This window comes from Peribacillus sp. NPDC046944 (assembly GCF_050272735.1).
Taxonomy (GTDB): domain Bacteria; phylum Bacillota; class Bacilli; order Bacillales; family DSM-1321; genus Peribacillus.
In genome coordinates this window covers 344461-459803 of record NZ_JBNNML010000001.1, presented here as the reverse complement: position 1 = coordinate 459803, position 115343 = coordinate 344461, and the positions used below count along the sequence as shown (strand labels likewise).

At 41.3% G+C, this 115343-nt stretch carries 116 protein-coding genes, 3 pseudogenes and 1 riboswitch (2 of these 120 only partly in view); of the genes and pseudogenes, 87 read left to right on the top strand and 32 right to left on the bottom strand.

Features of this window, described 5'->3' with window-relative positions; all coding sequences use genetic code 11:
* The 7 genes from ACQKIC_RS02385 to ACQKIC_RS02355 form a co-directional block, all read left to right on the top strand.
* On the top strand, positions 1-435 hold the final stretch of the coding sequence (locus ACQKIC_RS02385) for a Ger(x)C family spore germination protein (RefSeq protein WP_427590918.1). 777 nt of this gene lie to the left of the window's left edge; only the last 435 of its 1212 coding nucleotides appear in the window; its start codon lies beyond the left edge, outside the window; it ends in the stop codon at positions 433-435.
* 25 nt (positions 436-460) lie between these two features.
* Positions 461-1573, top strand: coding sequence for a GerAB/ArcD/ProY family transporter (locus ACQKIC_RS02380; protein WP_427590917.1), 1113 nt, complete (start codon positions 461-463; stop codon positions 1571-1573).
* Between the two features lie 41 nt (positions 1574-1614).
* Positions 1615-1851, top strand: coding sequence for a hypothetical protein (locus ACQKIC_RS02375; protein ID WP_427668518.1), 237 nt, complete (start codon positions 1615-1617; stop codon positions 1849-1851).
* Positions 1852-2017: 166 nt separating this feature from the next.
* Positions 2018-2755 carry an alpha/beta fold hydrolase gene (locus tag ACQKIC_RS02370; RefSeq protein WP_427590915.1) on the top strand — a complete coding sequence of 246 codons (738 nt, stop codon included), beginning with the start codon at positions 2018-2020 and terminating at the stop codon, positions 2753-2755.
* Positions 2756-2759: 4 nt separating this feature from the next.
* A complete protein-coding gene (locus ACQKIC_RS02365; RefSeq protein ID WP_427590913.1) occupies positions 2760-3992 on the top strand; it encodes an MFS transporter in 1233 nt (410 codons plus the stop codon).
* Between the two features lie 203 nt (positions 3993-4195).
* Positions 4196-4684: a GNAT family N-acetyltransferase gene (locus tag ACQKIC_RS02360; RefSeq protein ID WP_427590912.1), complete on the top strand. Its 489-nt coding sequence runs from the start codon at positions 4196-4198 to the stop codon at positions 4682-4684.
* A 24-nt stretch (positions 4685-4708) separates the two neighbouring features.
* Positions 4709-5194: a hypothetical protein gene (locus ACQKIC_RS02355; RefSeq protein ID WP_427590911.1), complete on the top strand. Its 486-nt coding sequence runs from the start codon at positions 4709-4711 to the stop codon at positions 5192-5194.
* A gap of 221 nt (positions 5195-5415) precedes the next feature.
* Here the strand turns inward: ACQKIC_RS02355 and ACQKIC_RS02350 are convergent, their stop codons facing one another.
* The gene (locus tag ACQKIC_RS02350) at positions 5416-5580 is read right to left on the bottom strand and encodes a hypothetical protein (protein WP_402873984.1); all 165 of its coding nucleotides are present in this window, start codon (positions 5578-5580) and stop codon (positions 5416-5418) included.
* A gap of 192 nt (positions 5581-5772) precedes the next feature.
* Between ACQKIC_RS02350 and ACQKIC_RS02345 the strand changes: the two genes are divergently transcribed.
* The 6 genes from ACQKIC_RS02345 (at position 5773) to ACQKIC_RS02320 (ending at position 12041) form a co-directional block, all read left to right on the top strand.
* Positions 5773-6123 carry a n-acetylglutamate synthase gene (locus ACQKIC_RS02345; RefSeq protein WP_402873986.1) on the top strand — a complete coding sequence of 117 codons (351 nt, stop codon included), beginning with the start codon at positions 5773-5775 and terminating at the stop codon, positions 6121-6123.
* 447 nt (positions 6124-6570) lie between these two features.
* On the top strand, positions 6571-7602 hold the full coding sequence (locus ACQKIC_RS02340) for an ABC transporter substrate-binding protein (RefSeq protein ID WP_402987206.1): 1032 nt from the start codon (positions 6571-6573) through the stop codon (positions 7600-7602).
* Positions 7603-7615: 13 nt separating this feature from the next.
* Positions 7616-8422 carry an ABC transporter ATP-binding protein gene (locus ACQKIC_RS02335; RefSeq protein ID WP_402874284.1) on the top strand — a complete coding sequence of 269 codons (807 nt, stop codon included), beginning with the start codon at positions 7616-7618 and terminating at the stop codon, positions 8420-8422.
* Positions 8423-8448: 26 nt separating this feature from the next.
* Complete coding sequence (locus ACQKIC_RS02330) at positions 8449-9270, top strand: ABC transporter permease (protein WP_402987204.1); 822 nt, start codon at positions 8449-8451, stop codon at positions 9268-9270.
* 23 nt (positions 9271-9293) lie between these two features.
* Positions 9294-10652, top strand: coding sequence for an LLM class flavin-dependent oxidoreductase (locus ACQKIC_RS02325; RefSeq protein ID WP_427590910.1), 1359 nt, complete (start codon positions 9294-9296; stop codon positions 10650-10652).
* Positions 10653-10688: 36 nt separating this feature from the next.
* Positions 10689-12041 (top strand): LLM class flavin-dependent oxidoreductase, encoded by a 1353-nt coding sequence (locus ACQKIC_RS02320; RefSeq protein WP_427590909.1) that lies wholly within the window; start codon positions 10689-10691, stop codon positions 12039-12041.
* 85 nt (positions 12042-12126) lie between these two features.
* Here the strand turns inward: ACQKIC_RS02320 and ACQKIC_RS02315 are convergent, their stop codons facing one another.
* Entirely contained in the window at positions 12127-12855 is a 729-nt protein-coding gene (locus ACQKIC_RS02315) for a FadR/GntR family transcriptional regulator (protein WP_427590908.1), read from the bottom strand.
* A gap of 318 nt (positions 12856-13173) precedes the next feature.
* Between ACQKIC_RS02315 and ACQKIC_RS02310 the strand changes: the two genes are divergently transcribed.
* From ACQKIC_RS02310 to ACQKIC_RS02230, 17 genes are all read left to right on the top strand, one after another.
* Positions 13174-14367, top strand: a complete 1194-nt coding sequence (locus ACQKIC_RS02310; RefSeq protein WP_427590907.1) for a M24 family metallopeptidase — start codon at positions 13174-13176, stop codon at positions 14365-14367.
* The gene (locus ACQKIC_RS02305) at positions 14364-16487 is read left to right on the top strand and encodes a hydantoinase/oxoprolinase family protein (protein ID WP_403124767.1); all 2124 of its coding nucleotides are present in this window, start codon (positions 14364-14366) and stop codon (positions 16485-16487) included. The genes ACQKIC_RS02310 and ACQKIC_RS02305 overlap by 4 nt, the downstream gene beginning before the upstream one ends.
* Complete coding sequence (locus ACQKIC_RS02300) at positions 16480-18258, top strand: hydantoinase B/oxoprolinase family protein (RefSeq protein ID WP_402874009.1); 1779 nt, start codon at positions 16480-16482, stop codon at positions 18256-18258. The genes ACQKIC_RS02305 and ACQKIC_RS02300 overlap by 8 nt, the downstream gene beginning before the upstream one ends.
* Positions 18259-18418: 160 nt before the next feature.
* Positions 18419-19654 carry an acyl-CoA dehydrogenase family protein gene (locus tag ACQKIC_RS02295; RefSeq protein WP_407407060.1) on the top strand — a complete coding sequence of 412 codons (1236 nt, stop codon included), beginning with the start codon at positions 18419-18421 and terminating at the stop codon, positions 19652-19654.
* On the top strand, positions 19633-20409 hold the full coding sequence (locus ACQKIC_RS02290; protein WP_427590906.1) for an SDR family NAD(P)-dependent oxidoreductase: 777 nt from the start codon (positions 19633-19635) through the stop codon (positions 20407-20409). Before ACQKIC_RS02295 ends, ACQKIC_RS02290 begins: the two co-directional genes overlap by 22 nt.
* Before the next feature lie 22 nt (positions 20410-20431).
* The gene (locus ACQKIC_RS02285; protein WP_402957247.1) at positions 20432-21727 is read left to right on the top strand and encodes an aromatic ring-hydroxylating oxygenase subunit alpha; all 1296 of its coding nucleotides are present in this window, start codon (positions 20432-20434) and stop codon (positions 21725-21727) included.
* A gap of 18 nt (positions 21728-21745) precedes the next feature.
* Positions 21746-22324, top strand: coding sequence for an aromatic-ring-hydroxylating dioxygenase subunit beta (locus tag ACQKIC_RS02280; RefSeq protein WP_427590905.1), 579 nt, complete (start codon positions 21746-21748; stop codon positions 22322-22324).
* Positions 22325-22342: 18 nt separating this feature from the next.
* Positions 22343-23851, top strand: a complete 1509-nt coding sequence (locus ACQKIC_RS02275) for a glutamine synthetase family protein (protein ID WP_427590904.1) — start codon at positions 22343-22345, stop codon at positions 23849-23851.
* A gap of 24 nt (positions 23852-23875) precedes the next feature.
* On the top strand, positions 23876-24142 hold the full coding sequence (locus tag ACQKIC_RS02270) for a hypothetical protein (RefSeq protein WP_402874025.1): 267 nt from the start codon (positions 23876-23878) through the stop codon (positions 24140-24142).
* Between the two features lie 17 nt (positions 24143-24159).
* Positions 24160-24846 carry a class II glutamine amidotransferase gene (locus ACQKIC_RS02265; RefSeq protein ID WP_427590903.1) on the top strand — a complete coding sequence of 229 codons (687 nt, stop codon included), beginning with the start codon at positions 24160-24162 and terminating at the stop codon, positions 24844-24846.
* A 39-nt stretch (positions 24847-24885) separates the two neighbouring features.
* Positions 24886-25206 carry a hypothetical protein gene (locus tag ACQKIC_RS02260; RefSeq protein WP_427590902.1) on the top strand — a complete coding sequence of 107 codons (321 nt, stop codon included), beginning with the start codon at positions 24886-24888 and terminating at the stop codon, positions 25204-25206.
* Between the two features lie 372 nt (positions 25207-25578).
* Positions 25579-26223 (top strand): FMN-dependent NADH-azoreductase, encoded by a 645-nt coding sequence (locus ACQKIC_RS02255; protein ID WP_402957253.1) that lies wholly within the window; start codon positions 25579-25581, stop codon positions 26221-26223.
* A gap of 151 nt (positions 26224-26374) precedes the next feature.
* Positions 26375-26620 carry a DUF2164 domain-containing protein gene (locus ACQKIC_RS02250; RefSeq protein WP_402874035.1) on the top strand — a complete coding sequence of 82 codons (246 nt, stop codon included), beginning with the start codon at positions 26375-26377 and terminating at the stop codon, positions 26618-26620.
* A gap of 451 nt (positions 26621-27071) precedes the next feature.
* Complete coding sequence (locus ACQKIC_RS02245; protein ID WP_427590901.1) at positions 27072-28292, top strand: M20 metallopeptidase family protein; 1221 nt, start codon at positions 27072-27074, stop codon at positions 28290-28292.
* Between the two features lie 73 nt (positions 28293-28365).
* Positions 28366-29181 (top strand): DUF3100 domain-containing protein, encoded by an 816-nt coding sequence (locus tag ACQKIC_RS02240; protein ID WP_402874041.1) that lies wholly within the window; start codon positions 28366-28368, stop codon positions 29179-29181.
* A 31-nt stretch (positions 29182-29212) separates the two neighbouring features.
* Positions 29213-29656 (top strand): hypothetical protein, encoded by a 444-nt coding sequence (locus ACQKIC_RS02235; RefSeq protein WP_427590900.1) that lies wholly within the window; start codon positions 29213-29215, stop codon positions 29654-29656.
* A gap of 118 nt (positions 29657-29774) precedes the next feature.
* Positions 29775-29930 carry a hypothetical protein gene (locus ACQKIC_RS02230; protein ID WP_402957261.1) on the top strand — a complete coding sequence of 52 codons (156 nt, stop codon included), beginning with the start codon at positions 29775-29777 and terminating at the stop codon, positions 29928-29930.
* A 117-nt stretch (positions 29931-30047) separates the two neighbouring features.
* On the opposite strand, the gene ACQKIC_RS02225 is transcribed toward ACQKIC_RS02230, so the two are convergent.
* Positions 30048-30392, bottom strand: coding sequence for a DUF1048 domain-containing protein (locus ACQKIC_RS02225; RefSeq protein ID WP_402957263.1), 345 nt, complete (start codon positions 30390-30392; stop codon positions 30048-30050).
* On the bottom strand, positions 30389-30733 hold the full coding sequence (locus ACQKIC_RS02220; protein ID WP_427590899.1) for a PadR family transcriptional regulator: 345 nt from the start codon (positions 30731-30733) through the stop codon (positions 30389-30391). The genes ACQKIC_RS02225 and ACQKIC_RS02220 overlap by 4 nt, the downstream gene beginning before the upstream one ends.
* 289 nt (positions 30734-31022) lie before the next feature.
* Here ACQKIC_RS02220 and ACQKIC_RS02215 point away from each other — a divergent pair, with 289 nt between their 5' ends.
* From ACQKIC_RS02215 to ACQKIC_RS02200, 4 genes are read left to right on the top strand one after another with little or no spacing between them, the layout of a single operon-like run.
* Positions 31023-31400, top strand: a complete 378-nt coding sequence (locus ACQKIC_RS02215) for a GntR family transcriptional regulator (RefSeq protein ID WP_402957265.1) — start codon at positions 31023-31025, stop codon at positions 31398-31400.
* Positions 31397-32083: an ABC transporter ATP-binding protein gene (locus ACQKIC_RS02210; protein WP_402987179.1), complete on the top strand. Its 687-nt coding sequence runs from the start codon at positions 31397-31399 to the stop codon at positions 32081-32083. Before ACQKIC_RS02215 ends, ACQKIC_RS02210 begins: the two co-directional genes overlap by 4 nt.
* A gap of 8 nt (positions 32084-32091) precedes the next feature.
* Positions 32092-32913, top strand: a complete 822-nt coding sequence (locus ACQKIC_RS02205) for a hypothetical protein (protein WP_403124754.1) — start codon at positions 32092-32094, stop codon at positions 32911-32913.
* Positions 32914-32947: 34 nt separating this feature from the next.
* Positions 32948-34123: a hypothetical protein gene (locus ACQKIC_RS02200; RefSeq protein WP_403124751.1), complete on the top strand. Its 1176-nt coding sequence runs from the start codon at positions 32948-32950 to the stop codon at positions 34121-34123.
* A gap of 55 nt (positions 34124-34178) precedes the next feature.
* Here ACQKIC_RS02200 and ACQKIC_RS02195 read toward each other — a convergent pair whose 3' ends face one another.
* Positions 34179-34871, bottom strand: coding sequence for a hypothetical protein (locus tag ACQKIC_RS02195; RefSeq protein WP_403124749.1), 693 nt, complete (start codon positions 34869-34871; stop codon positions 34179-34181).
* A gap of 130 nt (positions 34872-35001) precedes the next feature.
* Complete coding sequence (locus ACQKIC_RS02190; protein ID WP_427590897.1) at positions 35002-35763, bottom strand: YqjF family protein; 762 nt, start codon at positions 35761-35763, stop codon at positions 35002-35004.
* Between the two features lie 138 nt (positions 35764-35901).
* On the opposite strand from ACQKIC_RS02190, the gene ACQKIC_RS02185 reads away from it, so the two are divergent.
* Positions 35902-36309, top strand: coding sequence for a VOC family protein (locus ACQKIC_RS02185; RefSeq protein ID WP_403124747.1), 408 nt, complete (start codon positions 35902-35904; stop codon positions 36307-36309).
* On the opposite strand, the gene ACQKIC_RS02180 is transcribed toward ACQKIC_RS02185, so the two are convergent.
* Positions 36306-36959, bottom strand: a complete 654-nt coding sequence (locus ACQKIC_RS02180) for a DUF6944 family repetitive protein (RefSeq protein ID WP_403124744.1) — start codon at positions 36957-36959, stop codon at positions 36306-36308. The genes ACQKIC_RS02185 and ACQKIC_RS02180 overlap by 4 nt on opposite strands.
* A 174-nt stretch (positions 36960-37133) precedes the next feature.
* Here ACQKIC_RS02180 and ACQKIC_RS02175 point away from each other — a divergent pair, with 174 nt between their 5' ends.
* Complete coding sequence (locus ACQKIC_RS02175) at positions 37134-37415, top strand: hypothetical protein (protein WP_403124741.1); 282 nt, start codon at positions 37134-37136, stop codon at positions 37413-37415.
* A gap of 19 nt (positions 37416-37434) precedes the next feature.
* Positions 37435-37908 (top strand): DUF4306 domain-containing protein, encoded by a 474-nt coding sequence (locus ACQKIC_RS02170; protein ID WP_403124739.1) that lies wholly within the window; start codon positions 37435-37437, stop codon positions 37906-37908.
* Between the two features lie 166 nt (positions 37909-38074).
* Here the strand turns inward: ACQKIC_RS02170 and pruA are convergent, their stop codons facing one another.
* A complete protein-coding gene (gene pruA / locus ACQKIC_RS02165) occupies positions 38075-39619 on the bottom strand; it encodes an L-glutamate gamma-semialdehyde dehydrogenase (protein WP_402957277.1) in 1545 nt (514 codons plus the stop codon).
* Positions 39620-39757: 138 nt separating this feature from the next.
* Here pruA and ACQKIC_RS02160 point away from each other — a divergent pair, with 138 nt between their 5' ends.
* A complete protein-coding gene (locus tag ACQKIC_RS02160) occupies positions 39758-41050 on the top strand; it encodes a sigma 54-interacting transcriptional regulator (RefSeq protein ID WP_402987165.1) in 1293 nt (430 codons plus the stop codon).
* Between the two features lie 83 nt (positions 41051-41133).
* Here the strand turns inward: ACQKIC_RS02160 and ACQKIC_RS02155 are convergent, their stop codons facing one another.
* Positions 41134-42126: a proline dehydrogenase family protein gene (locus ACQKIC_RS02155; RefSeq protein ID WP_402874090.1), complete on the bottom strand. Its 993-nt coding sequence runs from the start codon at positions 42124-42126 to the stop codon at positions 41134-41136.
* Positions 42127-42372: 246 nt separating this feature from the next.
* Here ACQKIC_RS02155 and ACQKIC_RS02150 point away from each other — a divergent pair, with 246 nt between their 5' ends.
* Together ACQKIC_RS02150 and brnQ are read left to right on the top strand one after the other, a co-directional pair.
* Complete coding sequence (locus tag ACQKIC_RS02150; RefSeq protein WP_427590895.1) at positions 42373-43353, top strand: proline racemase family protein; 981 nt, start codon at positions 42373-42375, stop codon at positions 43351-43353.
* A gap of 33 nt (positions 43354-43386) precedes the next feature.
* A complete protein-coding gene (gene brnQ / locus ACQKIC_RS02145) occupies positions 43387-44751 on the top strand; it encodes a branched-chain amino acid transport system II carrier protein (protein ID WP_427590894.1) in 1365 nt (454 codons plus the stop codon).
* A gap of 219 nt (positions 44752-44970) precedes the next feature.
* Here brnQ and ACQKIC_RS02140 read toward each other — a convergent pair whose 3' ends face one another.
* On the bottom strand, positions 44971-45897 hold the full coding sequence (locus ACQKIC_RS02140; RefSeq protein ID WP_427590893.1) for a ketopantoate reductase family protein: 927 nt from the start codon (positions 45895-45897) through the stop codon (positions 44971-44973).
* Between the two features lie 142 nt (positions 45898-46039).
* Between ACQKIC_RS02140 and ACQKIC_RS02135 the strand changes: the two genes are divergently transcribed.
* Positions 46040-46561, top strand: coding sequence for a GNAT family N-acetyltransferase (locus ACQKIC_RS02135; protein ID WP_427668516.1), 522 nt, complete (start codon positions 46040-46042; stop codon positions 46559-46561).
* A 159-nt stretch (positions 46562-46720) separates the two neighbouring features.
* Positions 46721-46876, top strand: coding sequence for a hypothetical protein (locus ACQKIC_RS02130; protein WP_427590891.1), 156 nt, complete (start codon positions 46721-46723; stop codon positions 46874-46876).
* A 32-nt stretch (positions 46877-46908) separates the two neighbouring features.
* Here the strand turns inward: ACQKIC_RS02130 and ACQKIC_RS02125 are convergent.
* Positions 46909-46992 (bottom strand): annotated as a pseudogene (locus tag ACQKIC_RS02125) (recombinase family protein); the annotation flags it as partial.
* A gap of 83 nt (positions 46993-47075) precedes the next feature.
* Between ACQKIC_RS02125 and ACQKIC_RS02120 the strand changes: the two are divergent.
* The 10 genes from ACQKIC_RS02120 (at position 47076) to ACQKIC_RS02075 (ending at position 58147) form a co-directional block, all read left to right on the top strand.
* Positions 47076-47441: a DUF3796 domain-containing protein gene (locus ACQKIC_RS02120; RefSeq protein WP_427590890.1), complete on the top strand. Its 366-nt coding sequence runs from the start codon at positions 47076-47078 to the stop codon at positions 47439-47441.
* 2 nt (positions 47442-47443) lie between these two features.
* On the top strand, positions 47444-47653 hold the full coding sequence (locus ACQKIC_RS02115) for a helix-turn-helix transcriptional regulator (protein ID WP_427590889.1): 210 nt from the start codon (positions 47444-47446) through the stop codon (positions 47651-47653).
* Between the two features lie 301 nt (positions 47654-47954).
* Positions 47955-48275, top strand: coding sequence for a PadR family transcriptional regulator (locus tag ACQKIC_RS02110; RefSeq protein WP_427590888.1), 321 nt, complete (start codon positions 47955-47957; stop codon positions 48273-48275).
* 31 nt (positions 48276-48306) lie between these two features.
* Complete coding sequence (locus tag ACQKIC_RS02105; RefSeq protein WP_427590887.1) at positions 48307-49071, top strand: DUF1129 family protein; 765 nt, start codon at positions 48307-48309, stop codon at positions 49069-49071.
* Positions 49072-49416: 345 nt separating this feature from the next.
* Positions 49417-49524: riboswitch (guanidine-I (ykkC/yxkD leader) on the top strand.
* Positions 49525-49615: 91 nt separating this feature from the next.
* Complete coding sequence (locus ACQKIC_RS02100; protein ID WP_402874099.1) at positions 49616-50920, top strand: APC family permease; 1305 nt, start codon at positions 49616-49618, stop codon at positions 50918-50920.
* Between the two features lie 34 nt (positions 50921-50954).
* The gene (locus tag ACQKIC_RS02095) at positions 50955-51692 is read left to right on the top strand and encodes an urea amidolyase associated protein UAAP1 (protein ID WP_427590886.1); all 738 of its coding nucleotides are present in this window, start codon (positions 50955-50957) and stop codon (positions 51690-51692) included.
* The gene (locus ACQKIC_RS02090; RefSeq protein ID WP_402874105.1) at positions 51692-52348 is read left to right on the top strand and encodes an urea amidolyase associated protein UAAP2; all 657 of its coding nucleotides are present in this window, start codon (positions 51692-51694) and stop codon (positions 52346-52348) included. Before ACQKIC_RS02095 ends, ACQKIC_RS02090 begins: the two co-directional genes overlap by 1 nt.
* A gap of 5 nt (positions 52349-52353) precedes the next feature.
* Positions 52354-55989, top strand: coding sequence for an urea carboxylase (gene uca / locus ACQKIC_RS02085; protein ID WP_427590885.1), 3636 nt, complete (start codon positions 52354-52356; stop codon positions 55987-55989).
* Entirely contained in the window at positions 55964-57682 is a 1719-nt protein-coding gene (locus tag ACQKIC_RS02080; protein ID WP_427668514.1) for an allophanate hydrolase, read from the top strand. The genes uca and ACQKIC_RS02080 overlap by 26 nt, the downstream gene beginning before the upstream one ends.
* Before the next feature lie 150 nt (positions 57683-57832).
* Positions 57833-58147, top strand: a complete 315-nt coding sequence (locus ACQKIC_RS02075; protein ID WP_402874112.1) for a thioredoxin family protein — start codon at positions 57833-57835, stop codon at positions 58145-58147.
* Positions 58148-58354: 207 nt separating this feature from the next.
* Here the strand turns inward: ACQKIC_RS02075 and ACQKIC_RS02070 are convergent, their stop codons facing one another.
* On the bottom strand, positions 58355-58855 hold the full coding sequence (locus tag ACQKIC_RS02070; protein ID WP_427590883.1) for a membrane lipoprotein lipid attachment site-containing protein: 501 nt from the start codon (positions 58853-58855) through the stop codon (positions 58355-58357).
* 316 nt (positions 58856-59171) lie between these two features.
* On the opposite strand from ACQKIC_RS02070, the gene ACQKIC_RS02065 reads away from it, so the two are divergent.
* From ACQKIC_RS02065 to ACQKIC_RS02020, 10 genes are all read left to right on the top strand, one after another.
* Positions 59172-62048 (top strand): SH3 domain-containing protein, encoded by a 2877-nt coding sequence (locus tag ACQKIC_RS02065; protein ID WP_427590881.1) that lies wholly within the window; start codon positions 59172-59174, stop codon positions 62046-62048.
* Between the two features lie 265 nt (positions 62049-62313).
* Positions 62314-63009: a response regulator transcription factor gene (locus tag ACQKIC_RS02060; protein ID WP_403080476.1), complete on the top strand. Its 696-nt coding sequence runs from the start codon at positions 62314-62316 to the stop codon at positions 63007-63009.
* Positions 63010-63945: a sensor histidine kinase gene (locus ACQKIC_RS02055; RefSeq protein ID WP_427590880.1), complete on the top strand. Its 936-nt coding sequence runs from the start codon at positions 63010-63012 to the stop codon at positions 63943-63945.
* A 192-nt stretch (positions 63946-64137) separates the two neighbouring features.
* Entirely contained in the window at positions 64138-65061 is a 924-nt protein-coding gene (locus ACQKIC_RS02050) for an ABC transporter ATP-binding protein (protein ID WP_403080417.1), read from the top strand.
* Complete coding sequence (locus tag ACQKIC_RS02045) at positions 65054-65746, top strand: ABC transporter permease (RefSeq protein WP_403080418.1); 693 nt, start codon at positions 65054-65056, stop codon at positions 65744-65746. The genes ACQKIC_RS02050 and ACQKIC_RS02045 overlap by 8 nt, the downstream gene beginning before the upstream one ends.
* Positions 65747-66014: 268 nt before the next feature.
* A complete protein-coding gene (locus ACQKIC_RS02040; protein ID WP_403080419.1) occupies positions 66015-66533 on the top strand; it encodes a hypothetical protein in 519 nt (172 codons plus the stop codon).
* Between the two features lie 2 nt (positions 66534-66535).
* On the top strand, positions 66536-66712 hold the full coding sequence (locus ACQKIC_RS02035) for a hypothetical protein (protein WP_427590879.1): 177 nt from the start codon (positions 66536-66538) through the stop codon (positions 66710-66712).
* Complete coding sequence (locus ACQKIC_RS02030; protein ID WP_427668512.1) at positions 66676-66927, top strand: hypothetical protein; 252 nt, start codon at positions 66676-66678, stop codon at positions 66925-66927. The genes ACQKIC_RS02035 and ACQKIC_RS02030 overlap by 37 nt, the downstream gene beginning before the upstream one ends.
* Before the next feature lie 556 nt (positions 66928-67483).
* On the top strand, positions 67484-70288 hold the full coding sequence (locus ACQKIC_RS02025) for a 5'-nucleotidase C-terminal domain-containing protein (RefSeq protein ID WP_427590877.1): 2805 nt from the start codon (positions 67484-67486) through the stop codon (positions 70286-70288).
* A gap of 85 nt (positions 70289-70373) precedes the next feature.
* Positions 70374-74663 (top strand): endonuclease, encoded by a 4290-nt coding sequence (locus ACQKIC_RS02020; protein ID WP_403080424.1) that lies wholly within the window; start codon positions 70374-70376, stop codon positions 74661-74663.
* 77 nt (positions 74664-74740) lie between these two features.
* Here ACQKIC_RS02020 and ACQKIC_RS02015 read toward each other — a convergent pair whose 3' ends face one another.
* Positions 74741-75538, bottom strand: coding sequence for a peptidoglycan-binding protein (locus ACQKIC_RS02015; RefSeq protein WP_403080427.1), 798 nt, complete (start codon positions 75536-75538; stop codon positions 74741-74743).
* Between the two features lie 606 nt (positions 75539-76144).
* Here ACQKIC_RS02015 and ACQKIC_RS02010 point away from each other — a divergent pair.
* Positions 76145-76270 (top strand): annotated as a pseudogene (locus tag ACQKIC_RS02010) (hypothetical protein); the annotation flags it as partial.
* Positions 76271-76272: 2 nt separating this feature from the next.
* On the opposite strand, the gene ACQKIC_RS02005 reads toward ACQKIC_RS02010, so the two are convergent.
* The 4 genes from ACQKIC_RS02005 to ACQKIC_RS01990 form a co-directional block, all read right to left on the bottom strand.
* Entirely contained in the window at positions 76273-76968 is a 696-nt protein-coding gene (locus ACQKIC_RS02005) for an ABC transporter ATP-binding protein (RefSeq protein WP_402874135.1), read from the bottom strand.
* Positions 76965-77777 carry an ABC transporter permease gene (locus ACQKIC_RS02000; RefSeq protein WP_403124710.1) on the bottom strand — a complete coding sequence of 271 codons (813 nt, stop codon included), beginning with the start codon at positions 77775-77777 and terminating at the stop codon, positions 76965-76967. The genes ACQKIC_RS02005 and ACQKIC_RS02000 overlap by 4 nt, the downstream gene beginning before the upstream one ends.
* A gap of 140 nt (positions 77778-77917) precedes the next feature.
* Positions 77918-78448 carry a nitrous oxide reductase accessory protein NosL gene (locus tag ACQKIC_RS01995; protein WP_427590876.1) on the bottom strand — a complete coding sequence of 177 codons (531 nt, stop codon included), beginning with the start codon at positions 78446-78448 and terminating at the stop codon, positions 77918-77920.
* Entirely contained in the window at positions 78445-79710 is a 1266-nt protein-coding gene (locus tag ACQKIC_RS01990) for a right-handed parallel beta-helix repeat-containing protein (protein ID WP_427590991.1), read from the bottom strand. Before ACQKIC_RS01990 ends, ACQKIC_RS01995 begins: the two co-directional genes overlap by 4 nt.
* A 154-nt stretch (positions 79711-79864) precedes the next feature.
* Between ACQKIC_RS01990 and ACQKIC_RS01985 the strand changes: the two genes are divergently transcribed.
* On the top strand, positions 79865-80011 hold the full coding sequence (locus ACQKIC_RS01985) for a hypothetical protein (RefSeq protein WP_427590875.1): 147 nt from the start codon (positions 79865-79867) through the stop codon (positions 80009-80011).
* Between the two features lie 251 nt (positions 80012-80262).
* Here the strand turns inward: ACQKIC_RS01985 and ACQKIC_RS01980 are convergent, their stop codons facing one another.
* On the bottom strand, positions 80263-80850 hold the full coding sequence (locus tag ACQKIC_RS01980) for a GNAT family N-acetyltransferase (RefSeq protein WP_427590874.1): 588 nt from the start codon (positions 80848-80850) through the stop codon (positions 80263-80265).
* Between the two features lie 135 nt (positions 80851-80985).
* Positions 80986-81633, bottom strand: coding sequence for a glycosyltransferase (locus tag ACQKIC_RS01975; protein ID WP_427590990.1), 648 nt, complete (start codon positions 81631-81633; stop codon positions 80986-80988).
* Between the two features lie 158 nt (positions 81634-81791).
* On the opposite strand from ACQKIC_RS01975, the gene ACQKIC_RS01970 reads away from it, so the two are divergent.
* The 5 genes from ACQKIC_RS01970 (at position 81792) to ACQKIC_RS01950 (ending at position 84452) form a co-directional block, all read left to right on the top strand.
* The gene (locus ACQKIC_RS01970; protein ID WP_427590873.1) at positions 81792-82304 is read left to right on the top strand and encodes a DUF1572 family protein; all 513 of its coding nucleotides are present in this window, start codon (positions 81792-81794) and stop codon (positions 82302-82304) included.
* Positions 82304-82708 (top strand): PH domain-containing protein, encoded by a 405-nt coding sequence (locus ACQKIC_RS01965; RefSeq protein WP_427590872.1) that lies wholly within the window; start codon positions 82304-82306, stop codon positions 82706-82708. The genes ACQKIC_RS01970 and ACQKIC_RS01965 overlap by 1 nt, the downstream gene beginning before the upstream one ends.
* A 36-nt stretch (positions 82709-82744) precedes the next feature.
* Positions 82745-83080, top strand: coding sequence for a VOC family protein (locus tag ACQKIC_RS01960; protein ID WP_402874153.1), 336 nt, complete (start codon positions 82745-82747; stop codon positions 83078-83080).
* 46 nt (positions 83081-83126) lie between these two features.
* Positions 83127-83588, top strand: coding sequence for a VOC family protein (locus ACQKIC_RS01955; protein ID WP_427590871.1), 462 nt, complete (start codon positions 83127-83129; stop codon positions 83586-83588).
* Between the two features lie 489 nt (positions 83589-84077).
* Positions 84078-84452, top strand: a complete 375-nt coding sequence (locus ACQKIC_RS01950) for a hypothetical protein (RefSeq protein ID WP_427590870.1) — start codon at positions 84078-84080, stop codon at positions 84450-84452.
* Between the two features lie 206 nt (positions 84453-84658).
* Here ACQKIC_RS01950 and ACQKIC_RS01945 read toward each other — a convergent pair whose 3' ends face one another.
* Positions 84659-85168, bottom strand: a complete 510-nt coding sequence (locus ACQKIC_RS01945) for an SH3 domain-containing protein (protein ID WP_427590869.1) — start codon at positions 85166-85168, stop codon at positions 84659-84661.
* 247 nt (positions 85169-85415) lie between these two features.
* Here ACQKIC_RS01945 and ACQKIC_RS01940 point away from each other — a divergent pair, with 247 nt between their 5' ends.
* Entirely contained in the window at positions 85416-86348 is a 933-nt protein-coding gene (locus tag ACQKIC_RS01940) for an ABC transporter ATP-binding protein (protein WP_402957327.1), read from the top strand.
* Complete coding sequence (locus ACQKIC_RS01935; RefSeq protein ID WP_427590868.1) at positions 86345-87301, top strand: ABC transporter permease; 957 nt, start codon at positions 86345-86347, stop codon at positions 87299-87301. Before ACQKIC_RS01940 ends, ACQKIC_RS01935 begins: the two co-directional genes overlap by 4 nt.
* 124 nt (positions 87302-87425) lie before the next feature.
* Here ACQKIC_RS01935 and ACQKIC_RS01930 read toward each other — a convergent pair whose 3' ends face one another.
* The 3 genes and pseudogenes from ACQKIC_RS01930 to ACQKIC_RS01920 all read right to left on the bottom strand — a co-directional run bounded on the left by ACQKIC_RS01930 (position 87426) and on the right by ACQKIC_RS01920 (position 89345).
* The gene (locus ACQKIC_RS01930) at positions 87426-87839 is read right to left on the bottom strand and encodes an SET domain-containing protein (RefSeq protein ID WP_403124848.1); all 414 of its coding nucleotides are present in this window, start codon (positions 87837-87839) and stop codon (positions 87426-87428) included.
* 12 nt (positions 87840-87851) lie between these two features.
* Positions 87852-88931 (bottom strand): annotated as a pseudogene (locus ACQKIC_RS01925) (CotH kinase family protein); the annotation flags it as partial.
* A gap of 96 nt (positions 88932-89027) precedes the next feature.
* Positions 89028-89345 (bottom strand): hypothetical protein, encoded by a 318-nt coding sequence (locus ACQKIC_RS01920; RefSeq protein WP_427590867.1) that lies wholly within the window; start codon positions 89343-89345, stop codon positions 89028-89030.
* A gap of 230 nt (positions 89346-89575) precedes the next feature.
* Here ACQKIC_RS01920 and ACQKIC_RS01915 point away from each other — a divergent pair, with 230 nt between their 5' ends.
* From ACQKIC_RS01915 to ACQKIC_RS01905, 3 genes are all read left to right on the top strand, one after another.
* The gene (locus ACQKIC_RS01915; protein ID WP_402874169.1) at positions 89576-89896 is read left to right on the top strand and encodes an antibiotic biosynthesis monooxygenase family protein; all 321 of its coding nucleotides are present in this window, start codon (positions 89576-89578) and stop codon (positions 89894-89896) included.
* Positions 89897-90009: 113 nt separating this feature from the next.
* Positions 90010-90171, top strand: coding sequence for a hypothetical protein (locus ACQKIC_RS01910; protein WP_427590866.1), 162 nt, complete (start codon positions 90010-90012; stop codon positions 90169-90171).
* Positions 90172-90446: 275 nt separating this feature from the next.
* Positions 90447-91274 carry an STAS domain-containing protein gene (locus ACQKIC_RS01905; RefSeq protein ID WP_427590989.1) on the top strand — a complete coding sequence of 276 codons (828 nt, stop codon included), beginning with the start codon at positions 90447-90449 and terminating at the stop codon, positions 91272-91274.
* Between the two features lie 158 nt (positions 91275-91432).
* On the opposite strand, the gene ACQKIC_RS01900 is transcribed toward ACQKIC_RS01905, so the two are convergent.
* The gene (locus tag ACQKIC_RS01900; protein WP_427590865.1) at positions 91433-91957 is read right to left on the bottom strand and encodes a GNAT family N-acetyltransferase; all 525 of its coding nucleotides are present in this window, start codon (positions 91955-91957) and stop codon (positions 91433-91435) included.
* A 118-nt stretch (positions 91958-92075) separates the two neighbouring features.
* On the opposite strand from ACQKIC_RS01900, the gene ACQKIC_RS01895 reads away from it, so the two are divergent.
* From ACQKIC_RS01895 to ACQKIC_RS01875, 5 genes are all read left to right on the top strand, one after another.
* On the top strand, positions 92076-92225 hold the full coding sequence (locus ACQKIC_RS01895; RefSeq protein ID WP_402874177.1) for a hypothetical protein: 150 nt from the start codon (positions 92076-92078) through the stop codon (positions 92223-92225).
* A 269-nt stretch (positions 92226-92494) separates the two neighbouring features.
* Entirely contained in the window at positions 92495-93139 is a 645-nt protein-coding gene (locus ACQKIC_RS01890; RefSeq protein WP_402874180.1) for an FMN-dependent NADH-azoreductase, read from the top strand.
* 207 nt (positions 93140-93346) lie between these two features.
* Positions 93347-93949, top strand: a complete 603-nt coding sequence (locus ACQKIC_RS01885; RefSeq protein ID WP_427590864.1) for an Ltp family lipoprotein — start codon at positions 93347-93349, stop codon at positions 93947-93949.
* Between the two features lie 240 nt (positions 93950-94189).
* On the top strand, positions 94190-94945 hold the full coding sequence (locus ACQKIC_RS01880) for an SDR family NAD(P)-dependent oxidoreductase (RefSeq protein ID WP_402874184.1): 756 nt from the start codon (positions 94190-94192) through the stop codon (positions 94943-94945).
* A 220-nt stretch (positions 94946-95165) separates the two neighbouring features.
* Positions 95166-96434, top strand: a complete 1269-nt coding sequence (locus tag ACQKIC_RS01875) for an L-lactate MFS transporter (protein ID WP_402874188.1) — start codon at positions 95166-95168, stop codon at positions 96432-96434.
* 486 nt (positions 96435-96920) lie between these two features.
* Here the strand turns inward: ACQKIC_RS01875 and ACQKIC_RS01870 are convergent, their stop codons facing one another.
* Positions 96921-98333, bottom strand: coding sequence for a hypothetical protein (locus ACQKIC_RS01870; protein WP_427590863.1), 1413 nt, complete (start codon positions 98331-98333; stop codon positions 96921-96923).
* A gap of 260 nt (positions 98334-98593) precedes the next feature.
* Here ACQKIC_RS01870 and ACQKIC_RS01865 point away from each other — a divergent pair, with 260 nt between their 5' ends.
* Positions 98594-100393 (top strand): hypothetical protein, encoded by a 1800-nt coding sequence (locus ACQKIC_RS01865; protein WP_427590862.1) that lies wholly within the window; start codon positions 98594-98596, stop codon positions 100391-100393.
* Positions 100394-100499: 106 nt separating this feature from the next.
* Here the strand turns inward: ACQKIC_RS01865 and ACQKIC_RS01860 are convergent, their stop codons facing one another.
* Positions 100500-101045 (bottom strand): PadR family transcriptional regulator, encoded by a 546-nt coding sequence (locus ACQKIC_RS01860; RefSeq protein ID WP_402874197.1) that lies wholly within the window; start codon positions 101043-101045, stop codon positions 100500-100502.
* A 54-nt stretch (positions 101046-101099) separates the two neighbouring features.
* Entirely contained in the window at positions 101100-102284 is a 1185-nt protein-coding gene (locus tag ACQKIC_RS01855) for a YhgE/Pip domain-containing protein (protein WP_427590861.1), read from the bottom strand.
* Between the two features lie 267 nt (positions 102285-102551).
* Between ACQKIC_RS01855 and ACQKIC_RS01850 the strand changes: the two genes are divergently transcribed.
* Positions 102552-103094: a hypothetical protein gene (locus ACQKIC_RS01850; RefSeq protein WP_402874202.1), complete on the top strand. Its 543-nt coding sequence runs from the start codon at positions 102552-102554 to the stop codon at positions 103092-103094.
* Between the two features lie 150 nt (positions 103095-103244).
* On the opposite strand, the gene ACQKIC_RS01845 is transcribed toward ACQKIC_RS01850, so the two are convergent.
* The 3 genes from ACQKIC_RS01845 to ACQKIC_RS01835 all read right to left on the bottom strand — a co-directional run bounded on the left by ACQKIC_RS01845 (position 103245) and on the right by ACQKIC_RS01835 (position 106136).
* Entirely contained in the window at positions 103245-103610 is a 366-nt protein-coding gene (locus ACQKIC_RS01845; protein ID WP_402874205.1) for a hypothetical protein, read from the bottom strand.
* Between the two features lie 243 nt (positions 103611-103853).
* The gene (locus ACQKIC_RS01840; protein ID WP_427590859.1) at positions 103854-104489 is read right to left on the bottom strand and encodes a 2OG-Fe(II) oxygenase; all 636 of its coding nucleotides are present in this window, start codon (positions 104487-104489) and stop codon (positions 103854-103856) included.
* Positions 104490-104666: 177 nt separating this feature from the next.
* Positions 104667-106136, bottom strand: a complete 1470-nt coding sequence (locus tag ACQKIC_RS01835) for a serine hydrolase domain-containing protein (RefSeq protein ID WP_427590858.1) — start codon at positions 106134-106136, stop codon at positions 104667-104669.
* A 322-nt stretch (positions 106137-106458) separates the two neighbouring features.
* Here ACQKIC_RS01835 and ACQKIC_RS01830 point away from each other — a divergent pair, with 322 nt between their 5' ends.
* From ACQKIC_RS01830 to ACQKIC_RS01805, 6 genes are all read left to right on the top strand, one after another.
* Positions 106459-106704 (top strand): hypothetical protein, encoded by a 246-nt coding sequence (locus tag ACQKIC_RS01830; RefSeq protein ID WP_402874214.1) that lies wholly within the window; start codon positions 106459-106461, stop codon positions 106702-106704.
* Between the two features lie 137 nt (positions 106705-106841).
* A complete protein-coding gene (locus ACQKIC_RS01825; protein WP_427590857.1) occupies positions 106842-108788 on the top strand; it encodes a putative thiazole-containing bacteriocin maturation protein in 1947 nt (648 codons plus the stop codon).
* 14 nt (positions 108789-108802) lie between these two features.
* Complete coding sequence (locus tag ACQKIC_RS01820) at positions 108803-110719, top strand: TOMM precursor leader peptide-binding protein (RefSeq protein ID WP_427590988.1); 1917 nt, start codon at positions 108803-108805, stop codon at positions 110717-110719.
* Between the two features lie 21 nt (positions 110720-110740).
* A complete protein-coding gene (locus tag ACQKIC_RS01815) occupies positions 110741-112300 on the top strand; it encodes a SagB family peptide dehydrogenase (RefSeq protein WP_427590856.1) in 1560 nt (519 codons plus the stop codon).
* A gap of 592 nt (positions 112301-112892) precedes the next feature.
* Positions 112893-113024 carry a hypothetical protein gene (locus ACQKIC_RS01810; protein ID WP_427590855.1) on the top strand — a complete coding sequence of 44 codons (132 nt, stop codon included), beginning with the start codon at positions 112893-112895 and terminating at the stop codon, positions 113022-113024.
* Positions 113025-113200: 176 nt separating this feature from the next.
* The gene (locus ACQKIC_RS01805) at positions 113201-113962 is read left to right on the top strand and encodes an SDR family oxidoreductase (RefSeq protein ID WP_402874229.1); all 762 of its coding nucleotides are present in this window, start codon (positions 113201-113203) and stop codon (positions 113960-113962) included.
* An 87-nt stretch (positions 113963-114049) separates the two neighbouring features.
* Here the strand turns inward: ACQKIC_RS01805 and ACQKIC_RS01800 are convergent, their stop codons facing one another.
* Complete coding sequence (locus tag ACQKIC_RS01800; RefSeq protein ID WP_427668510.1) at positions 114050-114808, bottom strand: hypothetical protein; 759 nt, start codon at positions 114806-114808, stop codon at positions 114050-114052.
* Between the two features lie 318 nt (positions 114809-115126).
* A protein-coding gene (locus ACQKIC_RS01795) for a DUF302 domain-containing protein (RefSeq protein ID WP_427590853.1) crosses the window boundary here: on the bottom strand, positions 115127-115343 show its 3' portion. Its footprint extends 167 nt past the window's final position; 217 of the gene's 384 nt are visible here — the last part of the coding sequence; its start codon lies beyond the right edge, outside the window — the gene reads right to left on this strand; its stop codon occupies positions 115127-115129.

The following is a 115343-nucleotide window of genomic DNA, read 5'->3' as shown; positions in this document are numbered from 1 at the left end:
ACCGATGTTGAACTGGATTGGAGAGGGAATAAAAATAGCCTTGTCTATAATGTTATCCGTCAAAAAGTTAAAGTCACTGCTGACACGAAGAAGGACCTCCCTGTCATTACGGTACGAATCCGGGCGGAAGGAGATATTCGCGAAGTAAGGACACCCATCAATCTAAATGATCCTTCTATAATTTTGGAATTGGAAAAAGTAGTGAGAAAAGAAATCAAAAAGGAGCTAGAAAAGACAGTTAAGAAGACTCAACTAAATAAAACGGATATTTTCGGATTTGGCGAAGTGGTTCATCGGTCCGACCCAAAGCAATGGGAAGGTATGAAAAGTGAGTGGAATGAAGCTTACTTCCCGAAATTGACCGTAAAGGTTGAGGTAGAAGCTTTTATCAGGCGGAGTGGGTTAAGAAAAAATTCGTATCTTTCAGATATGTAAAGTCTAAGATGGGATGTGAATTTTATTGGAAAAGGCAAAGATCAGTACACATCAGCTGTTCGTGCTTATTGTCTTGTTTGAACTTGGCAGTGCGATATTGGTCCCCCTCGCGGTTGAAGCGAAACAGAATGCTTGGCTGGCTATACTAATTGGACTGTCAGGCGGGTTATGCTTATTTTTGATATATTATGCTCTTTTTTCGTACTATCCAGATATTCCTTTGACCGAATATCTGCAAAAAATACTAGGTAGCTTTGTAGGGAAAATATTGGCTTTCTTTTACATCCTTTACTTTATTTATATTTCCGCTAGAGTCCTGAGGGATTTTGGGGAACTTTTGATCACGGTCTTCTTTCCAGAAAGTCCATTATTTATTATGAATGCACTGATGATCATAGTCGTCGTGTATACAATTAGAAAAGGGATCGAGGTCCTGGCCCGAACTGGAGAATTGATTTTTATTATTATCGCTTTACTCGGCATCAGCGGCTTCATACTAATTAGTATTTCTGGAAGTATGCATATTTCTAACTTGCAACCTGTATTGGAAGAAGGATTAAGGCCAGTCCTAAAAACCGCTTTTACTACTCTATACTTTCCATTCGGTGAAATTATTGTATTCACCATGATTTTTCCCTTTTTGAACAAGCCCGAAAAGGTGATGAAAACAGGATTATACGGACTAGGGTTAAGTGGCGTGATTCTGGCACTGATCATGACAATAAATATCAGTGTACTCGGTGTGAGTCTACTTTCACGCACGCAGTTTCCCCTTCTTTCTACTATCCAGACCATAGAGCTAGCTGGGGTTTTAGAAAGATTGGATGTTACTTTTATGCTATCCTCCGTTTTTGCAGGCTTCTTTAAGCTAGGTGTTTTTTTCTATGCATCTGTGGAAGGTACCACTAATTTGTTCCAGATCAAAGAATCTTCTGTATTGGTTTATCCAATGGGGTTCATCGTCTTACTACTATCGATATTAATTGCCAGCAACTTTTCAGAACATGTATATAAAGGACTAGAGGTTGCTCCTTTGTATATCCATCTTCCTTTTCAGTTGGTTATTCCTCTTTTCCTTCTGCTCATTGCTTTTATCAAGAATAGGAAAGGGAAGGATGAAGGAATGAAAGTGAACTGATAAATCGGTGGGACCAAAATCTATGGGGAGCGTGTTAAGGCTTGAAAGTATTAGGAATCTCTATTTTGATATTTGTATGCTTGATTTTGTTTTCGTTAGGAATAGATATGCTCATAGGCTTTGATGTGCCCACTTCCATTATAGACACGTTTAATCCTTTTCTTGTCGTGGAGGTAGAGGAAGTGGTTCTTTTCTTTCTTTTTATTATCTATATAGTTTGCATTTCTACTCTAGCCATTTACCGAAACCGTAAAAAGAAGCAAGGAACAAAAGATTAAATACAAAAAACATAGCGCAAAACTCTTGGCTTTATTGATTAAGGGCTTTGGGAGGCGTGATTATAGTGGGTTGCTGCACAACCCTTTTTATCTGAATGTTATGTAAAAATATGTATGATTAATAGTATAATAAATGAAAACTTATAGAATGATTGGAGAGATTGGGATGATCTTACATACAAGCATTTCAGGAGAAGGGTTCCCGCTTGTATTGATTCATTCAGGCGGTATGACGGGATTAACGGAGTATGAAGAACAAAGCGATTATTTTTCAGAGAGGAATTTCAAAGTAATTCGTCCTGATTTAAGGGGGCATGGTCAATCGGAGGGTCCAATTGATCATTATTTCAGTCATTGCGCAGACGACATCCATGACACATTAAAGGCATTGCGGATTGAAAAGTGCCATATTGCCGGAGTTTCCCTTGGCGGCATAGCCGCTTTATTGTTTGCTAAGAAATATCCCGAGCAAGTGTCATCCTTAACCTTTTCCGGAATTTTCCCCATCGAGCCGGATAATTGGAAGGAGCTTTCGAAACAGGAAGCAGAGCATCACGAACAACTATTTGAAAATGAAGAAGTGGTTTCTATTTTGGATGGAATGCATGGAAACAATGACTGGAAAGCGTTACTCCGCTCTTTTCAAGGAGATGATTTTTATCCGTTCGACGAAACGGGCGATGTTTCTAACCTTGCTGTTCCAGCTTTGTGTATGGTCGGCGAAGCAGAGAAAAACGAAATTTCAGCGGCCGTAACCTATAAGCAATTGAATTCGGATATCCACGTTTCCATCATTCCATTCGCGGGACATTTGGTGCATAGAGACCAGCCTGAATTATATTCACGAACGCTACATACTTTTATAGAGTCACTGGATAACAATTCTTCGATAGTAAAGGGGTGAGTGAATGAAGAGTTGGAAGAACCCCATTCTATTACTATCAGGAATAGGGGTATCGTATCTAGGAAACTGGATTTACTTAATTGCCCTTAATGTTTCCATCTTGAACTTGACCGGTTCAGCGGCTGCGGTGGCTGGACTGTATATGATCAGGCCATTAGCGACATTGATCACGAATACCTGGTCGGGGAGTGTCATTGATCGGGTCAATAAACGCCGGTTGATGATGTCCATTGATGTCGTAAGAGGGATCATGATATTCTTGATTCCTTTTATCGGGTCATTATGGTCTATCTATGCGGTGCTTTTATTGATCAATATTGTGGGCGCCTTTTTTGGTCCAAGTTCATCGGTCTACATAACGAAGCTCGTTCCTCCTGAACAGCGAAAGCGTTTTAATTCCATCATGAGTTTGACCAGTTCAGGTGCGTTCTTATTGGGACCCGCCATTTCAGGAATCCTCATTATGTCGGTAGGGACGGAATTATGTATTGTGATCAATGCGATTACATTTTTCGTTTGTGCAGGTTTCATCTATTTTCTTCCGGATGTGGACGAAGATTTAGGTGATGTAGGAAGGGCCCCCGTTTCCTTGAAAACGCTCCTGAGCGATTGGAAAGCGGTCAGGGAATTCACGAAGGTGGCCAAGTTCTTCATAAAGGTATACATCTTGTTTCAAGGGGCCGTGCTCATCGGTTATGCCTTGGATTCACAAGAAGTCACCTTCATTAAACAGCACTTGGAATTGACGGATAAGGAATATGGCTTCATTACAAGTCTCACGGGTGCTGGGGCATTGGGAGGTGCGGCCGTTGCGGCTGCGGTTTCCAAGAAACTGCCACTTCGATACTTTGTAGGAGGGGGATTGTTCCTGTCAACAATCGGATACCTGTTATTTTATGCATCCGTGGACTTTATAACGGCGACGTCAGCTTTCGTGTTTTTAGGCTTTGTGATGTCATTTGCGAACGCGGGATACGCCACCTTTTTCCAAAACAATGTACCGGTTGCGATTATGGGGAGATTTGGCAGCATGGCAGAAATGGTTCAAGGCATCGTACAAATTGTTTTGACGTTGCTGCTCGGGTTAATGGCCGACTGGTTTTCGTTGCAAATGGTTTGTATCGGCTTTTGCCTATTAGGAATTGTACTGGCCGGGGCCCTTTGCCTGACCATATTCATCCCTTCTAAAGCACGATATTTTGAAGAAAAGGAAGAAATAATGACGGGAAATCTATGACTCTAGGATAGGGAAATCTTCTTCAAAACAAAAATAGCTGTTTGCCGAAACTTCAAGTTCATTAAGTCATAGAGTGGAAGATGCCAATTGTTAAAGATATTAGGATACGTTTAGGCAAATGTAGTTCCATATCAGTCACCTCCTTTGAGTCATTTTACTATAAAAATCCGATATGGACTAAGTGAGAACAGGGAGTGGTTAAAATGATGAAATTCAGAAAAGCAACAAGTGAGGATATGGAGTCAGTGTATATGATGGGGTACGATGTTTGGGGAGAAAACATGCCTTCTGACGAATATATAACAATGTGTAACCATTCCATTAAGTACAAGAGGGGAATATGGTATGTGCTAGAAGATTTAGATACAAAAGAGCTAGTCAGTTCTCTTATCGTATACGAACTACCTTCATCTGAAGATAGAACCAGTAGAGGAATTGGATCAATTGCCACCCCCTTTACCCTAAGGAATAGAGGCTACGCGTCTGCCCTGATCCAACAAGTCATACAGGAGTTAGAGCGAAATGAAAAGTGCACGGATTTTTTCCTGTATAGCGATATCGGAATGGAATTCTATAACAAGTTGAAATTTATTAAGTTGCCACCTGCTAAGCAAAAATATAAGGATAGCATATGTATGTATTACTCAAAAGAAAATGATAGAGATCCTTTTGAAATCCCGGATTACTTTTAAAAAACAACGTAAGGAGGAGGTTATATGAATAATAAGAAAAGGTATATGATAGCTTCGGTGTTCTTGACGATTCTCATTGTCTTCATATGGGCGAATCCCTTTAAAAAGGAGATTTGGGATACGAATGCAAAGCTGCTCGAAGATAAGATCCTGACGATGGAGATACCGGACGAACCTGTGAACTTGACGGAGTTTACTCCATTTGAATGGGATAAAGTCTATTCATTTCCCGCGTATTATACAAAAGAAGATGTGTATGAGACGGTCGGATATAAGTGGGATAGAATTAAGGAAACGGTCAACGAGGGCATGAATCAAATCGTGTTCATGAAAGAGGGGGAAGTCGTTTGTTACATATATGGCTACCCAAGCAATAATAAATTCGGCATTTCCTTTAATCACGGAGAGTATAGTTATGGCGATACCGTATTATATGCAAAGGATAACGAAGTATTTACGGTGGTTAAAAAAGAAGGCGTAACCTATTTGAACTTTGAGGGTGAAGAGTGAATGGGAAATCGGGCTCGCTTACATTCCGCCAATTTTTTAATCTTGGCTATGTATGAGATAGTTTGATATTTTCAAGAAATGAGTAACTTTAAAAAAGTTACCCATCCAACTAGTTAAGCTTTATTTTTATATGTATTTGCTAACTTCATAGTGAAAAACTGAGGAATTAAATTCACAAGAGCAACAAATAAGAGAAAAGATATCAAACATTCGAACATCATTTACTGCTTACTTTTCCAATCATCATAAAAATCTTTAAGTGTTGAATGGATGGCATGTAGGGCAATCAAGATTAAGTAGAGCATCATGACCGTAGCAATTTCCCCTGTAAAAAAAGCAATAATGGCGATACCCACTATCCAAAAGTAAAACATCATTTTATTCATTTTAAAACCTCTTTCTAGTCTATATAACCAAATTTTAACACAATGCTAGAGGGGATAGATGGGCTTGTAAGGAAATGAACGTTGATTAAACAATTTTATATCGATATAAATATTGATTGATTAGGAGAGCAAAAATTATTTGGGTCTGGCAGTACACAGGTCAAGAGGACAAACAAAAAGGAGCCTTTATCTATGATTAATTACGATGGACGTACTTTTGTATCGACTGATAATACAGCAAACGGAGAGGTTTCTTCAAAAACCATTTTTGACTATCATCAAGAAGGGAATATTCTTTTCGCCACCTATAGCGGAGGGGACATCCTAAAAGGGACCATGATCGGGATTGTACAGGAAAATGGCTGCATCCAGTTTAGGTATAACCATGTAAATGTTCAGCAGGAGATCAGAGGCGGGCAATGCTTTTCCACACCTGAGTTCCTATCTGATGGGAGAATCCGATTGCAGGAAAAGTGGAAGTGGTCAGATCGTGATCAGAGTGAGGGGGAATCGATTGTTGAAGAAGTGACCTGCCCACAGTGATTCCTGTTGGTGAATGAATGCTGCACCATTCTGTATCCTGTCTAATCTAAATTAAATAGCGAATTATCTTTACATAAAATGGGTAAAAAGAAAGAACTTTCAGAAAATGATTGACATTTTTTGAAAAAGTAAATATATTAAACCTATAAACTTTATTGGAATTAAATGAATTGGCTTACTGGTTAACCGGAGGCCCCTACGTTCACCACATGGTGAAAATGGGGGCCTCTTTTGTTTAAGAAAGGGGGGATTTACGTTTCAGATATATACATATTGATCCAATGCAAGGAGCGCTAATGGGAAGAATCTTCAAAGGGATGTTCATGTGGTCCCTGAATCATAATTGAATAGTGTGGCTGACTAGACTTCTGGAGGCCTTCGTTTAATTGGAAAATTAATCGAGGGTCTTTTGTGTTTAAGAGCCCCGTAAATAAAGGAGAGTAAAAAATGAAAATGACTCGACAGGCCTTATTTTTAGTATGGATTGGTGCATTACTTGTGATAGTTGGTTGTTCTTCAGGGAAAGCAGTGGAGAAAAACCAGGATGGCTATGAAAAAGTGGAACTGAAGTATCAGGGATATGCTGGATCGGTACTCTATCCAGAACTGGCGGAGGATTTAGGTTATTTAGATCCGATTAAGTTAGATTGGGTGGGAAATGTGAATGGCGGACCTCAGGATATTCAAACGGCCGCGACGGGTCAAACGGATTTCGGTGGTGCCTTTAATGGAGCCATCATCAAATTGAAATCAAGCGGCGCCCCCATTAAATCGGTCATTGGCTATTATGGGAGTGATGAAGACACCTTCGTCGGCTTTTATACATTAGAAGGCAGCCCGATAAAAGATGCACGTGATTTAATCGGTAAAAAAGTCGGGGTAAATACGCTTGGAGCCCATCTTGAATTGGTTCTAAAGGAATATTTAAAGAAAAATGGCCTCACGGATGATGAAATCAAACAGGTTACGTTAGTGGTGGTGCCAACGGGGAATGGTGAACAAACATTACGCCAAAAGCAAATCGATGTCGTGGCTTTAAATGGAGCGGCACGTGACAGGGCACTGGATAATGGAGGCATCAGTAAATTATTTAGTGATTATGATCTATTTGGAACCTTTACGGCAGGAAGTTATGTCTTTACGGATAAGTTCATAAAGGAAAACCCGAATACCGTGAAAAAATTTGTGGAAGCAACTGCAAAAGCGATTGAATGGTCACGTACAACACCTCGTGAAGAAGTGATTGCCCGCTTTGAATCGATCATAGAGAAACGAGGTAGAAAAGAAGATTCGGAAACGGTTCAATATTGGAAAAGTCCGGGCGTAGCCGCAAAAGGTGGCTATATAAAAGAATCCGAATTCCAAGTATGGACGGATTGGCTAGAAGCCAACGGGGAAATCAAAAAGGGCCAAGTGAAGTTGGATGACTTATATACGAATGAATATAATCCATATACGAAAGAGCTTGAAACTAAATGAATGGGGTGTGGATATGGCGGATAAAATTCGATTTGATCAAGTGACAAAGGTGTTTACTGTACGGGATACCGAAAAGGGAAAAGGCTCGAAGAAGGAGTTCACGGCGGTAAGGGATTTGAACTTCTCCGTGAAAGATGGTGAATTTTTAACGCTGGTCGGTCCAAGTGGGTGCGGGAAATCCACGTTGTTGGATCTGCTCGGTGGTTTAACGAAACCGACTTCAGGCCGTATCCTCCTTGATGGAAAGGAAATTACGGGACCTGGATTGGACCGCGGAATCGTGTTTCAGCAATATGCTTTGTTTCCTTGGAAGACAGCGCGAGGCAATGTTGATTTTGGTCTCGAAGCTAAGGGAGTTCCGAAGAAAGAACGACATGAACGGACGCAATATTACTTATCTTTGGTCGGGTTGGAGGGGTTTGAAGATCGTTTTCCTCATGAATTGTCAGGTGGGATGAAGCAGCGCGTCGCCATCGCTAGGAGTCTAGCTTATAATCCGGATGTGCTACTGATGGATGAGCCGTTTGCCGCATTGGATGCGCAGACGCGAGAAACCTTGCAGAGTGAATTGGTACGGATTTGGGAGAAGACCAAGAAAACGATCATCTTCATCACGCATGGCATCGATGAAGCTGTGTACTTAGGGCAGCGAGTCGCAGTAATGTCCACAAATCCAGGAACGGTCAAGTACATGGTGGATATCCCCTTGGATTCACGTTTGAACGAAGTGGACATTCGATCACATGAAGACTTTGTAAAAGCACGACATCATATATGGAGCCTTCTTCATGAAAAGGTCTATCAAGCGGCTTCCATTTAATTCATAAAAAAAGGAGTGGTTCATAGATGTCCAGTTTAGAAAAAGCTATTGCTGTACCTATTGAAAGAAAGCGACCTATCCATTTATCGTTTACCTGGCTTCAAAAACTTGTGAAGCAGACAGCCGTGATCGTCCTGTTACTAGCCATTTGGGAGATTGCACCACGAATTGGATTGGTGGATTCCGTATTCTTCCCACCTTTCTCGGCAGTGGTTGCAGGATGGTGGGGATTGGTGACATCAGGAGAATTATTCGCCCATTTCAAGGCAAGCTTCTTCCGTTCGTTCATTGGGTTTGGGTTGGCCCTATTGATTGCAATTCCTTTAGGTCTGATCATCGGCTGGTTTCCTTTGGCCAAAGATTTTTTGAACCCAGTATTGGAGTTATTCCGCAATACAGCCGCGTTGGCCTTATTGCCTGTTTTTATCCTATTGCTTGGGATTGGGGAAGTATCCAAAATAGCGATTGTCCTGTTCGCTTGTACGTTTCCGATTCTTTTAAATACCATCAACGCCGTTCAAAATGTCGATCCGTTGCTCATCAAGTCAGCTAAATCAATGGGATTATCCTCTCAGAAACTATTCTATAAGGTTATTTTGCCGGCCTCTATTCCGACTATTTTTACCGGAATACGGATGGCAGGGACGGCATCGATTCTCGTGTTAATTGCAGCTGAAATGGTAGGAGCCAAAGAAGGCTTAGGTTACTTGATCAATTATGCGCAGATGAATTTCCAAATCGCTGAAATGTACGCCGGGATCATAACGATTTCTTTGCTTGGATTGTTATTGAATTATGTTTTAGTGTCTCTGGAAAAACGATTCTCGGCTTGGAAAGTCAATCAATAATCGAAGGTAGAAGGGGTGGTTTGATGACGAATAATAAACGAGAAATGAAGTTAGGTGCCTTCTTCATGATTCCAGGTCATCACGTGGCAGCTTGGCGTCATCCAGAAGCAGAGGTAAGGGATATCATGAACTTTGATTTTATAAAAAAGCTGGCCCAAACGGCAGAGCGCGGAAAATTCGATTTACTGTTCCTTGCCGATCATGTATCACTTAACACGCAGGATGAACAAGTATTAGGGCAAACCGTAAATACACGCTTTGAACCATTTACCTTGTTATCGGCGCTTGCAGCGGTAACGAAAAACATCGGGCTGGTTGGTACCGTATCGACGACGTATAACGAACCTTACCATGTCGCCCGTAAGTTTGCTTCTTTGGACCATCTGAGCAATGGGCGAGCAGGATGGAATGTCGTGACATCAGGCTCTGATTCAGAAGCTCGCAACTTTAATCTCGACGCACATCCCCTTCATGAAAAGCGGTATGAGCGTGCTGAAGAGTTTGTGAATGTCGCTCAGAAGCTTTGGGATAGCTGGGAAGATGAGGCATTGGTCATGGATAAGGAATCGGCGCAATTTGCGGATGGTTCAAAGATCCATGCCGTCAATCATAAAGGGGAATGGTTCTCCGTTGCAGGACCACTGAATATTTCCCGTCCTGTTCAAGGTCATCCGGTTGTAGTTCAAGCCGGATCTTCCGAAGCCGGAAAAGAACTGGCGGCGCGAACGGCCGAAGTGATTTTCACTGCTTGGCAAACATTAGAGGAAGCACGAGCATTCTATGCGGATGTAAAAGGGCGGATGGCGAAATATGGTCGTGCCCCTGAAGAACTGAAAATCATGCCTGGAGTATTTCCCGTCATCGGGAATACGGAAGAGGAAGCAAATGAGAAGAAACAAGCATTGATCGATCTGATTCCAGAAGGAGCCGGTGTGTCTCTTTTATCGAAGATGGTCAATGTCGATTTGAGTGGTTATCCATTGGATGGTCCCTTGCCTGAACTTCCTGATTTAGAAGAAGTCAATGGAACAAAAAGCCGCTTTCAGTTAGTGAAGGATGTGGCGGACCGTGAAGGCTATACGATCCGTCAGTTATATCAACATATTGCAGGTGCTCGCGGGCATCGTGAAATTAAAGGGACACCCGTTCAAATTGCTGATCAACTTCAAGAATGGTTTGAAAATGGAGCGGCAGACGGATTTAATGTCATGCCTCCCTATTTACCGGGCGGGTTAGATGATTTTGTCGATCAAGTCATTCCTGAATTGCAAAGGCGGAACATATACAAAACGGAGTATTCAGGCAGCACATTGCGTGAAAATTTGGGATTACAACGTCCGAAAAACACTCTCCTTGAAAAAGTGGCGGGCGCTCATATATAAGTGTTGAAAATAGAATAGTAGAAAGAAGGAGATTAGATGAGTACGAATAAAAAAGAAATGAAATTAGGCGCTTTTTTCATGATTCCTGGACACCACGTGGCCGGTTGGCGCCATCCCGAGGCTGAAACTCATAATATATTGAATTTTGATTTTCTAAAAAGACTGGCCCAAACAGCAGAGCGCGGCAAATTCGATATGCTGTTTGTTGCGGATGGTAATGCACTTCAACATAACGGTGCTAAAAACGTCCAAAGAGCGGGAATTAGTTTTGAACCGTTCACTCTATTATCAGCACTTTCAGCGGTTACGGAAAAAATCGGGCTAGTCGGTACGGTGTCCACGACGTACAACGAACCCTATCATGTAGCCCGTAAGTTTGCATCGCTCGACCACTTAAGCAATGGTCGTGCAGGGTGGAACGTCGTCACATCCAATACGGATGCCGAAGCACGGAACTTTAATTCCAATCATCATCTTCAACATGAAAAGCGTTATGAGCGGGCTGAGGAATTTGTGGACGTTGTAGAAAAGCTTTGGGATAGCTGGGAAGATGAGGCGTTGATCATGGATAAGGAATCCGCGCAATTTGCCGATGGCTCGAAAATCCATGCCATCAATCATAAGGGTGAATGGTTCTCCGTGGAAGGACCTTTGAATATTTCCCGTCCGGTCCAAGGCCATCCCGTCGTGGTTCAAGCGGGATCATCCGAAGCTGGAAAAGAGCTGGCGGCACGAACGGCCGAAGTGATTTTCACAGCGTGGCAAACAATCGAAGAAGCTCAAGCATTCTATGCGGATGTGAAAGGACGGATGGCGAAATATGGCCGTTCCCCTGAGGAACTGAAAATCATGCCGGGTGTCTTCCCAATCATTGGGGCAACAGAAGAAGAAGCGAATGAGAAGAAGCAATTATTTGAGGAACTTATCCCAGAGGAAGCCGGCGTTGCGCTTTTGTCGGCGATGATCAGTGTGGATTTAAGCGGGTATCCCGTTGATGGACCACTGCCAGACCTGCCGGAACTAGAACAAATCAATGGAGGTAAAAGCCGTTTTACATTATTGAAGGATCTGGCTGAACGTGAAAACCTGACCATACGCCAGCTATATCAACGAACAGCCGGCGCCAGAGGCCATCGTGAAATCAAAGGAACGCCGGAACAAATCGCAGATCAATTGCAAGAATGGTTCGAAAATGGAGCGGCGGACGGATTCAACATCATGCCTCCTTATTTACCGGGCGGCCTTGAAGACTTCGTCGATCATGTCATCCCTGAATTGCAAAAACGTGGCATATTCCGTACCGAATACACAGAAGATACCTTACGCGGAAACTTAGGACTGAATCGGCCAACCAACACGTTGGTCAACAAGATTATAGAAACCGTGTAACCAGTAAGGCCGGGCGATTCTGCCCGGTTTTTTGTTTTTCTTTCCATGCACTTCTTTACCATTAAAATTCAACCGATATATCGCCTCAAGATGTACGGAATTCCTTACTGGCGCTTTCAAATTGAGGAATGAAGTTTATGAAATGATTCAGATGTTCTTTCATTTTTTCCTCTGCAGCTTTTGGATCCTTCTGTTCTATGGCTTTGTATATGCCGTGCAGTTCCTTGTTAAGGCCCTCTTTTAATTCAGTGGAACAATCAGTTGACTGAAAGTATGGGATAATCGCTTCTGAAATCGCTTCAATATTAATCATTATGAGTCGGTTTTTTGTGGCTTTTGCTATAGCCCTATGAAATTTAAAGTCATCTCTAAAGTAGTGCGAATCATTAACGGAATCTATTTTTGGAATTAAACTCTTTAACCTAATAAGATCTTCATCTGTACGCATTGCTGCAGCAATTCCACATGCTTTGATCTCTATCATTTTTCTCATTTCGATTACTTCCTCTAACGTAATCCCCTTTAAACTGAGGGAAAGAGTTATGTAATCGCTAAAGTCACTTACGAATGAATCAGGGTCAAACTCCGTAATGAAGTGTCCCCCCTTAGCTCCCGGTTTTGTTATGACTAATTTAGAAGACGACAATATTTTAATGGCATCCCGAACTGTAGGCCTACTCACTTGAAATTCATTGGCAAGTTCTTTTTCCCCAGGCAGTTTATCCCCAGGCTTTAAGTCTTTATTGATTAAGGAATCTTTAATTTGCTCTGCGATTTGTTCGGATAGACTTAATAGTTTCTTTGTATGGATCAACGTCCAATCACCTCGATGGATTTTTTACGGACAAAACAACTAAATTGATTATAGATTAAGCGTTTATAAATGAGTTCAACTGTATTTAGTAAGTTAATTTGTTTACTGTGGAGCTTAATAGAATATTACTATATTTTTACATAAATTGATATAATTTGATGTTAATGTGTTTTTCAACGCAAATCAATAGTATTGTAAATAACCTTTAAATGTAAAAACATTTTACAATTAAAGGTTATTTACAATTGGAGTGAAGGTGGTAAGATTATGTTATTAGATTTTATTGAATTTTCTAATAACTAAAGAAGAGGTGGTAAAGTGATCATTACACTTGAACAAACAGAAAGAGAGCAACGGTTACAAGCGGTAAGGGATGTAGTCAGAGAAAAGAATTACAAAGGTATGTTATTTGTAGCTGATTCTTATTTAGGGAAGAAAGGTTCCTTGCGTTATTTATTTGACAATCACTTGATCCATCGATACGGTTTCGGATTAGTGTTGCCAGATGAACAATATCAGATTCTTCCATCAGGGCTCCATTGGTGCACCGATCGTCGTGTTCCAGATACGCTATTCCCTTCTGATCATGAAGTCATGGAAGTAGTCCGAAGATTAAAAGAACATGGCGTCACAACGGGGGTAGTTGGAGTAGTTGGATTGAATAATACAATGAAAATCGAGGACTTCCGTTACTTAACTCAAGAACTACCTGAAATTGAATGGGTGGACGCTAGTGTGACATTTGATGAAATTCGTTCTATTAAAAGTAAACCAGAGATAGAAGGAATTAAAGAGGCAAATCGTATTATTGAAGCAAGTTTCGATGCCATTATCGAACATATCAAATCGGGTTTAACTGAAGAGGAAGCCGTTTCTGTCGCTTATTCCACGGCTCATGCTTTAGGCGCAAAAGATACTCTGTATTTAACTCTATCAAGTGAACAAGCAGGAGCAGTAGAACCATATTTCTTAAATCCACGGCCGAAAGTGATCAAGGATGGAGATTACTTGATCGTGTCTTTAGAAATTACTGGCCCTTCAGGACATTGGGTGGAGCATTCCAGAATGTTCTGTTTCGGACAGCGAGATGAAGAAATGGAGAAATTGGCAGGTCTAGTGGCAAAAGGTATTCAATATGCCGAAGTGACGATGAAACCGGGAGTTAAAGTGACGGATATTCAAGAACAGGTTGAAAAAATGGCACAAGTAGAAGGATATCATTGTGGTCATTTAACGGGTCATGGAATTGGAATGGATGTAATTGAACGACCATTTGTCGCAAGACAAACGAATACAGCATTCGTTGGAGTAGAAGTGCCAGGTAAAGATGATGAAGAATTACTTTATTTGAAAGAAGGTATGGTCATCAGTTTTCACCCTCAAATTATGCGAACCGATAAACAAAAATCCGCTTACATGTCAGATGTTTTTGTCATTACAGAGGATGGCGCCGAACGATTATCATCACGTAATCATGAAGTTATTTTAATAGGGGGCGAAACTATACGATGAAGTTTAGAATAGGAATCGATGTTGGAGGTACTTTTACTGACTTTTTATTAATTGATGAAAATGGGAATTCCGAAGTGTATAAAACCCTTTCCACACCCCAAGACCCTACAATCGGATTCTTCAATGGCTTGAGTGAAATGGCAGGCAACCATGGACTCTCGTTAAAAGAGTTCATTGGAAATGTCGAGCTGATTGTACACGGTACAACGGTTGGAACAAATGCAGCATTAACCTATTCAGGAGCCAAAACAGCTCTATTCACAACAGATGGGTTCCAAGATATTCTTCAAATAAGAAGGGGAATCCGTCCTGATGCTTATAACAACAAATATGATTTACCTACACCATTCGTTTCACGAGATCTGAGAGTAGGGATAGAAGGAAGACTTGATTACTCTGGGAGTGAAATTACACCGCTTTCTGAGCAAGATGTATTGAATGCCTTGGAATATGTGAAAAAGCAAGAGGTCGAAGCTATTGCCGTTTGCTTTATGCATTCTTATACAAATGACTCCCATGAAAAACAAGTCGGAGACATACTAAAAGAAAAACTTCCCGATGTATATTTAACCTTATCCAGCGAGTTAATCCCACGTGCAAGGCTTTATGACCGCGTCAGTACTACAGTCCTCAATTCTTACATTGGCCCCATCATAGAAAAATACCTAACGAAATTGATCCAGCGTTTATCAGATATAGAATTCCAAGGCACGCTGTTAATTATGCAATCAAATGGTGGAGTGGCAACTCCCGAGGCGACTATCGAAAAAGCCGCCAATACTTTATTATCTGGTCCAGCTTCTGCTCCAATCGCAGGTAGTTATTATTTAAAACCTCTTGGAATTAAGGATGCATTGACTATGGATATGGGTGGAACAAGTTTTGATGTTGCCTTATTAAAGGATGGCTATCCCCTTATCCGAACAGAAGGTGAAATTGCTGATTGGCCAATAAGTCTTTCAACCGTGGATATCCATACAATTGGTGCAGGAGGTGGCTCTATTGCCTGGGTCGATGAAGGTGGATTGCTACATGTAGGTCCTAAAAGCGCGGGAGCCCATCCGGGTCCAGTCTGTTATGGGTTCGGGGCCGAGTTCCCGACAGTAACCGATGCCAATTTAGTTCTCGGTTATTTAAACCCGAACTTTTTCTTAGGCGGAAAGATGAAACTCGATGTGGAGAAAGCAAGAACGGCCATCCAAAAACATATCTCTGAACCTCTTGGACTATCTGTACAAGAAGCTGCCCAAGGAATCATAGATATGGTCAACGTGAATATGGCAAGTGGCATACGGGAAATAACAGTGAAAAGAGGATATGATCCTCGGGAATTTCCACTTGTTTGTGCAGGAGGTGCAGGACCATTGCATGCGGTAGCGATTGCTCAAGAATTGGATAACACTCTTGTCATCGTTCCAAAAGAATCATCCATTTTCTGTGCTGCTGGCATGTTGATGTCTGACTTACGTCATGATTATGTCAAAGCCTATCGTTCCCCACTTGGAAAAATCAATATAGAGCAAGTGGAGGCCATTTTCTCAGAGTTAGAGAGCGAAGGATATCAGACGTTGAAAAAAGATAAAGTGAAAGAGGATGAAATGCAATATCAATATAGCGTTGATATGATGTACTACGGTCAATATTACGAAGTAACCGTGCCTTTTACAGCCGAGGAGATGGATGGCCTTACGATAGAAGTAATAGAAAATAAGTTCCACACATTGCATGAACAACTATACGGGTACTCCACACCGGAAATGCAAGTGGATGTGATCAATTTCAATTTATCGGCTATCGGCGTAACGAAGAAACCTAACATGCAACAAACGGAATATAAAGGGACGTCATCAGAACATGCAATAAAGGGTTATCGTCCAGTTTCTCATGGTCAAAAGGGAACCTTGGTGGAAACGCCGGTTTATGACGGGGACATATTGGTTCATGGTAATCAAGTGATTGGACCCGCCATCATCGAACAGAAAGTCACGACTATCGTTGTATTAAGTGGGTACAATGTTCTTCTCGACAAAAATGACAACTATATCATGTATCGCAAGGAGATGGATGAGAAATTGTTACAACCATTCATTGAAGAGAAACGGGGTGTCGCAATTGAGTAGGATAGTAGAAAAGAGTGTTGACCCAATCTTGGCTTCCATCATTCAGCGTCGGTTAAATGCTATAACCCATGACATGGCAAAAGTATTACAGCGAACATCACGTTCACCGGTATTTAATGAAGCAGGAGATTTCGTTACGGGGCTATTCGATCATCAAGCGAGAATGATTGAACAGAGTGCGAACATACCGATAATCGGGTTTGGGGCCCAACCTGCCTTACCCAATATAATAGAATCGTTTAAAGATGACATTTTTCCTGGAGATATCATTCTACACAATGATGTCTTTGAAGGGGGAAATCAAACACATGATGTAGGCGTTTATAAACCGGTATTCCATGAGGACGAATTGGTTGGATGGGTTGTCAGCAAGGGACATTTAACTGATTTAGGAGGCGCGACACCAGGCGGTTATAATCCAAAACATACGGAAGTGTGGCAGGAAGCCATACGGATCCCAGGGTTGAAAATCGTAAAAAAAGGCGAAGTCATCCATGATGTATGGAAAATGCTGTTTTCAAATGTACGTGTCAAAGTTGTTGAAGAAGATGTCAAAGCTATGATTGGCTCTTGCAACATCGGGGAAAGAGAATTTGTGAATCTTATAGCTAAATATGGTAAACAAACATTCCGTAATCATTTAGATTACGTGATTGAAGCTACGAAGAAGCAAGTGAAGGAGAGAGTCAGCAAGTGGAGAAAGGGCACTTATTATGGGGAGAGCTATATGGTCTCCGATGGTTTTGATACCAAGAAGAAATACAAAGTAGCAGTAACCATTACAATCGACGATGGAAAAGTGAAAATGGACTTCACAGGAACGGCCGATCAAGCCCCTGGATTTACAAATATGCCACCGGCTTCAGCAAAGGCTGCGTGTGCCATTGCCTATCTGATGTTGATTAATCCAGGCGATACCATTGCCCAAAATGAAGGATTATTTGCAGGGCTGGAGTGCTTTTTTCCGGAAGGAAGCATCGTAAACCCGAGATTCCCTGCAGCAACCTTATTTGGTAATCAAATGGCGGACGTTTTGCTCGAAGCGATTATGAATGCTCTACAGGAGGCCGTGCCTGAATATGTAACAGCGGGTTGGGCAAAAGCGTGTCCACCTGTATGGACGGGAACAGATCCAAGAAATAATGAACCTTACTTTGATTTTGGGTTTATGGCCAAAGGCGGTCAGGGTGCCTTGAAGGGCAGTGATGGCTTTGATGGAATCGGTTTTTCAGGTGCAGCAGGTTGCATGCTTTCGCAAGATCCGGAAATGTTCGAAATAAAAGACCCATTTTTAATAGAAAGATATGAACTCTTGAAAGACTCGGCTGGCTCAGGTCAATACCGTGGAGGGTATGGCACCTACGTCAAGGTGCGCATTGATGGGGACAATAACTCAGTCGGTACAATCGGTGATGGCATGGCATATGAAGGTGCTGAATTACCTAAAGGAATATATGGCGGTTTAGATGGGACATATAATCAATTTTCCTTGAAGTTCCCAGATGGTACAGAACAGCAACTAGGTTCAAAAGATATGTTGTTCGATGTACCAAAAGGGACAGTTATGGAAATGTATTCTGGAGGTGGTGGTGGATATGGTTCCCCATTCCTTCGCGATATAAATAAAGTCCAACAGGAAGCTATCGCTGGATTGCTTTCTATCGAAAAAGCACGAGAAGATTATGGTGTGTTGATCGATTCAATAACCTTCGTAGTAGATGAACAGGCTACTAATAGGTTGCGAGAAGAAAGGTTGAAGGTGAATAAATAGGTAGGCATAGGAACTTCAACTTAGGAGAAAGCCTGTATGTTCCCTTTAATAATAGATATCTGAAAATTTAGAAAAAAATAAGCGATTGAAGGCTTTTTAAACTGGTATTACACACGGCATGAAATCATTGAAAAATAATCGATAGATTGGGGATACCTATATGACAATTAGTTTTCAAATGACAAACGAGCAAATGAAGTTAAAAGAAACGTGTAGAGAACTAGCGAAAGACTTTGCAACTCGTGCATCGAAGCATGATGAAGAACGGTCAGCTCCAGTGGAAAATTATAAGAAATTACAAGAGGCTGGATTTTTCGGTTTAACGATTCCAAAGAAATTTGGAGGACTTGGAGAAGGGTTCCTCGGTTACACGATTGCAGTTGAAGAGCTTGCACAAGGCTGTGCGGCAACCATGATGTCATGGAATATGCATGTAGCTGGAACGGCAGCCATTATGGAAAACCCAGAAATTAGTGATGAAAAGAAACAGTATATTGCCGATCTAGTCATCAACGAAGGCGCACTATTGTGCCAATCTGTTTCGGAACCAACCTCTTCTAGTTTAATAGGGCAATCCTATACCCCTTCCTTAAAAGCGAAGAAGGTTGAAGGAGGTTATATCTTAAATGGGAAAAAAGCATTTGCGTCGATGTTTGAAGCAAGTGACTATGTGTATCTATACGCCCATCCGGAAGAAAGCGAGAATCCACAAAGCAGCATCGGTTTCTTTTTATCAACAAAATCGGAAGGGATTTCTGTAATCGACATTTGGGATACTTTGGGTATGCGTGCAACGCGCAGTAACACAGTAGTCTATGAAAATGTTTTTGTTCCGGAGGAAAATGCCATTCATAAAACGGAAGAATTTTTGAATTCGTTTATTATGAAAAACGCAGCCTGGGCTTTCGGCACGTTTGCATCGATGTATTACGCAATCGGGCGCGGAGTAGGGAACTGGGTGAAGGAAACGTTGATGACAAGAAAACCAAAAGGTTTTTCTCAACCCATGGGCTATCACCCGGCCATGAGAGCACGTGCAGGAGAGATATTCGCGGATCTCGAGGCCGCTCGATTCCTAGTCTATCATGCCGCTTGGTTACATGATACAAAAGGGCCGGGCCCTGAAACGACAGCGGCGTGTCTCCGTGCGAAGTACATTGCCGCCCAAACGACTGGCCGTGTAGTTCGTTCAGCTACAATTGCCTGTGGTGCACATGGTCTCATGAAAGGACTGCCATTTGAAAGAATGCTTAGAGATGCGGTGACAGCACCCATTATGCCACCTAACGAAGATGCATGCCTAGATTTAATCGGAACCATGGACTTAGGCTTGAATCCTGAAGAAATCTTGCCGTTTTTGAAGGAGGAAGAAGTATGTCAAACAGTGAAGAATTAAAGAATCAGGTAGCTATCATAACGGGGGCAGCCAGTGGTATCGGTAAGGCCACGGCTGAACGATTTTCAAAAGAAGGAGCGTATTTAGTTTTAAATGATATAAATGCAGCGGTGTTAGAAGAAGTAGTTTCGCAATTACCAAACCCCGATCAGTGCGTGTTAGTTCCTGGTGATATTTCTCTAGAAACCACTGTTCAACAGTTGCACGATGCGGCAATAAAACGGTACGGGAAAATTGATATTCTGGTTAACAATGCAGGTATTCATTGGATTCAAGATATAACGGAGACTTCAACAGAGGAATTCGATCAAGTGTTCTCGACGAATGTAAAAAGCATGTTTCTCACCTGTAAAGCGGTCATCCCAACGATGGTACAACAAAAGAGTGGGGTCATTATCAATTTGAGTTCGATTTCAGCCTTCGTCGGTCAAGAGATGATGGGGAAAAGCACCTATTTATATAACATGACTAAAGCCAGTATTCTTCAACTAACCCGTTCATTAGCTACCCGTTATGGGAAAGAGGGAATTCGAGTGAATTGTGTAGCGCCAGGCGCAACAAAAACGAACCAGATTAATGAAACGCACACGGATGATCTGGAGAACTTTTGGAGTGCAGTTGGTGGAGCCCATCCAATCGGCAGATATGGCGAGTCGGAAGAAGTTGCGAACTGTATCCTATTTCTAGCTTCCAAAGAATCATCATTCGTTACAGGATCTTCGTTCGTTGTAGATGGAGGGTACTTAGCTCAATAAAGGTCTAGAGGGGGATAAGCTAATGAAGCAACAAAATTGGGATGAACTAATCCAGCCAAACCGAGTACATCGGCATTTATATACTAAACCGGAAATTTTCGAACAAGAAATGGTGAATATTTTCGGGCAGACTTGGGTCTATGTAGCACACGAAAGTGAAGTGCCCAATAATAATGACTTTAAGACGGGCTACCTCGGCCAACGTCCTATCATAACTGTAAGGGACAAAGATGGAGTTTTTCGAGTCCTATTCAATAGATGTACGCATCGAGGGGCGACGGTTTGCCGAGCGGAAAAGGGTTCAGCAAAAGTATTCACTTGTCCATATCATGGGTGGAACTTTCGGAATAATGGAGAACTGGCTGGTGTCCCATGGCCCAAGGGATATGGGGAGTCTTTTAATAAAGATGAACTAGGATTAGGGCAAGTACCAAGAGTCGAGAGTTATCGTGGATTCATCTTTGCTACTTTAAATGAAGAGGCTCCTAGTTTGGAGGAACATCTTGGGGCGGCAAAAGAATTAATGGATCAATGGCTCGATCGCTATGATGGAAAAAGGATCATCCTTGGTAATGCACACCGGATGATTTACAAAGGAAATTGGAAATTGACATACGATAATGCGGCAGATGGTTATCATGTCACTTTCTCACACCGCTCCCTGCTTGAAATGGGTGGAAGAATGGGGGAAAACAAAGATATGACTTATTTCTCTGCGAACCCTGATTACGGTCCAATGTACGTACAGTATTTGGGGAATGGTCATACTTTTATCGATCAACGTCCTAACTATAGTGAAACAGGTGAGTACTGGGCACAACAAAGAGCACAGCCAGGACGTGAAGTTAATGAAGGGAATGTCCGTCAAAAATACGGCGATGAGGCAGATGCATTATTAGATCAGGCAATTGGTGCCCAGATGAATCTTAATATCTTTCCAAACCTATTGTTCATAGGCAATCAAGTCCAAGTGATTCAGCCACATGCTGTAGATCGTACAGAGTTGATATGGTATTCCACTGCAGTTGAAGGGTTGCCTGAGGAAATAAATACATTGCGTATGAGAAGCCAGGAAGACTTTCCGGCATTCGGGGAACCTGATGATATGACGAACTTCGAGGAGTGCCAACGGGGACTGTCTATTTCGGAAGTGGAGTGGATCAATACCGAAAGGGGATTTGGCCTTTCCAATCAACAATCCACGAACGAACAAGGTGTGATAACCGGACCGGTCACGGATGAACTGTACATCCGTAATTACTACAAAGAGTGGAAAAGGTTGATGACGAGCAAAGTCCATTCAGGTGCACAGCATTAAGAATAGGAGGGATCAAACATGAATGTAGATAGTTCCAAGTTCTCGAATTATATGGATAACGATTACTACAACCAGTTAATCGATCATTTAAAAGACTGGGAATTAGACGTAGGTGTTGCAGACGATGGAATAACGAGGGAAATTGAAAAATTCCTGTATCAAGAAGCACGTTTATTGGATGAAGGTAAGCTAGAAGATTGGCTGAACCTCTTTTCTTCTGAATGTTTATATTGGATTCCATCTATACCCGGTGGAGGTAATCCGAAAAAACAAGTATCCATTGCTTTTGATGATCGACGCCGCTTGGAAGACCGGGTCTACCGTCTTCGTACTGGATATGCCTGGTCACAGATCCCAAGTTCAAGAACCATTCGTTTGCAAAGCAATATAGAGGTATGGAAAGAATCCAACCAAAAAGATCTTCGGGCCCGCACTAACTTCTTGGTATCCGAGTTTCGTAATGGTAAACAAAAATCATATGCAGGCTGGAATGGCTATCGATTAGTGCAGGAAAACAATCAATGGAAAATAGCCGTTAAGCAAGTGAATTTGATTGATTGCGATCAAGGCCATGAAAATATGACGTTTATTTTATAAAAAAGGGGAGATTTGTATATGAATAGCCAAGGAATCGTAAAAAACCGGGGATTTATCGATCGTTTTAACTTATGGAATACGGAACAAAGTGAAGCCGTTGAAAAAATCCATGCCGTGATTAAAGAAAAGGGTTTACGTTTGATACGTGTCGCATGGTCGGATCAACATGGTATATCACGGGCTAAAACTTTAACCATTCCAGCATTTTTAGGGGCAATGAAAAACGGCATTGATTTTAATACGGGTCCCCTATTTTTCGATACAGCCAATGCCATTGTATATAACCCCTTTATGAAAGGCGGCGGATTCGATTCAGATGAAATGACCGGCTGCCCAAATTATACACTCGTACCTGATCCCCTTACATTTAAATCTCTTCCATGGGCTGAACATACTGGATGGATATTATGTGATGCCTATTTGAAAAATGGTAACCCTCTCCCCTATGACAGCCGTCAAATCTGTAAAAAGGCATTGAAAGAACTAAACTCCATAGGCTATGACCTACTTTCCGGGTTAGAAGTGGAATTTTCCTTAACCAAAATCGTAGACGATGAAATAGATGCCTCATTACTTGGAGCGCCTGGTAGCCCAGGGCAACCTCCAAAAGTAGTACCGGTTGCGCGCGGCTATCAATATCAACTGGAAGCGCATAATGATGAAATAGATGACATCTTACAAATAATCGCTGAAAATATCCAACAATTGGACTTACCTTTGCTCACGATGGAGGATGAATGGGGCCCAAGTCAATTAGAATTTACGTTTGCACCAATGAAAGGGATTGATACAGCGGATACCATGCTTTTATTTCGGACAGCTGTAAAACAAATCTGTAAACGCCATGGATATTTAGCCACCTTCATGTGCAGGCCGTCGATTCCAGGGTTTTTCTCAAGCGGTTGGCATCTACACCAATCCTTGATTGACATAAATACAGGAGAGAATGCTTTTATACCAAACAATTCAGATGGTCCCATTTCAGAAATTGGACAACAGTTCATTGCCGGTATCCTAGAAAATGCAAGGGCGGCAACTGTTTTTACAACCCCAACAGTAAACGGATATAAGCGCTTCAAACCTAACTCATTAGCCCCTGATCGTGCTGGTTGGGGTTTAGATAATCGTGGGACGATGATTCGTGTAATCGGTGGAATCGAAGATGATAGTCTTCACTTCGAAAACCGTGCTGGAGAACCAGCTGCCAATCCATACTTATACATGGCTTCACAAATCTTATCGGGACTGGATGGAATAGAGAGGAAACTACAACCAGGGCCATTAAGTACAGAAGCCTATAATGATAATCGCCCGTTATTGCCAAAAGATCTACAATCTGCTGTGGATTCACTAAAGGAAAGTGAAGTTTTCCATAATAAAATGGGAACAGACTTTGTGAATTATATTATTAGCATGAAAGAAAGTGAAATAAATCGTTATACGACATATGTCCAAGAAAATAACATAGAAGACTATGCGAATATCGTGACCGAATGGGAACACCTGGAGTATTTTGAGATCTTTTAAAGCGGAGGACGAGGTGAAGATGGTATGGATCTGCAACAGCAAAAAGAAATAGAAGAGTTAAAGTCATATATTCAACAATTACAAAAAAAGATAACTATTTATGAGACGTTAGCCGAAGCCGTTCGACTGGCACATGTCCAGGATAGGAGCATTTACTCCCATGATGCCAATCAGGAAGATTACCTGGCTATAGATCGTGATGATTATGCCAAGTGTATGGAAATTATATCGGAAGTCGATCTATGGAAACCATGGAAACATACCCTCCAAAGAAGAATTACGAATAACTAGGCAAGGAGGGGACTTGTATGTGTGAACTATTAATCGTAAAGTCTCAGAACTCTATTCCGATGGAATGGGTTCTGGGTTATGCGAAATTATTGGACGAATACGGACTCGGTGGATTCAGTTGGGGTGTTGCTTGGAAGGATACTGAAGGGGAGCTACGCTGCTATAAATCCGTGGACGGGATTAGAAAAGATCAACAAGCATCTGAAAGGCTAAAGGGTATAACCTCCAAAGAGATTTTTATACACTTGCGTCGGCCTAGCTTGATGAACAGCATTACCCCTTTCAATATTCAACCGTACCTCACAACCGACCACTCCCTTGCTTTTGGGCATAATGGGAATTTTGAAGAACATGAGTCTTTCCGGTCGTCTTTTCTTCAGTTATTAAAAGGAACTTCAGATAGCGAAATAGCCTTCCAATACTTCTTTCAACACCATAAAAAATACAATCGCCCGGTAGAAGCTTTGGAAGAAACACATCGTGCATTAAAAGGAAAAGCGAATATGGCGCTTTTTAGAAAAAATGAAGCGACAATCATCTATTCTGGAAATGTGGATAACAAGATGTATTCGTTTCAATTAGATGATATAAAGTGTGTATCGACATCTGTGCACAGTCATGATGACTTTGTCTTCCAAAACATTTTCCCATCCGCAAAGGATATACGTCGATTACCGTTATTTACTTCATTACTTTTAGAATGATCTTAGCATGTCTACGTAAATAAAAAGGAGGATTATGTAATGCACGGCATAGATTTAAAAGAAATCATAGATGAAATTGCTGTACATTTGCCTGATCTAGCGTTTGTGAATTGGTGTTCAGAAATATTTTTTATTAATAAAGGTATATTTAATCGTATTGATTTATGGTTTTTTGAATATGGATTTTATAATATTACAGCGAGGCGGAAGGGAATTATTTATTTCTTGAGATATTTGCATTCAAAAAATCTTTATAATCCCAATAAAATGTATCTACAATTTGGCAAAGGTGGATTAAAAGCTTACTTTGATTCTTTTGCTCATGAATGCTTACATGAACGAAGACAATACGTTCATTAAAGAAAGAAGCTGAATAAAAATGTTTTTCTGAATAGACAGGGTGAGCCCATTACTACTAAGTCTTTTGATAGCGACTTAGTAGTGGGTTCACCCTCTTTTTAGTACATAGAAAATTTTTATTCTCCATGCTCCAGGCCTAGGGGAAAAAGAGTTTTTTAATCATGGATCCTGACGGTTATTTATTAAGATTTGCGGAACACTTAAAAGAAAGAGAATGAGGATAATGATCTAATTATCAATAATCTGGATAAAAGTTCAAACAATTTCCAAACAAGTGTGTTGACAAATATGCATGCTTTCTTGTAAGATATAAATATCTTGAATTAAAGATAACTTAAATCAAAATATTTTAATGCGAGGAGATTTTATATAATGAATGTATTAGTAGTGAAAGCAAACAACCGTCCGGCAACAGAAGGTATCTCAAGCAAAATGTACGAAACGTTCATGGCTTCATTAGAAGGTAAAGATGTAAATGTAACAACTTATGATGTGTTTGAAGAAGATACACCATACTTCGGTCAAGAAATTTTCAACGCATTCGGCAAAGTGCAAACAGGCGGAGAGTTAACGGATATTGAATCACGTCTTTTGGCTGCTAAACAAAAAGCAATGGATGCAATCACTGCAGCTGACGTAGTGGTATTCGCGTTCCCATTATGGAACTTAACAATCCCGGCTAAATTGCAAACATTCATCGATTATGTGTATGCGGCAGGATTCGCATTCAAATATGATGCAAATGGGAATATGGTTCAATTAATGACTGACAAAAAAGCGATCTTCCTAAACGCTCGCGGCGGAATTTACTCAACTCCGGAAGCGGCTCCAATGGAAATGGCAGTGAACTACATGCGCAATGTATTCGGTGGCGTATTCGGCATGAAAATCATTGATGAAGTCATCATCGAAGGTCACAATGCAATGCCTGATAAAGCACAAGAAATCATTTCTGCAGGGTTGGAAGAAGTGAAAGCTTCTGCACAGCGCCTAGCAGAATTAGCTGTAAAAGGGTAATTAAACGGAAACGGCCAACGAAGCTTTTTGCTTTGTTGGTCGTTTTTTTTTACTTTTGTGCTGTACATATTCTTTTATGAAAAAACAGGCTATAAATGGGGACCATCACCATTTATAATTACATGTACTATCCATGAAGGGGTGTTCGATTTTGTTTATAAAACTTACAAAAGACCAACAGCAATTAATGATTTCCGATATCCAGTATTTCTTCTCACAAGAAAGAGATGAGGAAATCACGGAATTTGCCGCGGAAAGAGTATTGGATTTCGTCAAGGAAACACTTGCTCCTCATTTCTATAACGCGGCCGTCCAAGATGTTAAACATGTCGTGGAACAACAGTTTTCTTCCATGGAAGATGAAATTCTGACGTTGGAACGCCCGATAAAGAGATAAGCGAGGAAGAATATGAGGCCTTTTTCCATCCAAAGAGCCGTAGCTTGAGTATATGATAAGTCGTCGATCCCAAGAAAGTAAGGGCGAAGGCTTATTTTTTTATATAGATATAACATTTCTTTTTCGCTTTTTAGAAAAAATAATATTGTAAGAAAGAAATTTTTCTAAAAATTAAAATAAAGTTAGTTAGAAGATATAAACTGATGCCCGATCCTATTAACCTTATAAACTCAATAAAATCAGCTCTTTCATTGCCTAAATTAACTCTATTTAGAAGACCATAATTCTATGAATATGCAGAATTATTGGTATTTTCTGATATGTACAGGTGATATTTGAAATGGTAGTATAAAAGTACTGATGGATATTGAGGTTAAATATGTAATTTAAATATAATTGTGGCAATTATTATTTTAATAGTATGTACAAAGTAGTATAGGGGATGAGGATTGTGAGTATAAAAAGCGTTACAAGTTCTTTGACGGCAACTGAAATCGTGGAGAAGGCATCAGGGATCTATGAAGAAGCTGTGAGAATAAGAAGAATGATCCATGAAAATCCTGAACTTGGATTTGAAGAGACAAAAACCGCTGAAATGATTGCGGATTATTTGAAAGGGCTTGGAATCGAAGTGACTACAGGAGTAGCGAAAACGGGAGTTGTGGGTCTTCTTCATGGCGATAAAGAGGGGCCAGTACTTGCGTTACGGGCCGACATTGATGCGTTACCGATTCAGGAGAAAACGGGTGTGCCCTATCAATCTCAAAATCCCGGTGTGATGCATGCGTGCGGACATGATATGCATACCGCGATGTTACTGGCTGCCGCCCATGTTTTATCCCAAAATAAGCAACATATTTCCGGTACGATAAAATTCATTTTCCAACCCGCTGAAGAGATGAAGGGCGGGGGAGGCGTAATGGTCGATGAAGGAGTTCTTAGTAATCCTGCAGTTGACCATGCCTTTGCTTTTCATGTTTGGCCTGAGTTAGCTACTGGAACATATGGATTTAGAAATGGAGCCATCATGGCAAGCATGGATTCCTTTGATGTTGTGCTAAAAGGCAAACAAGGCCATGGGGCAGCACCTCATCAAGGGGTGGATGCAATCGTCGGGGCTGCTCATATCGTAACGGCCCTCCAAACGATAGTCAGCAGGGAAACGGATCCGGTTGACTCCGTCGTTCTGACAATCGGAACGATAGAAGCAGGAGATGGCTATAATATCATCCCTGAAAAAGCTAGTTTTAGAGGAACGGTGCGTACGCTTAATGCCGATACCCGTAAGAAAGTGGCTGAGAGTATTCAGCGGATCGTTGAAGGTGTGGCTTCGGCTCTTAAACTAGAAGTGGAAATCAATTTTAACTTTTCAGTGGGCTACCCTGTTACCATAAATGATTCAACATTCAATGAACATGCTGCTGCGATTGCCGTGGACTTATTTGGGGAAGAGTCCGTTCAATGGTTGAGTAAACCAAGTATGGCAAGTGAAGACTTCGCTTTCTATTTAGAAAAAGTTCCGGGTACGTTCGTCTTCTTAGGTGTAGCGGAAAACCCGGATGACCCTATGAAGTTACATAGCGACGTGTTTCTGCCAGATGAGAAAGCCATGATTCAGGGGATTTCACTTATCGTGGGCATAGCTTTACATACGACTGAGAAAATTCAATAAATAACATCGCAAACATGGATCGTACGGGCTTTCCTTTTTGAAGTCCGTACCAATCGTAGACAAAAAAGGAGTGATGAATGTGCAAGAAAATTCTCTGCGTAGTTGGAAAATTCATTTTTTTGTTTTGATATTAGTGTGTATAACAGAATTCATCGGTGTAAAAACCTTTAATATCGGTATTGGGGCCATTGCTTTATTTCCCATGTTGTATGCATTGATCATCGGTGCGGTCATTAGTTTACCTTCTTTGAAAGTCTTAAAACCGAAGGAAATGAATGTGGCGGCCAATATTTTAGGGATTTCATTCATGCTTTTTGTAGCCAAATTAGGCATGTTAATGGGACCATCCTTGCCACAGATATTTGATGCCGGCCTTGCTTTAGGTTTGCAGGAATTGGGGCATTTCGCAGGGACGATCCTATTAGGTTTACCGATTGCATTGTTACTTGGCATGAAAAGGGAAGCAGTCGGTGCCACTTTTTCGATTGATAGAGAACCAAACTTAGCCATCATCGCTGAAAAATATGGATCAGATTCACCTGAAGGCAGGGGAGCACTGGGCGTATATGTATGCGGGACTTTGTTTGGAGCATTATACCTTTCCGTGTTAGCGAGCTTTTTGGCTCAAACTGGTTGGTTCCATCCGATTTCCCTTGCCATGGGTGCAGGAGTGGGATCAGGTAGCATGATGGCTGCCATGTCTGGAGCGCTAGCGGTAATATTCCCGGAATCCGCAAAGGATATTGCTGTATTTGCCGGTGCGGCAAACTTAATTACAACAATCTTAGGGACATACATATGTGTATTCTTCTCCCTTCCTTTTACAAACTTTTTATACAAAAAATTAGAACCCGTTTTGGGGCGTAAGTCAAAAGTGATTGAAAAATAAGGCAGTGCAGGACTTAAAGGGGAGAGGTTATATGAAAGATAAGATATTGACTTTTATAATCATTGGAATAATAGCCCTTATGGGAAATTGGATTGGATACGATGTTTCACCTATAGATGCACTACCAGGCATGTTGATCATTGTTGCCGTTACGATCGTAGGGTTCTTTTTGGCTAAAGTCATCCCTATAAAACTACCCATCGTCATTTGGGTTTCGATGTTAGCGCTGCTGATTACAACGCCCATTTTTCCCAGAAATGCAGAAATCATCAAGGTAACGGAACATGTGAATTTCATGGCGCTGGCCACTCCCATTTTGGCATATGCGGGTCTATCCTTCGGGAAAGATTTAAAGGAATTCAAACAATTAGGGTGGCGAATCGTTGTCATTTCTCTAGTTGTTTATACAGGAACGTTTGTCCTTTCAACGGTTGTTGCAGAAATTAGTTTTAGATTAACTGGGAAATTCCATTAAGCGTACTTAAAGAAAGATGCCCGTCTCAGTAAAATGAAGCGGGCATTTTTTTATGCAAACTGATTCAAGAATGAAAAAGCCACTCCTGGATATTCTATCAATGAAAGGGGGATAGCCCATGAAAAAGCGCGAAAATCATGAAGAAGAACCAATCGTAGCCGATGGAATCACAACGCAAGAGGAGCTGGATGAAAGCGCCACTCCGGAAGAGGTGGCAAAAGGAGACTATACAAAAGTCGTCACACTCTCATTGGATGAAAATGATCCAAGCTGAACGGAAAGTCAGCAGGCCCATTGGGTTTGCTGACATTTTTCGAAAATAATAAGAGCCTTCTACAGTTTACGTAGCGAGGCTCTTTAAAATTGTTTGCTTCTTATCCTTCAAATAGATTCAATCAATACGTCCGATGGTATCGTTCAATTTCTTACGATACTTATCCTTCCAAGTTTGCTCATCCTTCACTAGTTCGTCACAGAAGGCAGCCACGTCCTCACCTGTCAGGTCGGTGACTTTTTTGCTTTCCGCTGCACCTTCCTCGAAAAGATCGAGAATACCGGAAAAAATACGATTGGTACCCTCCCAATCGGTGGGGCTGTCGCCAGCAGTCCACATATACTTTTGGATCGCTTTGTAAGCGTTATGGTATTCACTAGGAAGAGCCTTCGCTCGCGCCTCCATCGCTTTCCATTCTCTCTTTTCATCAAAACTTCCCATTATTTTTTCAAAAAAACTCATTTTGCGTCTCCCCTTTCAATCGGTAAGTTTTTAAGTTCCTTCAGTTTACTTGAAATGAATGCCCATTTTGTCCAGAAAACTTGAAGCTTTTCTTGACCCGCTGCATTGAGGGTGTAAAATTTCCTTGGTGGTCCCATCGTGGATGGCTTTTTCTCGATGTCTACCAGATTGTTCTTCTCAAGCCTCATCGTAATCGTATAAACCGTGCCCTCCACTACATCAACGAAGCCAAGTTTTTGTAGTTGCTGTGTAATTTCGTAGCCATACGTTTCGCCTCGGCTGATGATTTCAAGCACACAACCTTCAAGCACCCCTTTCAGCATTTCTGTCAGATTCTCCAAAAGAATTCACCCCATATGTTTGTTGTTGGATTTTACACGCTATTTAGTATTACTTACTACTAGTATATAGTATCACATAGTAGTGATTTGTCAATCGCCTTCCATTTATCTATAGAGTATTTTTGGAGGAATCGTCTTCATCATAAAATGGAAATATTTTTTAAAACGATATTGACAGCTGAAGTGTATTACGGGTATAGTACATACATAAAGTGTATGAACCACTTAATACATACACTTGAGTCCAAGTGTGATTATCAGATCTTTTATTAAATATAGGGGTGGTTTAATGAACGTTTCGTTTAATGCCCGTGAGCCGGTTTATTTGCAAGTGGTGAGGCATTTCAAAGAACAGATGGCCATTGGAGAGTTAGTTGCGGGACAGGAAATCCCTTCACGCCGGGAATTGGCGGCAACATTGAATATTAATCCGAATACGGCTCAAAAGGCGTATAAAGAAATGGAGGAACAAGGTTTGATTCATACTGAAAGAAATTTCCCAAGTCGAATCACTACGAATGAAGAGATGTTACATGATGTCCGACAGGAGCTTATTCTTGCTGCGGTCGATTCTTTTGTAGAGGCCATTCGTCCCATTAATGTACCGGTTGATGAGCTACTTCAGGTCGTGAAAGATAAATATGTAAAAGAGGGGGAAGAGAAATGATCGAAGTGAAGCAAATCTCTAAGAAGTACGGCCGTAAGAAAATCTTGGATGGTATGTCTTTTACCGCGAAGAAAGGGGAAATCACCTGCCTGATCGGGATAAACGGTGTAGGGAAAACCACGACGTTGAAGGCCATTATGGGATTGACGCCATATCGCGGGGAAATTCTGATTGATAATGAAAAACTGGATACAGACCGATATGAAAAGATTACCTTCATTCCGGACGCTCCGATTATGCTTCCGCAAATGACGATTAAGCAGGCGATGGTTTTCATGAACGATTTCTATACAACATGGAATCAGTCAAGAGCCAATGAGTTGCTGGATTTTTTCAAACTGGAGGAAAACACAAGGATATCAGATTTATCAAAAGGGAACACGGCGAAAGTCAACCTGATGCTGGGTCTGTCTCTTGATGTGGATTACGTGCTAATGGATGAACCATTTTCCGGCATCGATATGTTTAGCCGGGAACAAATTGCCGACGTCTTTGCCAGTCACTTGATCGAGGACAGGGGAGTTATCATCACGACCCATGAAATCGGTGATATTGAACATTTAATCGATAAGGTCATCTTACTTGGAAACGGAAATGTATTGAAAGAGTTCAATACGGAAGATATGCGTGAAGAGGAAGGAAAATCAGTAGTCGATGTAATGAGAGAGGTGTATCAAGGATGATGCGTTATATGAAGCTAGTCAATTTCGAAATCAACCGTTTTAGTAAAATCTATTTTTCATTGTTGTTGATCACGATTCTTTCGCAATTTGTAGGCGTGATCATTAAAGTACAAGGATTCTTAAATAAAACTGATCAAACCATGTTAGAAGAAAAATTGACCGAAGCTACTTATTTAGAAGTGTATGGCGGAGTGAACTTTAACTTGGTTTCAGGGTCGCTCTGGTTTTTAGGACCGATTGCGTTGTGTGCCGTTGCCCTTATATTCTACATCTTTCTAATTTGGTACCGTGATTGGTTCGGGAAAAATACTTTTATTTATCGCCTGTTGATGCTGCCGACTACGAGATTATCTCTCTATTTATCCAAAGCTACAGCGATTTTCTTAATGGTATTAGGACTGATTGCCTTACAATTGATCATCCTGCCGATGGAGAATGCTCTGTTCAATTCCATGATGCCGGAAGTGTTCCTAACCGCAAAAATGAGTGTGATGACCATCCTTGAATCCAAACCAGTGTTAGCGCTCATCATTCCTAACTCGTTCACTCAATTTATCATTTCCTATGGAATCGGGCTGATGATCCTGTTTGTCCTGTTCACAGCCATCATGTTGGAAAGAAGTTACCGGATCAAGGGGATTGTGCTAGGTATTATCTATTCCGTACTCGCGGGCGCATTGTTTCTATCGCCTATTTGGCTGAATGGTTCTAACGGAATCTCTCTTTATCCATCAGAAATCTTCGGTAGTTTAATCGCTTTGGGGATTATCATTACAGCCGTCTCCATCTGGCTTGGCTCTTGGTTGTTAAAGAAACGTGTAACCGTATAAAGTCCCACCAACTAATATAAGGAGAGTGAACAGGGTGAAACGATATATCAGCAGCATCCTCATCGTCGTCGTTATGATTCTTAGCATCGGAACGTATTATGCTCAAGTAACTTCTTACGCTTCAAACCTTCCCAAACTTACATTTAAAACAATCGAAGGTGACGAAACAGAATTAGAATCCGTCCTTGTAAGCGGAATGTATGAAGAGGGAAGTTCAAATGAATCCTTTCGTTTGGAATCCAATCAATTGAAATATGAAAAAGAACGGTCGTATTATGAAAACCTACTCGGTTACTACGACCCCAACTATAACCGGTTAGTGAAAGAGTACCGTTCATTCATGAGGGGTAAAGCATTTATTGAAACCTATTATGAAGATCAAGATAATCTGACGATCGTAACCATGAATGGCGATGATAAGAATGGAAAGTATAGCTTGAATTTTATTATTGATAGTTTGGCAAAGAAAAACAAGGAAGAAAAGTCTTTTGAAATAGACGTCCCAGAACAAGCAAAATACGAGAACATCATAGTCAGGGATGTCCAATTCGTTCAATCGAAATTACAAATCCTTACTCAAAATGATGTGAAAACAGACAATGAAAAAGATACAGATGAAATCCATCTCTATACCATCGATTTAGCCGGTAAAAAAGTGGTGGCTGATGAAACACTTTTGTCCGAAACATTTGATTCATCCAATGAAGGACATTTCGCCATGCCGTCAAAAGTCGATAGAGGGATGGCCAATCATGTGTTCTTACTGGCGTTAGTAAAAGGCAGGTATAGTGAAGAGGGAGGATTCACGGAGAAAAAAAGGGAAAGCTCTCTTTACGCGTATCATTATGACACGAAGAAACTGGAAAAAATCAAGATTCCAAATGAAAAGGATATCACCTTTGAATCTGTGGAAAGTGACTTTTCCGTTGATGGGGAGACTCTCTACGTGACAGGATGGGAGGAAGGGATGATGCATATCCTCACCTTCGATATCGATAAACAGAAAGTAATAAATGACTACAAACCGGGATCTGTTGATTTCACTGAGATAAAGGATGGACGCATCTTTGCCATTACCGCAGATGAATTGCTGATTGTCGATGCGAAAACAGGAAAGACGCTCTATAGAGGCAAATTGGTGAAGGATTCGCACGATCAAAAGAAAGATAAGAACTATCTCATTCAATTGCATGATGTAATTATCAAATAAAATCCATGCCGCGACTCCCCTTGAAGAAGGGGAGTTTTTCAGGTTTATAAGTCTTCTATTTTTCCGTTATGAATCTCTCAACATTATCTGATAAAAGAACGGTATCCCATGGTATCCAATACCATTGTTCCCCATCGAAAAATAAGGGGAACGTATAGGCGATCGGTTCTTCGGTATAGAATGCGAGTTGATAGCCAGTCGGGTCTCCTTGGCTGGTATTCGGATTAAAGCTGGCGTTCGTCTTTCCTTCGTTAAGTATCAGGGTCATAGCTTGTATCTCATGTTTATCCGATAATGAATGGGTCAGTACAGGATGATTATCTTTATCCTCTTTATATATATCTATTCGATTGATCGATTCTTCATCGATGTCTTCGTATTTGCCCCGAAATGTTTGATTCTCCGTAACTTCATGATAGATTGCATACCCATTGATCTCGTCTTTTGACTGAATAGCAGCAAATTCAGGCTCCCCTTGTATGGCAAAAACCTTCGTACCCTTTTCCCAGAATGCGGCGTCACCTTCTTTCGTCTTGTAATCGACATCGAATACATGATCCGCGACTTTGAACTTCACTTCTCCTATCTTTTCCCCGATAGAAGTGGAATCGGCAAGGAAAGCGGAATGGACCCCTTCATACTGTTTGCCATTGATTTTAACGAAATCGACCCACTCAATGATTGATTCTTGAGCATTACAAGAGACAAGGAATAAACTGCATGTCAACATCCCTATCCATTTTTTCATCATGACACCTCCGTTTGTAGACTGATAAAATGCCGATTTTGACCGATAAATAGGGGCAATTGACCGATATATTCCAATTTTGACCGATAAATGCTCAACATTGACCGATAAAATGGCTATATCCCATCATTTAGTCGGTCGCACGGACTAATGGCCACATCCGGACTTCCAATGTTTTTGCAAAATGCAAGATGGGCTTGTCGTTTTCAACATGAATGCCTTGGTTGGTCAGCATCGTGTTCTGTCTGATATCCGCTTCAGCATGCTGGAGTGGCCAGGGTTTATGCAGGATATCGCAGCGAAGCGGCACTCCTTTATTGTTTAGTGTATATAGGCAATAACGCTCTGTAAGCCATTCATCGAAAGAACCTTTTTCGGCAAGATACGGTTCTGAGGTTGGTTTGTATGTACACTCGAATGTTTGATTGCCGTTTCTTCTCTTGCTAATATAATCGATAACATCACCGCTGCGTTGCACATTCATATCGGCAAACTTATATGGCAAGTGGTATACAGTTTGGGCAGTCTTGACCGCAAGCATATTGGAGGCATCCAGACTAAAGAAGTACACCCCTGGTTTTCCATCAACCGTAACATAAGTCCGGACGTTGAGTTCCGGAAATCGATCCGTGCCTGGAACGGGAGGGAGCCCTCTTAAGCGGATGTCAGTCATATGAAACGGAACGACGCCTATCCACCCCATGCCGTCAAAGGAATCTAAAGGCAGTACGGCAGGTACTAACTTTTGTAAGGCTTCTATTTTTATTGGATAATGGGCAAACAATAGATCATTCCATGTCTGTTTCATCGTCCAGGGTAATCGTGGCAATGGCCATGAACGATGGCTATCGTCCCATTTGTTTTCGTTGAAGTGTTTAGGTTGGTCTTTCATGTTGTTCTCCTCCTTATTCACGGCTGCTTTAAACCTGTTGCAAGCATCTATTCCTTTCATTTATGCTAAAATAAACCAGTTACTGGTAGTATATCAAAATGAACCGGTTTTCGATATATAACAAATGGAGGTGCGCATATGTCAAAAGGCTTCATTCATCATATCGAGATCAATGTCTCCGACTTGAAAAGAACCGTGACATTTTGGAGTTGGTTTTTGGAGGAGCTAGGGTATCGTCCTTTCCAGGAATGGGATGGGGGGAGGAGCTGGAGAATCGATGATCTGTATGTGGTGTTTGTTCAAGCAGAGAAGCGTTTTCTCGAAATTCCCTTTCATAGGGGAAGAGTGGGGCTTAATCATCTAGCCTTTCATGCAAGCTCACGCCAGGAAGTGGATGAGATGACACATAAATTAAAACAGCAGGGAATGCGCATTCTTTATCCCGACAGGCATCCGTTCGCTGGTGGGAAGGACCATTATGCTGTATTCTTCGAGGATCCCGATAGATTGAAAGTGGAATTGGTTGCTCCTGTTGAATCCCTTTAGGGATGGGCAAAATGATAGTGGTGATACGAATAAGGATTACTATCATTTACAGGGGCTGATGCAGATTCTACCTCAATTGTAATGGCGTTAATCAAGACAAATGCCCCAATGACTTGAATCCATCCTCCCACCAACAAGATTATTTCACCAATTTCCGTGTGTTCCTGTAAGATGAAGATATTGCCGATTGCGACTAGGAAAGAGCCCAATGATATGAGGCTGTTTCCCGTAATATTGAGAGACCTGAACGGAGAGTCCTCTGAAATATAGCCTCCGAATGCTTCAAAAGCGGCGCCAGTTCCTTGGATGCCACTACCTAAGGTATCAATTTTTAAGCCTTCTTCCTCTTCACCACTCAGTTCAATACTGATCCCAACTGAATTTGCCGTATTCCCTGTAGCTTCAAGCCAGGCGCCAATAATCGAATAAATTTGCGAGAGCTGTTGATATTCTGGATTGAACAGTTTGGTTCTCCCGATGGCTTGCAGCGAATTACCGAACGCCTCGATTCCATTGCCTTGAACAATTAAATCCTTTCCTAAATCAGAACTTGTTAAGGATTGCTGGGTCTGCCCAATCGCCTCAACAACCGATCCTATTCCCAATATCCATGCCCCTATAATAAGGAGGTCTTCTCCGCTTGTATTCATAGTCCAACGCCCCTTACAAGAAGTTACCTTATGGTATTCCGGGAAGTACGTTTATGTACAGGTAAACGATGAGGAATATCATATAATTTGGATATTTATGTTAAACTGGATAGGGAGTTATTTACCTTTTAATAAAAAATAAGAATGTTATTAACCATGTAGGCGGGGGTTCAAATGGGGATATTTTTTATAAAGAGAGGAAATGCGAAAAGAACAAAAGCGAATATGATCCTTCATACGATGATTGCGGTAGCGATGATCATCCTTTTAGTGATGGCAATCATCAACGGAAAAGATTTCTTTTACTTAAAGCTGATTTTCCTATTAGCGGGTATAAGTTCGATTATAGATGGATTGGAAAGCTATTTACAAAAGGAAAAAAGGAAAGTCTATCTGCTTGATTTCGGATATGCGTTGGTTTGGTTCTTATTGGTTTATATGTATACGACCATGTAAGAGGGGAGGGGACATGACGATGAAGGGTGCAATACAGGTCATAATGGCGATGCTGTTCCTTATGATTTTCACGTTTTGTGCGTGGTATGAAGGAAGCGAAATCTTGGACAATCCATGGGAGTGGGAATATTCGACGCCTTTTTCGGAGCTATTACACACTCAAGTTGAAGGCCCGGAGGATATTTCCAATCTGGACTATTTTGTGTACGCGGCCAAGTTCAGGCCGTTGTTCCCGGCACTTATGATGTTGACACTATTATATCTAGTCACGCTAACGGGCCTTACAGTAAGTAAAGGAAGCCAGAAAAAATCGGCTTTCTTCCTAACTGGGCTGGGCGTTTTATTGCTGCTCATGAGCGGTTTGATTTGGAGTTCACCGACGGTTGGGGGCCATTTCTTCAAGGGGATTTCTCTAATCTTGGGTATAGTGTCCATCTTGCTCGGAGCGTTGTACTACTTTAAATGGACACCCACATCCAAAAGAGTGGCTTAGTTATAGGTACTCTATGAATTTGAATATATATATATATAGAAGAAACTCGGAATATATGAGCCACAAAAAAGGAACAGCCCGCATTAATAGGGCTGTTCCTTTTTTGTGGCTCATGATTTTATCTTTCCTATATAATAGGAAGAAACTCGATATGGACTAGAGGTTCTTACAATTTTTCAGATACTGATTTGGATTGCATATGCAACGTCAAGAAGTCAGGGCCGCCTGCTTTTGAACAAGTTCCGGACATATTGTACCCTCCGAACGGTTGGTACCCAACGATTGCTCCTGTACAGCCACGATTAAAGTATAGGTTCCCTACGAAGAAGTCCTCGCGTGCTTGTTCGATATGGTCACGGTTTGTTGAAATGACTGCACCCGTTAAACCGTATTCTGTGTTATTGGCGATTTCTAGAGCTTCGTCAAAGTCTTTTGCTTTGGAAACGGCGACGATTGGACCGAAGATTTCCTCTTGCATCAAGCGTGCTCTTGGTGCTACATCTGCGACAACAGTTGGTTGAATGAAGTAGCCGATTGAATCATCCGCTTCACCACCCGTTAGGATGCGGCCTTCTTCTTTTGCGACGTCAAAGTAGCTTGTCACTTTTTTGAAGGCTTTATCATCAATGACGGTAGCCATGAAGTTATTATGGTCGGTCGGATCTCCGACGGTTAGTTCTTTTGTCAATTCAACCACCCGGTCCAACACGGTATCGTAAACATCTTCGACGATGATGGCCCGTGAGCATGCAGAACACTTTTGGCCACTGAAGCCGAACGCGGATTTAACGATGGACTGTGCAGCCAATTCAAGATCGGCCTCTTTGTCGACGACGATGGTATCTTTCCCGCCCATTTCGGCAATGACGCGCTTGATCCAAATTTGTCCTTCGTTTACTGCTGCCGCGCGTTGGTTAATGCGCAAACCGACATCGCGTGAACCAGTGAAGCTGATGAAGCGAGTGCGTGGGTGATCGACTAAGTAATCGCCAACCTCACCACCAGGTCCTGGGATGTAGTTCACGACACCAGCTGGAAGGCCGGCCTCTTCAAGGATTTCGATGAATTTATACGCAATGATTGGTGTTGTGGATGCCGGTTTCAGTAAGATGGTGTTCCCTGTAACCACTGCTGCCACGGCTGTCCCGGCCATGATTGCAAATGGGAAGTTCCATGGTGAAATGATGACACCGACACCTAGTGGGATATAGCCAAATTTATTATATTCGCCTGGAAGGCTTTTTACTGGTTTTCCGTCTTTCATTTCGAGCATTTGACGTGCATAATATTCCATGAAGTCAATGGCTTCCGCTGTGTCAGCATCTGCTTCCACCCATGGTTTACCTGCTTCGATTGTCATGATTGCAGACATTTCATGACGACGACGTCTTGTAATCGCAGCTGCTTTAAATAGAATGTCAGCCCGAACTTCAGGTTTTACTTTGCTCCAAGTTTTGAATGTTTGATCGGCAACTTGCATCGCTTTTTCAGCCAGTTCTTTGTTTGCCTTAGATACAGTGCCTACGACTTCGGTTTTTTTAGCCGGATTGTAAGAAGTGATTTTATCATGAGTAGTAATGCGTTCCCCACCAATAACTAATGGATAATCTTTTCCAAGTTCACTTTGAACCTTTTGAATGGCCTCAGTGTAAGCTTGTTGGTTTTCCTTTTTTGAAAAGTCAGTTAGTTGTTCAGTTGTGTATGGAATCAATTTAATATCCTCCTTATAATCACGGGTGCCAAATAATTGTGCACTTATGTTATTGTTAATATATATATAATGCAACATTTTTTGGCATATTACAATAACTTTTCCGAAAATTTACAAAAATTCAAAAGGGGTGTTCCAATGAAACAGCAAGATTTGCACGAGATTTATAAATATATCACGGACAATATTTCAGCAGGAATACACGCCGTGGATGCTCAGGGGAAAACCGTGATCTATAATGCAAAAATGCGGGAGCTAAAAGGGATTCATTCGCTTGAGGAAGATCAATTCGAGCAAGAAATGATCGCTAAAATTAATGACAGCCATCTTTATCGGGTCCTGAAAACATGTGAGCCGATTAAGAACTACAAAATGAATTTCTGGAATCGTGTCGGTCAGGAAATTGTGACGATTTCCGATATTCTGCCGATTAAAAAAGACGATGAATTGATTGGCGCTGTCGAGATATCGAAGGATATTACCGAGAGGGAATTAATGGCCTATCAACCATTGCGGCGGTATGGGCAACCCCTCACATTCGATATCATTACAGCTGTTTCCCCACTTATGGCAGGGGTGATCGAACGGGCCAAGATGGCTGCCAAAACGAGGATGCCTGTTTTGCTTTATGGGGAGTCCGGGACGGGAAAGGACATGATTGCAGAAGGGATCCATCATGATTTGAACCCTGAAAATGATCATTTCATTACACTGATTTGCCGGAATGATGAACAAGCGTTGATCGACCAGCTGAAGCAGCAAATCGATAAAAATGAACAGGTCACGATTTTTTGTGAGCGTGTGGAATACCTTTCCCTTGAAGGTCAGGAAAGGATTCTTAATCTGTTCATGGAACATCTTGAGAGTCACGTTTTTATAGCAAGCGTCGGAAAAGACCCGATTGATTTGATCGAGAAAGGGCAGCTTTCCAAGGATTTATATTACTTCTTTGCATCGGTTTGTATAAATGTCCCCGCATTAAGTGATCGAAAAGAAGATATTAAGCCATTTATATCGGACTACTTTAAGCGCTATCGCAATAATACCGGAAGCCGGATCCAAGGGCTTTCAGCTAAAGTGGAACAGATCTTTCTCGATTATGATTGGCCAGGAAATTTAAAAGAGCTAGAAGTATTGCTGGATGATATAACCAGTACGATGACGAATGAAACATCCATTGATTTTGATATGCTGCCGATTTATTTCAGGTGGAAGATCCAAAGCGAGGAGCTTTCCGATACGACGGGGAACATGTTTGTAGCGGAAAATGAAAAAGATATTCGTCCATTAAGCGTATTCATGAACGAAGTCGAAGAGTACTATATCCAAAATGCCTTGAAAATGTTCGATGGCAACGTTTCGCAAACGGCAAAAGCACTTGGCCTTCGGAGGCAAAGCCTGCAATACCGCCTCAAAAAATTCAATGAGTAACAGGAAAACCCGAATGATGGTCATTCGGGTTTTCCTGTATAAAAAAATGACTCCCGAAAACGACGGGAATCATCCAGTTTGCCTTATCGTGTTTTTTGCTTAACTGCACGTCTTTTTGAAAGTCGGCCCAGTATAAATGCTCCGGTCGCTACGCTGATCCCGATATTTGTTTTCTTGTTGAAGACTTGCTTTGTGACCAATGTCAGGTTTTGAGGTCTTTCGGCCAATCGTCTCATGAAGTATCCATACCAATCGGCGCCAAATGGGACATATGTACAGAAATTATATCCTTCTTTTGCAAGCTCTAGCTGTAATTCTTTACGGAAGCCATAAAGCATTTGGAATTCGAATTTTTCTTTAGGGATATTATTTTGGATGACGAACTTCTTAACATGGTTGATGACACGATGATCGTGTGTCGCAATCGATGTGAATTTTCCGTGCAATAAGTGGTATTCAATCAGGTCGATATAGTGTTTATCGATTTCCTCTTTACTTTGATACGCAATCGTTTCAGGTTCTTTGTAGGCTCCTTTTACAATTCGTAAACGGTAATCCTTGAATCGCTCGATATTCTCCATCGATTCGTGAAAGTAAGCCTGAATGACGGTCCCTACGTTACCAAAGTGTTCTTGGACCGTTTCCATCAAATCGAATGAGGGATGTAAGCGTTCATAATTTTCCATATCGAAATTGATGAAAATATTATATTCCTTCGCTTTTTCAGCGATTTCTAATAAATTCTGAAGACAAAAATCATAATCAATATCTAAACCAAGCTGTGATGGTTTGAGGGATATATGTGCATCTGCCTGGTTTTCATGAATGGCTTCGATTACCTTGATGATTTGTTCCTTTGCTGCCGTCGCTTCGCTTTTTTCGAATACAAATTCACCAAGGTTATCTACTGTACAGGAAATACCTTGTTGATTTAAATGTTTGATGGTATGAATCGTTTCTTCAATGTTCGTCCCTGCGACCACACTTTGTGCCCCAAGCTTTAACCCATACCGTTGTGCAGCGCTGTTCAAGGTTTTATTTTCTGACAGATGAATAAAAAAATCACGTAAAATCATGTGATTGCCCCCTAAATTATGAAATTATTTGAAGATTATAATATTTTTTCAAGAAAATCAAATCGTTTTTTTTTCTTTTTCTGTGAAACTTTGAAAATAAGCTTTGGTAATAAAGGGTTTTCAAGGAAAAATAAATATTTTCCAGGTATTCAAAATATAAACATCTTTATTTTCTGTCTTTTCAAAAAACTATTTATGAATTATGATGTGTATTAATTTCATGTTTGTAAAATATAGGGGGTAGTGATGGAGAATTATAACGTACAAATTCAAACAATCGACACGCATACGATGGGGGAAGCTACACGAATTGTCATCGATGGATTCCCTGAAATCATGGGGGAAACCATGATGGATAAAAAGAATTATGTGCGAGATCATTTTGATGATTTCCGCAAGTTGCTGATGAATGAGCCGCGTGGACACAAAGATATGTTCGGAGCCATTCTAACAAAACCGACACATCCCAAGGCGGATATAGGCGTCATCTTCATGGACAGCGGATCTTACTTGAACATGTGTGGCCACGGAACGATTGGGACTGTAACCATGTGTCTAACGAAAGCGCTCATACCTAAAAAAGATAGAGTGTTCATTGATACGCCTGCAGGTTTGATAGAGTGCTTGATTACGTATAAAGATAACGTGGTCGAAAGCGTGTCATTCCAAAACGTTTCGTCATTCGTTCTCTACAAGGAAACCCCTGTTCACCTGTCAGATGATCGACAGGTAAACGTGGATGTGGCATTTGGGGGAAGTTTTTTTGGAATAGTGAATGCTCATGATTTAGGAATAGAGATCTCACTGGAAAATAAAAACGAAATGATACATAAGGCTTTGGAAATCCGCGATAAATTGAACAGTCAGTTATCCATCGAACATCCGTTGAAGCCGGAAATCAATACGGTTGATTTAATAGAAATCAGCGAAAAGGTAGGGCCTAACCATTATCGGAATGTTGTCATATTCGGTGATGGGCAAATAGACCGATCACCTTGTGGGACAGGAACTTGTGCGAAAATGGCAACCTTGGACCTGGAAGCGGGCGAATCAATCATTCAGGAAAGCATTATCGGATCGAAGTTCAAAGGGACGGTAGTGAAGCATACAGAAGTAGCGGGGATTGAAGCCGTAATTCCTGAGATTACAGGATCAGCATGGATTACTGGGGAACACCTTTTTGTATTACAGAACCATGATGTGTATGAAACAGGATTCTCTATTTAATTTTATTACAATAACATAATTGGAGGCGCTTCCATGAAATCGGTATCAAACTATCAGATTATTATCATTGGGTTCATGCTTTTCGCTATGTTTTTAGGTGCTGGGAATGTCATCTTCGCCCCGGTTCTTGGTCAAGAAGCCGGTACGAACACCGTCATTGCGATGGGTGGATTTCTCATCACGGGTGTTGGTTTGGTCATTCTCGCAATCATTGCTTTAACGAAAGGGGGCGGGACCGTCGAAAAATTGGCGAGCCGGGTGCACCCCAAGTTCGCTCTAGTATTTAGTGTCCTTCTGTTTCTAGCGTTAGGGCCCTTATATGTCATTCCCCGAACAACGAGTGTCGTGTATGAAATCGGCATTCGCCAGTTGATTCCTCAATCTACTATGCACGTATTTTTCTTACTGGGTTTCTCTATCATCTTCATTGGACTAACCATCTATTTATCCTGGGAAACTTCTAAATTCGTGGATCGACTCGGTAAAATGATCACACCAATCTTTGGGGTCCTGCTTGTGATCTTGGTTGGTAAATCCATCTTCACGCCCATGGGTTCGATTCATGCCCCTGCAACAGGTGCTGGGTATGAAACGTCAACCGCTGCCTTTTTAAAAGGCTTTACGCAAGGCTATTTCACAATGGACGTTTTAGCGGCATTTGTATTTGGCGGCATCTTCATCAAATCAGTCGATGCTTTAGGTGTGAAGTCAGCTAAGGAAGTTTCCTCGGTCTTCATTAAAGCGGGGGTCGTCACGTTGATAGGCCTGATTTTATTGCAGGTTTCCATGGCTTGGATCGGTGCGTCCAGTGTCGATGCCATCGGGTATAAACAAAATGGTGGTGAACTGATTGCATTGGCGTCTAAGTCTTTGTTTGGGCAAGTGGGCCTGTACTTAATCGGTGTGGTCATTTTCCTGACAGGCATTACGACCAATGTTGCTTGTCTTGCGGCCGTGGCGGAATATTTTGAACGGATCATTCCATCGATTTCCTACAAAAAATGGTTGATTCTGATTTCTGCCGTGAGCTTGGTCATCACGAACTTTGGCTTGAATACGATTCTTAACATGGCATCCCCGGTCTTAATGTTGTTATATCCGATTGCTATCGCATTAATTGCTTTAGTTTTCTTAGACAAACTATTTGGCGGAGCTCAATCGGTTTATATCGGAACCATCGTGGGCGTTACATTTGTCGCCATTTTGGATGCACTAAAAGATGCGAATCTAGCTACCTCAACCATTAATAACATCTTCTCTTTCATTCCATTTTTCACGAACGGCGCAGGCTGGATCATTACCGGCATCATCGGCTTTATCGTGGGTATGTTCTTTAAAAATAAGTCTCAAAAGAATAGTGACGTAGAGATGGAATACAACTCGACACTATCAAAGTGAGCCTTATGAAATGAGGCCGAAACCTCTACTCTTGCCAATCGATTGGTGGCCAGGGTAGAGGTTTTCCAATTCTTTGAAAGTTGTTAAGCCTATGGAATATCATAAAAAAATATAATGAACGTATGAAGGGCTACAGAAAAGGATTAGCCAGCAAAGCAGTTTCGTTCATCCTTTTTTCTAAAACTAAAAAAATCAGCCGACTTCCGTCGGAGTCCACCATCACTGAACGGAATATTGCCTTTCCATCGATTTGATCTTCTCATATAGTTCTTGATTGATAGGAGTGGGCATTTGATACTTTCTTCCCAGTTCAATAACCGTTCCAGCAAATAATTCGACTTCACTGATTCGTTGCGCCTCTACATCTTGAGCCATGGAGGGTTTGCCATTTGGACTTAATGTCCCTAATACTTTCAGCCAATACCCCAGATCCTTTTCCGTTAAATGGACACCTTCTTTTTCTGACAAAGCAATTACTTCTCTCATGGCTGCAATCATCATGTCTCTGGCTTTTCCTTCTCGCTGAATTTCGCCATAATTGCTTTGATAGATAGCAACCGTTTGATTGACCCCTACATTCAGCATGAATTTCCCCCATTGTCTTCTATACATATCCGTATCCACCTCAAAAGGCACATCCATCTGTTCAAAGAATTCTGCCAGCTTTTTTGCCTGTGGTGAAATGACACCAGGTTCCCTTGAACCAAAGCAGAGCATACCCATATGTTCGTAGGTTAGTTCATTGCCGACCTTTACTGCATCCATGCCTTGGGCCACACAATACAATACTTTATCCATTCCATACGTTTCGCCAATAATAGTTTCGCTTGTAATGCCATTCAGTAGGGAAATAATGATGGTATCATCTCCGACATGGTTCTTTACCGATTCAATGGCATTTTTCAACCCATTATATTTAACGGAAACGATCAATAAATCTGCCGGCCCGCAGTCTTCTTCAGGTGTAACGTAGTGAAAATGGCAAGGCTCCCCATTACTATAAAGCTTATCGTTTTCATATCGCATAATGCGATCGGAATCAGCTATGATCCGTAAATCCTCTGTTCTCATCTTCTTGGACAAATGGTGTCCAAACAAAACCCCTAATGCACCTAGCCCAATAATCGAAACTTTTTTCATTGTCATTTTTCCTCTACCTCCTGTACATGTCCCATTAGCATTCTAACATAATTTATTGAATATTCTCATATTTTTAATTACTATAACAGTAGTATATCGAAGGCAAAAAGAAAGGGAGTAGAGCGAGGGAATAATGGACAGAATTAAAATGGTCAAATTTGAAAATGAGTTACATGATTTAATTTCCCTACTGACAAATAATACGTGGCCTTATCACCCAGACCCAAAACCTTCTGGCGAACAAATTGTCGAAGCGTACCATAAGGGGTGGTATCAAGAAGATAAGGAAACTATCTGGATAGAAAAAGACAATGAAAAAATCGGATTGATTATAATACATGATATAACCGACACCATCCCTTCCTTTGACATTCGTTTAGACAAAAGTGTTAGAGGAAAAGGGGTTGGAACGAAAGCTGTTCATTGGATTGTAGACTATCTTTTTGGTTTACCCGATAAGAAGATTAGGATAGAAGCCTATACACGAAGTGACAACCTAGCTATGAGAAAAACATGTAACAAATGCGGATTTGTTAAAGAAGGGTACTTACGAGATGCTTGGGAAAATAATGATGGGAGTATATCGGACTCGGTTTGCTATGCATTCATTAGAAGGGATTGGGAGAAGAAAGAAATAACGCCGATACAACTAAATGAATGGCCTTTCTAATGTCTTCATTGTTAAGTTTACGGGTGCTTAGCTCCATAAAAAGGCCGCCATTTGGCGGCCTTTTTAACGTGCAATTCTTTATAATCATACACTATGCTAAATTAGTAACGGATTTTTAATCGAATCTATAAAAGCTGTTCCTATTTTATGGAGGTTATTATGTATGAAAATGAACGTCGCCTAATTACTGCCATGCAAAATGAATCTCAAAAATTTCATAAAGCATTAGATATGATAATTCGTGTACGTTTGCACCATGAAAAGCTGCCAATTGGCATTAACCACTTTCTATCTTTTATTATAGCTTATAAATAAGGTTCTATTTTTAACGTAATTTAATTGAGGAACATTTCAATATCTTTCGGTCCAAATTTTTCAGGACGTCCACAAAGGCGCCCACGTGATTTAGCTGCTGGTCGTCCTGCAGCCGTTTTACTATTTACAAAGATCCACCTTAAGTGATATATTTATCTCATAAAGATACAAATATATCACTTTTTTGGAGGGGTAACTGTTGAAACGAACATTAACTAACAAGAGTTGGCTCATTGGATTCTTAGGATTATTAGGCTTTTATGGCATTGAAGGAACACCAGCGATGTATTTATTCTTTGCCTTTTTTGGAGGATTTCAATATTATTGGTGGAATAAATTAGGTGCCGAGGAAGATGAACGTTTAATCAAAAATCGCAATCTTGCAGGATCAATAGCTTTTCGCTTCGCCTTCTGTTTTGGATTTTTGAGCAGCTTGCTATTAAGTTTTATTTCGCGAGATTATGAATTATTATATCGATTGGAATTAATTATCTTAGCTCTAACCTTCGCTCTAGGAACGAATTTATGGGCGTTTTTGACTTATAAATATGATATGGGTGAGTAATGATGACAGTTTTTACAACACAGCTAAAAAAATATCGTCTTTTAAAAGATTTAACCCAGGAGGAACTTGCACAACGTGTAGGTGTTCGTAGAGAAACAATTATGCGTCTAGAAAATGCAAAATATAACCCTTCTTTGGAATTAGCCGTTCGAATTGCAATAGAATTAGATGCTTCAATTGACGACTTGTTTCATTTTGAATTTGAAAAATAAAAGGAGATGTTCTTTCCTAATCTTCCACAATCGGGCGCGATTGTGGAAGAAAAAAAGAGGAGCTTTTTTACTATCGGGGCAGCATTCCTGTACTAAATGAAAGTGTAGTTCTAGTTTGTGAAAAATAGTCTTATATTCATGTTAGAGATATAAATCTTTCTTGTTCGATTATCAGGGTAGGTAATTGAACAAGAAATTTTAACATGATTTTATTTACCAATATCTTGTATTGCAAGGTATTCCGTGATAGTGTAGGATTTAATACCTTGCAATGCAAGGGTAAGGGAGAGGTGAATATTTTTTGTCTACAACTCAAATGTTAAAGGGCCTTATAGATGGATGCATATTGGCAATCATCCATGAGAAAGAAGTTTATGGGTATGAACTTGCGGAAAAACTTGAGCAATATGGCTTTGATTCCTTTAGTGAAGGGACGATTTATCCGCTTCTCATACGGTTCCAAAAAGAAGAATTGGTTACATCAACGTTAAAAAAGTCTACAGCCGGTCCAAAACGAAAGTATTATTCACTTACTCAAAAAGGAGAAGAGGAATTACAGCAATTCATCCAGAGATGGGATAAGATCCAAAGTTCCGTAAACTCAGTTTTACGTATGAAATGAAAATAATTACGTTAAGGAGATGAAAACCCTAGTGAAAATAAAACAAGATTTATCAAAAAAAAGCCAATCATTTTTAGAAAACTTAAAGGTTTATCTATTTTCCAGTGGTAAAGAAGATGATGATGTTGATGCAATTGTTGAAGAATTGAAAGATCATTTAATTGAGGCTGAAGCGAGAGGGAAAACAGTAGATGACATTGTCGGAGAGTCTCCTGAACAATATATGAAGCAGCTATCGAATGAGATGACCACAAACAGAAGGAGCTTGTTTAAATTCATGTTACTGATTATATTTGGAGCTCTCTCCTATTCCATCTTAACAAATGCTGTTAAAGGACACTTGTCGTACTCCCTATTTGAAATCATTGGATTTTTTATCGTTAGCTTAATTTGTATAATTGCAATAGGAAGTGTTTTTAAATTCGTAGCTGTAAATAGTTTATCAAGAAAAAAAGAATACGCACTTTATTCTTTGGTTAGTGTGTTACCAATAGTACTATTTGTAGGATTCATGTATGTAAACCGTCTTATAGAAACGCCTATGTTCCACTTTGGTAGTATTGGTATAATTATCGCTGTAATATTGGCCTTTACCTTTTTAATTGGAGTTTCCTTGTGGGCAAAGACATGGGTTGTACCAATTATTTTGGCTCTGCTTGTATTACCAGATTTTCTATTTAAATACATCCATGTTAATTCCGATACAAGATCAATTCTGTCAACCATTATCACATTTGGTGGCATTGCAATCTATTTATATATTAATCATAAAATGATCAACGAACAAACTAACTAGAAAAATCGGATCATTTATTAAACATTTTTCAACTCTTAATTTGTTATTAACCCAACAGGTGAGTCAGTTGAATAAAGAACATCTTAAAGGACCAAATTGGGTCCTTTTCTTTTTGGAAAGGATTAATAGAATGGGAGTCTTCCTAAAAGAAATGAAATGAGACCACCCCATATTCACGAAAGAAATGATTTCTTTGGTTCATCTTGGCTTAGGGTCGATTTTTCTCTTGGAAATCCACTCCAGATATAGAAATATTCAATTGATGTTATAAAATGTAACATCACGTGTTGACTTTTCATAACATTCTGACTATAATTGGGTTATTATAACAGAGCACAACATCATAAAATATCTTTCTAGGGTTCCGTTCAATCTATATTGAAGTCTGGACCGAGAGAAAGAGTATAGCAAATCATACTGCTATATACACGGAGGGATAAAAGCCCGGGAGAACTTAGTATAGTTCACCCGGGCTTTTATCTTTTTTTATAGCCATTGATGAAAGGGGTAGATGCTTATCAGCAACGTACAATTTAAGAGAAGTTTGAAGACATCACAAATTGTTGTTATGGGGCTAGCATGGATGACACCGATGATTTATTTTACGGTATATGGTGTGGTATTTGAAACAGCCGATGGCTTAATGACCCCCGCTTATATCGTGGCGTTTCTTGCCATTGTGTTTACTGCGTATAGTTACAGTCGAATGGTTAAAGTGTATCCGACCGGAGGTTCTGCGTACACCTATACGAGTAAAGCGATTCACCCAAAGGCTGGGTTTTTGGTCGGGTGGGCGTTATTGATCGATTACCTATTTTCTCCGATTATCGCCATTTTAACATTTGGGATTTTTATGCACGCTGAGTTTCCAAGCATCCCAATATTCGTTTGGATTATCCTGATGAACATTGTGCTAGCGGTTGTGAATATTATCGGAATTGGATCGGCAGCACGCATTAGTGGCTTTTCAGTGTTGGTCCAGATCGGGTTTATCCTCATCTTCTGTTTATTGACAGCTAAAGACATTGTCCTTAATCAAGGTGCCAGTGCTTTATTCACCTTAGAACCATTGCTGGTTGGTGAGGGTTCAGTTGTATCAGTTTTTTCCGGTGCGTCACTGATTTGTTTCTGCTTCTTAGGTTTTGATGCGGTTACAACAATGGCAGAAGAAACAATTGATTCGAAAAAGACGATTCCACGAGCCATCTTTTATATTATTTTCATCGCAATCACTTTGTACGCGATGATCTCGTTTTTAACAGCTATTGCATTCCCGGCATTCAGCTTTGCAGATCCAGACAATGCGGCGTATAGCTTGATTCAAATGGTCGGCGGCAATTTGTTTAGTACCCTCTTCATCATGGTGCTGATTATTGCGACATTCACACAAGGCTTGTCTTCAATGACCAGTGTAACACGTTTTCTCTATGCATTAGGGGAAGCATCCGTTTTACCGAAAAAGGTATTTACTTCATTACATCCAAAACTACGTACACCCATTCTTAACATTTTGTTTGTATCAACAATCTCCTTATCAGCCATTTTCATCAACCTTGATACGGCGGTATTGTTCGTCAGCTTTGGCGCTTTGACCGGTTTTATCTTTGTTAATTTAAGCGTTATTTCCCACTACTATATCAAGGAGCAGAATCGAGGGTTCAAAGCCACCTTCTTCTATCTGGTTTTCCCAAGCATTGGGGTGTTGTTCATCGGATGGTTATGGACGCTACTCGATCCTCATACTTTATGGATTGGGGGAGCATGGGTTGCCTTTGGATTTGTCTACTTATTTTTGAAAAATAGAATCACGGCACCGAGTTTAAGGAATTTAGATAAAAAGTTGGTTTAAAAATCAGAATATTCAATCTATAGGAGGCGGTTATATGCAACAGACAAGTGTGATCGTATCAAAAGTCATTCCAGCAGGGGGCAAATGGTCGGCGTTCATCAAACGCGGCAAAGAAATTACCTTTACCGTGTCAGCGGAACAAGCGAATGTATCGTTGTTGCTATTTAACGCACATGATTTGGCAGAACGCTACAATATGCCGGATTCATTAAAAGCTCAATATACTGCCTTTTTTACGAAGCATAATGTATTAATGAGTGACCAAGGCCGTGTTCTAGCGAGCATTACCGAAGATTCTGTCGGCTGGCATGATACCATCGGCGGTTATTCGACAAAAGCGCAAATTGACTCACAATTCGGCGAAACAACGTATCAAGAATCACGCAATGAACGCTATCGTAATGGAGAAGATAACTTGCTTATCGAATTGTTCCGTAATGGCTTAAGCCGCCAAGATTTAGGACCTGTTGTCAACTTATTTTCAAAAGTATCCTGTGATGATGCAGGCTATATGCATCTAGCACCCGATCATGTAAAAGCTGGAGATACAGTGACATTACGGACGGAGATGGATGTTTTCATGGCTCTGTCGAATACGCCCCATCCATTATCGGAAGCGACCACTTATCCACAAGCGGAAGTAACCGTGGAAGTAAAGGATACGATGCCTGCAACCGGAGATGATCCATGCGTCCTTCACCGCGATGAAAATAAGCGCGCATATGAGAATACGTGGGAATATGTACAACTTACACAAGGAGGCGTTCTCTAATGGCTGTATTTAATAATGTTGAAAGTGAACGACAAGAGGCGAAGGCCATTTATTCGAAAAGGTTGTTAGCGGGCGATGGCTGGTTACATACATTAGAACCGGGCCAAGTATTACGAATCGTGGACTTGGAAGGCAATCAAGCAGCAGATACATTATTTTTCAATGCAGAGGTACCGACAGATCACTATAGCGCGGTTAAAACGATTCAGAAACAAAAAAATATCTATCTATCAACAGGCTCCGTTTTACTGTCCGAGATGGGTACAGAACTAGTTGAAATTGTCGCCGATACGTGTGGGCGTCACGATACACTAGGCGGCTCATGTTCAGCCCAAAGCAATACAGTACGTTATGCCCGCGAAACGTTACCCATGCACAATTGCCGTGACACATATATGTTGCAGTTAGCGAAAAGCGATCAATATCAACACATGCAAAAACGTGATTTATCCCCTAATGTAAACTTCTTCATGAATGTGCCTGTCACACTTGAGGGCGGCCTGAAATTTGATGATGGAGTTTCCGCTCCAGGTAAATATGTGGAGATGCGTGCCATCACACGTACAGTGGTGCTCATTAGCAACTGTCCACAGCTCAACAATCCATGTAATGCGTATAATCCAACACCAATTCAACTACTAATTTGGGAAGGGTGAATAAGATGTTCAAAAAAGTATTGATTGCTAACCGAGGTGCAATTGCTGCACGAATCGTTCGAACATTAAAGAAAATGAATGTACAATCTGTCGTCGTTTATACAACGGCCGATCAGGACAATACGTATGTAGCTGAGGCAGACGAAGCCATTTTCATCGGCGATGGGCCTGCAAAAGAGAGCTATTTAAATGCGGATTTAATTTTAGAAAAGGCACGTGCCGTTGGTGCTGAAGCGATTCATCCAGGCTATGGCTTTTTAAGTGAAAATGCCGCATTTGCACGTGATTGTATGGCGAGTGGCATTGCTTTTGTAGGACCTAAACCTGAACAAATCGAACAATTTGGCTTAAAGCACTCAGCACGTCAACTTGCAAAAGAAGCGCAAGTACCGTTACTGCCCGGTACGCATTTGATTGAGGATTTAGAAGAAGCACTAGCATCCTCTACAAGGATTGGCTATCCAGTGATCTTAAAAAGTACGGCTGGTGGCGGTGGCATTGGCATGAAAGTGTGTGAGGATGAGCAAGCATTGCGTGAGGCGTTTGAAGCAGTGACGCATTTAGCAGAGAAGAACTTCAATAATGGTGGTGTATTTGTTGAAAAATATATTGCAAGTGCACGCCATGTAGAAGTGCAGGTCTTTGGTACAGAGACGGAAATTGTGGCATTGGGCGAACGGGATTGCTCATTGCAGCGCCGCAACCAAAAAGTAGTGGAAGAGACACCCGCACATCTATTGAATGAAGCGGTTCGTGAAAAGATGTTGGAAGCTTCCATACGTTTAGCGAAACTAGTGGGCTATCGTAGTGCTGGTACGGTGGAATATTTATACGATCCTACGAGTGATCAGTTTTATTTCTTGGAAGTGAACACGCGTTTGCAAGTAGAGCATGGTGTCACGGAAGAAGTCACAGGTGTAGATTTAGTGGAATGGATGATTAAAGAGGCAGCCGGGGAGTTGGCGAATCTTTCCACACTCGTATCATCGCCACAAGGTCATAGCATGCAAGTTCGCATTTATGCTGAAGATTGTTTTAACCAGTTTCAGCCAAGTGTCGGGACGATAGATGATATCGTATGGCCAGCGGGTGTCCGCATCGAAACTGGCATCCAAAAAGGCGGTACCATCTCAACGTATTATGATCCAATGGTTGCCAAAGTGATTGTCCATGCCGATACGCGTGAGGATGCCATTACAAGGTTACAGCAAGCATTATCTGAAATGCGTGTATATGGTGTGACGACAAACCTGCAATATTTAGAGCAAGTATTAATGGAAGAATCGGTGCGGTCAGGGGCCGTTTATACGAAGCTATTGGAATCTTTTTTACCAGAGGAAGCAAGTATTGAAGTGTTAGATGGCGGGATTCAAACGACGGTACAAGATTTTCCGGGGCGAACAGGACATTGGAACGTCGGAGTGCCGCCATGTGGTCCGATGGATAGCTATGCATTCCGCATCGGCAATCAGTTACTTGGCAATGCCGTCGACGCACCAGGCTTAGAATTGACACTGCGTGGCGGTGGTTATCGCTTCCGTGCACCGATGACTATTTGTTTAACAGGGGCCGATATGCAAGCGACGCTCGATGGGGTGCCAGTTGCACGTTACGAAACGATTCAAGTAGCTGCGCAACAAGTACTGTCACTAAAAGAGGCAGAAGAAGGCATGCGCAGTTACTTGCTCGTGGCAGGGGGACTTGATATGCCGAAGTATCTAGGCAGTGCCTCGACGTTTACGCTTGGTGGCTTTGGAGGACACAATGGCCGACCACTACATACAGGTGATGTGTTACGCGTTAATGCGGCAGAACCCGTTGTACCGCGCGCCTTACAAGTCGAAGCTCAGCAACACTATACACATGAGTGGGAAATTGGCGTTATTGCTGGTCCTCATTGCACGAAGGAATATTTAGAAGCAGCCTACTTAGAAGAGCTGACGGCAACCAACTTTGAAGTGCATTTTAATAGTTCCCGGACAGGGGTGCGGCTCATTGGTCCCACACCGAAGTGGACACGTAAAGATGGAGGCGAGGCAGGCTTGCATCCATCGAATATTCACGACAATGCCTATGCGATTGGTACCCTGGATTTAACAGGTGATATGCCGATTTTACTAGGCCCGGATGGACCGAGCCTCGGCGGTTTTGTTTGTCCAGTGACGACGGCTTCGGCAGAGTTTTGGAAGATCGGTCAGTTGCACGCGGGTGATACGGTACGCTTTAAATTATTATCAGTAGACGAGGCCAATGCTCTACGTAAAAATCAAGAGCAATTTTTAGAGGAATTAACGGTCACCTCGTTTGAAGAGATGAACGATGTAGGGTATATGGAACAAGCTGATCCAGAAACGGCGATTTTATTCAGAAGCGAGAAAGGCCGCTTCCCGATGGTTATCCGTGCAGATGGGGATGAAAATTTGCTTGTGGAATATGGCGATATGGTTCTGGATTTACTATTGCGTTTCCAAGCCCATCTGTTAATGGAGGCGATTAAAGAGCGCACTGATATTCCAGTGATTGACCTCACACCAGGTATCCGCTCCCTGCAAGTGCATATTGATTCAACGAAAATGACGCTAATGGAATTATGCCGTATTATAGACGAGCTAAATCAAGCATTACCTGTGTTGGAAGAAGTTGAGGTACCTTCGCGAATCGTCCATTTACCCTTGTCATGGGACGATCCTTCGACACAATTAGCCATCGAGCGTTATCAAAAAAATGTCCGCCCGGATGCACCTTGGTGTCCGAGTAATATCGAATTCATCCGCCGTATGAACGGTCTTGGAGCAATTGATGATGTTCGTCGTATCGTGTTTGATGCCAATTATTTAGTGATGGGGCTTGGCGATGTATATCTTGGGGCACCCGTTGCCACACCACTCGATCCGCGGCACCGTCTCGTAACGACAAAGTACAATCCTGCGCGGACATGGACGCCTGAAAATGCAGTTGGGATTGGTGGCGCATATATGTGCGTATATGGCATGGAAGGACCTGGTGGCTATCAATTCGTTGGCCGTACGGTCCAAATGTGGAATCGCCTTAGAGCAACAAAAAGTTTTACAGAAGGAAAGCCATGGTTATTACGCTTCTTCGATCAAATTCGCTTCTATCCAGTAGCAGAAGAAGAATTAGGAATAAAACGCCAACAATTTTTACGTGGTCAATTTGAGGTCAAGATTGAAGAGACAACATTCAAACTCCGTGACTATATCAGATTTTTGGAAGAGGTTAAAGTCGAAACGCAAAGCTTTAAACAAACTCAACAGCAAGCGTTTGATACAGAGCGTGAGCGTTGGCGCGACCTTGGATTAGACGAATATGTAGCAGAGCATCATGAAGCGGTGAATGTCGATAGCGATGTGCCCGAAAATAGCGAGGCCATCCGCTGTACATTACCGGGGAGCATATGGAAAGTACTTGTTGAAGCAGGCATGTATGTAAGAAAAGGGGAAGTATTGCTAGTTGAAGAAAGTATGAAAATGGAGTTTCCGCAGGTTGCCCCATTTGATGGCATAGTGAAACAAATTTATGTTTCTCCTGGAGACGAAGTACAAGCCAATCAATTAATGGTAGCCCTAGAACCCATAGAAGTGGAGGTAAAAGATGATGAATCCATTATTATCTATCAATAATTTACAACAAGCTTATGCAGATGGTAGCTTGACGCCACGGCAAGTAGTCACCGATATTTTACAGCGTGTGGAAGACTATACGGCGAGTACGGTATTTATTGTTCCCCCGACATGGGAACGACTGACGCCTTATGTTGAAAAATTGGAACGAGTCAATATGCAGGACTTTCCGTTATATGGAATTCCATTTGTCATTAAGGATAATATTGATTGGGTTGATGTCGACACAACTGCGGCTTGCCCAACCTATGCCTATACACCTACTGAAAGTGCGACTGTTGTCCAACGTTTAATTGATGCTGGTGCGATTCCAATTGGCAAAACCAATTTAGACCAGTTTGCAACGGGGCTGATCGGCACGCGTAGTCCATATGGTGTCGTGAAGAACGCCTTGAACGAAGAACTGATCAGCGGGGGCTCCAGCTCGGGTTCGGCAGTCGCAGTGGCACTAGGATTTGCGAGCTTTGGTCTTGGTACGGATACAGCGGGTTCGGGCCGCGTACCAGCCGCATTAAATGAGTTGTATGGTTTGAAACCAAGTCTAGGTGCTTGGCCCGTGAAAGGTGTGGTACCGGCATGCGAAAGTTTAGATTGTGTGACGGTATTTGCGACTGAACTGCAAGATGTCTATTCAGTAGATGCCGTTGTACGCGGGGAAGATGCAGCTGATATCTGGAGCCGTGCCGTACCATTAGCCCCCGCTGCAAATCCATCTGTTGTGTGTTTGCCGAAAAACGACTTAACGTTTTTTGGCCCATATGCGCAGGAATATGAAGCGGCCTGGAATCGCACGGTGCAACGTCTGGAAAATGGGAACGCGCCGATCCGTTATATAGATGTGACGTACTTACAAGAAGCGGCAGCCATTTTATACGACGGTCCATGGATTGCGGAGCGCTGGTCTGCGATTGGGGATTTTGTAGAGGAGCATCCTGATGAAATCTTCGATGTTACGCGCCAATTACTACGTGAAAGCGAAAATCAAACGTATCGTGCCACTGAGCTATTTCAGGCAATGCATCGTCTACAAGCATTAAAGAAACGTGCGATGCTAGATTTAGAGAACGCGGTGCTTGTTTTGCCAACAACAGGTGGTACGTGGACGATTCAACAGGCAAAAGAAGACCCGATTTCAACAAATCAACAATTGGGCTTGTATACGAATCATTGCAATTTGCTCGATTTGGCAGCGATTGCTGTTCCGGCAGATCATGCAACCACAGACGTTCCTTTTGGCATTACGCTATTTAGCCGCTTCGATGAAGAGCATTTATTAAAAGGACTGGCCACTACTATTGAGCGTGGCAACACAATTCCCGTTGCCGTATGCGGACTTCATATGCGTGGCTTTGCATTAGAGCACCAAATGCTAGAATGCCAAGCTACCTTTGCCTATCAAACAACAACCGCTTCTACCTATCGATTATATCAATTAGCTACACAGCCAGCTAAACCTGGGTTAGTTCGGAGTGCAGGAGGTGTCGCCATAGAAGTCGAGGTATGGGATATGCCAATTGCACAGCTCGGTGCCTTCATGCAACGGATTCCTGCACCGCTTGGAATGGGAAAAGTCCAGCTAGCAAACGGTCTTGAAGTTCTTGGTTTTATTTGTGAGCCAGATGCAATCGAGCAAGCATTGGATATTTCTTATACCGGTGGGTGGCGTTATTTAGAAACGACATCGATTGAATAAGTAGTGGAATTCTGTAATGTTGGGAACAATAACGAATCTGACTGGTGAGTTGTAGTTAGAATTTGAATAATGAAGGAAATACCTATATATTTATCACTGAGTCACATATGCGACATAGGCTATTTTTAGAAAAGCTCGGAGGAGAATATTATGAAAACGATTAGTACAGAACAAGAATATCGTGAACAAATCAAACAAGATGAATTAACGGTCGGGATTTTCACGACAACATGGTGCCCGGACTGCAAGCGTCTGGATATGTTCATCGGTGACATCACAGCAGAACATCAAGACAAGAATTGGTTCACCATCGATAAAGACGAATTCCCGGAAATCGCGGAAGAACAGACTGTCATGGGAATCCCTTCATTATTGGTATTCAAGAATGGTGAAAAAATCGCCCACCTGCACAGTGCGAACGCTAAAACTCCTGATCAAGTGAATGAGTTTTTAAATAACCTATAATAATAAGCACGGAACCTACCCTCGCATGATGTCATGTGGGGGTTATTTTTCGTTTATGTGAATAGGATTAAATAGTTACGCAGTATACAAAATTTCAGACATTCAACAAGCCACCGATCTGGCGATTGGGAGCTAAAGATTCGATTCAAGATATAGTCGATGTAACGAATTAAAATGTCCCCCACTAAAGGGGCATTTTTCTTTTGTTTATAACTCCTCAATTTTTTTGAAGAGATCGGTGTAAAGTTGATCTATGTTCTTTTTATCGTCTAAATAAAAGTACCAAGCATCCTCTTTATTTACATGATCATCATGCAAATAAATGGTCGTATGAGAACCATTCGTTAAAGAATCATGGGCCGTTTCATAAGTAAGGCCCTCCGTTATAAAGGGATCGTGCTTTTTACTAGAATCGAAGAAGACAATCGGAATGTCTGAACTTCTATAAACGTTCACAAATTTATCGTCTGATGCTCCTTCAAAAACGTCGGGTGCTAACAGAACGGCATCAAAGTCAGTTTCGATTCTTGCAATATCTTTACTTAATTTGTCTAATGATAGCGATTTAACAGAAATACTATTATTTTTAAATTCAGGTGTTTCGCCAATTACTGCAATGTTCAAAGGTGCTCCATCGTACTTCACCTCACTATTCGAACAAGCAGCCAATACGGCAACCACGCCTAAAAAAAGGATGATCTTTTTCATATGCAACCTCCTTATTAATGGAAATCTTTTTTTCTTTCCTCAACTTATTACTCTACAAATATTTTCAAAAACCTTGCTTACATAACATTCCTTTTTGAAGGATAAAGTATATTCCTGAAAATCCTATCATTTCAATTATGTTACATAAATATTAATTATTTTACTATTAGATTAAGAGAACTTAACAATAGTCATAATCTTAGGCAAATACACAATTATGTCATAAAAATAGTTTAAAATACCTATATCAGAATACTAATTATAACCGATATTTAAAATAATGTAATAAAAATAATACTTTAGTAGGGAGAATGATATGAAAAAGTTACTTATACCGACTTTCTGTTTCGCAGTATTGAGTACTGTTGCTTTTGAAGAACATATATCTGCAGCTCCACTATCAGCCGAACAAAAAACGATAGAAACGATAAAATATGTGAATGTGAGCTCAGGGTCGCTGAATATGCGGAAAAGCGGTAAGGAAAGCGCAACCGTGGTGGCAAAGCTAAGTAAAGGCACGAAGGTTACGGTCTATTCGGAATCCAAGGGCTGGGCTAAGGTCAAGGCAAATGGAAAAGAAGGATACGTGAGTACCGCTTACCTTTCCACAAAAAAGCCAGGAGCGGTTAAGCAAGCAGTGACTGCCACCGTCAAAACGACGACAAAATACGTGAATGTGAGTTCAGGATCGCTGAATATGCGGAAAAGCGGATCCGCGAGCGCGAAAATTGTCACGACGCTAAGCAAGGGTACCAAAGTAACGGTGTATTCAGAGTCAAAAGGCTGGGCAAAGATCAAAGCGAACAATAAGGAAGGCTATGTGAATACAACCTACCTTTCGACAAAGAAGCCAGGAGCGGTTAAGCAAGCAGTGACTGCCACCGTCAAAACGACGACAAAATACGTGAATGTGAGCTCAGGGTCGCTGAATATGCGGAAAAGTGGATCCGCGAGCGCGAAAATTGTCACGACACTAAGCAAGGGCACGAAGGTAACGGTGTACTCGGAGTCAAAAGGCTGGGCGAAAATCAAAGCGAACAATAAGGAAGGCTATGTGAATACAACCTACCTTTCCACAAAGAAACCCGCCACGGCAACAAAGGCTTCCACCACCGTTAAAACGACGACAAAATACGTGAATGTGAGCTCAGGTACGCTGAATATGCGGAAAAGTGGATCCGCGAGCGCGAAAATTGTCACGGAATTAACCAAAGGCACCAAAGTAACGGTGTATTCAGAGTCAAAAGGCTGGGCGAAGATCAAAGCGAACAATAAGGAAGGCTATGTGAATACAGCCTACCTTTCCACAACGAAACCAGTCACGGCCAAACCAGCGTCCACTCCGGTTAAGACGACGACAAAATACGTGAATGTGAGCTCAGGTACGCTGAATATGCGGAAAAGTGGTTCGGCGAGCGCAAAAATCGTCACCGAATTAACCAAAGGCACCAAAGTAACGGTCTATTCAGAGTCAAAAGGCTGGGCGAAAATCAAAGCGAACAATAAGGAAGGGTATGTGAATACGACCTACCTATCTACAACGAAACCAGTCACGGCCAAACCAGCGTCCACTCCGGTTAAGACGACGATAAAATACGTGAATGTGAGTACAGGTACGCTGAATATGAGGAAAAGTGGTTCCGCAAGCGCGGCAATCGTTACCGAGCTAACGAAAGGGACGAAGGTAACGGTGTATTCGGAGTCCAATGGTTGGGCAAAAGTCAACGCGAACAATAAGGAAGGCTATGTGAATACAACCTACCTTTCCACAACAAAGCCTGTACCGGAAACGGTGACACCCGTCAAAGTTATAAAATATGTAGATGTTACCTCAGGTACACTCAATGTAAGGAATAAACCGGCAGAAACCGCCTCTATCATTGTGAAATTGGCGAAGGGTGTAGAGGTTACAGTTCTTTCTGAATCGAATGGCTGGTCAAATATTGAAGTATATGGTGGAGAAGGCTATGTGAGCTCGCAATACCTTTCCACGACCAAACCGACTTCAATAGAGGAAAAGCCGGAGCCTACCCCTTCCATTGAGGAAAACACGCTCATTAAATTCGTGAAGGTGAACGATGGATCTAATCTGAATATGCGATCTGCAGCCTCAACTTCTGCCTCTATCGTGGCTATGCTTACCAATAATACGGCAGTTACGGTGTATTCTGAATCTGGTGGTTGGTCAAGAGTTTCGGCAAATGGGAAGACGGGATTTGTAAGCTCACAGTATTTAGTGGACACGGCTGCAGAAACTCCGGGTAATGCCACAGGTACGGTCATTAAGGATTATACGGATTATGGCCTGACGATCGACAAGATGGTAGATTTGCAGATGGCCGTCAATGCCCAAACAGATAAAAGTTACCAAACCTACATACGTGAAGACGGTATTATTTTGACTTCTTCTACTAAAGGTACGGTCAATGGATCAGGCTGGCGCGTAAGGGGAGGAGCCGGTCCGGATAACTGGGTAGTCGGTTCCGTTAGCAATAATCAGTCTCTTACAATCAAATCGAAGGTGAAAGGCTCTGACGGTTATTACTGGTATGAAGTCGATATTAATAAAACCTGGGTCAATGCGAGTCCAGAAGATGTGAAATATCATCTGAATCCAGATAATTTCGAGAATGACCCAGTTAACTCGTTTCAATTTGTCAAACTCTCTCAAAGTGCGAACCTGAACGCTGCCGAAGTGAATAGTAGAATCCTATCCGGCAAAGGAATCTTAGAAGGACAAGCAGCCACCTTCATGACGGCAGGGGATAAATATGGAGTCAATGATATTTATCTTATTTCACACGCATTATTGGAAACGGGCAAAGGGACTTCACCATTAGCAACAGGCGTTATGGTGAATGGAAAGACAGTCTATAATATGTACGGAATCGGAGCGTATGATGGAACGGCAGTAAGCAGCGGCGCGCAATATGCCTATAATGCAGGCTGGTTCACTCCGGAGGCGGCCATCATCGGCGGTGCAGAATTCATCGCCAAAGGGTATATTTCCACAGGGCAAGATACCTTATACAAAATGAGATGGAATCCCGCTGGGGCAAGCACTTATGGATATGCCACCCATCAGTATGCAACAGATATCGGCTGGGCCGTAAAGCAAGTAAAACAGATTTATAATTTATATAGCTTGCTAGATTCCTATAATCTAAAGATGGATATTCCTAAATATAAATAAAACAAGAAAACCACATGAAGCTACATCATGTGGTTTTCTATTTCACCATTTATCTACGAAAAGGCATATTTATCTTCGAAATCGTCCCATTTATCTTCGGAAAGAGCGGTTTTATCTTCGGAATTTGCCATTATATCAATTTTTCGACAAGATTCTTCCATATTATAAGTAAGGCTCAGGGTTCATTATTTAATAGCTGAGGAGCAATGAATTTTAGGGTATAATCGAGTATGTTAATATATGTAAAATGTAGGAGGGGAATCCTATCCAAGATAAAATTTTGTTAGTGGAAGATGATGCATCCATTCAGGAAATGGTAGAAAGCTATTTAATAAAAGAGGGTTTTATTGTGGTGACAGCTTGTGATGGAGAAGAAGCTATAAAAAAATTTATGCAAGATTCGTTCGTGTTCATCATTCTTGATATTATGATGCCAAAGATAGATGGGTTAGAAGTGATGAAATGGATCCGTGAAAGAAGTGCAATCCCTATTTTAATGATGTCTGCTAAGGATACAGATGTGGATAAGGCAATTGGGTTAGGACTCGGGGCGGATGATTATATTTGTAAGCCATTTTCCATGATTGAATTGTCCGCACGGGTGAAGGCTGGAATTAGGCGTTCGACTACTTATTCTGCCCCACAAAAAACGCAGGATGAAATTATACAAATTGGAGATTTGAAAATAGATACGATTAATTTTACTGTTTGGAAGAACGATGAAGTCATTAAACTAACCTCTAAAGAATTCGAATTATTGAAGCTTTTTGCGAAGAATGGCAATCGCGTTTTCACCAAATCCCAAATTTATAATCTACTTTGGAATGAAGAATATTTTGGCGATGAAAATGTTATTAATGTTCATATGAGAAGGCTGCGAGAGAAGATCGAGGATGATCCATCAAACCCAAAATTCATTAAAACATTATGGGGAATCGGTTATAAGCTGGAAGTGATGTAAATGGTGCTTTTTTTACTGATGATCATTATCCTATTATTGGGTATTATTTTCTTTCAATATCGCGTTCAGAAAAATAGAGATAAAAACCTACGATACATATATACGAAGCTAGAGGCTATTTTAGAAAAACAAACAGGTGAAAAACTATTAGTAGTAACAGATGATAAAGAATTACAAAAGTTATTAGTTGCCATTAATCATATATTAGTAGCGAATCAAATCAAAAATGCCGAGCATGCCAAGGTAGAGATGTCCATGCGCAAGATGCTCTCTAATGTATCGCATGATTTAAAAACGCCACTGACGGTTGTCCTGGGATATGTAGAAATTTTGCATACCGAACCTACGATGGAGGAGGATGAGCGGCAGGCCTTACTGAAAAAGCTGCATGTGAAAACGCTCGAAGTGACGGAGCTCATTCATAAGTTCTTTGATTTGGCGAAACTAGAGTCCGGCGATCAAGAAATCGAGCTAACAAGAATCAATATGAATGAAGTCTGTCAGAACAATATATTATCGTTCTATGACTTACTCACGTCGAAAGGCTTTTCCGTTCAGATCGATATACCAAAAGAAAATCTTTATGCTCTTGGTAATGTAGATGTATTAAGCAGGGTGTTAAATAATTTAATCTCGAATGCGATAACGTATGGGGAGGACGGAAAAACGCTGGGTATGACTTTAAGAGGGGATGAACAGGTGGTATGCATTGATATCTGGGATAAAGGAAAGGGAATTTCCCATTCTCATATCGACAAGGTCTTTGAGCGTATGTATACATTGGAGGATTCAAGAAACCACCTTTATCAAGGGAGCGGACTTGGCCTGACCATCACGAAAAGGCTTGTGGAAGCATTAGGTGGGGAAATCCATCTTTCCAGTGTGCCATTTGAAAAAACGGTATTTACGATCATATTAAAACGAATGATATTTTAGCTTGTAGAAAGAGGAATTCTACAAGCTTTTTTGTGCCCGACTTACGAAACCTTTTTGTTAAGGCAGATTTATTTACAAAATTGATTTCCATCCGCTTTTTCTCTTTAACTTAAGGAATTTGTAAGAATTGAGTAAGAAAAAAGAGAAGTCCGTTTCGTAAAATGTAAGTAAGCAGCGAAAGGAGATAATAAAATGTCCTATATAGTAAAGACAAATCAACTGACAAAGGTATATGAAGGGAAAGAGGTTGTTGCAGGGGTCAATATGCATGTAAAGAAAGGTGAGGTCTACGGTTTTTTAGGACCCAACGGTGCTGGTAAAACAACGGTCTTGAAAATGATTACAAATCTAATCAAGCCTACAAGCGGTGATATTGAAATCTTTGGGGAGAAATTAACGAACACATCCTATGAGGTACTAAAACGAATGGGTTCGATTGTTGAATATCCTATTTTCTATGAAAAACTAACGGCCAAGGAGAATCTATATTTGCATTGTGAATACATGGGCCATTATGACAAGAAGTCCATTGACCAGGCGTTAGACCTCGTGAAATTGCACAATATCGATGACAAAAAAGTAAAAGACTTTTCTCTTGGAATGAAACAAAGGTTAGGAATTGCCAGAGCGATCACGACCAAACCGGAGCTGTTGATTTTAGATGAACCCATTAATGGCTTAGATCCCATTGGCATTAAAGAGTTACGCGAGCTATTCAACATGCTGTGTAAAGAATATGGCATTACTTTATTGGTTTCTAGTCATATTTTAGCTGAAATGGAACAAATGGCAGATACCATTGGGGTCATTCGCAATGGGCAGCTAATAAAGGAAGTGTCAATGAAGAGTATCGTTATGGAACAAACGGATTATATTGAGGTGACGGTTCAAGACATTAAAAAGGCAGCTTATATAGTAGAGAATCATATCGGGATAAAAAATTTCAAAATCATGAGTGAACAGATGATTCGCATTTATGAAAGGAACGCAAAGCAGCAAGAAATATCAAAGGCACTCATTATGAACGATATTGAGATTGAAAGCATCAACAAGAAAAATAGCTCTTTGGAAGAATACTTTCTTAATCTAATGGAAGGAGTGGAAACACATGCTTAATTTAATGAAGTTAGAACGTATGAAGATGAAACTTGGCTGGTACGTAAAAGGAGCGGTTATGGCAAACGTCCTGATAATCGCCTTACTTAGTTTCGCCATGTATACAGCACAAGTGGAAGGAGAATTATTCGTTGCTTCGCATCAAGAAGCCTTTATACTAATCGGGGCAATTGTAAGAGCTACATTTATCATATTCGCCGCAGTATTGATTGCGAAAATGATCATTGAAGAATATTCAAACAAAACGATCCTGATTCTGTTCTCCTATCCAATCAATCGAAAGAAAATCATTGCTAGCAAACTGCTAATTATAGGGGCTCTGACATTCATCACGATGTTATTGTCTAACATCATCGTTGTGGGTTCATTTTCTATCATCCATCATTATATTCCTCTTGTACCCTTTCAAATCACAATGCAACAGTATGTGGGAGAAGTCATAAAAATGGTCCCATATTCGATCGCTACAGCGGGAATAAGCTTAATTCCATTGTATTTTGGGATGCGAAAGCATTCTGTTCCAGCCACAATCTGTTCCTCTATTATAGTGGTGATGATTGCTTGTTCCTCCTACCCATCATTCTCATTGGTTACTTTCATTCCTCTTCAATTAGGGCTCGCGGCCGTCGGGGTGGCCATTGCTTACTTTTCGATTCGAACGATCGAGAAAGAAGATTTGGTTTAATTTAAAGGACTTCATCCTTTGTTAGCTGCCTTTAAAGCTAACAAAGGATATTTTCTTTGTTCATATAATACGGTTAAAGGTGCATAGACAACTAGATGTCTCAATGGAACCTGAAAATATGGAGAATTCTTATAGTTCTCCGAGGTGAAAAATAGTAATATTATACTATTCTGATGGTTTAATGATGATATAGATATACACCCTCTCAAAATTTCACTGCCATGTTTTTTCAAGGTCTACCATGCAAATGGAGGGAAAGGGGAGTTCCATGCAAAAAAAAGCAATCCGGAAGTTATTTAGTCTATGGACGGGAGAGTTGACGGCAACGGTCCTTTTCGCCGTCTTGTGGTTATTATTCATTCAGCAACAGAAATGGGCGGATCCTTACTTGATTTCATTTCCCCCTATCTATGCTTTTGTTGTGCTGGAGTTCATCTTGTTTCAAGGGAGCCTCTATTGGTTTTTGAAATGGACACAAGCGAAGCAAAAGAAGTACATCGGGCTGCCTTCTGCTCAACTACGCATGTTTCTGTTGTTTAAAAAGATCAATTTCGTACTAATCTTGATAGGAGCACTCGTTTTGCTCTACCAAATCATTACCTTTTCGGTTGGTCATTATTGGTTCACTTTTCTTTATGCTTTCGCCATCATTGAACATATCAATTACTACCATATCAGGCTTTCCTATCAGACTTCGGAAGAGTTAAGGGAGTTCTTTCATCAAAAGAAATTCCGTCCTTCCATCCTGGCAAAGGAATTGGCAATGCTAAAGGTAAAGGTGGATTAATTATGGTTACGAATAAGAAAACTGCAATCGAGCGTTCTTTAGATCTTGCTTCCATGATTCTACTTATCATCATTTTTGTCTACATATGGTTCAAGTGGTCTGCCTTGCCGGATAGCATCCCCATAAATTCGATTCATCTGGTTTGGTTTCCCAATGGGGAGACAAGAAAAGCATATTAGGGCTACCATTAATAGGACTAGCAGCATATGGTGTGTTTAGTCTAGTTGAAAAGTTTCCTGATAACATCAACTTACGAATCTATAAAAGAGAAAATAAAGAGAAGGAATTGAAGTATAATCGGACAATTGTAAATGCCATAAAAAATGCCATCGTCATTGTTCTGGTCCTCGCTAACTGGCAAATTATTGAAGGACTTTATAAGATCAATGGGTGATTCTTCATGAAGAAGGATTGCTTTTTTTGTGTGCCAGACATGTTCATTTACGTTAGGGGTGCCCTAGATAGGTGAACTATTAGCCGAAAGCGAGGGTGTTCACGATGACATGGAATCTGAAGGAAGCTCGAGGCAATTCCTGTGTACACCGGTGGAAAAAATGGAAGAGACTCGAACTTAATATAGATACCTGATGCATAAAGAAGGGCTAACTCCCCAAAGAGATAGTAGCTATACCGTGAATTCAAAGAAAGCATGGATTTAGTTCAAGTGTATTACTATTGTACTATAAAATCACTCCATTTAATTTTGAATAGGTATTTGGAATTAGATGGAAAATGAATCTATTGTGAATTTTATGAATTTTTTGTAAAATAATCAATTATCTGTTTTTAATTTAGATTATTTTGTTGTATTATAGGTTGTACACATATCGATAGGGGAAAAGACATAGGTCGATTTGTGTGAATATTAAGATAGTTAGAGCTGAGGTAATTTATTGGGTGGTATGTCAATGATATTATGTCAGTATAGAAAAAAGGGAGGCTTTACTTTAATGGAGAAAAAGAAAATGATTCAATTTGCGTCAGCTACCGTACTGGCCGCATCGACAATCGTCGCAGTGGCACCTGTGCAAACGGATGCTGCAACAACTAGCTTAAACAGTAAAATCAAAACAGCCAAGGCCACCATCAAAAAGCCGTTCGACACATACTTTTACTCTTCTAAACTCGCTTCTATATCCACCATCAAGAAACAAACCAAAGCTGCCAAACAGGCTAAAAAAGACATAACCACTTCCATAAAAAAATCAACGTTACCTAAAAAACAAAAAGACGAAAAACTAAAAGAAATCAAAGCCTATGATAAATACATAACACGGGCAGAGGGTTATGTTAAAGGCTATCAAAAGGCAGAAAAAGCAAAAGTAGCCCATAATAAAGCACTTACATCTCTGAAGAATTCCGTCATCGCCCAAAAACCGACGGAGGTTAAGAAAAAATATAACGCACTGGATTCCGCTGTGAAAAAGACAGAAAAGGACATTAAAGATACCGTGTACGGGGCCAAGATTGAAGCCCTTCTATATGACAAGTTCACCAAGGGAACGAAAAAATCCTTAAATGGGGATCTTAAAGTGCCTTACTACTATGATAAGGCCGAGTATTGGATCGCAAAAGGGGACTTGAAAACGGCTGCCAAACGTATGGACGCCGTTTCTGGACAGTTGAAAAAGGTTAGCAAAACATCAAAGCTTGGTAAGGCCATCCATGCCTATGCTAAGAAAGTTACCGGAAAATACGAAGCGGCAGTCTATGCCGAAAAGAAAGAAGCAGTTGATAAGAAAGTACGTGCTTATGAAAAACTAGCAAACGGAGAGCTTAAGACGAGAGCTCAGATCGAAGCGGCTAAAAAAGCGAAAGCAGCCATTAATCTAAAAGGAATCAACAAAGCAGATACAAAGGCTTTCCAAGCAAGGATTGCAGCAGCGGATAAGTTGGTTGGAAATGCTGAAGCAGGGCTTCAATTCACCCTTTCTTTAATGCACACAAATGACACGCATGCTCATTTGGAGAACGTGGCCAAGCGGGTGACTGCCGTTAAGGAAGTAAGGGAAAGTAAGCCGAAAGCGCTTTTGATCGATGCGGGTGACGTATTCTCTGGAACCTTGTATTTCAACGAATTCAAAGGTCAGGCCGATCTTCAATTCATGAACTTAATGAAATATGACGTCATGACATTCGGAAACCATGAGTTCGATTTAGGATCGAGTGATGAAGGACACAAGGCATTAGCGGACTTTATTAAAGGAGCACAGTTTCCATTCGTCAGTTCGAACGTTGATTTTTCCAAAGACGATAGGTTCAAAGGTCTTTTCTCGGATCTATATTCAAGTGAACCCGAGAAGGGGAAAATCTACAATGGCATCGTGAAGGATATCGATGGTGAAAAGGTCGGGTTCTTTGGACTTACGACAGCAGAAACGAAAGATATTTCCAGCCCTGGAAGTGTCGCATTCGAGAACTACCTGGAAGAAGCAAACAAAGCCGTAAAAGCTTTCGAAGGCATGGGCGTGAATAAAATCGTCGCCATTTCTCATCTTGGTTATGACGACAATGCTGAATATGACAATGATTTAACATTGGCCGCTAAAGTTAAAGGGATTGATGTAATCGTGGGTGGACATAGCCATACGCAGTTAGATGCTCCAGTCGTGATAAGTAAGGATGATAAAGGACAAGCGAAAGATCCTACTGTGATTGTTCAAGCCTACCAATATAGTGATTACTTAGGAACGCTTGATGTGGAATTTGACCATAAAGGGAAAATCATAGGCCAAGCAGGGCAGTTAATCAAGGTTGCCGACAAACAGGATGATGCGGAAGCTGCCAAGAAGTTGGAAACCTACTCCAAGAAGATCCAGGAAGTAAAAGAAAGCAAAACGGGCGCAACCGCAGTGAAGGCTATGCCAAGTCCGCGTGATTCAGGTGACGTTACGAAACCAAGTGTCCGTAAAAATGAAACGGAATTAGGGAATCTGATTACAGATGCCATGCTGACGAAAGCAAAAGAATTTAATAAAGATACGGTCATCGCCTTCCAAAATGGTGGGGGCATCCGTGCCGGTATCGATCAAGGTGACATCACATTAGGGGATATCCTTACTGTTTTACCGTTTGGCAATACACTGGCGACGATGAAGCTAACTGGTGCGGAAATAACGCAAGCATTGGAACATAGCGTGAGCCAAGCACCGAGAGAGAGTGGCGGTTTCCTACATGTATCCGGCATGAAATTCACATATGACAGCACAAAGGATACGGGTCAACGCGTACAAAAGGTTGAAGTGAAAGGACAAGATGGAACGTATAGCGAATTGGATAAAACCAAGCAATATACAGTAGCCACCAATGCCTTTACAGCCAAGGGTGGAGATGGCTTTACAGTCTTTGCAAAAGCCTATGCAGAAGGAAGAGTGACGGACATCGGCCTTCCTGATTGGGAGAACCTTGCGGATTATGTAAGCCAGTTAAAAACGGTCAACCCAACCATCGAGGGACGGATTAAGGACGTTTCTGGGATTACTCCAAATCCTGAACCAGGCACACCGGACCCAGGCACACCAGGTACACCGGAAGATCCAACTAAAACATACGAGGGCGATACCAAATTGGATATCACAAACCTCTCGTCTTTGAAAAATATAGTAGTCAAAGGTGATTTAACCTTAACAGGAACTCCTTCAGAGACCTTTACAATTTCAGGTGTGACAGTGGAAGGGAATTTGGATGTTTCAAGTTTAGTCGGAACTAATTTCACCTTCACCGATATTGATGTAAAGGGAGAAACTATTTTTTAAGTAGAAAGCGGATATTATCAGTATGATAATATCCGCTATTAAAAAACTTTCACAGATTCTTAAAAAATTGTTAGGAGAGTGCTGAATGACTAAACGTTTGAAATCCTTATTTAAAGTTTCTTTAGTCTTAATGTTAATCTTGAGTTTTCTAGTTCCTGTTTCATATAGTAAGGAAGCGCAAGCGGAAATGATTTTAACAGTTGCGGATGCAATTGCCGATAACAGTTCAGGTAGTAAGGCTACTGTTGAAGGCTATATTGTTGGTTTTTACACAGATAAAGGTGCAATTAAAGAAGGATCAATTACAGATACCAATATAGCGATTGCAGATTCTCCTTCAGAAACTGATAAAAGCAAAATCATGCCGGTGGAATTATCAGCTGCATCTGGCTACAGACCAATCTTTGGCTTGAAATCAAACCCTAGTTATCTAGGGAAAAAGGTTCGAATATCTGGCTCACTTATAAAGTATTTTAGTGTGCCAGGATTGAAAACTCCAACATTAATTGAAATCCTTGATGATGAACCGAGCGAAGATACACCAGTAAAAGGAACGGTTAAAGAAGTTCGAGAAATGAAACAAGGATCTTTAGCATCAACAAAGGGTATTGTTACCGCTGTATTTGGAGGCTCAAATGATACCGTCTATATCCAGGATGAAACAGCAGGAATAGTCCTTTATGGTCCAAGTCTAGGGCTGAAAGAAGGGGATGAAGTAGACGTAACAGGAAAATTAACCGAGTATTCAGGTTTGTTGGAACTGGCTGTTACGAAAGGTGATATAAAAGTAATAAAAGAAAATGTGGCTGTTCCAGAAGCCGAGTTAATAAAAGCAGCAGATTTAAAAGAGGAAAAAGAAGCTTCATTGCTTAAGTTAAAAGGAGTCACCATTGTATCCCTTAGCAGTTCAAATTATACGGCTAAAGATGAAGATGGAACGACTTTCATCATTCGTACAACAAATCCAACACTGCTTTCCGTTGGGAAAAGGTATGATTTCGTATCAGGGGTATTGGGGGCTTTCGGAAGCACATATCAATTACTTCCAAGAAGTGCGGATGACATTGTAGAAGATGTAAACAAAGTCCAATCTGTTACAGCCGACCCTGCAGCAGGGTTTATTAAGGCAGGGGAAAAGGTTACTTTATCTACAGGAACGGAAGGGGCAACGATTCACTACACCACAGATGAAAGCGAACCGACGAGTACTAGTGATATTTTCACCCAACCGATTGAAATTCAAAAAAATATGGTGATAAAGGCGAAAGCACTTAAGGAAGGCTTGACGGATAGCGAGGTATCTACATTCTCTTATACGATTCAAGATGGAGAAGTGAGAATTCATGATATTCAAGGTGAAGGACATTCCTCTCCGTATGATGGCTCGAATGTTAATGATATTGAAGGGATTGTTACGTATGTTTCAGGAACTTCAGAGTTTTATATTCAAGATCAAAAACCAGATAATAATATCAAAACATCTGAAGGAATACTCGTTTATAAGTCAGGACATAACGTAAAGATAGGTGACGTTGTAAAAGTAAACGGTCAAGTGAAAGAATATTATGTAGGTAATGCGCAAGGGACGGACTTACCTGTAACTGAAATCGCAGCTTCCTCCATTACTCCACTTTCAACGGGTAACGAACTGCCGGCACCGATAGTAATCGGAAAAGATCGCATTCCACCTACTGAAACAATCGATAGCGATAGTTTTGCCCAATTTAATCCTGACAAAGATGGAATCGACTTTTACGAAAGTATAGAAGGCATGTTTGTAGAAATTCAAAATCCAAAAGTAGTATCTCCACAATACTCTGGTAAACTTGTAGTCATCCCTAAACAACTAGAAAGCAATACGAATGCAGGTGGAGTAAAATTAACGGCAACAGATGGAAATCCAGAAAGGATTCACATTGATGTGAATTCTAGTTTACAAGCAAAAGCAGGCGATTATTTTGAGGGTTCTATAACAGGTGTAATGGGCTATGCAAGTAGCAATTATAAACTGTTAACGGATAAAAGTAAGTTACCAGAATTAATAGCTGGAAAAACGGTTCAAGAAACCACTTTGTTACCAGAAGACGATAGTAAATTATCGATAGCCTCTTATAATATTGAAAACTTTTCAATGGCTACGGGTACAGAAAAGGTAGAAAGAATAGTGAATTCCATTATTAAAAATATGAAAACGCCAGATATCATCGGTTTAGTCGAAGTACAAGATGATAATGGTGCAACGGATAACGGTGTTACAACGGCTGAGGGATCAGCAAAAGTGTTAATTGATAAAATCAAAGCACTTGGTGGACCAGAGTATAGGTATACAGAAGTTGCTCCAATTAACAATCAAGATGGAGGTCAACCAGGAGGGAATATTCGTCCAGGTTTCTTATATAATCCTTCCCGAGTGACATTAGTTGAAGGAAAGAAGGGCTCAGCAACAGAAGCTGTTAAGTATAAGGAGGGCAAGTTAACTTTAAATCCAGGGTTGGTTGATCCAACGAATGGAGCTTTTAGTTCAAGTAGGAAGCCTTTAGCTGCTCAGTTTGAATTTAATGGTGAGAATGTTGTAGTTGTGGCTAACCATTTTAATTCTAAAAGTGGAGATCATTCCTTATTCGGTAGCACTCAACCACCAGTATTCTCAAGTGAAGTGCAAAGAAATAAAATTGCAACGGTAGTGAATGGTTTTGTTAAAGATATTAAAAGTGAAAATCCGAAAGCCAATGTCGTGGTACTAGGAGATTTAAATGATTATGAATTTTCCAATCCATTAGCCAAATTAAAAGGTAATGAATTAACCAATATGATTGATGAAGTACCTTTTGAAAAACGCTATACGTATTCGTTTGAAGGAAACTCCCAAGTACTCGATCATATCCTTGTATCCAACAATATGGCAGAATCCACAAAGGTGGACATCGTTCATATTAACTCCTCTTTCATGGAAACACATGGACGGGCAAGCGATCATGATCCTGTATTGATTCAGACGGACTTAACGGCGTCAGGAACCGTAGAGCCTATCGTTCCGGAAAAGACGTATCAGTTATCAAAGTTCAACACAAAGAAACTTACGATTGCTTCACCGAGCGTCTTGATTGATCTTGATGGAGACTCTACCATCCAAGAGGGCATCTTCATCAAGAGTGCCTATGCCAAACTGCAGGGTTCAGGTTTGAAAAATACAAAAGTGATCCTTGAGCCGACCAAAGCAGGCGCGATTATTGATTTCGGTGGCGCTAAGGTCAAAGAAGTCATCATCGAAAATGCGAACATCAAAGAAATCAGAGGCGCTGAAAATGTTCAGAAATGGTCTGCTGAAGACGGCGTCGATACAACGGGCATCAAATTCTTGAATGCAAAAGGGGAAGCGATTGTTTCTCCTTTCGCTTCTAAGGAAAATAAAGCTCCAACTGTAAAGAAGAAAATAGAAAATGTAGATGTGAAAGTGGGTTCGACGGTCACTCTTAATCTACGTGAATACTTTGAAGATCCAGATAATGATCCACTAACCTTTGAGTCTACGATTGGTACAATAGCTGGCTCAACGTTGACTCTTCCTACTGATAAAGTGGGAGATTATCTTGTCGCTGTAACAGCTAAGGACAAGTCTTCAGAAGTGATTGCTCGTTTCAGCCTGAAAGTATCAGAGGATAAACAAATCGAAGCATATTATGAGAAAGCGTCCGGAAAAACGGGTAAGGAATTGAAAGCGACGCTCCACACCATCATCAAAAGCCAGACAAAGTTGACGTATGCTCAAGTATGGGATGGCATTAAGGATGCAGATGAAGATCCAAAGAATTCTAAGAATGTCATCTTGCTGTACTCTGGAAAATCCATTTCGAAATCTTCAAATGGAGGGAATGTGGGTCAGTGGAATCGTGAGCATGTATGGGCAAAATCCCATGGGAATTTTGGGACAAGCGTAGGTCCGGGGACAGATCTTCATCACCTTCGTCCGGAAGATGTGCAAGTGAATAGTAAACGAGGACATCTGGACTTCGACAATGGAGGACAGGCATATAGCGGCTGTGATTGTAAGGTTGATTCGGATTCATGGGAGCCACCTGACAATGTTAAAGGCGATGTCGCCCGCATGTTGTTTTATATGGCCGTTCGCTATGAAGGAAACGGTGAGCTTGACTTGGAACTTTCCGATACGGTCAATACGTATCCAAAGCCGCTTCATGGAAAGTTATCAACGCTTTTGAAGTGGAATGAACTTGATCCAGTTGATGAATTTGAGAGCAACCGCAATGATGTCATTTATGAAAAATGGCAGCACAATCGTAATCCATTCATCGACCATCCTGAATGGGCCAACGAGATTTGGGGTCCGGCCAAGGATTTGAAAAAAGCGAGTTAGTTCTTAAAAAGTAGAAAACGACGAAAAGAGCATGGATACAACCATGCTCTTTTCGTCGTTATAAAACTACTAGATTATTAGTCTACTATCGTCACTTTGACTTGTTTTTTACCCCAGATTAAAGCATCCGATTGTTTAGGGATGAATACATCGATCTTATTCCCTTTGATCGCTCCCCCAGTATCCACTGCGAGTGCTTTTCCGTAGCCTTCCACTTCCACTGTAGAACCTAATGGAATCACACTTGGATCGACAGCAATTACTCTTGCATCATCATATTTCTTCAGATTGACACCCATTCTTGTAATTCCTGAGCACCCTTCACAGCTAGCCGTGTAAGCGGTACTTGAAACCGTCAAAGTCTTCGAAGAGTTACTAACTAAATTGGCTTTCGTTTCAAGCTTACTCATGGTTTTTGCCCCGGCGATTCCGTCGGCGGTCAATCCTTTTTGTTTTTGAAAGGTGGAGACAGCTTGTTTTGTACCGCTGCCGAATATCCCATCAACCGTCGATGTGTATACATCCCACACCTTCAATAATTTTTGCAAATCGGCCACATGCTTACCGATATCCCCGGTACGCAATACTTGTATTTTTTGATTCGTTTGTAATCCTGCTATTCCATCGGCTTTCAGGTTCGACTTTTTCTGAAATTCCTTTACGGATTCTTTTGTAATGGAACCGTAGTACCCGGTTGCCTCATGATAGGGATAGACCCCTTTTGTCAGCAATGATTCTTGTAACTCTTTTACATCACTATGGCTTGTACCTTGCGATAGCGTTCGATCTCCAAGGGCAGCTTCACCTTTAGTCGGCATCGCTAATCCTATCATGAATATCGAAGCCGTGATGATTATGCATATAATGTTCTTCATGTTTGTCCTCCTTGTTGTATCTGCACGTATACAATTCGTTTGGTTAACGATTCTTACGTGCAGGGAAAGGAAAAACACAGCAAAGGGACCAAAGAACTGTTAATACATGTAACGGAATCTGAGAAAACGGGGAGGTTCGATGTGATTACAAATCCCTTGTTTCATAGGATTTGGTTGTTTTTGTATAAAAAAATGTGAAAGATTGCGTGATTTCATCTTGCTCCCGGCATTTGACCGATAAAAAGCCAAGATTGACCGATAAATAGGCGAGTTTGACCGATAAAAAGCCTCCATTGACTGATATAACCTGAATCTTGACTGATACATGGATGAAACGGATAAGGGGTTACTGAAAAAGAGTCATTATCTTTTAAAATCATAAGCTAGTTTGCTAGTGAAATGATAAAAAATGTCCCAAAATCAAGGCATACAGCAAAAAGCCACCTAATTATAGTTAAGTGGCCGGCATTCTCTTATCCATTTTCATTCATGTGATTTTTGTAAAATTTATCGACTGATTCGCAAGTTGATTAATTTTAGCAAGAATATTCCTTATAAGGCATTGTGTCTCTTTTCTTGTGTAAAAGTTGGAATGAGTTAGATTGTATGGGAAAAGTGATGATAGTCATGGAGCCTACCGGGCAATATTGGCTGAGCTTAGCTCACATTTTAAAAGAAAATGAGATGAAGTTTGTTGCATTTAATCCGTTACACGTAAAGAAAAGCAAGGAATCCTATTGGCGATGAAGCTTCAACAATTTCATTGTCGTCTCTTCTAATCTGTTCTCATTCTTGATTATCTGAATGATTTCCCCCTGTTTCATAAATAGAATAATGTCTCCCGTCTCGGCTGCTACATCCATCATATGGGTAGAAAAAACAATGATTGTACCATTTTTTTTAATCTGATTAAGAATTTCAACGAACTGGTTAACCCAGTAGGGATCCAATCCATTAGTGGGCTCATCCAGTAGCAAAACATTCGGTTTGGCTAAAATGGATTGCCCGAACAATAATCGTTGCCGCATGCCCTTAGACAAACTTTTTACTAGTTCACGTTTCTTATCAACAAGACCTATCAACTCGATTACTTCATTAATCCTTTCGCTTTTCACTTTCCGTAAAGATCCATAAAAACTAAGGAACTCTTCAACTGTCATCATTTCCTGGGCTTGGAAGTCATCAGGCATGAAACCGATTTCTTTTAAATAGTTCTCGCGATCATATTTAATGACTTTTCCGTTAATAGAAGTTGTACCACTAGATGGATATAGAAGACCCGCAATTATTTGTAATAATGTACTTTTGCCAGCACCATTTCCACCGCATAATACGATACAAGTTCCCTCTGTTACTTCAAAAGAACATGGATATAATGCCGTCTTTTTCTTATAAACCTTCGAGACACCATCCACTTTTAATCCTGTCATCGCCTTTTCCTCCATTCCAGCATGAGCATCGAAAATAATAACGTCAGTGACAAAAATCCAATGACATATAATATATAGATAATAATTCCGAAAGGAGAGTCTAAGAAAGTCATAAGTGAATCATATGCTTGACCAAAAACTGCCCCTGCATCAAGTGACATGACAAAGGACACCCGAATGATTTCAGCGGGATTTGCAAATAAGAAAAATTTCATCATGGGGGCAATCCAAGGATAAGGGAGCAAACCTAAGATAGCAATCAATGCAGTCGGCCAAATCATGATTAGAAAAAACCAGATAATGACGGAAATTGATAATGCCTGCCACCTTGTCGATACGATACACCCTACGGTTACCCCAAGGATAAGAAAGAAAAAAATTAGAGTAATAGAGAAAAAGTAAATAGATAAAAGCCAGTCGCTGGAAAAAATATTCCCACTCACTATCCCTATGGCCAAGCTAATTCCATAACTGAACGTGAAAACGATCGCTTGAGCCGTGAATTGACCACCTATTTTGCCCACTATGTAAGACAAAGTAAATAACGGATAGGTATTCAATAACCGCCATTGTCCATTTTCCATCTCATTGGCGATTGAAAAGGAACCAATGATCAACATGAAAAGTGGGATGATATATAAAGCGACGTTGATTATAGTACCAGTCGTATTGGTATAACCAGTTAAGGAGGGGGAGCTGCTTTGCAATAAAAATAAGAGAGACAATACAGCGACCCACAAGCCCAAGAAAGAATAATACGATCGCTGTCGTACTGTCATGCGCAGTTCAGAAAACCAAATATTCCACATCTTCATTCCTCTTTTCGAACAATCTTCTACCTCAGTATCTTATATATCTAACATGTAGTTCACCAATCATCTCAATATATAACGGTCAGATACCTAGATACCTTATAAGGCAGCCCGAAAATGGAACTGGCCCCTATTCTTCAATGAGAACCGCTATCTTCTTCACTGTCTGAATGTGAATGGTCCTTCATATTATGTTTCTGCATCATTTCATGGTTTTGCTCCCATCCATGGTCAGCTAAATCGTTTGCAGACATTAGCTGGCTGCCTTCATTTGCAGTGGCAAACTCTTCAGCTGAAGCTTTATCTTTAAATGATAGTACATTATAGGCCATTGGTGTTTTAATCGATGGATTGTATACATAAGTTGCGTCTTTTCCTAAGACCCATTCTTTATCGTTGTAATCACGGACAAATTGAGCATCAATTTTTTTATTTTCATTAGCATGAATCCAATCATACATACAGCCTATATCATCAAAAACCATGGATTTACCATTTTCTAAAATAATTTGGGTAGCATGTTGATCGTTAATAACCGCCATATTACATGTTTCACAAGTGTCCGTCGCTTCGTTAATTGCAACAGGTTTAACCTCATCTTTCCCACATGCTGTGATAGTCATGATTATTCCTGCCAATGCAAGAAAACTAAATAGTTTTTTCTTCATCGTTTTTTCCTCCCAACTATAAATAAACTACAACTTGCTACAATCATCACTGCACTCATACACCATAAACTAAAACTAGATGATTGTTCTTTTTTTACTTCCATGGTCATGTCCATTAATGGGGCCGAATCTATTAATAACTGTTCAAATGGACTTTTCAACATGTTTTGTAACATGATAATTCCCGGTGCTTGGAAAAACAGTTGATATTCCGGAACATCCGCTGTTAAGGTAAGAAAATATGGATCGGCAGTATAGACAATATCACTCTTGCCATTCCCATCTAAATCAACCTTACTGGCAGCGTCCCAATAATTACCGTCCACTTGATTGTTTGAGCTTTCTATTGCTTGGGCATCGTTGACGTTTCCGACGAATGTATTTTTCATTGCCTTATTTCCATTCGATTTTAAAAACTGTATTCCAGTAAAGTTGTCCATGATTTTATTGGCCTTCAATCGATTGTTTTCAGCCTTTTCGATAAAAATGCCTACTCGATTGGAAATAAACTCATTCCCGGTCACCTCCGTATCAGAAGCTAAATATAGTAACAGCCCTTGAGCATTCACACTATTATTATTAGAAGTAAACTGATTATGACGCACGACCGTCCGTTTTGATTCCATTAACTCCGTGCCTGTTGTATTGAATTTAGATACATTCCCGTCAAGTATATTATCATTGGAGAACATGAGATGCATGCCGTAACGGGATTTTTGGATGTTATTCCTATGTAAGATATTCTCGTCACTTTGCTCTAAATATATCCCATCAGAAACATTCGTTATAGTAAGGTTTTCAAACCTATTACGGTTAGATTTCCATAAATCGATTCCATTCCCTCGATTTATGCCCATAATCTCGCTGTCTTGGATTGTCACGTCATTTGCATTGTCGAGCCTAATCCCTAAATGCCTCGTCTCAATGTTTAGTTTTTCCAGATTATGATGAGACCCCGTAACATAGATAGCTGCGTCTTCTTTTTCATTCCCACAATGTTCCACCATGATATTTTTTAGAGTCACACCCTTGTTGAGAATGGTAACGATCGGTTCATTCTCACAAGAGCGAAGAAGGACTTTACCTGTTCCATCTAGGGTTACTGGCTTGGAGATTATTACTGTCTCCTCATACTCTCCCTCCTCTATTTTAATCGTGGCACCGTTTGGAGCTTCATCAATTTTAGATTGTAAAGTGCCTGTGGCTTCTGATACAGCTGGCAAGCAAAATGATAATAAGAGGAGAAACAAGATATAATACATTATTTTCACTTCTTTAGTCTCCTCGCTCTCGAATGGATTCACACTTTAGTCTAGCTAATAAATGTATAAATTTAATGAGGATACCAACCATGCTCATGGTGTACAGACAACATTTCCTTGAAGTGTAAATGTTCATAACATTAGTATAGACAGAATGAAAAGATTAAATAATACGATGATCATTCTATTGAAAGAGAAGGCAAGAGAAGGAATTCGAGGAATCTTAGAAGAATTGAAGACTTTCTTATTATTGGAGAAGGGAAAAATGGAGAAGAAGCGATTAAACGTACCGAAGAATTAATGCCTGATATGATCCAAATGGATATTTAAATACTTGTAATGGATGGACTAAGCGACTAAAATTCAAACCATATGTGAAAATTGTAATGATTACGGTTTCAGAGGATATCATAAATTTATTTGATGCGTTAAAAAAAAGGGGAGGAGTTTATGAGAAGTATAACGAGTGGATATTGGTAATGACAGAAATGAAATTTACAAGGTATTCATCGATCATTCCTCCAACTAAAGCAGCTTGATAGGACAAGCTGCTTAAATGTTATTTTCCATTTTGGGCAGATGAAGTGGGGAGAATTCTTCTTGTAGTATGGAGTACATGTTAAGATCTTGATGTTTTCCTTTTGCGAAGATGCCTTTTCTCAAGGTTCCTTCAAATGACATCCCTATTTTCTCCATCACCCGTGCGGATCCTGTATTCTCCACGAAACATCTTGCTTGAATTCGAACGACATTCATCCGGTTAAAGCCAAAGGCAATCACTTCATTGGCAGCTTCAGTCATGATTCCCTTTCCCCAATAATCTTGAGAAAGTACATAACCGATTTCGGCTACACGATGCGCCACCAGCCACGAGACAAAATCAATGGTTCCGATGATCTTCCTAGTCTCTTTATACTGGATTCCCCACGGAGCGACATGCTTATTCTCATATTGTGCCATGGCAAAGTCAATAAAATCTCTAGTATCAGCCAGTGTCTTATGGTTATCCCACGTGACGTATTTTGTCACTTCTTCATCAGAACCGTAAACATGAATATCCTCAGCATCTTCCCACGTTATTTTCCTCAGGATTAGTCGTTCCGTTTCTAAAGTAGGGAAATTTTCGAATGGATTCTCCATTTTATCACCTCTTTTTCTGTTAGTTATTACCATTATATAGAAAATTTTTAAAAGATACAGAAAAAATAGCATTCAATGAAAGAATGCTACTTTACCATTGCTATTGCTATTGCTATGAAATATTTCGTTCAAAATCTAAAACTTCTTAGGAAATTGCTTGATAATCCCTTTGGTTAAAACATCCGCCAATATAATAATATGGTCTTCTCCTTTATCAAAAGCAACAATTTCAGCGTCTGTGTCCTTTTTAAGTCGGGCACTCACTTGGTCTGTCAACAATTGCAGATGCATATATAACAGTTCCTTTAATTCTTCATTGCTCCAATTTGGATTGGCTTTGCTGAGAAAGAGGGCGATATCATCAGCGTTTTTATACCATTCCGTATTGTATTTCTTGAAGTTATTTTGGTTTCCGCTTTTGGCTGCCTCCACCACTTTTCCTGCAAGTACAATGTGCTCCCTTAGCAATTGGGCCAGCTTGTCACCGGCCTCCTCCCCATAATAGGGCTTAATGGCATTCCCGATATCATCTTGGTTTTGTAATAACCGTGCTAACACTTTTTCTTGATCATCCAGGCCTGAGATGGCACTGACAATATAGCTTCTTGTCCAGATCGTATGATTGATCCAAAGCTTCCGTAAAGCACTTTGCAGTTGAACCGACGTTTCTTCCATACATTGCCTCGAAGGATTTGCTTTACCTTTGGCCTCCGTATGGAGGGGAAAGAAAACTAAGGCGAATGACATAATCAATAACGTTACCTTCATGAACAGGTTTTTAATAAAAAACATCTCCTTTATTTAAGATGAAATACTGGCTTATTATTTGATGTAATTCCAGTTTTTACTCCTAAGTCACCTGAAACTTATCCCATTCAATCAGCGTTTAAGAGAAGGAAATCACCCTTTAATAGAGAAATACATACAAAGGGGATGGTGAGATGTCAAACGATGTTTCTTCTGAATATATTAGGGTGTTTAAATGGCGGTTTAAGGATATGAAATATACAGCGGATAAGGCGATGGAGCAGCTTGATGAGGAGATGCTTTTTTGGTCACCGAATGAGCAATCCAATAGCATTGCCATCATCGTGAAGCATATGAGCGGGAATATGGTTTCCCGGTGGACGGACTTTTTATATACAGATGGGGAGAAACCGTCCAGGGACCGAGATGCGGAATTCGAGCCCGCCATCACCAGTCGAAAAGAGTTAATCGAGGTTTGGGAAAAGGGATGGAATGTCCTTCTTTATTCCTTGCATGCCATCAAGAAGGAACATCTGCTTCGGGACATATTCATTAGAAAAGAACCTCATACCTTGATTGAGGCCCTTGAGCGACAACTGTATCACTATTCCTACCATATCGGCCAGATCGTCTATATAACCAAGCTGCAAAAGGGGGATGCCTGGGAGAGTTTGACCATCCCAAAACGAGTAAAAGGAGAGTTTTAATGAAATTTCAATCAAAGAAAGATTGGTGGACTTACCCCGTCTTCTTCGGGATCATCATCGCAGTCTTCATCCCGCTATTCACGGATCAAGATCTGACAAGTCTATATATAGGCGTGCCAGTCGCCGGTTTGATTCTTTGGATATGGTTTACGACCTATTATGTGATAGAGAGAAATAGTTTGGTCGTTCGGTCTGCATTCATTCATAAAATCATCCCGGTCCATGAAATCAAATCGATAAGAAGAACATTGAATCCACTTTCTTCGCCAGCGCTTTCACTCGACCGGTTGGAAATCCTATATGGGAATGGCAAAATGGTGCTCATTTCCCCGGAAAATCGTGAAAAGTTCCTTGAAGAATTAAAGAAATTGAATCCCTCGATTGTCATTGTCCTGAAGAAATAAAGGTCCTAAGGAATGAAAAAAATGGGAGGCGAGAAAATGAAATTAGCTTTTTTATGTCATCCAGTCAAATATTTAAAAGGTTCATCCCGTTACTATCGGGAAGTGTTGGGATTTGAAGAAGCTTGGCAGGAAGGGGAGCATACGGTTGCGTTGAAACTGCCGGGTAGCGATGTACAGTTAATGCTTGAAGATGATGAGGAAGGATACTCGGCTGGTGGCGTTTTTATCGTGGACAGTGTAGACCGGTTTTACCATGAAAACAGCACATTGGATTTTGTGAAGGAACCATGTGATATCCCACCAGGTAGGTACGCCATCTTTCAAGATCGCTCGGGAAACCCGATCCGCATCATCGATAAAACGAAGAGTTGAAGGGGGACACCCCTTTCTTATATGAAAAGAAGAGGAGGGCCAACCCATGATCAAAGGCCTATATGAAGCTCATTTACCTGTGTCAAACCTTGCTCGATCCATCGAATTCTATAAAAAGCTGGAGTTGGAATTAGCCTATCAAAATGATACTCTAGCTTTCTTCTGGATCGAAAAGGGTCGTAGTTGGTTAGGCTTATGGGAAACGGATCAAGTGCAAACCCCTTATCACCCTTCGCTGAGGCATGTCGCCTTACATGTGGACAAGAAGGATATCGAGCATGCGAAAGAATGGCTGGGGGATAAGGGGATTCAGATAAAAACGGCTTTTGACTTTCCACCTGATAGGCAACCCCTTGTTTTACCGAATAACCCCCATGCCCACGCAGCCATATACTTTCAAGATCCCGATGGTAACTCCCTCGAATTGATCACCCCTTTACGATTGGATGTCGAAGAGGACTTTCCCATGATGTCCTTGGAGGAATGGAGTAAAGGAGGTAGGATGTAATAAATGAGAGGTAGATGAAAATTGAATACATATAGATGTAGGGGAATATTTCTATTCAATAAATATTTTCTAACCTGTAATCTTACATTACAATTCGATTCACAAAGTATGCTAGTTTTTACGATTAAATAGGAAAACTCTTTCCCATCTAAAAAGAAAAAGGCTATGTTCGTATAATTTGTTGCTGAGGATACCATGCATGTAAAAAAGAAAATTTTACCACTGTAATTGAGATTGGAAATTTTAAATGATATATTTTACTAAAATGTCTTATTTCACTATCAGGCAGTTTAGTTCAATAAGAATACCTACCCGATGTTTTTGCTCTGTTTAAGAATAAATGGTGATTTTTGATAACTCTTCGAAATCTTACTTTCAGTTACCTGTCATATGGTAAGAGATATAGGAATAGTATATTACTGGATTAATAAAATTGAAACAGGAAGAAAAATGAGGTGATTTATTTTAGAAAAACTCAGGAAAATTAATATGAAAACTGCTGTATTTATGGGAATTATTTTTTACTCTTTGACTATCTTCATCCACTTTCTTATTATAAGCAAAAGTATTCCATTCACGTGGGTTAATGGTGGAAGGTCTGAATCATTCGCTGAACAGCTACCAATAACTGTTATGAATATCGTTATTTCTATTATTGGAGTAGTTTTTACATTGATTGTTGGTAGAATTAAACAATATAAATACAAAAGAGGAATAACCGTTATATGTTGGTTTTTTGTTGTACTTTGGTCTTTTGGATTTATACAACAATTGTTTGGAACACCTTTTGAAAAAATGGTTTGTTCGTTAGTATTGCTTATTGGAGTTATCTCGAACTTGCGTATGGCGATTGAAAAAAAATAGATGTAACTCTTTAATTAATAAGTTTGTGAACAATTACACTTAAACTAAAGGGGGGCGTTAGTTTAATAGCGGAGACAGCATAAAAGCTGTCTCTTTTTTTACCTTTAGCAACAATCTTTACGAACAAAGCCAAGAAAAAAGAGCCATACTTATTCAATAGATCTAATAAGCATGGCCCTTTATTTAGTTTTTAAAGTAGTCCTTCATTAACCGTGATACCAGCCTGTTTTACAGTTAATATATACAAGTGGATGCCAATCCCCTTTTCCATCGAATTGTATATACATATCATAATAACCTAGATCACTTTTTACTAGTTTGGTTTTATCTTTTTTGCCAACATAATTTTTCTTAATCTCGTTAATTGTTTTTGTTTTGACTCCTGGTGACCATTTATATGGATCAGCAAAGTGGAGTTCATGTGTTTTTACATATCCGTATTTCCCTTTGTATTTGATTTTGGACCAGCCATATTGTTCAGAAGAGGACCAGTTGTCCTGATCCTTACCGATAGGTACGCCGCCATATACTTTTACGATTGTCCCAACCTTAATTTTCCCCAATGTTTTATACGATGTTCCAGCAGACGATTTTACAGACAGTACTTTTGCTGCATAGGCTTTGTCATAGCTTGTGGTTTTAGCTTCGGTTGAATTGAATGATAGACATAATGTTAGTAAACAAACACATGCAAAAATCGAAATGAATTTTTTCATTCTAACAACACTCCTAATCAGTTACATAGATTTACTTTATAGAATTTTTTTCCTTTTTTTATCATATCATGTGTAGTTATTTAATACTATGTTTTCAAAAAAAAGGAATCGCCTCGACCTCTCTTTCCCTTGAACTTGGCCTTTTAAAATAAAGGCGCAATTACAAACCGGATGGAAAATAAGTGGATATTATGATACGTTTATACTGGTGGCTTATAGGTCAAATTCAAAAAAAGGTAGGTATACTATGTCGGAAACAGTTCTTAAGGTTCAATCCTTGAAGAAAAAAATTGGGAAAAACGTCATCGTCGATGATGTGAGTTTTGAAATCAAAAGCAATGAAATATTCGGTTTGCTTGGTCCGAATGGAGCGGGGAAAACGACGATTATCCGGATGATTACCGGTCTTATTAATCGCACGGGCGGCAGCGTTATGATCAAGGGGCATGATCTTGATAAAGATTTTGAAGGGGCAATGAACCAACTAGGGGCCATTGTCGAAAATCCAGAATTCTATAAATATATGACGGGCAGAAAGAACATCATGCATTATGCCCACATGTCACATAATAAGATTTCCCCTGAGCGAATCGAAGAAGTAATCAAGATCGTAAAATTGGAAGAGGCCATCGATAAAAAGGTGAAAACTTACTCATTAGGCATGCGTCAAAGACTTGGTGTAGCACAGGCCATCTTACATAAACCATCTTTATTGATTTTTGATGAACCGACCAATGGCTTGGATCCACAAGGAATACGTGAATTCCGTGATCACTTGAAGTTGCTGGCAAGTGAGGGAGTGGGCGTGTTGATTTCTTCGCATCTCCTTTCAGAAATGCAGTTAATGTGTGATACCTTTGCCATTATTGAAAAGGGTAAACTGATACATACGGAAGAAAAGAGAACAGAAGAAAAACAAGAGGACATTCATGAAGTGGCCTTTACGGTTAACGATGGGGAGCGGGCAAAAACGATTTTGCTAGAAGAGTTTCCTAGTCTTCCAGTGATCAAGCATAGTGCGGAATCCATTTCCGTATCAGCGACACGTGGACAGACGGCCCGTATAAATAGTAGTTTCATAAAGAATCAAATCGATGTCTTTGAAATCGTGGTTACTAGAAAATCATTGGAAGATAAGTTCTTTGAAATAACACAGCAGGGAATGAGGGAAACGGTATGATGTCCTTGATACGCAATGAATGGATGAAGATTTTTCAAAAAAAATCGAGCTATGTGTTTATTGGTTTCCTTCTATTAATGGTAATCGGCTCGGCGTTTATAGAAAGTAAACTGAATCCAGTCGATAAAGATGCAGACTGGAAGCAAGATGTGCGTGCAGATATAAAAGAGCAGGAAAAACAAATGAAAAGTCCGGAATTTGATGATGAAGACAAGGCATTCTTCAAGGAACAAATGGAAGTTAACGAACAACTTCTCAAGGAAAACATAAACCCAGACCTTCAAACGAACTGGACGTATATGGCGGAATGGACGACATCCATCACTTCATTCATTACTTTATTTGTCGTGATCGTTTGTAGTTCCCTGGTGTCTTCCGAGTTTTCAGATGGAACGATTAAGCAGTTGTTGATCAGGCCTTATAAACGTTGGAAGATCCTACTTTCCAAATACATTACTTCCCTATTATTTGCGGCACTATTACTTGTGATTTTACTTGCATTCAGCTATCTAATTGGTCTTTTATTCTTTGGAAGTGGTTCTTATACAGATAAAATCATGGATCCGACTTCTTTTGGATTCGCTCCTGTTTTAGTTGGCGAATATGTTGTGAATATGATGGTCTATTGGATTCCGGGATTCTTGGTGATCACAGCCATCGCCTTCATGTTAAGCACATTATTTAAAAGCCAAGCCCTTGCAGTGGGGATTGCTATCTTTATTTTATTTGCTTCTTCTACGTTGACTGCGATCATTCAGTCATTTATAGAAAAAAATGAGTGGTTAAAGTTTGTCCTGTTCCCTCATCTCGATTTAAGAGGATATATCTCTGAAACGGTGAATATGTTCGATGGGGCATCCCTTGGTTTCTCAATAGGAGTGCTTGCCGTCTATTATTTCCTATTTTTAGCGCTAACCTTTTTCTTCTTTCAAAAAAAGGATATTACGAATTGATGATAATTCGTTGGAAAAGTCGAAATCCCTTTGGGGGTTTCGGTTTTTTTTTGAAAAGGAAGAGGTAGAAGATAGGTTTAAAAAAGTAAAAAACCGTTCGCTTAACGGAACGGTCATTGTTAAATCACTCAATCACATCAAACCAGAGGGAATCCGTATCATCCACCTCGCCATTGTAATTGATGGTGATTTCCTCTCCGGCCACTATATCGGCATGTGCATAAAAGTCGATGGTCATCCGTTCTTCATTATTATCAAACCGGGCATTTGGGGTGTAGGAATGATTAAATAAGGAACCATATCCCAAGGCAAGCGCGGTATCGTCGTCTCCCCAATAGAAGCAATGCTCGAATAGTGAGGTTTTCTTTAAGTATTTCCAGTCCTTTTTTGGTGAAACGACAACAGGGGATGATTCTATCCATTCATCTTTTTTTATATCCCGTGTAGCGAATATCCCACGGCCATATTTTCCTGTGTGTTTGATGCAAATGGGGGGCACTGAGGCATCTCCTTTCTGCCAATCCTGATTCGTTTTCATGTGTTCCTTATCTAGGGTTTTTAGTTGTGCTTTTAAATAAGCATTCCGTTTGCGAATGAAGTCAAAGATGAATTCAGGTTCTTGATCGAATACATCGATCTGCCCCTTCTTATAAGGATCGAGGAGGACATGGGGGCGTAATGTTTGATGGAGGGTGTGTACTTTATCTTCCATATAATCGACCGTGAATGTTGTTTCAAGAATTTCTTCTACTATATCTTTATAGCGTGTACGAAATTCAGGAATTTGTAAGAGAAGGGCGTTCAGGTGGTTTTTCTTTACTCCTTCAATAGGCACGTACGTGTGCTCCATGACCCCACCGCTCACTTTCCGTCCCCATGTTGCATCATAGTCCCAAGGAATGATTTCGAATAACCCCGTTTTACTATTGCGATATAAGGCATAGTTGTGCGTGAACCCATCGTTATTCATCGTACAAACGGCTGCAGCTAACCAGCGTAAGTAAGAATCAATATTTATTTGCCGTGCGACGACATCATGTAATTTGGGTAAAGGGGTCGTATTGATTTTGTGGATGAAATGATGAAGGAAAAGATCGTCTGACTCGATGCCATACACTCGTTTATAGCCAGAAAGAAGCGATTGTTTTGGTTTTCCATCTCTCTCCAGGGCAAAGTTTGCATCATTGCCAACGGCGTAGTAGATGGGGCCGGAAGGAAGACCTCTTTTTTCTAAAAAAAATTCGTCCACGGATTCCAATTGTAAATAGACTCCCTTTAAGGCATCATTACGTGTTAAATTGATATGCTGACTATGTGGTGAAAGAACTCCGAGGTCTTCGAAGAAATCTAGAGAAAGCTTGTTGCGCATTAACGAAGGATCTCTGTATTCAGCATTCAGATGGATTTTTTGAGCGCCAAAGAATCTTTCAGGTTCGATAAACTCAACCCAATAAGACCTTTTTCGGAATTTCCGTGTATAAGAGCCCCGATAGGCCATATCGATATCATAGGAATTTTCACCAACTTTTAAATAAGCGGGAATCGGGTTGTCGCTCCATACATTTTTCCGTAAATGATCCAAATCTTCTTCTTCAATCGTCAAGAAATATGAGGGAATATGATAGCTCATACAATTACCTACCTTTTATACTATTGTTAAGAAAGAAGTCTCAGCTTGATGAAGCGGCTACTATTCATCAAGCTGAAACCGCAATGATTCATTTACTTATCTTCTATTTCTTCTTTTTCTTGTTGAACATCCAGTAGACGTACTGCGAGTACACGTACTGCGAGTGGACGTACTGCGAGTACACGTACTGCGAGTGGACGTACTGCGAGTAGACGTACTGCGAGTAGACGTACTGCGAGTAGACGTTCTGCCAGTGGACGTACTGCGAGTAGACGTTCTGCGAGTGGACGTTCTGCCAGTGGACGTACTACGAGTGGAAGTACTACGAGTGGACGTACTGCGAGTAGACGTTCTGCCAGTGGACTTATGTCCAGTAGAATGTTTACCCTTTTTTCCTTTTTTTCCTTTCGTCATTCAAACCCCTCCTTTCATGAAGCTAATGGTATAGTATGCAGGGGTGTCCGAGCTTGAATGTGTTTTTGAAAAATCAGGCGAAAAATGATAAAGGGAAAGGATATTTGTCACATAACTTCGGATAGCCCCCACAAAAAACATGGGCATCTTGAAGTTACTATTTATTGACAGTGAGAATCATTATTGATTAAACTGGTTAATAGAAAGCAAATGGATGGGGGATGTGCACTATGTTCGTTCAAATGAAAAAAACAGTGGTAACAGAAGGCCATGCAGATCAAATCGTGCAAAAATTCAGTAGAGAAGGTTTGATTGAAAAGCAAGAAGGGTTCGTCGATCTAAGTGTTTTGGTCAAAAAGGTGCGACGGGGCGATGAGGAAGTAATCATCATGATTCGCTGGGAATCAGAGGAATACTGGAAGCAGTGGGAGAAGAGCGACGCACACATTGCTGGACATAAAGCCAATCTTGGCAAGCCAAAGCCTGATTATATCGTCAGCTCAGAAGGCGGATTATATGAAGTGAAAGCAGTGAAATCGACAGGAAAGTAAGATATGAGTCAGCCAGCATGTTTATGATGGCGACTTTTTTTATATACGGGAAAGGCTACTTATGCATACTCCTTCCATGATAAGACACCCTATATCATGGAGGTGAATACCACATGGATCAATCAAATTTGAAAAAAGATGAAAAGCAAAAACCTGAGGATAATTTAGTCGGCGGCGAAGACTTTACGACACAACAGCTTTTGAACGGGATGAATGGCATCTCGGAAATCTATCGTGATAATAGTGATGAAGACGAAAAAGAAACGACTGAATAAATATGAATGTATGTAAGCATAGCTGAAAAGTTATGCTTATTTTTCTGTCTGTGGTCGAATAACTAAGGGCTGTGGTTGAATAAATCCTATTCGTGGTCGAATAAATTAAAAAATGAGGTCGAATGTCACCGTGCATGACAAGTATACTGCAGATATTTCGACTTTTTAAAACTGACCGATTGACCATTATCTATTTTTATTAGCATTTAGCAGGAAAAACCTCCTGTCACAGAGAAATCTAGGAGTACAGATGTGACGAAAAAGGAGTGGGTATGTTGAACTTTTCCATTAATGAAGAAGACAAAATCATGGAGTTCCTCCTAGAAAAAAAGGATGATTTCGAGCAGCAAATTTTGGAAGAGGCAGTCAATGTTAGAGAAAAAATCGAGGAAATCCTGCTGGTTGGGAATGTGGACCTTCTGAATAATGCGCATAAGCTGGTTCGGTACATCGTGGAACAGAATGAGGCAGCCATCATTGCTTTTGCTGAACAAGAGGGAGAAGCGTGGGCCACGCACTCCTTGACTCTTTCATTCAAGTTGGAATGGGTTCAGGCCATTCGAAGAACGTTATGGAAATTCCTATATGAATATGAACAATTACAAGATACATTCAATAATGTGGAAGTGTTTTTCGATTTAGAGAAGAAAGTGAATGAACAGGTAGACCAATTTCTTAAAGCGTTCTTCATTCGTTACTCGGATTATAAGGATCGGTTGATCTTATCGCAACAGAACTTGGTGGAGAACTTATCCGTCCCGATCATTCCAATTACCCCAAGTATCTGCATCCTGCCTTTGATTGGGGATATGGAAGAATCACGCATGTATATCATCGAGGAAAAAGTACTGATAGAGATAGGAAAACTGGGGATACAAGTTTTGATATTGGATTTATCAGGAATCGTCGATATGGAAATTTCCGTCCTTAGAAAGTTAATGAACATTCTGGATGGGACGGCGATGATGGGGTGTAAAGCGGTAATCACTGGCCTCCGTCCTGAGATCGTTACGAAAATGGTGAGATCTGGAGTGTGCTTTGGTAATAAAGCAGAAACGAAAGGAACACTGCAACAGGCGTTGCAAGATTATTTAATCGTATAAGATGAAGTGATTTCTCAATATCGGTTATATTTTGACCGGAATTACGGAGAAAAAACAAGTTCTACATGATGGAAATGCCGTTATCGATGGAGTCCAACGAGAGATTGGAAATTAGAGACTGCCCAAGAAAATGCTTGGCAGTCTCTTTATGCATTCCCCTACTTAATCAAGGAATACATATACGTATCGTGTGGGACTCCATTTTGATACATGTACTTTCGAAGGATCCCTTCCTCGGCAAAGCCTGCCTTTTTTAATAACTGACTGGATTGGACATTTTCCGTAAACACCACCGCACCGATACGCGTCAGACCGAGCGCATTGAAACCGAAGGCCGTGATTTCTTTGAGCGCCTCTGTCATATACCCTTTATGCCAATGATCCGGATGGAGTTCATAGCCAATTTCTGCTCTTCTGTTTTTGGGAAGGTAGGCGTGAAATCCTATCGTTCCAATCAGTCCAGGTATCCCTTTTCTTTCGATTCCCCAACGAATGGCCCGTTTCTCTTTATAGTTCTCAGCAAATTTTTCAATGATTTCCCTTGCCTGTTCGATACTTTCAAACGAATCTTGCCCATAAAAACGTGTAAGGTCATCATTGGAAAAGCACTGGTAGATTTCTGGGCTATCGCTTTCGGAAATTTCCCTTAAGGTCAGTCTTTCTGTCTCGAGTATCGGAAACATCTGTATCATCCCCTTCCATTTTTGTTATTCGACCTTGAGACGAGGAATCCTGCCCTGTACATGTTTTTCAAATTCCCGGACAAGATATGCTTATCCTTTACTTAAAGGGGGGATTATCATGGGTAAAAAGCATCGTAATCGCATCAGTTCACCGAAGAAGAATAACCATATTCCAGAAGAAGCCATCATTGCCGAACATGAAGCACACGGTAAAGAGTATTCTGCGGAAAAACGTAAGAGAAGCAATCCTGGCCAGAGTCAAGACTAGAACAGAACCGCTTAGCCTTAAGGGCCGAGCGGTTTTTTTATGCTTGGGGTGCAAGTAGATCGATTCGCAATCGTCGATGCACAAAGTACTTTGTCTGCAGAAACGGTACATGTATGGAGTTATTGTTATTTAAAACATAATAAAAGTATAACGAAAACAAATCTAATATGTTGACAGAATAGGATGGATGATACAAAATATAATTATCTTGAAATAAAGATACATTATTTTAAAATAACTAAATATAGGATAAATGAGGAGAATATATAATGAATGTATTAGTAGTAAAAGCAAACAACCGTCCGGCAACAGAAGGAATCTCAAGCAAAATGTACGAAACGTTCATGGCTTCATTAGAAGGCAAAGACGTAAATGTAACAACGTACGATGTGTTTGAAGAAGATACACCATACTTCGGACAAGAAATTTTCAACGCGTTCGGCAAAGTGCAAACAGGCGGAGAGTTAACGGATATAGAAACACGCCTTTTGGCTGCTAAACAAAAAGCAATGGACGCAATCACTGCAGCGGACGTAGTGGTATTCGCGTTCCCATTATGGAACTTAACAATCCCGGCTAAACTGCATACATTCATCGATTATGTCTTTGCGGCAGGATTTGCATTCAAATATGATGCAAATGGGAACATGGTTCAATTAATGACTGACAAAAAAGCGATCTTCCTAAACGCTCGTGGCGGAGTTTACTCAACACCGGAAGCGGCTCCGATGGAAATGGCAGTGAACTACATGCGCAATGTATTCGGTGGCATCTTCGGCATGGAAATCATCGATGAGGTCATCATCGAAGGTCACAATGCAATGTCTGATAAAGCACAAGAAATCATTTCTGCAGGGTTGGAAGAAGTAAAGGCTTCCGCACAACGCTTAGTAGAATTGGCTGTTAAAGCATAATAAAATATATGGGTAATATCAAAAAAGGCATTTGAGTTTCGATTCAAATGCCTTTTTTGAGTAAAGGAGAAGGCCCTATTTTATGTAGATTTTTTTTAGGAGTCAGGATAACGAACAAATGCGAGTTTCTACCAATTCTTAATAACTTATATGATTATCTAATCCAACCGGTATAATGATATAGGTATTTAGGTATATTAAAAAAACATGTACGAAGAAATGCGAGGGAATATTTTGAGTAAACAGATGACCAAGTGTAAAGCTTGCGGTAAGGAAATTGCAAAAGGAGTAAAGAAATGCGTTCATTGTGGAAAAGATCAACGTAATTTTTTTATGAGGCATAAAATTTTCACCGGTTTTTTAGTAATCATCATCTTGGTGATTATCACTTCATTAGGCGGGAAAGATGATGATACCAAGGTAGAAAATGATAATAAAGTGGCAGAGACAAATAAGGTAAAAGACGAGAAAAAGGTAGAAGATGATAAGAAAGCAGCAGATAATGTACCAAACGAACATAAGGCGGCATTAAAGAAAGCAGAAACGTATGCGGAAAACATGGATATGTCAAAAGCAGCGGTTTATGATCAATTGGTTTCAGAGCATGGAGAAAAATTCCCAGAAGAAGCGGCACAATATGCTATCGACAATATAGAAATTGACTGGAAAGAAAATGCGTTGAAGAAAGCAAAAACGTATGTGGATGAAATGGATATGTCAAAAGCAGCGGTTTATGATCAATTGGTTTCAGAGTATGGAGAAAAGTTTACCAAAGAAGAAGCTCAATATGCTGTGGATCATTTAGAATAATATTCACATGAAATACCAACAAAAAACGTTGAATCTGATTCAGCGTTTTTTTGTTGGATTTTTTTAACGATAAACAATCAATAGTGGATGCCAGTTGAGTAAACAACGTGTACATCGACTTAATCCCGTGGTCGTGGGATTAATAGGGGATATGTTTTAAGGGTAGTTTAATTATATAGAGACAAATTTTTGATTTTCTTACTAGATAAAGCAATAATCATGGTGAAGGAAGGTGTTTATATGAAAAAATTAGAAGATAAAGTGGTCTTGATTACTGGTGGTGCTGGTGGAATCGGTGCTGGTATGGCCCATGCGATGGCGAAAGAGGGCGCAAACGTAGTCATTGTCGATGTGAATGAAGAAACAGGCAGGAAAGTGGAGGCCTCGTTGCAACAATACTCACCTGATTCGATGTTCATTCGATTCGATTTAACGAAGCATGATGAGCTGAAAGGGTTAGTGGACCAGGTTGTGGAGAAATACGGAAAGCTGAATGTGCTCGTTAATAATGCTCATGTATCGAGACAAATTCCCTTTATGGAAACGACTAGAGAGAATCTGGATTTATCATTCAATACCGGATTTTATCCAACATTCTATTTAATGCAGGCGGCCGTTCCCCATCTAAAAGAAACGAAGGGAAATATTATCAACTTCGCTTCTGGGGCGGGGATTAAAGGGCAGCCGACACAAGCGGCCTATGCAGCGGCAAAAGAAGCGATTCGTGGTCTTACCCGTGTCACGGCCAATGAACTTGGCGGATTTGGAATCACCATCAATCTAATTTCTCCGATTGCCAACTCGGAAGGCGTGCAAGCTTGGGCCAAAGCGCATCCCGATATGTACGAAGGAATGCTGGCGGGTATTCCGGTGGGGCGCTTGGGTGATCCCGAGGAAGACATCGGTCGCGTGGCTGTATTTTTAGCTTCTGATGATAGTAAATATATTACTGGTCAAACGTTGATGGTAGACGGTGGATCCATCATGTTACATTAAAATGTTCGGGCGCGTTGATTCTATCGACGCGCTTTTATCATGCTTCAATACGTTCCCCTACCCACTTCGTTCATTAAACTGGTTGTTTTTTAAATGAATTGTCTAATAATTATCCATATGTTACTATTTTTGTAGATATTTTACGTGTTGATTGTTCTAAATCTACGGGTATTTTGTCTAAGTATGATGTTTCGTTCATTTGTAAGGGGGATGTTGGGGAATGGGGAAGAAGACGAAGAATAGGTGGTTGATTGCTGTTTCTGCAGTGGGAATTCACTTGTCGATTGGTTCGGTGTATGCTTGGAGCGTATTCACGAAGCCACTTGCAAGCGAATTCGGTTGGGATTTGACTGATATTAGCTTAACATTTAGTATTGCGATTTTGTTTCTTGGGTTATCGGCTGCATTTCTTGGTCATTTTGTTGAAAAATATGGACCTAGGAAAGCGGGGATTCTCTCGGCGATTTTTTTTGGTTTAGGTATTACGGGGTCCGGTGTAGCGATTCATCTGGAATCCTTGCCTCTCCTTTATATTTCTTATGGCGTTTTCGGTGGGATTGGGCTCGGTGTAGGCTACATAGCACCGGTATCGACCTTGGTGAAGTGGTTTCCAGATCGCAGGGGTCTAGCGACTGGCCTAGCCATTATGGGCTTTGGGTTTGCGGCACTGATTAACTCGCCAATCATCCAGGGTCTGATTGAATCGGTAGGAATTGCTACTACCTTTTTCATTCTTGGAACTGCTTATTTCATCATCATGATCGCTTCCTCTCTTTACTTGGAACCTCCAGAGAAAGGCTGGCTACCTGTGGGGTATAAAGAGAAAATCAAAACGGGCAAAGTGAAGGCATTGCAAGATCTTTCGCAGTTGACCGCTAACGAAGCAGTTAAAACAAAACGTTTTTATTATCTATGGATCATGCTGTTCATTAATATAACTTGTGGGATTGCCATCATTTCAGCTGCCTCCCCGCTTGCCCAGGAAAGTATTGGGTTAAGCGCCGCTGCTGCTGCGGCACTAGTGGGCGTGCTCGGTGCCTTCAATGGTCTTGGACGGATTGGCTGGGCATCTGTATCGGATTTTATTGGTCGCCCGAATACGTATACCATATTTTTCACGATACAGGTCATTGCCTTCCCGCTCTTGATCATTACGGATAACCCGGTTATCTATCAAATTTTATTAGCGATTATTTATACATGCTATGGTGGAGGATTCGCTTCCATTCCAGCGTATATCGGAGATTTGTTCGGTACGAAGCAGTTAGGTGCCATTCATGGATATATTCTAACGGCATGGGCAGCTGCTGGGCTCGTGGGTCCGATGTTTGCTTCATGGATCAGGGAAACAACCGGGAGTTACTCCCAAAGTTTAATCGTATTCACTGGTTTTTTCGCCGTTGCATTGATTGTTTCCTTATTGATTCGTCTGGACATAAACCGATTGAAAAAAATCCAGACGAACGAAAGCCAGGATATCAGTGTTTGATGGTAAGTAGTTTGTATAATGATAGAATAAGAAACTCGCTGATTTCTTCCTCAGCGGGTTTTTTAAGTAAGTATTTAAGGACATTCATTTTGCCCTAAACGATGAAACCAATTCATCTCCTTATTCAAACGATTATTCAGGATCTTTTTCAGTTCTTTCTTTTCAGACCCATTCTTTAGACCCTTAGATAACTTGCATGCCCAAACCCTTGGTATGACTGGGTTTTGGAACTACTTCTTTTATCACTTACGGCTACCTATTCACAATCCACATATACCATCCACAACTCACATCCTATCAGCCGACATCCACAGGCGGATATCCACAATCCACAAGCGAAATTCTTTAATTCACAGCCACGTCTTCTTATCCACAGCCGCTTTAAAGGACAAAAAAAAGAGAGCGGAATCCGCTCCTGTTATGAATCTATGTAAATGATGAAAAAGGGCAGGGGAAAAAACACTAGCTTAGGAAGGTAGTGTGATGTTAAGAAGGCGATGCAGCAAAGGCATCGAGCCGACCACGTTGTATGGCGAAATAGGATTGGATGGTTTCCTTTTTCCTCGTGAGTGTATATTGCTGGTTGGACGGTGATACCGCCGCGTTGCCGAACTTTCCGATTAAAGCGAGCAGTTTGTCCAATTGATCATATGTATCATTTCTAAGCGCTATGATATATTCCGAAGCGGTCCTTGTGGGTACCGGGTTGGTTGTCGGTGCAGTCATTTCCTCTTCTGTTTCGATTGTCTCGGTCGCCGTCTTCACGCGGGATATGAGCCACTCTTCGCACCAGCCGTTCAGTATGGAATAGATGAAGTCCGCTTGCTGAAACTTGAGGCGGATCGGTTCGATGTGTTGGTTCACTTCCATATAGTTCACTTCCCGGCCAAGTGCCTTCTCTGAAATCTCTTTATGAAAATGTTCACGGTCAAGCAGGGACTTGATGGACTCGGCCTGGTGGGCATACTTCGCCATTTGTTCTAATGTTTCATTATAAACAATCGTGCTTAAATAAGCCGATGCCTGTTTTGGTTCAGTGAGCAATGGTTTGTTGGCACGCAAGGCCTTGCCGAATTTCTTGAGTGCTTGTGAATAGACGAATCGCGCAAGGGTCAGCAGTTCCTTTTGCGTATCGCTCGGAGTTTCCGCTTTTTTTGCATCTTTAAGAAACGAGCGGAAAATGTACTTCCCGACCCGTTCCAACTCCAGGCAAACGGCATCGCTGATATGGCCAGGAAAGCCCGCATTGAAAATGGTCCGGCGCAGTCCTGCCCGCTCGCCACGGTTTTCGCGATACTCTCCAAGCGTCCCTTCCTTAAAGGTAAACATCATCACTTCTTTCTTGGAGAAAGCCTTGCTTGTGAAAGCAATCGTAACGAGATCGCCTAAGCCTGCTTCATAGATGGCATTCATCGCTTCGAACAGGCGCTGTCTTGTGAATAGGGAAGTGGAGTCCGAAACGAATTCATGATAATCGAACATCACTTCTTCCGATTTTGAAACCGACATCCGGTAAGCGGCCATCAGCAACAGACGTTTTGCCGAAATCGTCAACCCTTTGAAAGCCTCATGATAAAAGAAACGGTATTTCTTGCAATAACGATCGGTCTTATGGTTAAAGCCAAGGTTACTTGTCGGTCCAAGGTTGAACTTATATAAAGCATCCCCATCTTGTTGAACGGGTACGAAAACCTGTGGAAGGTCTCCTTTTGGTGACGTGAATTTCCTGATGATCTGCTTCAAATATTTTTCCGATGTCCCCAAACTGCTTGCCATTGCATGAAGCGGGCTCTGAATGACCCCATCCCAATCACTATGCAGCAAAGAGTACAAACACGCATCAAATTCAGTGGAGGATACATGTTTCAATAAGTAATGGTACGTTTCTTCATAAATCATCCGGTTCCGTCTCCTTTTAGTATCCGCCTACATCCATTGGGCAGAGGGTATGATCTAACCAAATTGTTCTTCATCTTATGGAAGCGTTCGAAAAGAACCACTTCACCGTCTATATAAACTTTAAAAAGGAAAAAGTAGCATGCTCTAAAAAATTTTTTTGAAAATGTATAGGTTTGTAGGGGAGTGGCAAAAGAGGCTGATTAGTTGTGTTAAAATTAGGTAGAATTAGAAAAATAGATAAAGGGAGTTTTTTCGTAATCATGATATTTTCATTACTAGTATTCATCTTAAAAGGGATCGTGACGAAGCTTCCGTTTGCTTTATTGGGACTTTCCCTCATTCCGCAAAGGTGGTCCATAGCCGTCAGGAAAAAAGATTGGCTCTTTTTCACTGAACAGGTTCTGCGGCTATTACTGGCCGCTGTCATTTTATTTTTTATCATCGATATTAATCTACTAGACCAAACGGTTGAAGCGTTCTTTTCCAACTTGGCCGTAGTATTTGGGTTGTTCCTTATCGTGGATGCAAGCTTGTACCTATCGAGGGATAAAGAACCTTCCCTAAAAAGACGTGACCGGGAACAAGGCGTTTCGAAGCGAGTGAGAACGCCTTGGAATGTCCATGCCATGTATATCATCGGTTTATTGCTGATTGCCACTTGGGTGATCATGCTGTTTTATCCCCTTACGATTGCCGGGAACCTTCATGGGTTAGCCGATGTCGTAAAGAAGAATAAACTAGAGGAAGTCCAAGATATTAAAACGATGCCACTAGTGACGGTGAAAATGGCTGATGCAAAGGGCGATGCTGCCATTAATAAAATCCAGAATGCCTCATATTTCACGGAAGGTGAATACCGTCTGACCAATATCAATGGCGAATTGACGTATACCTCTCCCATTGAAATGGACGGATTCCTGAAAGCTGGAAAAGCCGAATACACGCCAGGATATAACTTGATTTCGGCCATAGCGACCGATAAAGGTGCGAGCACGGTGAAAGGGAAGATGCTGTATGCCCCGTCACAGTATTTGGATTATGATGTAGATAGACAGATTCGTAAATCGTATCCAACCAAAGTCATCTACGATTCATACCTGGAGCCAGATGAAGAAGGCAAGCCTTTCTTTGTAGCTTCGGTTGGCCATTACTTGAAATACAGAAGTGGGTCCGTCGTGGATGGGGTGGTAGTGGTGAATCCGGAAACGGGTGACACGACCTTCTATCCATTAGGAAAAGAACCGAAATGGGTGGACAGAACCTTCACTGAGGAAACGGCTCTAGAGTATTGGAGCTATTGGGGAAAATATGTTCACGGGTGGAAAAACCAATCACTCATCGGTCCGAAAAAAGATGTCTTGATTCCGAATGAGGAAAATATGCAAGTCACCTTTAATGATAAAGGCGAGTTGATTTATGTCGTCGATTTCACGAGGGCCAAATCAAAAGGGAACTCGAAAACGCTGGTAGGTTACGGTGTGTTCAACGCCAAGACGGGTGAAATGACATATTATAAAGGCGTGACATCCGTTTTAACCGGTAAAGAAGCAAAATCGAATGCCAATGCGAGTGAATTCTTATCCAAATATCCAGGATGGAAAGCGACCAATGGCGTGTTCTATACGATATACGGGGCACCGACCTATGTGATCCCCGTTACAAAAGGAAGCAAGTTCCAAGGGGTGGCCATTGTGTATGCCAATAGCGACAATCCTCAAGTAGCTTTCGGGAAGAACAAAGATGAAGCATTCCGGAGCTATAAGAAACTGATCGCCTCCTTAGGGAAAGTCAATGGAGTGACGCCCCAAAAAGGATTTGAAATGAAAGAGGTCAAAGGGAAAGTCATCAGAATCAATGATGCCAATCTTTCGAGTGGGTATGTGTTCTATCTTATCGTAGAGGGCAGCAGCAAAAGGTTCTCGATTGATCCTTCCGTTCAAGGATTGTCCGATGTAGTCTTGACCAAGGTAGGAGACCGGGTCATCTTGAACGTGATGGACATGGAAGAAGAGATTGTTCCCGTCGATCAGTTCACGAATGTAGATTTGCCGAAGAAATAAAAGAAGCCGTGCGTACTCCTTGAAAGGAGCGCACGGCTTGTTCAATGAAAAAAACTGTACCTCCGATTGTTAGGTGTGTCTAACAAAGAAGGTGCAGTTTTTTTCTTTATAATTCCCCTTGTTGAATCCGTTTAATTACCTCATCAAGCCAGTAAATGGTGTGATCTGCTCTGGATGAAAAGTATTCACCTAAATATTCCACTAGCTTTTCTTTATCATGGTCTTTTTCCATCTTCATCTGTTTTTCAAAATCCGAAATTTGTTCCCACTTTGCAAGGAACTTCTTTTTGTTGTTTTTCAGGATTTCGACTACCTTATCACGGTCTACATATTTGAGGTATGCAAGTCCCACCACCATATCACTAATGGAACTGGCATTTTCAAACAACTTATAGATTTTCTTCGGAAGTTCTTCACGGCCTTTAGCCGTAATCCCGAATACTTGTTTATCAGGTCGATGATCTTCTTTAATGATTTCGACTATCTCGATTAAGCCTTGTTTGACTAGCGAATCAAAATGGTAATACAGCTTACTTTCCGTCAGCCCACCCAGTTGATCGAAAGGGATGGGTTCAGACAGCTGCTTTTTTAATTTATATGGATAATTATTATCCTTCATCAGTTTGCTCAATATGAAAACTTGAATGGGCATCTCTAAGCTCCTTCAGAAAATGGTTATCCTTATTATAGCAAACGAAGCGGGAATTTAAGCGGTCTTTGCAGCTTCCGTTTCCGGTTGTACCACTTGATTATCCAATGGAACTTTTTTGTGGACAAAGGCCACGATGAGCATGTTGATGAACATGGCACCCAGACCGACGGCTACCATGGACCAAATAAACGGACTTGGACTCGTGGTGCTATATAGGTTGGCAAAGTATGCTTGCACCGAGTAATACATAGGTGAAATGTGGCTCATCCATTCATACGGCGCATACATCATATCACGTGACACGGTGGCGCCATTTGCGATGGTTTGTGTTAATAAGATCGGGATGTTTAACACCATACCACCATCTCCAACCAAGAATACCAAAATGGCTGTAAAGTTGAAACATACCATATAGTTCAAGATTTGTTGACCTAGCGTGCTGAGGAATAGATCTCCACTTGGTTCATTCACTAAATAAGTGATGCCTAGGGCAACGAATGATGAAACAACGGCAACCAATAAGGCAGTCATTTGTACATACATGAATAGTCGTGTCTTGCTCGCTTTTCCACGGCTCTGTCTGAATGAGGTCACTAATTGCATCGCACCGATCATGGCACCTACATATCCTGCCATCGTCAAGAACATCGGTAACATATTGTGGTGCATGCCATCTGGCACTTCATTGATCGTGACGATGTTTCCTGAATACGCCGATTCGATTTGTTTCGCCATTTCAGCCGCTTTTTCTTCCGGTAAATTGAAGTTCATCAATACGCCTTGAGCGGTTTGTTGTGAGAATTGTGCGCTCAACTGATTGTTAATTTCCGTAACGACGGAAGTCATAGTTGAGGAAACAACGGTTGGTCCTGCTTCATTCACTGTAAAGTCAATGCTTGATGACGTTTCGCCATTTTGCATATCCGCAGAGAATGTTTTCGGGATGTGTACGACTAGCGCTAAATCGTTCTTATTTAGATCTTTTAACGCTTGTTTATTTGTTACATCTGTTTCGATTTCTTTAAACGGTAAGTTTTCTTTCAATTGGCTGGCAATCTTCTCTCCGTATTCACCAGCATCATCATTGACGATGGCAACCGGCAATTGATCGATATTTCCTGGAATGGCCGAATAACCAGGTAAGAAAATGCCTAGCATACAAAGGCCATAGAAAATCCCCATGAAAATGGCAGCAATGGAACCTTGTGTCTTTAAGAAATGTTTATATTTAAACTTCATTTGTTGCATCCATCCTTCTTCAAATATATTCTGGTTTAACTACTTTAATTTGAGTACTTTAATTGAACCGCTTCATCAGTCTACTCGAATCCTTTTTTAAAGTCAATAAAAAATTACGATACTAAACATCAGGAAAGTCTCCATTATGTCGCTGGTGCCAAGCGTGAGTGTATATGTATGTAAGTATGGTTTTTACAGTATGGTTACTGTTTTGCTTTTGTGTATAATGGGATTATATGTAAAATATTTCGGGTAGGGGGAGCTTTTTTGAAAAGTAAAATCGCTTATATAGCTTGTTTAGTGTGTTTACTCGTGATTAGTGGATGTACCTCATCCAAGGTGCAAGAACCGGAGAAAACAGACGAGGTAAGCGTGATTGATGAGGTTCCAAGTTTCGTAACGGATAAAGACCTAGATCAAATTGACTGGGAGCGGAAAGCTGTCGAATTTCGTACATCGACAAACGCCAAGGTAATCGGTAACGAAAACAGGCTTGGCATCATAGGGCCTGAATTAAAGGCAAATAAAGTGGAGAAATGGTTGTGGCACTTTTGGGGAATGGATAAGGGCGTAGCGACATTCGTCGGATATCATCGGAACACGTCAACCATCCATTCCGTATTAATTGATGGAGAGTGGTCCAGAAGCTTGACGGGGAGTAGTGCCGTGAATGGAGCCGATGGGAGTGTACCTTCGAATGTCATGTTGCCGGATGCGGGTGAATGGGCCATTTTGGTTTATTCGGATGGTGAATTATTCGATACATTGGTGATGGATGTGAAGGAGGAACAGCACACAAGTCATAAATGATTCTCGAAGGAGTGGACGATTCGGAACACAAGGGGATTTTTGAACAAATAAAAAAGATCACCGAATAAGTGGTCTTCTTTGATGAATCCTATGGAACGAATGCCCTCGTTAGGGGAAGTCATCGTTTTACCGACTTGCCAGGTCAGTGGTCTACCTATTCATCATAAGGATAAATACTAGCACGACGATGACAAAGGCTATGATAACGGATAGCCATCCAATTTTCACTTTTGCTAATAGACGGTCAACAATAAAGAATGAGATGGCAGAAACAAGACTTAGGATTTGTAAGACGAATCCGAATAAACAGTGAAATAAGAAGGAGAGAATTTCACGAGTGTAAGCCTTTTTAGAAATCTGCCTACTCAGCCAGTCACTAAAGAAGGAAGTGATCACTCCGTAGATAATGACAATCATAAGATTTAAATAATATAAATTCATAAATGCATTCAAATCAAAGCCACCAAGCGATGAAAGGACCAATGCAAATAACAAACTACTAAGAAAAGCAGTCAATAGTTTTCTCTTTAAAATAATAGGAATGTTCTCCTCTCTAATTTCGATTGCTCCAACAGCAACCCATGTAATATCTATATCTAGCCCTTCTTTTATTACCGTTCGTTCATCGGTAATAGAACCAAAATAAAAAAAGACTGAAGAGAGGGTTTCGATCTCAGCTTTTGGGAGGATGCTTTCCCCAAAAGCCTACCTTTTACCTCTACTTACAGCTTGAAGGCACACCGGCATTGATGTTTTTGTCTAGATCTGTTTCTGTTTTCTCATCCATTGTGTCGCTACCCATTTTTCTCCTGTTATGACCGGGGCTCCACCGTGTAAGGTTTGTTCATTTACATGTTGATCATCATAGAAATACTCGAAGTACACGGCCAGTCCCTTTTGGGGAGATACAGAGAGATTTAGTTTAGGAAAGAACGTTTCCCCGCCTTCCTCCACATCATTCAAGTACATGATGATGGTGCTAATTCTATTATTTTTTGCAGCTTTACTGGAAGATGCGAAAAAATCGTAATGGGCCTTATACTCTTGGCCAGGTGTATACTTTAGAATTTGAATACCGTCCCCATGTTCAACGGGTACATTCATTATAGAAGAAACTCTTTTTTCAATGGTCGTGATGAGGTCATTTTCCTTGTCCTGGAAGTACATGCTACTGCTTGTCCGCATCTCATTTACTTCGCGTGTATCACCGATTTTGGAACGGTTCAGTTTATCTTTGGACAAACTGATTAATTCGTCACATTCTTCGTCACTTAACACATTCCCCAAAACGGCGATGAGCGGTTCTTCTAATCTAGTAAGGATCGTAATCTCTCTATCTTCTGTTTTGATTGTATTTCCCTTATGGGTGAAAATAGTCTGTTCTTTGTTATCCATGGTCGTTCACTCCCTTAATGAATGAATTTTCGGAAAAATCCATCAGTCTATTTAGCTTTTTAGCGATAAATGATTATATCACGAACCTTTCGAATAACGGAAATTTTTTACTTTGGTATATATTATTAGTACGAAAGGTTTTTGTGGAACGATGGTGTGAATCCCCACCATCGTTTTTCATGCATTCAAATGGGTTTTCCGCGCAGTTCGTATGCCTTTCCCCAATGTAACGACTCCCACAATCAATAGAAGCAAAGGCAGTCCAAATAATAGGTGACCGATTCCAGGAGCAAATAGTGTAACTGTAGATAAAGGACCGAATAGATAAGGGAAATTGATCAAAATACTCAACGGAATCAGCCAGTAAACCATGACGAGGAACATCATATGGAGAATACGGAGGAATCCGTGTACTTCTCGTGATTTAGGTTTGAATATTCTATAGACTGACCAGACAATCAGGGTCACGAATCCCAATATAATCAGATCAATCACTGCATATTTCATAAATGGGTGGTCAGTGGGGCTAGGGGGTTCTTCATGATGTACGAGCTTGTTCACTCCGCTTATGATCGAATCATATTCATTGAGGTTGAAATAATCCATTGAATTAATCTGTAAGCTGATGCCATACTGCCCGTCTAAGATCACTTTTGAGTAGGTGTTTTCTGTCCATCCATTATGGGAGATTTCATCATCCTTCACTTCCCATCCCATTGCGTAGTACGTATCATCCCCTATGTATGATGATGGCTGATGCAAGGTGTTCATGCCATTCTTCGATAAAATGCCTTTTCCATTGAATGTGCCATGATTCAATTGGGCGATCATATAATTTGCCATATCTTCCGCACTAGAAATGATGTAACCGGAAGGAACCGATCCCTCGTGTTTCAATTGCTTGGTCGGTAGCTTCCATCCAAATACCGTCTGATAACCGCCCGCAATGGCATGGTTTGCAACATCTTTAGGGTCAGCGTAGGTATTCTTCATTTCAAGCGGCTTGAATATGAATTCATTTAGATAGTCTTTATATGATAGATTTGTCACTTCCTCAATGACTAAACCTAAGATGTTGTAATTTAGATTCGAATATTCATAGCGGTCACCGGCAGGGTGCTTCAATTCAATCTCTGCCAAGCCTTTGACATGTTCTTTCAATGTCTTATCTCCCTGTGAGATAGCCACTTGGCCGTCATATGTGGAAAGACCGCTCGTATGATTCAGTAAGTGCTGAATCGTGATTTTCCGAGAAGCCTCCTTATCGTCAAGATGAAACCAGGGGATGTACAATTGCACGGGATCTTGTAATCGTATTTTTCCCTGATCCACTAACTGCATAAGGGCAAGTGCCGTAAATGATTTACTGACGGACCCAAGAACAATGGGGGTTTCCGAAGTCATTTCAGTTCCATTTTGGTTGGCCACACCATATCCTTGCACGTATTCCACCCGATCTCCCTCTACGATGGCCAATGAAGCTCCCGGAATCTTGAGCCGCTCGATTTCATTTGCCATAAACTCATCAATAGCGGAAGAATCCAGTTTTCTTGACGCCTGTTCGTTTCCCAACACAACTCCGGAAACACTTGTCAGGACGAGCAGTATGGTCAGTATGAAACTAATTATCTTATGTCTTTTTCGCATCTTCTCATTTTCCTTTCTCTATCAAGTGCAAAATATCTTTCTTGAATCATTGTAAGGATTTAACAAAAGTGGGTCAATGAATTCCAGATAAATAGATTCGTTGATGGCTCGTGCACTACTTTGCTGTTCGCCTTTGATAAGTAAATATTCCGTGAAGATTTCGGGGGAATGCATGAAAATGGGCATCTGAATCAGTAGCAATACCCATTCCGAGTACATATTTTGTGTGGAGGAGTACTTGAAAGATTGAAAAACCTATAGACTATTTTTTTTCAGTACTCCTTCGTTATTTTTCATTAATTCAAATATGGAGGTTTTATACATGAATGAGTTTCAAAATCAGCTTCAAATGTTGAATGTCGACCCACAGTTCCAGGCCAGTCAGCCGGTCCCTTGGGATCCGAATCAATTTCAGCATCAGCATTCCATGGAAGATTCCCGTCTTATCCCGTTAGGGTGTTTTGGTTGCCTTGGTTGTTTCGGATGCTTTTTCTTCGGAGGCATCGGAGGGTGTGGCGGATGTGGACGTTGCGGAGGGTGTGGACGCTGCGGTCGTTGCGGTCGCTAATCGATTTTCAGAGAAGAACCGACCCCTGCAGAATGCCTGCAGGGGCTTTTCTCCATGGAATTAGACATAAGAGACAAATTGTCATACATACGATTAGAGGGATAGCTAAGTAAAGCTTGTTGGTTAGGAGGTTCGAGATGAAGAATTTGACCCCTTCTATGCGTCTGAAAGTGAATAGGGATACGTTTTTTCTCCCTGAACCAAATGGGGGAGTGTATTTTCGGAATAATGTAAGTTCTTTCCGTATGGAAGGACGTACCATCGTTCAATGGATTGAACAGTTAATACCCATGTTTAACGGGGAACATGCATTGAGTGATTTGACGGATGGATTGCCTGGGCCATACCGGAATCGGGTCATGGAGATTGCCGAAGTTCTGTACAAGAACGGGTTCGTTCGGGATATCAGTCAAGATGCCCCACACCAGTTGACGGATCGGATTGTGGATAAGTATGCGTCTCAGATTGCGTTTTTGGATAGTGTCGGCGATTCGGGAGCCCGTCGTTTTCAGGATTATCGTCAGCTGAAAGTATTGGCGATTGGCTCAGGTCCGTTTTTCGTATCACTGGTATCCGCGTTGCTTGAATCTGGATTGCCTGCTTTTCATATTCATATAAAGGATTCGGAATCGACGAATAGAAAGCGACTGAAGGAAATTGTTGCCCATTTCCGTACAACAGATGAGGACGTGGTGGTGGAGGAGGTTTCCCAGAATCAGGAGGGGGAAAGAGCTTGGCAGGAAATAATCCGGCCATATGATTATATCGTGTCTGTGTCACAAGATGGAGAGGTGGAGGAACTGCGGGCGCTGCACGCGGCCTGCAGGCAAGAGGAGAAGATGTTTTTCCCTGCACTGAGTCTGAATCAAATTGGTCTTGCCGGTCCGATGGTGAACGGGGAATCGCTTTCCTGCTGGGAGTCTGCCTGGCGCCGTTTACATCAGTCTTCCCTGATTACCGATCAAGAGGTTGCCTCTTTTTCCTCCACGGCGGGTGCGCTCCTCGCAAATGTACTGGCGTTCGAGTTATTCAAAAGGAGTACGGGAGTGAGCGAATCGGATCAGAGCAATCAACTTTACCTGCTTGATATGGAAACCTTGGAAGGAAGCTGGCACACCTTTTTGCCCCACCCGTTTGTCACGGGCACGGCGGCTGCAAGATGGGTGACGGATTTCGACTTGAGATTGAACCAGCAATCAAGCCGAGGCGAACGGGGTAAGTTGTTTATGTCCTTTGGCCGAATGACTTCCAGCCAATCGGGCATCTTCCATAGCTGGGAAGAAGGAGAACTGAAGCAACTGCCGTTAGCTCAATGCCGTGTCCAAGTGGTTGACCCGATGTCTATGGGTCCAGCTGAATTGTTGCCAGCGATCATTTGCTCGGAATTATTGCATGAAGAAGCGAGGAGGGAAGCGGGCTTAACGGGAGTCGAAGTGTATGCCACGGAAACGGTCAGCCATCTTGGTCCGACTTTACCTCAATGGGATGGAGTAGGTGTAGAAGGATTCGTCGGAGTTGGTACGGGAGAGACGTTCGCGGAGTGTATGTGCCGGGGGTTGTACAAGTGTTTGGACGAGGATTTAACCAAGCGAAGCAACGAAAAGCACGCCTGTGGTCGAATTCAGTTGGAGGTCATAGACGATGAGCGCTGCCGGTATTACTTGCAGGCGTTGACTAGAATGGCAGGTGACCCCGTGATTGCGTTAGGAGAGGAAGTATTCGGTTTCCCTGTCGTATGGGTCGGTACGGGGGATGAGTGGTACGGATGTGTAGGGTTGAATAGTACACAGGCTTTACGGAATGCTTTACAGCAGGCACTCATGGTCATTCAAAACGAAAAGGGGGGCTACAAGAAGCAGGGTTTGAGAGCTTCATCCGTACTAATGGAAAATAGGACGCCGTTGACACTTAGGATTGCGTCGTATGAAGGATCAAGAGAATCGGAAGTGCTACAGGAGGCCTTGCAAGTGCTGGATTGGAACGGAAAGCGGCTATTGGCCTTCGAACTGGAATTGGAACCTGTTTTGAAAGAGGAGCTGGCAGGGGTATTTGGTGTGTTGCTGCGAGAGGAGGGATCAAGGTGAAGCCTGTCATCTTGATGATCGGAGAAGGAGTGCTGGCGGACCTGGTGTACGGAATATTGTCAGTCCAATACGAAATCATTCGCCAGGTCGACTTTTTGACAGAGATACCCGAAACGGCTGAACTGGCTCTCGTGCTGCAGGATGCCTGGGATCCTTCTGCCCACCTAAAGGCGGAGGAAGTCCTCGACATTCCATGGTTACGGGGCTTTGTGTCATTTGGTGAAGGGATGGTTGGGCCACTAGTGTGGATGGAGAAGGAAGGGTGCTCGCAATGCGCGGATCTACGGCATCTCATGGCGGGGCGCGATCGGAAAGAAATGTGGGCCATCCAAAAGCAATTGCAGGAGAATGGAGGGAAGCAAGATGACCCGGCGGCATCGCGCACGGGACTGTTACAATTGGCTTACCTGATTGGAGAAGAGGTGCAGCGGGTGACGGAAGGGACTGGGGCCCGGTCGGAATATGCTGTAGCCTTGATCAACATGAAGACACTGAATATTTCCTGGCATCCTTTTTTAGCGGATCCAATCTGCCCGGTCTGTAGTCCCATTCCCGATGATTCTTCAAGGGCGGCCCGAATTTCGTTACAACCAAGTCCGAAGGTGGATCCCGATGGCTACCGCACCCGTTCAATGACTGAGCTAAGTCAGGTGCTGGCCAAGGATTATCTCGATCCCCGGATGGGTTTTCTGAATAATAAGATGGTCGATCTTGTGCCGCCATTTGCCGATGTCAGTGTGAGTCTTCCTTTGTTCATGGGGGATGAAGGGACAGCGGGGAGGACGAATTCCTACGCGGTTAGCGAGATGACTGCGATTTTGGAAGGATTGGAGCGGTACTGTGGCCTTGAACCCCGGGGAAAGCGGACCGTTGTCCATGACAGCTACAATAATCTGAAAGATGAGGCCCTGGATCCCAGCAAGCTTGGTGTCCACACCGATGAAATGTATGAAATGCCTGGTTTTCCTTTCAAGCGTTTTCATCCGGATTCCCCAATCAACTGGGTTTGGAGCTATTCTTTTTTACAAGAGCGTCCAATTTTGGTTCCAGAGCTGGTGGCTTATTATAGCTTGGGCTGCGGGGAGGGGTTTGTTTATGAAACGTCCAATGGCTGCGCATTAGGAGGCAGTTTGGAAGAAGCGATTTTGTACGGGATTTTCGAAGTGGTGGAACGCGATTCCTTTCTATTGACCTGGTACGCTAAGCTCCCGCTTCCCCGCCTTGACCCGTATTCGGCGAATGATGAAGAACTGGCATTGATGATGGACCGGGCACGTGCAGCGGCGGGATATGACATCCATTTGTATAACGCGACGATGGAACATGGCATTCCAAGTGTCTGGGCGATGGCGAAAAACAGGAAACGAAAAGGATTGAACCTCATTTGCGCGGGTGGTGCCCATTTGGATCCCGTCCGGGCGGCGAAAAGTGCGATTCATGAGTTGGCGGGCATGATGCTGACCCTTGACGATAAATTCGAGGCCAATCAGGAAGAGTATGAGAAGATGCTCGCTGACCCGTACCTAGTCCAGCAGATGGATGATCATGGCATGCTGTTTGGGTTACGGCAAGCGGAAGAACGGTTGCACTTTTTATTGGATGATCGACGGCCGTTGCATACGTTCGACGAGGAGTTCTTGGCCGGGGTGAAACATGCCGACTTAATGGATGACCTACAGGACGTGCTTTTACAGTTGCAACAGCATGGCCTTGATGTGCTTGTCGTGGATCAAACGACGCCAGAACTGAAAAAGAACGGGTTACATTGCGTGAAAGTGCTGATACCGGGCATGCTGCCGATGACATTCGGTCATCACCTGACCCGCGTTACAGGACTCGATAGGGTTTTGCAGGTTCCCGTGGAACTAGGATATGCGAAGCAGCCGCTGACAATCGAACAGCTTAATCAAGATCCGCATCCATTTCCATAAGCGGTGGTAAGGAGGCAGGGGATGAATCTAGATCAATTTTTGCATAATCTTCAGTTTGACACAGCGAAGGTCAGACCGCCTGACTGGGAAGTCGATTGGGAGGATGCGCCACTTTCCTATAAACTTTACCGTGACTTGCCTGTGTTCCCTTTTTCGCCGGAAGTGCCGCTGACATTGGAAGCCTGCCAAACATCATCCCAGCCCGACTTCAAGGCTATCGGTCACTTTCTTTGGTATGTATTCGGCCTTGCTCAAGTGAGCCAGTTCATGAATGATCCGGAACAAATGGACTTCATGCAGTCGTTCCGCCGTTTTGCGCCTTCAGGGGGAGCATTGTATCCAAACGAACTGTACATCTACCTGAAAATCGAGGAGTTGCCTGCTGGCGTGTACCATTATGATGTGGCACACCATCGTTTGGTATTAGTGCGGGAAGGTAATTTTGATGACTATCTGAACCAGGCACTTGGCGGTCGTTGCGATATGACAATGTGTTTCGGAACGGTCTTCGTGTCGACGATGTTTTGGAAAAACTTCTATAAGTACCACGATTTTTCCTATCGCCTGCAAGGATTGGACGCAGGTGTCCTGATGGGTCAATTATTGGAGGTGGCGAAGAAGTTCGGCTTCTCGACTGGCGTGTCCTTTCAATTCCTGGACCGGGCCATTAATCACTTAATTGGATTATCTGAACAAGAAGAAAGCACATATGCCGCCATTCTTTTATCTGTGGAAGCTACAAATGAAGTGGCATTTGAAAGGGAAATAAAACGTGCCGTCACGTCGGTTGAATTATGTAAGGCACTTCCTGCGATAGCGCGTACCCACTACGAACGGTCACAGAAAATCATAGAGTACCCAATGTTGGTCCAAATGAATGAAGCTTCCATAATCGAAACCACTCGTTCCTTTCAGGGAATTGAAGCAAAGGAAGCGCGAAGTGGAAAAGGTATGGGGAGTATAGATTTGCCAGAGGTGGAGCGGTTGTCGTATGACCTGGCTACTATTTGCCGTAAGCGGTTTTCCCCGGAAATGGATTTCGTTTTAGGGAAGGTGAGCAAGATTCAACTCTCCACACTGTTGCAAGAGGCTTCGGCATCTTTTTCGTATACCAATGATGTGGATGAGACGCAAGAACACGACGTCTCCATCTATGCCTGTTTGCATCAAGTGGAAGATATTTCAGATGGTGCTTATGTTTATGATAGAGCCAATCATGCACTACGGCTGGTGCAACAAGGTGATCAGCGAACTCAGTTGCAATACGCCATGTCACTGGATAATGTGAATTTACTGCAAGTTCCAATCTGCCTGCATGTCGCAGGGAATAGAGATCACCGCAAAAAGGAGCTAGGCTACAGGGGATACCGCATCCAACAGATGGAAGCGGGGATGCTCGTCCAACGATTACTTTTAGTAGCGACAGCCTTGGATATGGGAGGTCATCCTTTGCTTGGGTTCGATGTGAACGTATGTGATGACATTTATAAAAAAGGACTGCATGAAAAAACAACGCTCATCCAAGTCCCAATCGGACCGTATCGGGGGCGACCTTGGCTAAAAGGAAGTTTGCATGGTTAGCTTCTGGATGGAGGAATGTGGGGAAAATAAACTCTTGAATACCAAATGAATGGATCCAACTCAACCCCTACTTTTTTCATAAAGAGGGGTTTTCTTTTATGAAGAGATAGAGAGTTTGTCCAATCCAATTGATTTCTTCACTCATAAGATAGTGAGAAACTATTTTATGAGTGAAGATATTGAGTAAATGTAGTAAATGTGGCCATAGTGATTGTCGTTGCAAATCAAAGAAGTGCAAGGACTGTGGGCACAAAAAATGTCGGTGCGAAGGAAACTCACAAATTATCAAACAAAATGTACAAGTTAGGGTTTCTGGAGGAGTAGGAGCCACAGGGGCAACAGGAGCAACAGGAGCCACGGGAGCAACAGGAGCCACGGGAGCCACGGAAGCATCGTACCTCCAGGGTTCGTTGTTCATACTCCGGGGAGCGCAGCGATTACGATTTCGCAAACAGGCACGTACCTCATCACGTATGAAGTATTTCCACAACAAGGTACGTCAGCATTCGCCTTATTCGCTGGAGCGGCTCAAATAGCTGGTTCCAATTATGGCAGTAGATCTGGTAACCAAACGTATAGCGGACAAGTTATCGTGACATTACCTGCTGGTACCGTTCTTACTTTACGTAATATCGACGGGGCGACTACACTGAATAATACGATAAGCGGTCCAGGGGCTGCAGCTGTCCTAAGTGCATCCATCGTGATTGAACAGCTGGCATAAAATCAGACCTTAGAAAAAAATTCTATTCTTTTTGAGGAACTGGAGACAGTTCCCTTTTTTTACATAGGAGAAAATTGTTTGGTGGTTACCCAGAGGTACGGTACATGAAAAGCAGGAGGGTTGGAAAAGCTATGAACGCATTCATTGATTGAAAAACCTTAATAGGAGGGATAAATATGAAACTTCAAAATAAAGTAGCCGTGGTAACAGGTGCAGCATCGGGTATGGGGAAAGCGATTGCGGAATTGTATGCTAAAGAAGGAGCCAAAGTCATTCTCGCAGACCTTGATATGGATGGTGCGAAAAAGGTCGCAGATGCCATCGAAAGTAATGGCGGAACGGCTAAAGCGATAAAAGTAAATGTCGGGGAACAAGCAGATATTGATCATATGATTGATACCGCTGTATCAGAATATGGCACATTAGATATCCTGGTCAATAACGCAGGAATTATGGATGGCTTCGAACCAGCGGGTGATATCGATGATGATAAATGGGATCGGATCTTTAACATCAACACAAAAGGTGTCATGCGTGCCACCCGTAAGGCCTTGCCGATTTTCTTGGAAAAAGGACAAGGTGTCATCGTCAATACGGCTTCTACAGGTGGACTGAACGGAGCACATGCCGGCGCTGCATATACGGCTTCAAAGCATGCAGTGGTCGGATTTACAAAAAATACAGGCTTTATGTATGCCAATAAAGGGATTCGCTGTAATGCCATCGCACCCGGAGCCGTTATGACCAATATTACGGCCGGCATGAAAAATCTGAATGAATTTGGTTCAAGTCGTACGAAAATCCCACAATCTGTAATCCCTCGTGCAGGCCAATCTGAAGAAATTGCAAAAGTGGCCCTATTCTTGGGTTCAGACGATTCAAGCTTCGTAAATGGCACAGTCATAACCGCAGATGCAGGCTGGACCGCAGCTTTTTAGTTGAGGTTATAATAAAGAAGGCCGCTATTGGCGGCCTTCTTAAGGTACTAAAGTTCAATAGAAAACATCAGGTGGTGACAAGTGTACTTATTTAAAGGCAACTAGCCAATTTAGCGTGTTGTCACCAAAATCAGTTAGCGTATAAACAAACTTTTGTTTTTGCCACTTTGCAAGGCTGCCTGTAGCGTTTGCATCGACATGCAATTGCCCATATTTCTTAGGAACAGGCATCATATGCGTTTCCAAAAATTCTACAGTTTCCTTCGCTGTCGCTAAGCTTTCTTCTGACTTTTCTGTTGTGGAACGGGCTATAATGGCCCAGCGTCCTTCATTCCAACTTGTAAATAATGAACCTGCTCCTGCATCCTGATACCCCGTTATGCCATGTCCTAAATCAACAGCTTCACCATCTGTGAAAACGGTTTGATCTATTTCCTCACTTGCTGCTTTTTCCGTTTCATATTGAGTCATGACCAACTTGCCAACTAATTGCCCGGTTTCTTTTATCTTTGGATCGTTAATCTCTAGTTGTTTATCTGTGTTATAAAATGTAAAAGTCGCTTTATTCTGAGTTGAAGACGCGATACCCGTTAAATGTTTTCCTTTGGTCACAGGGAAATCTGTTGGTAGCTTAATGCCCCAGTCACTTGGAATGATACTTTGGAAATTTGCTTTTTCAGCTTTGCTATCACTTGCTACATTCGTATTCGGTTTATCCGCTTCTTTTGTTTCTGTCTTTACCTCTTCCGTTTGCTCCTTTTCTGTTTCAACATCTACCGTTTGTTCAGGATTTTGTTTTTGTACCGCCTCTTTCTCTTCATTTCCGCAAGCAGTCATCATCACCATCATGAAGGTTAAAACGAATAGATATTTCAGCGTAATCCCTCTTTTCTTTTTTTGTTATCTTCCCTAACTATATTTATGATAAAAATTTCAATTGTTCAGGGGAGCCTTCTCCAACTAACCGGTTTGATAGCCGTCAAAACTCAAACTAATAAAAATAAACGTTCAGTGTTAATGTCTGAAATCCAAAATGAAAAGCAGTTGTAACTGGTGAACAGCAGCAAGAGAGGGTTAGCTGATCCACATAGTTCGATGATTGGAAATGAAAACTATTTGTTTTTCTTTCCGTCTTTTGATGTATATGGACATTTTATCAAAGGCTTAAATGCTGCGATCGATACAACCAATTAACCGTTTTTCAATATCTAGGGCGAATGCTTTCATATCATCATTCTGAAGCATTTCAATCAAGGATGAAGGTTTTGGCATTCCCACTTTTATGACATGATTATCTTCATAAACCACGATTTTGCATGGCAAGAAATACCCAGCTAGCAGATTTTTCGAAAGGATATGTTGAGCTTCTTTCGGATTACAT

Coding starts and splice junctions, on each gene's coding strand:
- ACQKIC_RS02370 (WP_427590915.1), top strand. CDS start 2,018: ATGATCTTACATACAAGCATTTCAGGAGAAGGGTTCCCGCTTGTATTG.
- ACQKIC_RS02365 (WP_427590913.1), top strand. CDS start 2,760: ATGAAGAGTTGGAAGAACCCCATTCTATTACTATCAGGAATAGGGGTA.
- ACQKIC_RS02360 (WP_427590912.1), top strand. CDS start 4,196: ATGATGAAATTCAGAAAAGCAACAAGTGAGGATATGGAGTCAGTGTAT.
- ACQKIC_RS02355 (WP_427590911.1), top strand. CDS start 4,709: ATGAATAATAAGAAAAGGTATATGATAGCTTCGGTGTTCTTGACGATT.
- ACQKIC_RS02350 (WP_402873984.1), bottom strand. CDS start 5,580: ATGAATAAAATGATGTTTTACTTTTGGATAGTGGGTATCGCCATTATT.
- ACQKIC_RS02345 (WP_402873986.1), top strand. CDS start 5,773: ATGATTAATTACGATGGACGTACTTTTGTATCGACTGATAATACAGCA.
- ACQKIC_RS02340 (WP_402987206.1), top strand. CDS start 6,571: ATGAAAATGACTCGACAGGCCTTATTTTTAGTATGGATTGGTGCATTA.
- ACQKIC_RS02335 (WP_402874284.1), top strand. CDS start 7,616: ATGGCGGATAAAATTCGATTTGATCAAGTGACAAAGGTGTTTACTGTA.
- ACQKIC_RS02330 (WP_402987204.1), top strand. CDS start 8,449: ATGTCCAGTTTAGAAAAAGCTATTGCTGTACCTATTGAAAGAAAGCGA.
- ACQKIC_RS02325 (WP_427590910.1), top strand. CDS start 9,294: ATGACGAATAATAAACGAGAAATGAAGTTAGGTGCCTTCTTCATGATT.
- ACQKIC_RS02320 (WP_427590909.1), top strand. CDS start 10,689: ATGAGTACGAATAAAAAAGAAATGAAATTAGGCGCTTTTTTCATGATT.
- ACQKIC_RS02305 (WP_403124767.1), top strand. CDS start 14,364: ATGAAGTTTAGAATAGGAATCGATGTTGGAGGTACTTTTACTGACTTT.
- ACQKIC_RS02295 (WP_407407060.1), top strand. CDS start 18,419: ATGACAATTAGTTTTCAAATGACAAACGAGCAAATGAAGTTAAAAGAA.
- ACQKIC_RS02290 (WP_427590906.1), top strand. CDS start 19,633: ATGTCAAACAGTGAAGAATTAAAGAATCAGGTAGCTATCATAACGGGG.
- ACQKIC_RS02285 (WP_402957247.1), top strand. CDS start 20,432: ATGAAGCAACAAAATTGGGATGAACTAATCCAGCCAAACCGAGTACAT.
- ACQKIC_RS02280 (WP_427590905.1), top strand. CDS start 21,746: ATGAATGTAGATAGTTCCAAGTTCTCGAATTATATGGATAACGATTAC.
- ACQKIC_RS02275 (WP_427590904.1), top strand. CDS start 22,343: ATGAATAGCCAAGGAATCGTAAAAAACCGGGGATTTATCGATCGTTTT.
- ACQKIC_RS02270 (WP_402874025.1), top strand. CDS start 23,876: ATGGATCTGCAACAGCAAAAAGAAATAGAAGAGTTAAAGTCATATATT.
- ACQKIC_RS02265 (WP_427590903.1), top strand. CDS start 24,160: ATGTGTGAACTATTAATCGTAAAGTCTCAGAACTCTATTCCGATGGAA.
- ACQKIC_RS02260 (WP_427590902.1), top strand. CDS start 24,886: ATGCACGGCATAGATTTAAAAGAAATCATAGATGAAATTGCTGTACAT.
- ACQKIC_RS02255 (WP_402957253.1), top strand. CDS start 25,579: ATGAATGTATTAGTAGTGAAAGCAAACAACCGTCCGGCAACAGAAGGT.
- ACQKIC_RS02240 (WP_402874041.1), top strand. CDS start 28,366: ATGAATGTGCAAGAAAATTCTCTGCGTAGTTGGAAAATTCATTTTTTT.
- ACQKIC_RS02235 (WP_427590900.1), top strand. CDS start 29,213: ATGAAAGATAAGATATTGACTTTTATAATCATTGGAATAATAGCCCTT.
- ACQKIC_RS02230 (WP_402957261.1), top strand. CDS start 29,775: ATGAAAAAGCGCGAAAATCATGAAGAAGAACCAATCGTAGCCGATGGA.
- ACQKIC_RS02225 (WP_402957263.1), bottom strand. CDS start 30,392: ATGAGTTTTTTTGAAAAAATAATGGGAAGTTTTGATGAAAAGAGAGAA.
- ACQKIC_RS02215 (WP_402957265.1), top strand. CDS start 31,023: ATGAACGTTTCGTTTAATGCCCGTGAGCCGGTTTATTTGCAAGTGGTG.
- ACQKIC_RS02210 (WP_402987179.1), top strand. CDS start 31,397: ATGATCGAAGTGAAGCAAATCTCTAAGAAGTACGGCCGTAAGAAAATC.
- ACQKIC_RS02205 (WP_403124754.1), top strand. CDS start 32,092: ATGAAGCTAGTCAATTTCGAAATCAACCGTTTTAGTAAAATCTATTTT.
- ACQKIC_RS02195 (WP_403124749.1), bottom strand. CDS start 34,871: ATGAAAAAATGGATAGGGATGTTGACATGCAGTTTATTCCTTGTCTCT.
- ACQKIC_RS02190 (WP_427590897.1), bottom strand. CDS start 35,763: ATGAAAGACCAACCTAAACACTTCAACGAAAACAAATGGGACGATAGC.
- ACQKIC_RS02185 (WP_403124747.1), top strand. CDS start 35,902: ATGTCAAAAGGCTTCATTCATCATATCGAGATCAATGTCTCCGACTTG.
- ACQKIC_RS02180 (WP_403124744.1), bottom strand. CDS start 36,959: ATGAATACAAGCGGAGAAGACCTCCTTATTATAGGGGCATGGATATTG.
- ACQKIC_RS02175 (WP_403124741.1), top strand. CDS start 37,134: ATGGGGATATTTTTTATAAAGAGAGGAAATGCGAAAAGAACAAAAGCG.
- ACQKIC_RS02170 (WP_403124739.1), top strand. CDS start 37,435: ATGAAGGGTGCAATACAGGTCATAATGGCGATGCTGTTCCTTATGATT.
- ACQKIC_RS02160 (WP_402987165.1), top strand. CDS start 39,758: ATGAAACAGCAAGATTTGCACGAGATTTATAAATATATCACGGACAAT.
- ACQKIC_RS02155 (WP_402874090.1), bottom strand. CDS start 42,126: ATGATTTTACGTGATTTTTTTATTCATCTGTCAGAAAATAAAACCTTG.
- ACQKIC_RS02150 (WP_427590895.1), top strand. CDS start 42,373: ATGGAGAATTATAACGTACAAATTCAAACAATCGACACGCATACGATG.
- brnQ (WP_427590894.1), top strand. CDS start 43,387: ATGAAATCGGTATCAAACTATCAGATTATTATCATTGGGTTCATGCTT.
- ACQKIC_RS02140 (WP_427590893.1), bottom strand. CDS start 45,897: ATGACAATGAAAAAAGTTTCGATTATTGGGCTAGGTGCATTAGGGGTT.
- ACQKIC_RS02135 (WP_427668516.1), top strand. CDS start 46,040: ATGGTCAAATTTGAAAATGAGTTACATGATTTAATTTCCCTACTGACA.
- ACQKIC_RS02130 (WP_427590891.1), top strand. CDS start 46,721: ATGTATGAAAATGAACGTCGCCTAATTACTGCCATGCAAAATGAATCT.
- ACQKIC_RS02115 (WP_427590889.1), top strand. CDS start 47,444: ATGACAGTTTTTACAACACAGCTAAAAAAATATCGTCTTTTAAAAGAT.
- ACQKIC_RS02095 (WP_427590886.1), top strand. CDS start 50,955: ATGCAACAGACAAGTGTGATCGTATCAAAAGTCATTCCAGCAGGGGGC.
- ACQKIC_RS02090 (WP_402874105.1), top strand. CDS start 51,692: ATGGCTGTATTTAATAATGTTGAAAGTGAACGACAAGAGGCGAAGGCC.
- uca (WP_427590885.1), top strand. CDS start 52,354: ATGTTCAAAAAAGTATTGATTGCTAACCGAGGTGCAATTGCTGCACGA.
- ACQKIC_RS02080 (WP_427668514.1), top strand. CDS start 55,964: ATGAATCCATTATTATCTATCAATAATTTACAACAAGCTTATGCAGAT.
- ACQKIC_RS02075 (WP_402874112.1), top strand. CDS start 57,833: ATGAAAACGATTAGTACAGAACAAGAATATCGTGAACAAATCAAACAA.
- ACQKIC_RS02070 (WP_427590883.1), bottom strand. CDS start 58,855: ATGAAAAAGATCATCCTTTTTTTAGGCGTGGTTGCCGTATTGGCTGCT.
- ACQKIC_RS02065 (WP_427590881.1), top strand. CDS start 59,172: ATGAAAAAGTTACTTATACCGACTTTCTGTTTCGCAGTATTGAGTACT.
- ACQKIC_RS02055 (WP_427590880.1), top strand. CDS start 63,010: ATGGTGCTTTTTTTACTGATGATCATTATCCTATTATTGGGTATTATT.
- ACQKIC_RS02050 (WP_403080417.1), top strand. CDS start 64,138: ATGTCCTATATAGTAAAGACAAATCAACTGACAAAGGTATATGAAGGG.
- ACQKIC_RS02045 (WP_403080418.1), top strand. CDS start 65,054: ATGCTTAATTTAATGAAGTTAGAACGTATGAAGATGAAACTTGGCTGG.
- ACQKIC_RS02040 (WP_403080419.1), top strand. CDS start 66,015: ATGCAAAAAAAAGCAATCCGGAAGTTATTTAGTCTATGGACGGGAGAG.
- ACQKIC_RS02035 (WP_427590879.1), top strand. CDS start 66,536: ATGGTTACGAATAAGAAAACTGCAATCGAGCGTTCTTTAGATCTTGCT.
- ACQKIC_RS02025 (WP_427590877.1), top strand. CDS start 67,484: ATGGAGAAAAAGAAAATGATTCAATTTGCGTCAGCTACCGTACTGGCC.
- ACQKIC_RS02020 (WP_403080424.1), top strand. CDS start 70,374: ATGACTAAACGTTTGAAATCCTTATTTAAAGTTTCTTTAGTCTTAATG.
- ACQKIC_RS02015 (WP_403080427.1), bottom strand. CDS start 75,538: ATGAAGAACATTATATGCATAATCATCACGGCTTCGATATTCATGATA.
- ACQKIC_RS02005 (WP_402874135.1), bottom strand. CDS start 76,968: ATGACAGGATTAAAAGTGGATGGTGTCTCGAAGGTTTATAAGAAAAAG.
- ACQKIC_RS02000 (WP_403124710.1), bottom strand. CDS start 77,777: ATGTGGAATATTTGGTTTTCTGAACTGCGCATGACAGTACGACAGCGA.
- ACQKIC_RS01995 (WP_427590876.1), bottom strand. CDS start 78,448: ATGAAGAAAAAACTATTTAGTTTTCTTGCATTGGCAGGAATAATCATG.
- ACQKIC_RS01990 (WP_427590991.1), bottom strand. CDS start 79,710: ATGTATTATATCTTGTTTCTCCTCTTATTATCATTTTGCTTGCCAGCT.
- ACQKIC_RS01985 (WP_427590875.1), top strand. CDS start 79,865: ATGAAAAGATTAAATAATACGATGATCATTCTATTGAAAGAGAAGGCA.
- ACQKIC_RS01980 (WP_427590874.1), bottom strand. CDS start 80,850: ATGGAGAATCCATTCGAAAATTTCCCTACTTTAGAAACGGAACGACTA.
- ACQKIC_RS01970 (WP_427590873.1), top strand. CDS start 81,792: ATGTCAAACGATGTTTCTTCTGAATATATTAGGGTGTTTAAATGGCGG.
- ACQKIC_RS01965 (WP_427590872.1), top strand. CDS start 82,304: ATGAAATTTCAATCAAAGAAAGATTGGTGGACTTACCCCGTCTTCTTC.
- ACQKIC_RS01960 (WP_402874153.1), top strand. CDS start 82,745: ATGAAATTAGCTTTTTTATGTCATCCAGTCAAATATTTAAAAGGTTCA.
- ACQKIC_RS01955 (WP_427590871.1), top strand. CDS start 83,127: ATGATCAAAGGCCTATATGAAGCTCATTTACCTGTGTCAAACCTTGCT.
- ACQKIC_RS01950 (WP_427590870.1), top strand. CDS start 84,078: ATGAAAACTGCTGTATTTATGGGAATTATTTTTTACTCTTTGACTATC.
- ACQKIC_RS01945 (WP_427590869.1), bottom strand. CDS start 85,168: ATGAAAAAATTCATTTCGATTTTTGCATGTGTTTGTTTACTAACATTA.
- ACQKIC_RS01940 (WP_402957327.1), top strand. CDS start 85,416: ATGTCGGAAACAGTTCTTAAGGTTCAATCCTTGAAGAAAAAAATTGGG.
- ACQKIC_RS01935 (WP_427590868.1), top strand. CDS start 86,345: ATGATGTCCTTGATACGCAATGAATGGATGAAGATTTTTCAAAAAAAA.
- ACQKIC_RS01930 (WP_403124848.1), bottom strand. CDS start 87,839: ATGAAAACGAATCAGGATTGGCAGAAAGGAGATGCCTCAGTGCCCCCC.
- ACQKIC_RS01920 (WP_427590867.1), bottom strand. CDS start 89,345: ATGACGAAAGGAAAAAAAGGAAAAAAGGGTAAACATTCTACTGGACAT.
- ACQKIC_RS01915 (WP_402874169.1), top strand. CDS start 89,576: ATGTTCGTTCAAATGAAAAAAACAGTGGTAACAGAAGGCCATGCAGAT.
- ACQKIC_RS01910 (WP_427590866.1), top strand. CDS start 90,010: ATGGATCAATCAAATTTGAAAAAAGATGAAAAGCAAAAACCTGAGGAT.
- ACQKIC_RS01900 (WP_427590865.1), bottom strand. CDS start 91,957: ATGTTTCCGATACTCGAGACAGAAAGACTGACCTTAAGGGAAATTTCC.
- ACQKIC_RS01895 (WP_402874177.1), top strand. CDS start 92,076: ATGGGTAAAAAGCATCGTAATCGCATCAGTTCACCGAAGAAGAATAAC.
- ACQKIC_RS01890 (WP_402874180.1), top strand. CDS start 92,495: ATGAATGTATTAGTAGTAAAAGCAAACAACCGTCCGGCAACAGAAGGA.
- ACQKIC_RS01885 (WP_427590864.1), top strand. CDS start 93,347: ATGTACGAAGAAATGCGAGGGAATATTTTGAGTAAACAGATGACCAAG.
- ACQKIC_RS01880 (WP_402874184.1), top strand. CDS start 94,190: ATGAAAAAATTAGAAGATAAAGTGGTCTTGATTACTGGTGGTGCTGGT.
- ACQKIC_RS01875 (WP_402874188.1), top strand. CDS start 95,166: ATGGGGAAGAAGACGAAGAATAGGTGGTTGATTGCTGTTTCTGCAGTG.
- ACQKIC_RS01870 (WP_427590863.1), bottom strand. CDS start 98,333: ATGATTTATGAAGAAACGTACCATTACTTATTGAAACATGTATCCTCC.
- ACQKIC_RS01865 (WP_427590862.1), top strand. CDS start 98,594: ATGATATTTTCATTACTAGTATTCATCTTAAAAGGGATCGTGACGAAG.
- ACQKIC_RS01860 (WP_402874197.1), bottom strand. CDS start 101,045: ATGCCCATTCAAGTTTTCATATTGAGCAAACTGATGAAGGATAATAAT.
- ACQKIC_RS01855 (WP_427590861.1), bottom strand. CDS start 102,284: ATGAAGTTTAAATATAAACATTTCTTAAAGACACAAGGTTCCATTGCT.
- ACQKIC_RS01840 (WP_427590859.1), bottom strand. CDS start 104,489: ATGGATAACAAAGAACAGACTATTTTCACCCATAAGGGAAATACAATC.
- ACQKIC_RS01835 (WP_427590858.1), bottom strand. CDS start 106,136: ATGCGAAAAAGACATAAGATAATTAGTTTCATACTGACCATACTGCTC.
- ACQKIC_RS01830 (WP_402874214.1), top strand. CDS start 106,459: ATGAATGAGTTTCAAAATCAGCTTCAAATGTTGAATGTCGACCCACAG.
- ACQKIC_RS01825 (WP_427590857.1), top strand. CDS start 106,842: ATGAAGAATTTGACCCCTTCTATGCGTCTGAAAGTGAATAGGGATACG.
- ACQKIC_RS01820 (WP_427590988.1), top strand. CDS start 108,803: ATGATCGGAGAAGGAGTGCTGGCGGACCTGGTGTACGGAATATTGTCA.
- ACQKIC_RS01815 (WP_427590856.1), top strand. CDS start 110,741: ATGAATCTAGATCAATTTTTGCATAATCTTCAGTTTGACACAGCGAAG.
- ACQKIC_RS01805 (WP_402874229.1), top strand. CDS start 113,201: ATGAAACTTCAAAATAAAGTAGCCGTGGTAACAGGTGCAGCATCGGGT.
- ACQKIC_RS01800 (WP_427668510.1), bottom strand. CDS start 114,808: ATGGTGATGATGACTGCTTGCGGAAATGAAGAGAAAGAGGCGGTACAA.